108 protein-coding genes (2 of these 108 cut by a window edge) are annotated in these 115,343 nt (G+C 38.5%); 79 read left to right on the top strand and 29 right to left on the bottom strand.

From position 1 onward, the window contains the following. From RMB06_RS15775 to RMB06_RS15660, 24 genes are all read left to right on the top strand, one after another. On the top strand, window positions 1-1,254 hold the 3' portion of the coding sequence (locus RMB06_RS15775) for a type VI secretion system Vgr family protein (protein WP_311080278.1). It extends 1,374 nt beyond the left edge of the window; 1,254 of the gene's 2,628 nt are visible here — the last part of the coding sequence; the start codon falls outside the window, past its left edge; it ends in the stop codon at window positions 1,252-1,254. Continuing rightward, on the top strand, window positions 1,251-2,189 hold the full coding sequence (locus RMB06_RS15770; RefSeq protein WP_311080276.1) for a hypothetical protein: 939 nt from the start codon (window positions 1,251-1,253) through the stop codon (window positions 2,187-2,189). Before RMB06_RS15775 ends, RMB06_RS15770 begins: the two co-directional genes overlap by 4 nt. Before the next feature lie 4 nt (window positions 2,190-2,193). Next, window positions 2,194-4,971 (top strand): T6SS effector BTH_I2691 family protein, encoded by a 2,778-nt coding sequence (locus tag RMB06_RS15765; protein WP_311080274.1) that lies wholly within the window; start codon window positions 2,194-2,196, stop codon window positions 4,969-4,971. Beyond that, window positions 4,972-5,763 carry a putative type VI secretion system effector gene (locus RMB06_RS15760; protein ID WP_311080272.1) on the top strand — a complete coding sequence of 264 codons (792 nt, stop codon included), beginning with the start codon at window positions 4,972-4,974 and terminating at the stop codon, window positions 5,761-5,763. It begins immediately after the preceding gene. Between the two features lie 3 nt (window positions 5,764-5,766). Beyond that, complete coding sequence (locus tag RMB06_RS15755) at window positions 5,767-6,549, top strand: putative type VI secretion system effector (RefSeq protein WP_311080271.1); 783 nt, start codon at window positions 5,767-5,769, stop codon at window positions 6,547-6,549. Between the two features lie 16 nt (window positions 6,550-6,565). Further along, the gene (locus RMB06_RS15750) at window positions 6,566-7,471 is read left to right on the top strand and encodes a tetratricopeptide repeat protein (RefSeq protein WP_311080738.1); all 906 of its coding nucleotides are present in this window, start codon (window positions 6,566-6,568) and stop codon (window positions 7,469-7,471) included. A gap of 682 nt (window positions 7,472-8,153) precedes the next feature. Further along, window positions 8,154-8,843 carry a hypothetical protein gene (locus RMB06_RS15745; RefSeq protein WP_032013146.1) on the top strand — a complete coding sequence of 230 codons (690 nt, stop codon included), beginning with the start codon at window positions 8,154-8,156 and terminating at the stop codon, window positions 8,841-8,843. 16 nt (window positions 8,844-8,859) lie between these two features. Continuing rightward, on the top strand, window positions 8,860-9,363 hold the full coding sequence (gene tssB, locus RMB06_RS15740; protein ID WP_005041656.1) for a type VI secretion system contractile sheath small subunit: 504 nt from the start codon (window positions 8,860-8,862) through the stop codon (window positions 9,361-9,363). Next, complete coding sequence (tssC, locus tag RMB06_RS15735) at window positions 9,356-10,837, top strand: type VI secretion system contractile sheath large subunit (protein WP_032003316.1); 1,482 nt, start codon at window positions 9,356-9,358, stop codon at window positions 10,835-10,837. Before tssB ends, tssC begins: the two co-directional genes overlap by 8 nt. 49 nt (window positions 10,838-10,886) lie before the next feature. Then, window positions 10,887-11,390, top strand: coding sequence for a type VI secretion system tube protein Hcp (locus RMB06_RS15730; protein WP_000653195.1), 504 nt, complete (start codon window positions 10,887-10,889; stop codon window positions 11,388-11,390). Between the two features lie 78 nt (window positions 11,391-11,468). Continuing rightward, the gene (gene tssE / locus RMB06_RS15725; protein ID WP_002048404.1) at window positions 11,469-11,945 is read left to right on the top strand and encodes a type VI secretion system baseplate subunit TssE; all 477 of its coding nucleotides are present in this window, start codon (window positions 11,469-11,471) and stop codon (window positions 11,943-11,945) included. 16 nt (window positions 11,946-11,961) lie between these two features. Beyond that, window positions 11,962-13,773 (top strand): type VI secretion system baseplate subunit TssF, encoded by a 1,812-nt coding sequence (gene tssF / locus RMB06_RS15720; RefSeq protein ID WP_311080270.1) that lies wholly within the window; start codon window positions 11,962-11,964, stop codon window positions 13,771-13,773. Further along, a complete protein-coding gene (gene tssG, locus RMB06_RS15715; RefSeq protein WP_202732623.1) occupies window positions 13,737-14,735 on the top strand; it encodes a type VI secretion system baseplate subunit TssG in 999 nt (332 codons plus the stop codon). Before tssF ends, tssG begins: the two co-directional genes overlap by 37 nt. After that, a complete protein-coding gene (locus RMB06_RS15710) occupies window positions 14,732-16,141 on the top strand; it encodes a hypothetical protein (protein ID WP_202732622.1) in 1,410 nt (469 codons plus the stop codon). Before tssG ends, RMB06_RS15710 begins: the two co-directional genes overlap by 4 nt. A 30-nt stretch (window positions 16,142-16,171) precedes the next feature. After that, window positions 16,172-19,993 carry a type VI secretion system membrane subunit TssM gene (gene tssM, locus RMB06_RS15705; RefSeq protein WP_202732621.1) on the top strand — a complete coding sequence of 1,274 codons (3,822 nt, stop codon included), beginning with the start codon at window positions 16,172-16,174 and terminating at the stop codon, window positions 19,991-19,993. Between the two features lie 37 nt (window positions 19,994-20,030). Next, a complete protein-coding gene (gene tagF / locus RMB06_RS15700) occupies window positions 20,031-20,990 on the top strand; it encodes a type VI secretion system-associated protein TagF (protein WP_014206363.1) in 960 nt (319 codons plus the stop codon). Between the two features lie 2 nt (window positions 20,991-20,992). Next, a complete protein-coding gene (locus RMB06_RS15695; RefSeq protein ID WP_069037255.1) occupies window positions 20,993-21,760 on the top strand; it encodes an OmpA family protein in 768 nt (255 codons plus the stop codon). A 16-nt stretch (window positions 21,761-21,776) separates the two neighbouring features. Further along, window positions 21,777-22,040 carry a PAAR domain-containing protein gene (locus RMB06_RS15690; RefSeq protein WP_311080269.1) on the top strand — a complete coding sequence of 88 codons (264 nt, stop codon included), beginning with the start codon at window positions 21,777-21,779 and terminating at the stop codon, window positions 22,038-22,040. 148 nt (window positions 22,041-22,188) lie between these two features. After that, window positions 22,189-24,870 carry a type VI secretion system ATPase TssH gene (gene tssH / locus RMB06_RS15685; protein ID WP_202723992.1) on the top strand — a complete coding sequence of 894 codons (2,682 nt, stop codon included), beginning with the start codon at window positions 22,189-22,191 and terminating at the stop codon, window positions 24,868-24,870. Window positions 24,871-24,892: 22 nt separating this feature from the next. Continuing rightward, the gene (gene tssA / locus RMB06_RS15680) at window positions 24,893-25,987 is read left to right on the top strand and encodes a type VI secretion system protein TssA (RefSeq protein ID WP_017481494.1); all 1,095 of its coding nucleotides are present in this window, start codon (window positions 24,893-24,895) and stop codon (window positions 25,985-25,987) included. 16 nt (window positions 25,988-26,003) lie between these two features. Beyond that, a complete protein-coding gene (gene tssK, locus RMB06_RS15675) occupies window positions 26,004-27,368 on the top strand; it encodes a type VI secretion system baseplate subunit TssK (protein WP_005076735.1) in 1,365 nt (454 codons plus the stop codon). A gap of 17 nt (window positions 27,369-27,385) precedes the next feature. Further along, window positions 27,386-28,192, top strand: coding sequence for a type IVB secretion system protein IcmH/DotU (gene icmH / locus RMB06_RS15670; RefSeq protein WP_002114531.1), 807 nt, complete (start codon window positions 27,386-27,388; stop codon window positions 28,190-28,192). Between the two features lie 12 nt (window positions 28,193-28,204). After that, window positions 28,205-28,825, top strand: a complete 621-nt coding sequence (locus RMB06_RS15665) for a hypothetical protein (RefSeq protein WP_311080264.1) — start codon at window positions 28,205-28,207, stop codon at window positions 28,823-28,825. Window positions 28,826-28,832: 7 nt separating this feature from the next. Further along, window positions 28,833-29,786, top strand: a complete 954-nt coding sequence (locus RMB06_RS15660; RefSeq protein WP_069122799.1) for a M15 family metallopeptidase — start codon at window positions 28,833-28,835, stop codon at window positions 29,784-29,786. On the opposite strand, the gene RMB06_RS15655 is transcribed toward RMB06_RS15660, so the two are convergent. Continuing rightward, window positions 29,783-30,640, bottom strand: coding sequence for a LysR family transcriptional regulator (locus RMB06_RS15655; protein WP_311080263.1), 858 nt, complete (start codon window positions 30,638-30,640; stop codon window positions 29,783-29,785). The genes RMB06_RS15660 and RMB06_RS15655 overlap by 4 nt on opposite strands. A 147-nt stretch (window positions 30,641-30,787) precedes the next feature. On the opposite strand from RMB06_RS15655, the gene RMB06_RS15650 reads away from it, so the two are divergent. The 4 genes from RMB06_RS15650 (at window position 30,788) to RMB06_RS15635 (ending at window position 34,423) form a co-directional block, all read left to right on the top strand. Further along, a complete protein-coding gene (locus tag RMB06_RS15650; RefSeq protein ID WP_311080262.1) occupies window positions 30,788-31,456 on the top strand; it encodes an ankyrin repeat domain-containing protein in 669 nt (222 codons plus the stop codon). A gap of 16 nt (window positions 31,457-31,472) precedes the next feature. After that, window positions 31,473-31,955: a nucleoside deaminase gene (locus RMB06_RS15645; protein ID WP_068613655.1), complete on the top strand. Its 483-nt coding sequence runs from the start codon at window positions 31,473-31,475 to the stop codon at window positions 31,953-31,955. Further along, on the top strand, window positions 31,955-33,136 hold the full coding sequence (locus RMB06_RS15640) for a cyanate transporter (RefSeq protein WP_311080261.1): 1,182 nt from the start codon (window positions 31,955-31,957) through the stop codon (window positions 33,134-33,136). The genes RMB06_RS15645 and RMB06_RS15640 overlap by 1 nt, the downstream gene beginning before the upstream one ends. A gap of 129 nt (window positions 33,137-33,265) precedes the next feature. Next, entirely contained in the window at window positions 33,266-34,423 is a 1,158-nt protein-coding gene (locus tag RMB06_RS15635; protein WP_057069346.1) for a winged helix-turn-helix domain-containing protein, read from the top strand. A 38-nt stretch (window positions 34,424-34,461) separates the two neighbouring features. Here RMB06_RS15635 and RMB06_RS15630 read toward each other — a convergent pair whose 3' ends face one another. Further along, window positions 34,462-34,917, bottom strand: coding sequence for a GNAT family N-acetyltransferase (locus RMB06_RS15630; RefSeq protein ID WP_057069343.1), 456 nt, complete (start codon window positions 34,915-34,917; stop codon window positions 34,462-34,464). A gap of 113 nt (window positions 34,918-35,030) precedes the next feature. Between RMB06_RS15630 and RMB06_RS15625 the strand changes: the two genes are divergently transcribed. Continuing rightward, complete coding sequence (locus RMB06_RS15625; RefSeq protein WP_311080260.1) at window positions 35,031-36,506, top strand: PLP-dependent aminotransferase family protein; 1,476 nt, start codon at window positions 35,031-35,033, stop codon at window positions 36,504-36,506. A 274-nt stretch (window positions 36,507-36,780) separates the two neighbouring features. On the opposite strand, the gene RMB06_RS15620 is transcribed toward RMB06_RS15625, so the two are convergent. Then, window positions 36,781-37,440 carry an epoxyqueuosine reductase QueH gene (locus RMB06_RS15620; protein WP_014206379.1) on the bottom strand — a complete coding sequence of 220 codons (660 nt, stop codon included), beginning with the start codon at window positions 37,438-37,440 and terminating at the stop codon, window positions 36,781-36,783. A 455-nt stretch (window positions 37,441-37,895) separates the two neighbouring features. On the opposite strand from RMB06_RS15620, the gene RMB06_RS15615 reads away from it, so the two are divergent. The 3 genes from RMB06_RS15615 to RMB06_RS15605 all read left to right on the top strand — a co-directional run bounded on the left by RMB06_RS15615 (window position 37,896) and on the right by RMB06_RS15605 (window position 39,435). Continuing rightward, a complete protein-coding gene (locus RMB06_RS15615; protein WP_016141447.1) occupies window positions 37,896-38,189 on the top strand; it encodes a hypothetical protein in 294 nt (97 codons plus the stop codon). A 183-nt stretch (window positions 38,190-38,372) separates the two neighbouring features. Continuing rightward, window positions 38,373-38,837, top strand: coding sequence for a redox-sensitive transcriptional activator SoxR (soxR, locus tag RMB06_RS15610; protein WP_057069339.1), 465 nt, complete (start codon window positions 38,373-38,375; stop codon window positions 38,835-38,837). Window positions 38,838-39,000: 163 nt separating this feature from the next. Next, entirely contained in the window at window positions 39,001-39,435 is a 435-nt protein-coding gene (locus RMB06_RS15605) for an I78 family peptidase inhibitor (protein ID WP_057069855.1), read from the top strand. Between the two features lie 71 nt (window positions 39,436-39,506). Here RMB06_RS15605 and RMB06_RS15600 read toward each other — a convergent pair whose 3' ends face one another. After that, window positions 39,507-40,130, bottom strand: coding sequence for a hypothetical protein (locus RMB06_RS15600; protein WP_057069336.1), 624 nt, complete (start codon window positions 40,128-40,130; stop codon window positions 39,507-39,509). A 542-nt stretch (window positions 40,131-40,672) separates the two neighbouring features. On the opposite strand from RMB06_RS15600, the gene RMB06_RS15595 reads away from it, so the two are divergent. Further along, window positions 40,673-41,608 (top strand): dihydrodipicolinate synthase family protein, encoded by a 936-nt coding sequence (locus RMB06_RS15595; protein WP_057069333.1) that lies wholly within the window; start codon window positions 40,673-40,675, stop codon window positions 41,606-41,608. Between the two features lie 56 nt (window positions 41,609-41,664). On the opposite strand, the gene RMB06_RS15590 is transcribed toward RMB06_RS15595, so the two are convergent. Continuing rightward, the gene (locus tag RMB06_RS15590; protein ID WP_057069331.1) at window positions 41,665-42,570 is read right to left on the bottom strand and encodes a DMT family transporter; all 906 of its coding nucleotides are present in this window, start codon (window positions 42,568-42,570) and stop codon (window positions 41,665-41,667) included. A 419-nt stretch (window positions 42,571-42,989) separates the two neighbouring features. Between RMB06_RS15590 and RMB06_RS15585 the strand changes: the two genes are divergently transcribed. The 6 genes from RMB06_RS15585 to RMB06_RS15560 all read left to right on the top strand — a co-directional run bounded on the left by RMB06_RS15585 (window position 42,990) and on the right by RMB06_RS15560 (window position 48,164). Continuing rightward, window positions 42,990-43,673 (top strand): GntR family transcriptional regulator, encoded by a 684-nt coding sequence (locus RMB06_RS15585; protein ID WP_000174668.1) that lies wholly within the window; start codon window positions 42,990-42,992, stop codon window positions 43,671-43,673. A gap of 168 nt (window positions 43,674-43,841) precedes the next feature. Next, window positions 43,842-44,774, top strand: a complete 933-nt coding sequence (locus RMB06_RS15580; protein ID WP_057069328.1) for a 4-hydroxyproline epimerase — start codon at window positions 43,842-43,844, stop codon at window positions 44,772-44,774. After that, window positions 44,771-45,874: an FAD-dependent oxidoreductase gene (locus RMB06_RS15575; RefSeq protein WP_311080251.1), complete on the top strand. Its 1,104-nt coding sequence runs from the start codon at window positions 44,771-44,773 to the stop codon at window positions 45,872-45,874. Before RMB06_RS15580 ends, RMB06_RS15575 begins: the two co-directional genes overlap by 4 nt. Continuing rightward, window positions 45,875-46,105, top strand: coding sequence for a (2Fe-2S)-binding protein (locus RMB06_RS15570; RefSeq protein WP_000615330.1), 231 nt, complete (start codon window positions 45,875-45,877; stop codon window positions 46,103-46,105). After that, window positions 46,105-47,367 (top strand): FAD-dependent oxidoreductase, encoded by a 1,263-nt coding sequence (locus RMB06_RS15565; protein ID WP_311080249.1) that lies wholly within the window; start codon window positions 46,105-46,107, stop codon window positions 47,365-47,367. The genes RMB06_RS15570 and RMB06_RS15565 overlap by 1 nt, the downstream gene beginning before the upstream one ends. Window positions 47,368-47,411: 44 nt before the next feature. After that, window positions 47,412-48,164, top strand: coding sequence for an AraC family transcriptional regulator (locus tag RMB06_RS15560; RefSeq protein ID WP_000177074.1), 753 nt, complete (start codon window positions 47,412-47,414; stop codon window positions 48,162-48,164). A gap of 65 nt (window positions 48,165-48,229) precedes the next feature. Here the strand turns inward: RMB06_RS15560 and abaF are convergent, their stop codons facing one another. The 3 genes from abaF to RMB06_RS15545 form a co-directional block, all read right to left on the bottom strand. Beyond that, entirely contained in the window at window positions 48,230-49,519 is a 1,290-nt protein-coding gene (abaF, locus tag RMB06_RS15555) for a fosfomycin efflux MFS transporter AbaF (protein ID WP_000214022.1), read from the bottom strand. Window positions 49,520-49,681: 162 nt separating this feature from the next. Continuing rightward, the gene (locus RMB06_RS15550; RefSeq protein WP_311080246.1) at window positions 49,682-51,262 is read right to left on the bottom strand and encodes an aldehyde dehydrogenase (NADP(+)); all 1,581 of its coding nucleotides are present in this window, start codon (window positions 51,260-51,262) and stop codon (window positions 49,682-49,684) included. 152 nt (window positions 51,263-51,414) lie between these two features. Then, a complete protein-coding gene (locus tag RMB06_RS15545) occupies window positions 51,415-52,986 on the bottom strand; it encodes an APC family permease (RefSeq protein WP_206261400.1) in 1,572 nt (523 codons plus the stop codon). 448 nt (window positions 52,987-53,434) lie between these two features. Here RMB06_RS15545 and RMB06_RS15540 point away from each other — a divergent pair, with 448 nt between their 5' ends. Then, window positions 53,435-54,814 (top strand): L-serine ammonia-lyase, encoded by a 1,380-nt coding sequence (locus RMB06_RS15540; protein WP_311080244.1) that lies wholly within the window; start codon window positions 53,435-53,437, stop codon window positions 54,812-54,814. 43 nt (window positions 54,815-54,857) lie between these two features. Here the strand turns inward: RMB06_RS15540 and paaZ are convergent, their stop codons facing one another. Next, the gene (gene paaZ / locus RMB06_RS15535) at window positions 54,858-56,960 is read right to left on the bottom strand and encodes a phenylacetic acid degradation bifunctional protein PaaZ (RefSeq protein ID WP_311080242.1); all 2,103 of its coding nucleotides are present in this window, start codon (window positions 56,958-56,960) and stop codon (window positions 54,858-54,860) included. Between the two features lie 265 nt (window positions 56,961-57,225). Between paaZ and paaA the strand changes: the two genes are divergently transcribed. The 13 genes from paaA (at window position 57,226) to RMB06_RS15470 (ending at window position 68,595) form a co-directional block, all read left to right on the top strand. Beyond that, window positions 57,226-58,164, top strand: coding sequence for a 1,2-phenylacetyl-CoA epoxidase subunit PaaA (gene paaA / locus RMB06_RS15530; RefSeq protein WP_014206395.1), 939 nt, complete (start codon window positions 57,226-57,228; stop codon window positions 58,162-58,164). A 32-nt stretch (window positions 58,165-58,196) separates the two neighbouring features. Next, window positions 58,197-58,487: a 1,2-phenylacetyl-CoA epoxidase subunit PaaB gene (gene paaB, locus RMB06_RS15525; RefSeq protein ID WP_000389648.1), complete on the top strand. Its 291-nt coding sequence runs from the start codon at window positions 58,197-58,199 to the stop codon at window positions 58,485-58,487. Window positions 58,488-58,499: 12 nt separating this feature from the next. After that, window positions 58,500-59,255: a 1,2-phenylacetyl-CoA epoxidase subunit PaaC gene (gene paaC, locus RMB06_RS15520; protein WP_272304223.1), complete on the top strand. Its 756-nt coding sequence runs from the start codon at window positions 58,500-58,502 to the stop codon at window positions 59,253-59,255. Window positions 59,256-59,271: 16 nt separating this feature from the next. Then, complete coding sequence (paaD, locus tag RMB06_RS15515; protein ID WP_311080239.1) at window positions 59,272-59,772, top strand: 1,2-phenylacetyl-CoA epoxidase subunit PaaD; 501 nt, start codon at window positions 59,272-59,274, stop codon at window positions 59,770-59,772. 23 nt (window positions 59,773-59,795) lie between these two features. After that, window positions 59,796-60,857, top strand: a complete 1,062-nt coding sequence (gene paaE / locus RMB06_RS15510; protein WP_311080237.1) for a 1,2-phenylacetyl-CoA epoxidase subunit PaaE — start codon at window positions 59,796-59,798, stop codon at window positions 60,855-60,857. 8 nt (window positions 60,858-60,865) lie between these two features. After that, window positions 60,866-61,639 (top strand): enoyl-CoA hydratase-related protein, encoded by a 774-nt coding sequence (locus RMB06_RS15505; RefSeq protein ID WP_311080235.1) that lies wholly within the window; start codon window positions 60,866-60,868, stop codon window positions 61,637-61,639. Further along, complete coding sequence (paaG, locus tag RMB06_RS15500; protein WP_218660073.1) at window positions 61,639-62,430, top strand: 2-(1,2-epoxy-1,2-dihydrophenyl)acetyl-CoA isomerase PaaG; 792 nt, start codon at window positions 61,639-61,641, stop codon at window positions 62,428-62,430. Before RMB06_RS15505 ends, paaG begins: the two co-directional genes overlap by 1 nt. Before the next feature lie 2 nt (window positions 62,431-62,432). Further along, window positions 62,433-63,971: a 3-hydroxyacyl-CoA dehydrogenase gene (locus tag RMB06_RS15495; RefSeq protein WP_311080232.1), complete on the top strand. Its 1,539-nt coding sequence runs from the start codon at window positions 62,433-62,435 to the stop codon at window positions 63,969-63,971. A 12-nt stretch (window positions 63,972-63,983) separates the two neighbouring features. After that, window positions 63,984-65,192: a 3-oxoadipyl-CoA thiolase gene (gene pcaF, locus RMB06_RS15490; RefSeq protein ID WP_000390396.1), complete on the top strand. Its 1,209-nt coding sequence runs from the start codon at window positions 63,984-63,986 to the stop codon at window positions 65,190-65,192. Window positions 65,193-65,232: 40 nt separating this feature from the next. Further along, window positions 65,233-66,522, top strand: a complete 1,290-nt coding sequence (paaK, locus tag RMB06_RS15485; RefSeq protein ID WP_000377856.1) for a phenylacetate--CoA ligase PaaK — start codon at window positions 65,233-65,235, stop codon at window positions 66,520-66,522. Between the two features lie 53 nt (window positions 66,523-66,575). Next, window positions 66,576-67,541, top strand: coding sequence for a phenylacetic acid degradation operon negative regulatory protein PaaX (paaX, locus tag RMB06_RS15480; protein ID WP_000062822.1), 966 nt, complete (start codon window positions 66,576-66,578; stop codon window positions 67,539-67,541). Then, window positions 67,528-68,133, top strand: coding sequence for a DapH/DapD/GlmU-related protein (locus RMB06_RS15475; protein ID WP_022574860.1), 606 nt, complete (start codon window positions 67,528-67,530; stop codon window positions 68,131-68,133). Before paaX ends, RMB06_RS15475 begins: the two co-directional genes overlap by 14 nt. Window positions 68,134-68,211: 78 nt before the next feature. Continuing rightward, entirely contained in the window at window positions 68,212-68,595 is a 384-nt protein-coding gene (locus RMB06_RS15470; protein ID WP_086263335.1) for a PaaI family thioesterase, read from the top strand. Window positions 68,596-68,844: 249 nt separating this feature from the next. Here RMB06_RS15470 and RMB06_RS15465 read toward each other — a convergent pair whose 3' ends face one another. The 6 genes from RMB06_RS15465 to RMB06_RS15440 form a co-directional block, all read right to left on the bottom strand. After that, window positions 68,845-70,083, bottom strand: coding sequence for an MFS transporter (locus RMB06_RS15465; protein WP_311080229.1), 1,239 nt, complete (start codon window positions 70,081-70,083; stop codon window positions 68,845-68,847). A gap of 1 nt (window position 70,084) precedes the next feature. Continuing rightward, window positions 70,085-70,768 (bottom strand): hypothetical protein, encoded by a 684-nt coding sequence (locus RMB06_RS15460; RefSeq protein WP_262439704.1) that lies wholly within the window; start codon window positions 70,766-70,768, stop codon window positions 70,085-70,087. A gap of 1 nt (window position 70,769) precedes the next feature. Then, window positions 70,770-71,480, bottom strand: a complete 711-nt coding sequence (locus RMB06_RS15455) for a phytanoyl-CoA dioxygenase family protein (protein ID WP_000898377.1) — start codon at window positions 71,478-71,480, stop codon at window positions 70,770-70,772. 1 nt (window position 71,481) lies between these two features. After that, a complete protein-coding gene (locus tag RMB06_RS15450; RefSeq protein WP_000224631.1) occupies window positions 71,482-72,225 on the bottom strand; it encodes an SAM-dependent methyltransferase in 744 nt (247 codons plus the stop codon). 81 nt (window positions 72,226-72,306) lie between these two features. Then, the gene (locus RMB06_RS15445; RefSeq protein WP_000052253.1) at window positions 72,307-72,588 is read right to left on the bottom strand and encodes a hypothetical protein; all 282 of its coding nucleotides are present in this window, start codon (window positions 72,586-72,588) and stop codon (window positions 72,307-72,309) included. 334 nt (window positions 72,589-72,922) lie between these two features. After that, window positions 72,923-73,120 (bottom strand): hypothetical protein, encoded by a 198-nt coding sequence (locus RMB06_RS15440; protein WP_001093797.1) that lies wholly within the window; start codon window positions 73,118-73,120, stop codon window positions 72,923-72,925. Window positions 73,121-73,873: 753 nt separating this feature from the next. Here RMB06_RS15440 and RMB06_RS15435 point away from each other — a divergent pair. Both RMB06_RS15435 and RMB06_RS15430 read left to right on the top strand, forming a co-directional pair. Then, on the top strand, window positions 73,874-74,431 hold the full coding sequence (locus RMB06_RS15435) for a helix-turn-helix domain-containing protein (protein WP_311080223.1): 558 nt from the start codon (window positions 73,874-73,876) through the stop codon (window positions 74,429-74,431). Window positions 74,432-74,534: 103 nt separating this feature from the next. Further along, window positions 74,535-75,179, top strand: coding sequence for a glutathione S-transferase (locus tag RMB06_RS15430; protein WP_311080221.1), 645 nt, complete (start codon window positions 74,535-74,537; stop codon window positions 75,177-75,179). A 67-nt stretch (window positions 75,180-75,246) separates the two neighbouring features. Here the strand turns inward: RMB06_RS15430 and RMB06_RS15425 are convergent, their stop codons facing one another. Both RMB06_RS15425 and RMB06_RS15420 read right to left on the bottom strand, forming a co-directional pair. Beyond that, window positions 75,247-75,531 carry a DUF1330 domain-containing protein gene (locus tag RMB06_RS15425; RefSeq protein ID WP_001277471.1) on the bottom strand — a complete coding sequence of 95 codons (285 nt, stop codon included), beginning with the start codon at window positions 75,529-75,531 and terminating at the stop codon, window positions 75,247-75,249. A gap of 62 nt (window positions 75,532-75,593) precedes the next feature. Beyond that, complete coding sequence (locus RMB06_RS15420) at window positions 75,594-76,256, bottom strand: GntR family transcriptional regulator (protein ID WP_005076670.1); 663 nt, start codon at window positions 76,254-76,256, stop codon at window positions 75,594-75,596. 152 nt (window positions 76,257-76,408) lie between these two features. Here RMB06_RS15420 and RMB06_RS15415 point away from each other — a divergent pair, with 152 nt between their 5' ends. The 10 genes from RMB06_RS15415 to RMB06_RS15370 all read left to right on the top strand — a co-directional run bounded on the left by RMB06_RS15415 (window position 76,409) and on the right by RMB06_RS15370 (window position 86,136). Beyond that, complete coding sequence (locus RMB06_RS15415) at window positions 76,409-77,011, top strand: amino acid synthesis family protein (RefSeq protein WP_078224509.1); 603 nt, start codon at window positions 76,409-76,411, stop codon at window positions 77,009-77,011. Continuing rightward, entirely contained in the window at window positions 76,980-77,771 is a 792-nt protein-coding gene (locus RMB06_RS15410; RefSeq protein ID WP_017385537.1) for an alpha/beta fold hydrolase, read from the top strand. Before RMB06_RS15415 ends, RMB06_RS15410 begins: the two co-directional genes overlap by 32 nt. A gap of 30 nt (window positions 77,772-77,801) precedes the next feature. Beyond that, window positions 77,802-78,734 carry a flavin-dependent trigonelline monooxygenase reductase component gene (gene tgnA / locus RMB06_RS15405; RefSeq protein ID WP_311080215.1) on the top strand — a complete coding sequence of 311 codons (933 nt, stop codon included), beginning with the start codon at window positions 77,802-77,804 and terminating at the stop codon, window positions 78,732-78,734. A 2-nt stretch (window positions 78,735-78,736) separates the two neighbouring features. Further along, window positions 78,737-79,774, top strand: coding sequence for a flavin-dependent trigonelline monooxygenase oxygenase component (gene tgnB / locus RMB06_RS15400; protein ID WP_057086184.1), 1,038 nt, complete (start codon window positions 78,737-78,739; stop codon window positions 79,772-79,774). Window positions 79,775-79,785: 11 nt separating this feature from the next. Continuing rightward, a complete protein-coding gene (gene tgnC / locus RMB06_RS15395; RefSeq protein ID WP_311080213.1) occupies window positions 79,786-81,255 on the top strand; it encodes a (Z)-2-((N-methylformamido)methylene)-5-hydroxybutyrolactone dehydrogenase in 1,470 nt (489 codons plus the stop codon). Between the two features lie 121 nt (window positions 81,256-81,376). Then, complete coding sequence (locus RMB06_RS15390) at window positions 81,377-81,520, top strand: hypothetical protein (protein ID WP_075382724.1); 144 nt, start codon at window positions 81,377-81,379, stop codon at window positions 81,518-81,520. Window positions 81,521-81,558: 38 nt separating this feature from the next. After that, window positions 81,559-82,965 (top strand): cytosine permease, encoded by a 1,407-nt coding sequence (locus tag RMB06_RS15385; protein ID WP_311080209.1) that lies wholly within the window; start codon window positions 81,559-81,561, stop codon window positions 82,963-82,965. Between the two features lie 25 nt (window positions 82,966-82,990). Further along, window positions 82,991-84,160, top strand: coding sequence for a hypothetical protein (locus RMB06_RS15380; RefSeq protein ID WP_311080207.1), 1,170 nt, complete (start codon window positions 82,991-82,993; stop codon window positions 84,158-84,160). 138 nt (window positions 84,161-84,298) lie between these two features. Then, a complete protein-coding gene (locus RMB06_RS15375) occupies window positions 84,299-85,756 on the top strand; it encodes an NAD-dependent succinate-semialdehyde dehydrogenase (RefSeq protein WP_311080205.1) in 1,458 nt (485 codons plus the stop codon). Beyond that, a complete protein-coding gene (locus tag RMB06_RS15370; RefSeq protein ID WP_000064101.1) occupies window positions 85,753-86,136 on the top strand; it encodes a carboxymuconolactone decarboxylase family protein in 384 nt (127 codons plus the stop codon). The genes RMB06_RS15375 and RMB06_RS15370 overlap by 4 nt, the downstream gene beginning before the upstream one ends. A gap of 65 nt (window positions 86,137-86,201) precedes the next feature. Here RMB06_RS15370 and RMB06_RS15365 read toward each other — a convergent pair whose 3' ends face one another. Beyond that, entirely contained in the window at window positions 86,202-87,104 is a 903-nt protein-coding gene (locus RMB06_RS15365) for a LysR family transcriptional regulator (RefSeq protein WP_311080202.1), read from the bottom strand. A 98-nt stretch (window positions 87,105-87,202) separates the two neighbouring features. Here RMB06_RS15365 and RMB06_RS15360 point away from each other — a divergent pair, with 98 nt between their 5' ends. After that, a complete protein-coding gene (locus tag RMB06_RS15360; protein ID WP_311080200.1) occupies window positions 87,203-87,799 on the top strand; it encodes an NAD(P)H-dependent oxidoreductase in 597 nt (198 codons plus the stop codon). A 56-nt stretch (window positions 87,800-87,855) separates the two neighbouring features. Here the strand turns inward: RMB06_RS15360 and pobR are convergent, their stop codons facing one another. Further along, window positions 87,856-88,671 carry an IclR family transcriptional regulator PobR gene (gene pobR, locus RMB06_RS15355; protein WP_057086190.1) on the bottom strand — a complete coding sequence of 272 codons (816 nt, stop codon included), beginning with the start codon at window positions 88,669-88,671 and terminating at the stop codon, window positions 87,856-87,858. 141 nt (window positions 88,672-88,812) lie between these two features. Here pobR and pobA point away from each other — a divergent pair, with 141 nt between their 5' ends. Then, window positions 88,813-90,027 carry a 4-hydroxybenzoate 3-monooxygenase gene (gene pobA, locus RMB06_RS15350; RefSeq protein ID WP_311080198.1) on the top strand — a complete coding sequence of 405 codons (1,215 nt, stop codon included), beginning with the start codon at window positions 88,813-88,815 and terminating at the stop codon, window positions 90,025-90,027. A gap of 146 nt (window positions 90,028-90,173) precedes the next feature. Here the strand turns inward: pobA and alr are convergent, their stop codons facing one another. Then, window positions 90,174-91,466 (bottom strand): alanine racemase, encoded by a 1,293-nt coding sequence (gene alr, locus RMB06_RS15345; RefSeq protein ID WP_311080196.1) that lies wholly within the window; start codon window positions 91,464-91,466, stop codon window positions 90,174-90,176. Window positions 91,467-92,503: 1,037 nt separating this feature from the next. Here alr and RMB06_RS15340 point away from each other — a divergent pair. From RMB06_RS15340 to phnX, 8 genes are all read left to right on the top strand, one after another. After that, window positions 92,504-92,701 (top strand): hypothetical protein, encoded by a 198-nt coding sequence (locus RMB06_RS15340; protein WP_033850298.1) that lies wholly within the window; start codon window positions 92,504-92,506, stop codon window positions 92,699-92,701. Between the two features lie 6 nt (window positions 92,702-92,707). Then, entirely contained in the window at window positions 92,708-93,430 is a 723-nt protein-coding gene (locus tag RMB06_RS15335) for a UTRA domain-containing protein (protein ID WP_311080195.1), read from the top strand. Between the two features lie 91 nt (window positions 93,431-93,521). Further along, window positions 93,522-94,559, top strand: a complete 1,038-nt coding sequence (locus RMB06_RS15330; RefSeq protein WP_311080194.1) for a putative 2-aminoethylphosphonate ABC transporter substrate-binding protein — start codon at window positions 93,522-93,524, stop codon at window positions 94,557-94,559. 22 nt (window positions 94,560-94,581) lie between these two features. Further along, window positions 94,582-95,784 carry an ATP-binding cassette domain-containing protein gene (locus tag RMB06_RS15325; RefSeq protein ID WP_311080193.1) on the top strand — a complete coding sequence of 401 codons (1,203 nt, stop codon included), beginning with the start codon at window positions 94,582-94,584 and terminating at the stop codon, window positions 95,782-95,784. Beyond that, entirely contained in the window at window positions 95,778-97,487 is a 1,710-nt protein-coding gene (locus tag RMB06_RS15320; RefSeq protein ID WP_311080192.1) for a putative 2-aminoethylphosphonate ABC transporter permease subunit, read from the top strand. Before RMB06_RS15325 ends, RMB06_RS15320 begins: the two co-directional genes overlap by 7 nt. A 101-nt stretch (window positions 97,488-97,588) precedes the next feature. After that, window positions 97,589-98,743 carry a TIGR03364 family FAD-dependent oxidoreductase gene (locus RMB06_RS15315; protein ID WP_311080190.1) on the top strand — a complete coding sequence of 385 codons (1,155 nt, stop codon included), beginning with the start codon at window positions 97,589-97,591 and terminating at the stop codon, window positions 98,741-98,743. 26 nt (window positions 98,744-98,769) lie between these two features. After that, the gene (gene phnW / locus RMB06_RS15310) at window positions 98,770-99,957 is read left to right on the top strand and encodes a 2-aminoethylphosphonate--pyruvate transaminase (protein ID WP_311080736.1); all 1,188 of its coding nucleotides are present in this window, start codon (window positions 98,770-98,772) and stop codon (window positions 99,955-99,957) included. Window positions 99,958-99,993: 36 nt separating this feature from the next. Beyond that, a complete protein-coding gene (phnX, locus tag RMB06_RS15305) occupies window positions 99,994-100,809 on the top strand; it encodes a phosphonoacetaldehyde hydrolase (protein ID WP_017385554.1) in 816 nt (271 codons plus the stop codon). A gap of 215 nt (window positions 100,810-101,024) precedes the next feature. Here the strand turns inward: phnX and RMB06_RS15300 are convergent, their stop codons facing one another. Both RMB06_RS15300 and RMB06_RS15295 read right to left on the bottom strand, forming a co-directional pair. Further along, entirely contained in the window at window positions 101,025-102,275 is a 1,251-nt protein-coding gene (locus tag RMB06_RS15300) for an MFS transporter (protein ID WP_017385555.1), read from the bottom strand. 61 nt (window positions 102,276-102,336) lie between these two features. After that, entirely contained in the window at window positions 102,337-103,488 is a 1,152-nt protein-coding gene (locus RMB06_RS15295; protein ID WP_311080187.1) for an acyl-CoA dehydrogenase family protein, read from the bottom strand. 331 nt (window positions 103,489-103,819) lie between these two features. Between RMB06_RS15295 and RMB06_RS15290 the strand changes: the two genes are divergently transcribed. Both RMB06_RS15290 and RMB06_RS15285 read left to right on the top strand, forming a co-directional pair. Next, window positions 103,820-105,037 (top strand): CaiB/BaiF CoA-transferase family protein, encoded by a 1,218-nt coding sequence (locus RMB06_RS15290; RefSeq protein ID WP_311080185.1) that lies wholly within the window; start codon window positions 103,820-103,822, stop codon window positions 105,035-105,037. A 186-nt stretch (window positions 105,038-105,223) separates the two neighbouring features. After that, a complete protein-coding gene (locus RMB06_RS15285; RefSeq protein WP_000996082.1) occupies window positions 105,224-106,069 on the top strand; it encodes an IclR family transcriptional regulator in 846 nt (281 codons plus the stop codon). Between the two features lie 65 nt (window positions 106,070-106,134). Here RMB06_RS15285 and RMB06_RS15280 read toward each other — a convergent pair whose 3' ends face one another. Continuing rightward, a complete protein-coding gene (locus RMB06_RS15280) occupies window positions 106,135-106,944 on the bottom strand; it encodes an enoyl-CoA hydratase (protein WP_057069253.1) in 810 nt (269 codons plus the stop codon). Window positions 106,945-107,173: 229 nt separating this feature from the next. Here RMB06_RS15280 and RMB06_RS15275 point away from each other — a divergent pair, with 229 nt between their 5' ends. Continuing rightward, window positions 107,174-108,145: a nitronate monooxygenase family protein gene (locus RMB06_RS15275; RefSeq protein ID WP_000850369.1), complete on the top strand. Its 972-nt coding sequence runs from the start codon at window positions 107,174-107,176 to the stop codon at window positions 108,143-108,145. Between the two features lie 39 nt (window positions 108,146-108,184). On the opposite strand, the gene RMB06_RS15270 is transcribed toward RMB06_RS15275, so the two are convergent. The 6 genes from RMB06_RS15270 to RMB06_RS15245 all read right to left on the bottom strand — a co-directional run bounded on the left by RMB06_RS15270 (window position 108,185) and on the right by RMB06_RS15245 (window position 114,759). Then, entirely contained in the window at window positions 108,185-109,357 is a 1,173-nt protein-coding gene (locus RMB06_RS15270) for an MFS transporter (protein ID WP_311080183.1), read from the bottom strand. Between the two features lie 63 nt (window positions 109,358-109,420). Further along, complete coding sequence (locus tag RMB06_RS15265; RefSeq protein WP_000081480.1) at window positions 109,421-110,263, bottom strand: IclR family transcriptional regulator; 843 nt, start codon at window positions 110,261-110,263, stop codon at window positions 109,421-109,423. 111 nt (window positions 110,264-110,374) lie between these two features. Then, window positions 110,375-111,580 (bottom strand): 3-oxoadipyl-CoA thiolase, encoded by a 1,206-nt coding sequence (locus RMB06_RS15260; protein WP_005069941.1) that lies wholly within the window; start codon window positions 111,578-111,580, stop codon window positions 110,375-110,377. 14 nt (window positions 111,581-111,594) lie between these two features. Next, a complete protein-coding gene (locus RMB06_RS15255; RefSeq protein ID WP_311080182.1) occupies window positions 111,595-113,118 on the bottom strand; it encodes a 3-hydroxyacyl-CoA dehydrogenase in 1,524 nt (507 codons plus the stop codon). 61 nt (window positions 113,119-113,179) lie between these two features. Then, window positions 113,180-113,941 carry an SDR family oxidoreductase gene (locus tag RMB06_RS15250; RefSeq protein ID WP_311080181.1) on the bottom strand — a complete coding sequence of 254 codons (762 nt, stop codon included), beginning with the start codon at window positions 113,939-113,941 and terminating at the stop codon, window positions 113,180-113,182. Window positions 113,942-113,970: 29 nt separating this feature from the next. After that, window positions 113,971-114,759: an enoyl-CoA hydratase gene (locus RMB06_RS15245; RefSeq protein ID WP_311080180.1), complete on the bottom strand. Its 789-nt coding sequence runs from the start codon at window positions 114,757-114,759 to the stop codon at window positions 113,971-113,973. A 311-nt stretch (window positions 114,760-115,070) separates the two neighbouring features. On the opposite strand from RMB06_RS15245, the gene RMB06_RS15240 reads away from it, so the two are divergent. Further along, window positions 115,071-115,343, top strand: the beginning of a protein-coding gene (locus RMB06_RS15240; RefSeq protein ID WP_057069240.1) for an acyl-CoA dehydrogenase family protein. 882 nt of this gene lie beyond the right edge of the window; 273 of the gene's 1,155 nt are visible here — the first part of the coding sequence; the start codon lies at window positions 115,071-115,073; its stop codon lies off the right edge, out of view.

The following is a 115,343-nucleotide window of genomic DNA, read 5'->3' as shown; positions in this document are numbered from 1 at the left end:
GTTGACCAGTGGGGACGCATAAAAGTCCGCTTCCTGTTTACCCGAACAGATGACCACAGGCATGATGGTGGAGCAGGCAGTAATGACAATGACACTGACTCAGCTTGGGTTGATGTGCTGACTCCATGGGCAGGTGCAGGTTATGGTGCACGCTTCTTACCACGTGTCGGTGAGATTGTTGTCATCGACTTCTTTGACGGCAACATTGACCGTCCATTTGTGGTGGGGCGTATTCACGAAGCTGAAGGCCATCCAACCCAGTTCGACCAGAAAGGTCAGCTCCCCGACACTAAAAAACTTAGCGGCATCCGCTCAGAAGAAGTCGACGGTAAAGGTTTTAACCAGCTACGCTTTGATGACACCACGGGGCAAATTAGTGCCCAGCTACAAAGTAGCCATGCGGCCAGCCAACTAAACTTAGGTAACTTAAGCCATCCAAAAGACAAGGCGGAGAGTGAAGGTCGTGGTGAAGGTTTCGAGCTACGAACAGACCAGTGGGGGGCAGTCAGAGCAGGCAGCGGCTTACTCATTAGTACACATAAACAGGACCAAGCTCAAGGTGTACACCTTGAGGCAGCTGAGGCCAAGCACCAAATTGAAGGCAGCCTTAATAATGCCAAAGCACTCAGCGAAGTTGCTAAAAATCAGCAAACTGATCCCTTAGATATGCTTGAGAATATTCAGACTTTCCTAGAAGTTCTTAAACAAGAAGATCCTAAAAAAGCTGCTGAGTTTCAATCAGCAGTGATGCTGCTAGCATCTCCAAAAAGTATTGCTGTAAGTAGTAATGAAGATATACACCTCAGTGCAAATGGTCAGCTTACTCAAAGTGCTGGAGATAGCATTAATATTAGTACGCAAAAGAATATAGTGAGTCATGCGAGCCAAAAGATTAGTCTATTTGCCGCTCAGGAAGGTGCTCGACTTTTTGCTGGCCAAGGCAAAGTAGAAATTCAGGCTCAAGGTGATGCCTTAGATGTCATTGCTCGAAAAGGCGTACAGATTACTTCAACAGAAGACACAGTTTATATTACTAGCCCAACTGAGATTAATCTGACAGCAAACGGTTCTCAAGTTAAGTTGAATGGTTCAGGTATTTTTCCTGTTACGGGCGGTAAGCTTGAGGTGAAAGCAGGGCAGCATTTGTTTATGGGAGGCTCATCAATAAATCCACCTGCATTAGATTTACCAGACTGTTCGGCTAAGCAAACTCAAGCTGCTCAAAATGGTTCGGCTAAGGTAGATTTATCATGAGTTTGTCAATTTTTAATACAACTCAATATAATGATTTAAAAGATATAACTTCTAAAGTTGAAGAACAATGCATCCAAATTCTGAATGAATATGGCAAGATCATTTTTTTATTAGATACTACACTGAATGATTCTATTTTTAACGGTGTAATAGATAATTTATCAAACAAAAATATTGCATATATTCCCTTAGCGCATAAAAAAGAAATTGCAAAGTCAAATCTCTTTTTTATTTGTATTGATGATAAAAAAGTATTTGAGCAGATCAAAGAGGACTTATTGCAAAATCTATCGAGAAATAAAAATATTACGAATGACTGCTATTTTGTTCATGGGTTTGGCGTGGCGAAGACACGCTCACTTGAGGAATTGCGAGATCAGATAAAAACTAAATTAGTGATTTCTGATCAAGGTAAAAAAATTCTTTTCCGTTGGTATGATCCTAGAGTCATGATCTACTTGGATGAGATTTTTAAAACAGAATATGTAGGTGGCTTATTAAATGGCTTTAAAGAATGGCATTTTTTGCATCCAAAAGGTCTATTTAGCTTTAAGTCTTACGATGAGTCGCAATCAATCTTGAATCTAACAAAAGTGAACCTTGAGCAATCTATAGAATTGGATTTAATTGAAATTGCTAATAATGTATTTCAACAATTAAATGAATTTGAACAAGTTGATCTAATAAAAATTCATCCAGTTGAAATCCATCAAAATCTTAAAGAGGCTTACTACGATTTTGGAATTCAAAATCATTTAGATTTAGTTACATATGGTCTTTACAGCCAAATTATACATAAAAATTTTATAGAGCATCCCATGGTAACCAATGTGCTCTACGACCATTGTGTAATGAATAAAATGTCTTTTACGGACGCTATGAATTATGTAACGAAAGACTTATATGAACAAATAGCTAAAGAATTAAATGGATAAAAAGATGTCAGAAAATCAAAAAATGATATTGGGTAAGTCAAAATCAAATAATTTATTGAATGAGATTATTGCTCAGCAAAAACAGAAGCAGAGTCAAATTCCTGTTATAGGAAAAACCAAAGCAGTGGGCGATATGCGCAACCCAACAGTTGCTAAAAATATTAATAAGAAGATTGAAGAAAGTGAAATTGCAAAATCAGCGAAACAGTCAACTGCTGCAAACATGCAAAATAGTAGTGCGGGGCAGGCCCAGAAAGAGTGTTCAAATTTTTGTCGTAAAAAAGGCTTCAATATTTTACCTTTACGATACACCGTTGTTAAAGATAATCCACCTGCTTTACCTGCAACCTTGGGTAAAAATGTCAAAGATATTCAGTTAAGCCATCTCAAATATGCAGTTGAGATGATTGATACTGGTTATATCTATCGCTTAGTAAAAAGAACATCTGGAGCTTTGGAGTGGGCTGGATATAAAGTTACTCCAAATGGACATTTGTCTTATTTTCCTGTGGGTAAAGAAGCACCTAAAAGTGTTCCAGAGTTCGCATGTAAAGGAGCAGGTCATAGTTTTAATTCATCTGTGATAGCTGTAGAAAGTAACCCTAAAGATGAGGCGAAGATTGCATATATTATTCATACGCATGTGCCTATGAGTAAGGCCAAAATATCTGAATATGAAAAAAATGCCGATAAGTTTGTAACAGAAGGAAAGTGGCAGAAAATTTTAATTAATGGTGGAAGTGCGCAAGAACATTGTATTGCTGCAAGCCAATTTAAAACTACGGTTTATAATCTAAACAGTTTTGGTAAAAACCGTATCGATGCGACATTAAATAAATTCAAAGATGAGCCTAAATCACTTGCCTGTATGGCATTATATGATCCTGTAGGAATTACAAGAAAATTAAATACATTGCGTAATTCAGAATTTAAAAAAGTAATGGATTTTTTAGCAAAAAAAGATGGGGATTTTACAAACGAGCACCGTTTACATAGTTCTCAATGTATTGATAGTATTAAAATCTGTTTAGAAAATAAATTGTTAAATGAACGCAGCCAATTTAGTGCACAGGCAACTAAAAGTATAGTATTAATGGGGCTATGGAATGAGTTACCAAAAAACTTAACAGATGCTGATGATATTAATTATGAGCTAGAAAAAATATATAAAAGAAAATCAAAAGCAGAACAAGAGAGGCTATTAAAGGAGGCTCAAGAGAAACAAAGAGCAAATAAAGGTCTCTATACTGAAGATATGGGTAAATTAAGTAGGAGGGACGGAGAGCAGATTTGGGTTAAAAAATATAAGCCAAATTTAGATATGGTGGCTAAATCAAATTTTGATAAAAAAATTAACGCATTAATTCAAGAGTGTTTAGCTGGAGCAAGAGCTATAGGAGATGACCATATTAAATGGTTATTGTCTAAGGCTGTAATAAATGCCCTTCATGCTTATGATGATCAAGTGCAAGTTCCATATGGAAATATTTTTTATGTTCATGCGATGGATATGATTAATGGGATGAGTGGGGTGCAGAGTGGACAAGCATTACTTGAAACTTGGTTAGGTGTAGAAAAAATTGCCAAAGAAAATATTTATATGAGGGCAATTTGTTATAACCAAGAAAGTTTAAAAAATAAATATAATGCAGCGGCACCAAGTATTATCGATATTTCTTGGGATGATGGACAAAATGCAGCTAAAACTGCGATTGCAGCATTTGTTGCGGCAGATAAAGCTTGGCAAGAATGGGCAGCAGATAAAACCAATAACAGTTATATGTTACATGGGCAAAAATTTAGCCTATTAAAAACGTTTTACTGGATGTCTGAACTGACCCAAAGTGCAGTGAAATGGAGTATGAAATATACGCCAAGTTCAGAATTTGCAAAAAAACTTGGGCGATTAACGTTTTATACTTTTGCTCATAGTGGGGCATTGGTTGAGCATGTTGCAAAGAACTCTCTGTATTATCTTATCCCAGTTCAAACTTTAACGGGTAGGGTTAAGCTGACACCTGAAATGGTGCAGAACAACTGGAAAAAGTATTCTTCATCCGCAACCAACCCAAGTAAAGCAGCCAAACAAATTGATCGGATAATTGCAAATAGTTCACCAAGTGCAGGTCTGCGTGTATCTGGTGTGGTTGCAATATTTGAGCTGATTAACTTAGGAACACAGATTTCTAAATTTAATATCGATCCATCAGTAGATAATGCTCTTTCATATATGTCAGGTATGATGGCAACAACTGCTGCTATTTTAGAAGTAGGTAGTAGCTCAATGGAGAAGTTCTCATTTGCAGAGCGCGCCGCGTATATTGCTAAGTATGGTGCATATTTTGCGATTGCAGGTGCAACGGTTTCTTTAATAATTGATGGTAAAAGTACATTTAAGGCTGCAATGGAGAGAAATCCATATGCAATAGCACTTAACGTTACAAAAGCTTTCACTTCCTTTGCGACATTGGTTGTTGGTTTCAGTGCATTTTTGAATTTGCCAGTTATGAGAAATACAGCCTTGCACTATACGATTGAGCGTTACGCACTTGGAAGAGCAATTTTGGGTATACGAGCGTTACAGGCGGGTGCGATGTTAAGTATCGCTGGCATTGCACTTGTTGCCTTGGAAATTTATTTAAAGAATTATGTCTTAGACAACGCAATGCAAGACTGGTGTCAAAAATGTGCATTCAAACTAAAAAAGGAAAATGGTGAAGATGCTTTTAAAGACGTTAAGGAAGAGGAAAAAGAGTTTAATAGTGCTGTGGTGAGTGTTTAGATGAAAGATTTAAAGTTAAATCTAAAACTGGTAGAAGGTCCGATTCATTCTCTAGAGAAGGCTAAGTCTAAAATTCCAGTGAATCAGAATATTGGTGGAATTGCGGCTGGGACTGCTTTTGCAGGTGTGCTCGCTGAGAGTAGTTCGTTGCTGACCAGTGTACCTATATTGGTAATGGCTGCTAAGGCTAAGGATGGTATAACTTTTATAGGTGAAATAGAGGGGTATCCATTAGTAGGACAATTTACCACAGCACGTTTTGAAGAAAATGACGAATTGATTGCTGTAATTAGCGAAAAACCTGTGGATGGACGTCATCAAGTTTATGCAATTGTCGATCCAAAATCTGGTTTGCTTTATATGATCTATGAAATGGGTCGTTCAGTAAAAAAGGGTTATAAAGCGATTATTATGCAAACGTATTATTTCACCCTAATTTGTTGGGGAGGGATGTCAATAATGCTTTTACTTTTTTACATTTTTGATTTCAATTACTCTTGGGACTCTTTTCTATATTTAATGATGTGGATACTTATAAGTATTTTTATCTGTATTCCATTGATGGCTTTTGTAAATTATTTTGGTTATAGAAAATCGTATGAGAATTTTGGTACATTATCTGAACAAATATTTGAAAAATTAGGTTTTGAAGATCCTAAAGAGCAGGATTTTTATAATGATTATTTAATTAATGATGGAATCAACATCAGTGTTATGGATTATAGAAAAAATCTGAAAGGGAAAGACCCTTATCCTCAGGATTATTTTAGTAAGAATACAACAAGCGAATAAGTAGTGGAACATAAATTAAACCTTAAGTTAGTTAAAGGTCCAATACATTCTTTAGAAAAAGCTAAGTCTAAAATTCCCGTAAATCAAAGTATTGATGGAATTGCGGCTGGAATTGCTTTTACAGGTGTACTTGCAGAGAGTAGTTCGTTGCTTACCAGCGCTCCTATACTAGTAATGGCAGGTAAAGCTAAAGATGGCATCACCTTTACGGGGGAAATAGAGAAACATTCTTTACTAGGGCAATTTACGACGGTTCGTTTTAAAGAAAATGATGAACTGATAGCTGTAATTAGTGACAGCCCTGTAGATGGTCACTATCAAGTTTATGCAATCCTCGACCCTAAGTCTGGCTTATTATATATGATTTATGAAATGGGGCGATCAGTAAAAAAAGGCTATAAAGCTATTTTTATGCAGACCTATTATTTTGCTCTAATTTGGTGGGGTGGGCTTTCTATAATTCTTTTAGTCCTTTATATATTGGATGCTAATTACTCATGGGGTTCCTTTTTTGATTTGATATCTTGGGTTCTCCTATTTTTAATTCTAGCTTTTTTATTTATGGGTTTTATTAAATATTTTTCTTATCGGAAATCATACGAGAATTTTGGTAATTTGTCTGAACAAATATTTGAAAGAATAGGTTTTAAAAACTCTAGAGAACAAGATTTTTATAATGACTATTTAATTAATGATGGTATTAATATCAGTGTAATGGAATATAGAAAAAATTTAAAAGGAAAAGACCCTTATCCAGAAGATTATTTTGATAAGAAAAATTTTTGAAGAAAAAGGTTATTTAATGAAGCTTAGATTGTTTGTCATTACCCTAATATTAGTTACGTCTGCATGCAGTCAACAGAAAGAAGAATACACTCAAAGGACTTTAACCAAAGACTACAGAAAAGTTTCCGATTATAAGTCGAAGGAAGATTTGGAGAGTGTGGCGAATGCGAATAATCCTGAAGCATTATTTGTTTTGGGTTCTATGTATGCAAGAGGCGAGGGTGTTGAATTCAGTCAGAAGAAGGCATTCGAACTATTCGAAAAATCTGCAAAGCTCGGTTCTTCTAATGCCATGTTGCAATTAGGATTAATTTATCGGAATGGTAATGGTTTAATAAAAAAAGATGATTCAAAAGCCTTAAAGTGGTTTGAACAGGGAGCTAAGAAAGGTAATCCTTCAGCTATACATAATTTAGGCGTTTCATATTATAAAGGATTAGGTGTAACAGAAGATAAAACGAAAGCTTTTAAGTATTTTAGTCAATCTGCAGAATTGGGCTTATTACAATCACAGATAATAGTTGCTGGTCTTTTATACAATGGTGAAGGTGTAACTAAAGACCACAAAAAGGCTTTTGAGTGGGCATTAAAGGCAGCCAATCAGGGGGATGTTGAGTCGCAAAACAATATCGGTTTAGCTTATGAAAATGGAGATGGGGTTGCAAAAGACCCAGTGCTTGCCAAAGAATGGTTTGAAAAAGCAGCTAATAATGGTTTTGTATTAGGGCAATATAACCTTGCTCTTAAGTATCTTGATGGTAATGGTGTAGAGCAGAATTTTTCAAAATCAATTGAGTATGCAGAAAAAGCAGCTAATGCGCAGAATAAAGAAGCCATACAATTGTTGGTTGATATCTATTCAAATGACAGAAACCCTGAATACAATCCTGAAAAAGCTAATTATTGGAAGTCTAAAATATAAATTTAGATTTAAATAAAAGGCTCTTTTGAATAGAAGAGCCTTTCCAAACTTAAAAAATCGCAATATTCTTTAAAAATATAAATCCAAATAATTTAATTTTTTTGATATCGAATATGGTTTTGAGTTATCCAAGAGCTTGACCCTAAAGGAAGATGGTTATTCATAAATCTAGGGGGGTATTGGTTCTACTGTTCTCACTAAGTGAAATGAAAAATATACTAAATAGACCGATTAGTCTTGACAATTTTATTTTTATTAATTTTGAGTTTCCACTTTCATAAATTTGAAATGTATCTTTTACAATCATTTAATTTGTTTATCTTTTAAATCAACTAAAATCTTTTTAAGAAAATGTTTCGTAAATCTTAACTAAGTGATATTTATGATAATTTTTAGTTTAGTTTTAATTTTTATTTAATTGTTGAAATTCAACAACTTATTTTTAATTACAAAAAATAACAATATTATGTTTTTATAAGAATAACTTTATTAAGCTATATTTTATAAGCATCTTAACTATTTACTTTTAGTTTAAGTTGATATGATTTTTATATAAAATATGTTTGTTTATATGATAAACTGTGCCTAAATTTTTTGAATATAAGGTTTTTAGACTGATTTTTTAATGTTTTAAGAATATTAACTTTTCGGTAAAGCCTTGAATAAATAAGAAAACAGAGGAATGAAAGTTGTGTTGAAACGAAGTATTTTGATACTTTTTCTGACTGGAAACATTATCGGTCTATCATATGCTCAAGCAGCAGAACTAGAGCCTGTAAAACTTAAAAAAAGTTGTATTAAGAAGAACCCTCTAGCAGAAGGTCAAAATGATCCTGAGCTATTGAATATTTTTAAACAAGTTTGTGATAGCGATAATGCAACTCAAAAAAATGATTTATTAGCTAAAGCTGCTATGCGGTTTTATCAAACCAATCAACCAGTTAAAGCATTGAATTTAGCAAGTCAATTGCAAAGTCAAAATATACGCGGTTCATTAATAACAGATGTCTTGTTTTTATCCGGTGTGAGCATTGCAAATAACTCTTTACAGCAAATGCGTACTCAGGAACTGAGATATTTAAGCAATGATGTGACTTATCCTCCTGCAAAGCAGTTAATTGAAAATATTCATACTGCCATGCCTGCCCCGGACCCATCGAGCTTTAAAGCTAGTTCAGAAAGTAGCTCAGATGATAACGAAAAAAGAAGTTATAAAAAACAGTATGTAACGCGTAATAAAGCGAGTACTTCTAGAACGTCAAATAAACGAGTATCAAGCCCAGCAAAGACGACTACAGTAAAACCTAAGGCTGCACCTGCAGCCACTGTTAATAAATCAAAAAGTTCGCCTTTTGACCCTTTAATTAAATAATCCGGAATAGAATCTTATGGCTAAGAGAGAGAGCGTACAAAAGAAGCTTCAGCGAATTCGACCTCCACGTGTTCAGCTTACATATGATGTCGAAATTGGTGATGCAAAAGAAGCGAAAGAACTACCATTCGTTGTGGGTGTGATGGGTGATTTTTCGGCTGCATCTGAGCTTGAGCGTACAAAATTAAAAGATAAAAAATTCATTAATGTTGATTTAGATAATATTGATGAAGTTATGGAGTCATTATCTCCAAGAGCTGCTTTTCAGGTAGATAATACGTTGACAGAAGAGGGCGGTAAGATCGCTGTTGATTTAACATTTAAGTCAATGGAAGATTTTCGTCCAGAAAATGTAGTTCAACAGGTTGATCCATTAAAGAAACTTGTGGAAGCTCGTGAGCGTTTAACTGACTTAAGAAACAAAATTTCTAACAGTGAACGTTTAGAAGACTTACTTGATGAAGTTCTTAAAAATACAGATCAGATTCGTAAATTAAGTGCGGAGGCTGATCATGAATAATACTCAATCTGCAGCAATGCCTCTTGTTGAAAATGAACAGGTTAATCTCTTAGACTCGATTGTTGAAGAAAGCCGTATTGCCCGAAATGAAGAAGAACATTCACGTGCAAAAAGCTTAATCGGTGAGCTTGCTAAAGAAGTAATGGCAGGAACAATTACCGTTTCTGAAAATATGACTTTATCAATTGATAAGCGTATTGCAGAAATTGATGCGCTGATTTCAAGTCAATTAAGTCAGATCATGCACAATGAACAATTCCAAAAAATTGAGTCAACTTGGCGTGGTCTCTATTATTTCTGTCAAGAGACACCATCTAACCCTCTTATTAAAATTCGTATGTTAAATACGACTAAGAAAGAGTTGGTAAAAGATTTCCAGGGCGCTACAGACTTCGATCAAAGCACCTTATTCAAAAAAATCTATGAGGAAGAATACGGATCTTTTGGTGGTGCACCATATTCAGCGCTCATTGGTGATTTTGAATTTGACCGTACGCCTTCTGATATGTATTTGCTTGAGCAAATCTCTCATGTTGCTGCAGCTGCTCATGCGCCATTTATTTCGGCCGCTAGCCCAAGCATTCTTGGTCTAGAGTCATTTACTGATATTGACCGTCCTAGAGATGTTTCAAAAATCTTTGAAACAGCTGAATATGTTCAATGGCGTTCATTCCGTGATAGTGAAGATGCTCGTTATGTTGCTTTAACATTGCCACATGTGCTTGGTCGTCTTCCTTATCATCCAAAGGAAGGAACAGCTACTGAAGGCTTCAACTTTGCTGAAGATGTTTCAGGCGCAAACCACAATGAATATTTGTGGATGAATGCTGCTTATGCTTTCGGTACTCGTTTAACAAATGCATTTGATATGCATGGTTGGTGTGCTGCAATTCGTGGTGTTGAAGGTGGTGGTTTAGTCGAGGGCTTGCCTGTACACACTTTTAAAACACAAGATGGTGAAGTGGTATTTAAATGCCCAACAGAAATTGCAATCACTGACCGCCGTGAAAAAGAATTAAGCGATTTAGGCTTTATTCCTTTAGTTCACTGTAAAAACACTGATTACGCTGCTTTCTTTGGCGCGCAATCAACTCAAAAACCTAAAAAATATGACAATGATACAGCAAATGCTAACTCTGCTTTATCGAGTCAAATTCAGTACATCATGGCCGTTTCACGCATTGCTCATTATTTAAAAGCAATGATGAGAGATAAAGTGGGTAGCTTTGCTTCTGCTGGAAATGTTGAAGCATTCTTAAATGAGTGGTTGTCACAGTATGTATTACTTGATGATGGTGCTTCTCAAGAAGCAAAAGCTCAATACCCTCTACGTGAAGCGTCTGTAAAAGTTGTAGAAGATCCTGCTCAACCAGGTCACTACAAATCTGTGGTTTTCTTGCGACCACACTTCCAGCTGGACGAGTTGTCAGTTTCTTTACGACTTGTCACTGAGTTACCTCAGTCCTCAAATTAATAAAGGTCAGCGAAAGAATAACTTTAAATTACAAATAGGAAAGTTCTAAATGAAAGATATATACGTTGAGTTTCGCGGTAAATACAAAGTTGATGGAGAGTCTCGTGACTCTGAGCACAAAGGCTGGTTAGAAGTTAACTCTTGGTCTCATAACATTCGTCAACCTAAATCTGCTACTTCAAGTAGTGTTGGTGGTCATACTGCTGAACGTGTTGAACATTCAGATATGGTTTTTGTTAAAGATCTAGATGCAACTAGCCCGAAATTATGGGAAGCATGTTCAGCTGGTTATACATTTGATGAAGTGCAAATCGACTTCTACCGTGCAAATGGTGATAAGCGCATCAAGTACTTACAAATCAAATTGAAGCATGTTCTAGTTTCTAGTGTAACTCCAACAGTTAATGAAGAAGGTGTTCCAACAGAAGCGTTTGGTTTGAAATACGCAGCTGTTGAATGGACTTACAATCAACAAGATATTAACGGTACTGCTAAAGGTGCTGTTACTAAGAAATGGTCACTTTCTAACAATACTGCTTCTTACGCAGCGTAATTGTTTAAGTGAATATTTGGTGGAGGCTGACTTAAAGTTAGCCTCTGCTGTCTTTAAGCATGCTTGTTGTGAACTCGAATGAATTTAGATCGGCTTTATCCATATGGATTTCGTTCAACTTTGTTTGACCGCTTAATTCCTGAAAGTGAAGATTATGCAAAAGGTCTTTCTATTCAGCAATTAAGAGAATCGGTAGCAAAAGATTTAGAAGACTTACTTAACAGTCGAGTCGCTAAATTGGATCATGTAGTTGATGATTACCCGCTAGTTAAAAAATCTATACTTCAGTTCGGTATTATTGATTTTGTGGGGCTATCTACAGCCAATCCGCTAGATCGTGACAAGATTTGCCAATCTATTGAACAGTCAATTGCAGCTCATGAACCTCGGTTAAGACAAATACGGGTAGAGATGTTGTTGGATGGGCACAATATGGGGGCATTGTGTTTAAGCATTCAGGCGTATCTAAATATTCATCCACTGTATGAACCTGTCGTTTTTGATGCATTGTTAAAACCGACAACGCAGCAATATGTAATTTCAGCGAGAACCTAGGCATAGTGGGTGTGTTGTGATAGAAGAGCTTTTACCTTTTTACGAAAAACAACTACAGGAATTTGGTCAGCAATCTCGTGAATTTGCTCAAAAATATCCGAAAATTGCTCAGCGTTTATCTTTAAATCAAGAGCAGATTGATGACCCGCATATCGAACGTCTTATACAAGCATTTTCATTAATTTCTGCTCGTATTGATAAGAAGCTTGCTGATAGTTATGACGTATTTACCCGTTCTTTATTTGAGGTGATGTTCCCTCAATACTTACGTCACTTTCCGGCTTGTTCAGTAATAAGTTTTGAAGATATAAATAAAATAAAACAGCTCACAGAAGCGCATATTGTTCCTGCTCACACAGTTTTGAAGTCACGTAGCTTTAAAGGGGTTCAGTGTGAGTTTAATACTACGCAAGAAGTCAAATTACTCCCTATAAATTTACAAACGCTAGAGTTTAAAAGCACACCTAGTGCACACATGCATTTAAGCCAAAATGCGACTTTAACTTTTAAGTTTGAAATTTTTAATCATGCTCATGTATGTTTAATAAATGAAAAACTACCTATTTATTTAGATGCAATTTCTAATTTTCCACTTCAAGTACTAGACAGTATTTTTAAGAAGGGAACAACTTTTGCCATTAAAATAGGACAGAAAATTGTTGAACTGGATAAAAATCCATTTGAGTTAACAGGTTTTTCTGAGCAAGAAAGTCTATTGCCACTCGATCAGCATACTCATCATGCTTATCGTTTGCTGATGGAGTATTTTTGTTTTCCTGAAAAATTTAATTATCTAAAACTTGATTTAGGTTTTTTAAAGCGCTTATCTCTAGAAGATAGTAATTTTGAGCTGCTTATACATTTTAAATTAAATTTAAATGATCAAGCTGTAGTGCGAAATTATTCGGAATTAAATGTCGCTAATTTTAAATTGTTTACTACACCAGTTATTAATTTATTTGAAAAATACGCTGAACCACAAAAAATTGCACATAAGCAATTAGAATATCCGCTGATTACAGATGCTCATCATCCTGAGTTTTATCAGGTGTATTCAATTACTGAAATGAATATGGTTCGTGAAAAAACGAGTCAAGAAGAAAGCTATGTTCCGGTGTTGCCTTTTTTTGCCATGAGTCATTATCATGCTGATACGGCGCGTTTTTTCTATGCAGTGAACTATCAAAAGCTGCAGCCCAATTTTGTCGAAATGGGTTATTCAATTATTTCTAAAAATTTAAATCCTTCGTCAACACGTTCGGATTTTATTAGCACAAAACTATTATGCTCAAATCGTGACTTACCGCATGAAGCATTAGGGCAATCTAATAATATATTAAACCTTAATGATAGTAGTCTGGCTCGCCGAGCTATTGTTTTAAAAAGACCTACAAAACCTTATCAATTTGGTCAAAGCCAGAGTGAGCAGTGGCGTGTTATTTCACACCTTTCATTAAATAGTTTAGCGTTAATGAAAGGTGATGCGGTATCTCATATTAAAGAATTACTTGCTTTATATAACTTACCTTTATCAAAAGAAAATTATCTAATTATTGAATCAATCAAACATCTTGAATTTTCACTTACTCACAAACTTGTAGATGGAAAGCCATTCCCAATGTTTGTAAGAGGAGTAAAGGCAGAGTTACAAATTGATTCATCCGTATTTAGAGGTCATAGCCTATACATTTTTAGTCAGTTATTAAGTCGTGTTTTTAATTTAAAGGTTCAAATTAATAGTTTTGTTGATTTGGTTGTTAAGGATTATTCATCTCAGCAGGAGTTATACCAATGCAGTCAGAACGTTGGTGGCAAGACTCTTCTGTAACAGCTGAGCTCTTTACAAAGCCAAAGTCTTTTGAGTTTATCCAAGCAACACGGCTATTAAGAAACGATTCAAGTCGTACAGTTAGTTCATCTTGGAGTGATCATTTTAAGTTTGAGACATCCTTTAATTTAAATTTTCCTGCTTCAGAGATTGAAAATTTAGAATTAACGGACGAGCGGATCTATATCACTAATTTAATTGTTGGTCTTACGGGCATACAAGGTGCTTTACCTTATACGTATACGAATAAGATTAAGCAAGCTCCGCGTCAGCAACGAACTGAAACTAAAGAGTTTCTAAGTTTATTTAATCATAAGCTTACCGCTCAATATGTAGATTCTAGTATTACTTATAATCTGCCGATTAGATATGAGATAGAACATAAAAATGACTATTTAGATATTCTGCATGCTTTGAATGGTTATGTGCGTTCGCAGCATCAACAAGCTGATCTTGATGAATATTTTGCAGAATTCTCAGGATTAATGCAGGGGCAAAATAATACAGTTCATGCATTAAAAACGATGCTGTCATGTATTTTTAAACATGAAATTACGATTAAAGAATTTGTACAAGAATCCTTTAAGTTAGCGAGTGATCAGTTAACAACTTTAGGTGGAAGTCAGCCGAGTCTACTTGGTGTTAATACTTTTTGTGGGGAAACCATTCAGCAGATTGACGGAAAAATTGAAATTCAAATTGGACCATTAAAACGTCAGCAATATCTCAGTTTCTTACCAAATCAAGAGTTAAGCTTAAAGCTTAAAAAACTTGTAGAAACGTGGTGTAGTCCAACTTTATCAATAGATTTACGGCTTATCTTGGATGAATCAGAAATACAACCTATTTGTCTCACTCATAAGAATCAGAGTGGGTTAGGCCAGGGTTCTTTTCTCATATCACGACAACCCAAAGTACATAGTCATGAAACTTGCTATAGCCTTATTGGAGAGACAATATGATTAAAAAAATATTACTCTCATTCATTGCTATTTTTTCAGTAGTTAGTGGAATTATTATTTTCTACTGGCGTGATGTTCAATATAATCCTGATAAAGGAGATTTTTTCCTTTATTTCTTAGTTTTACCAGCAATAATTACATTGGTGATTTTATCGCCATGGTTAATTTATAGCGCTTATACAACGTATAAAGACAAAAAAGAGCAAGCTATAAATCAAGATAAAGATGACGTTAACTCAAAACAAACTGCGATAACTGATCAGCCATTAGAACAGCTAGATTTCAATATTTATTCTAGTTTTGCTTTACATGCTTTTGGTGAGAATGAAAGCATTATTGAGCAGCTACAAAACTTTAAAAGCCCAGAGCTGGATAATCAATTGTTAAATTCTTACGGATTACCTCTTTTATCTTACCGTATTAAAGATTTGGATGAAGAGAATCTTGAGGAAAGTGATTACTCATCGCCACGACAAGTTCGTATGATGTCATTAATAAGACAGCAACTCGAACAAAATATAGAAAATTTATATCTTCTAGCTGAGCATTTAAAGCGTTCAGCGTTATTTTATGAGTCGCAACAAGCCCGTGAATATCATATGCATCCAGCATGGGTAGATCCCGAGTCTGAATATGACGATGTAGAAATGCCGATCGTAGAAGTTTATCGCTTAAATCGCTTAAATCTACACATCCTTCTTTCGCAGGATTTATTACATATCTGGAATGATGACCACAGTAATGAATTAATTTTAGAGTTTTTTACTGAAATTGGTATTCCTGCTCAAAAAATCCATATTGAATATCATTTTTTTGGAGAGCAACTGGCTTACCAAGAGTTAATGCATTTATTAAAGGGTATTCATAAAAGAGAGCATGAGATGTTCTTTTTGGTCGTGGCCGATTCGGAAATTGATCAAGATCTAATTGATGAAAAATCTTGGATGATTAAAGATTATATTCCTGCTGAATTTGCAGCAAGCTGTTTGCTCGCAGATCCTTTAGTTAAAATTCAAGAATTAGAACCGACTAAAGCACTGAAAGTGGTAGTGGGTCAACAAGATACAGCGAAGCTTTTTAATAATTTTGAATTTAATGATTTACCTCAGCATGAAGGTGATGAGCCTTATGTACTGATATTGTCAGATCAAACCGATGTAAAAGTTTCGAAGAAATTGCAGCAACACTTTCTTCAAACGCCTGTAGAACCGCATCACTATATTTATGTGAAATCGTCATTAGGGCATACCCAACATTTAGCTGATATTTACGGCTTTATGCTGAGCATGCATTTCCCTGAACATATCATTCCTTTTGTCTTTGGAGAAAATACGGTGTCAGCACATACGTTTGTGCAGAGTATCACTGAAAACTCAGAAGATGATGCGATGGTGTTGAATAACTAATTTAAACTTTGGACTTAGAACGAGAATAGAATGCATACAATTTTAGGCTACTTGTGGCAGTACATCACGAATCCTAAAGCAATTATCGCCTTGTCATTGTTCGTGGCATTGATGTCTTCATATACTTCAATTCCTCGTCATATATTCTGGGCTTTAGCTACTGCCTATGCTTTGGGTCTCATTGTTTATGGTATCTATTGGCTTATTCAACGAAGAAAGCATGCTGCTCAAGGTGAAGAGTTAGCTGAGGCGATCGAAAAAGATAACCAAGCTGAATATGGCAAAAATAAAGATAAAGAAGAGCTTCAGCTAGTTAGCCAACAAATGAAAGAATCAATTCAACTGATTCGTAAATCTAAGTTGGGTGATAAAAAAGGCAATGCTGCATTATATGAGCTTCCTTGGTATATGGTTATTGGTAACCCAGCCGCAGGTAAAAGTTCAGCTATTTATAACTCTGGTTTAAAGTTTCCTTTTGAAGAAACGCATCAGAAAATGGTATCAGCTGGCTTAAGTGGTACTCGAAATTGTGACTGGTTCTTCTCTACAGAAGGTATTTTGCTCGATACAGCGGGTCGTTATTCTGTTTATAGCGAAGATCATTCCGAGTGGTTAGGTTTCTTAAATATTTTAAAAAAGAACCGTTCTAAAGCACCAGTTAATGGTTTGATTCTAATTGTTAGTATTGCTGAGCTAATTAGTCAAAGTCCTGAAAATTCATTAAAGCTTGCTAAAAATTTACGTGCTCGTATTCAAGATCTAACTGAACGTTTAGAAGTGGTAGTACCTGTTTATTTAGTCTTTTCAAAGATGGATTTGATTGCAGGTTTTACTGAGTTTTTTGAATTTTATGAAGCTCAAGAATATAACCAAGCTTGGGGAGCAACGCTTCCATATGAGCAAAATTCTTCTCATAACGCAGTAGATTTGTTCGAAAAACATTACACCATTCTTTACGATGGTCTAAAAGGGGTAAGTTCGACTCATTTAAGTCGTCGTCATTCGCAAAATATCTCACCAAGCGTAATGACTTTCCCATTAGAATTTAAAACACTAAAACCAGCTTTAAAAAGCTTTATTGGTACACTTTTTGAAGATAACCCATATCAATTTCAACCTGTTTTCCGTGGGTTTTACTTCACCAGTGCTTTGCAGGAAGGTGTAATTGAAAGTCCAATGACTGAACAAATTGCACAAGAATTCCAGTTGACTCAAATTGCTCAAAATGATTTAAAAGACCACTCAAAAATTACTCCTAACCATGGCTATTTCTTAAATGGTCTATTTTCAGATGTTATTTTAAAAGATAAAGATCTCGTTAAGCAGCATGTAAATACGGGCAGAAAACGTCAACGTTACATTGCATTTATTGGTGCTTTAGCGGGTGTTTCAATTATTTTGGGTGTATGGGTTTGGTCTTATCGTAATAACCAGCAATTAATTGGTGAAGTTCAAGCAGATTTAAATAAAGTCGTTCAATTAGAAAGAGCCTCTGGTCAGCAACTATCTACTCAATTAGAAGCTTTATTGATTCTTCAAAGACGTTTACAGCAGTTAGATGAGTTTGATGAAAATAGACCACTTAAGTTTAGTTTTGGTTTATATCAGGGCAATGAGCTCCGTGAAAAGTTAAAAGCTGAATATTTAAAAGGTGTTAAGCAGATTGTGTTAACACCAACACAGCAAAATATTGCTCAATATTTGCAACGTGTAAAAAATAATGAAGCAACATTAAAAGCAAACCACACGAATGTTGAGATCAAGCAAACTGCTCAATCTCAACAATATTTAGAACCTTCAGATACCAATCCTCAAGATGCTTATAATGCATTAAAAGCTTATTTAATGATGAGCAATCCGCAATATATGGATGCTAGTCATCTAAGCGATCAGGTTACGCGTTTCTGGCGTTCTTGGTTAGATGCAAATAAAGGCCAAATGCCGCGTGCAGATATGATTCAAGAAGCTGAACAGATCTTGTCGTATGCAATGACCTTAGCAAATGATAAACAATTCCCAGTTTTAGAAGCAGATTCGCAAATTGTTGATCAAACTCGTCAAGTGCTGCTCTCTGTTGTTCGAGGGATGCCAGCGCGTGATCGTGTTTATAACGAAATAAAAATGCGTGCCGCAGTACGTTTCCCAGCACTGACTGTAAGTCAGATCGTGGGTGAGGCAAATAAAAATATTGTATTGGGTAGTTATGCATTACCTGGCGTATTTACCCAAAAAGCTTGGAATGACTATGTAGAAAAAGCAATTGAGGAAGCTGCAGATAAGCCAACAGACAGTAAAGACTGGGTGTTAAATAGTCGTCAATCTGATGATTTAACTTTCTCTGGCAGTCCAGAGCAAATTAGAAAGCAGCTCACAGCGCTCTATAAGCAAGAATACATTGCGGAATGGAGAAAATTCTTAAGTGGTATTCATTATGCTAAAGCTGGCCAATTTGCTCAGCAAGTAAAAAATATTGATGTTTTAGGTGAACCGCAAAACTCTCCAATTAGAACATTAATTGAAAGAGTTGCAGTCGAAACAAATTGGGATAATCCGGTTGTTCAAGCTGAGCTTGCAGCTCCACAAAAAGGATTTATTGCATGGTTTAAACGTAAAGTTTTAAATCATGATGACAAGCAAGTTGCTAATCAAGTGGCAAACAATGCCCAAGGTGCTATTTCTCAAGAATATCAAATGTTCTACCAGCTGGTTCGCAAACGTGATGATCAACAAGGTAAGTCATTGCTTGATGAATATATGACAAATTTAGCACTCGTTCGTAGTAAGTTTAATGAGCTTAAAAATGCGGGCGAAATTGGGCCTAATGCAATGACATTAGTCAAACAGACCCTAAATGAGCAAACGTCTGTATTTAACCAAACTCAAAAAATTGTCGATGAAAAAATGGCAGTTGGTTTCAATGAAATTGATCAGCGATTACTACAAAAATTGGTAGTTAGTCCACTTACGCAAGCTTTTGAAAGTTTAATTACACCGACCCAAGACGAAATTAATAAATTATGGGTAATGCAAGCCTATCAACCATTTACAGCAAATCTTGCTAAGAAATATCCATTTAACTCATCAGCTTCTTTACAGGCAACAAGTAGTGAAATTGGTCAAATCTTGGGTGAAAACGGTAGTATTTCTCGCTTTGTAAAAGAAAGTCTTGATCCATTTGTGATTCGTCGTGGGTATACGTTAACGTCTAAAACTTGGAAAGATTTAGGCATTAGTTTAAATCCTCAATTCGTTATGAATTTCCAAAGATATGTTGCACCAGCCAATGGTATGGCAACTGGTGAGTTGAATGCTCAAGCTCCAGCTGCTCCAGCGACTAACCAATCTAACTTCCAGTTCTACCCAATTCCAAACCCACAATTGCTTTCATATACCGTTGATATTGATGGTCAGCGTATGACTTATGAAAACGGTGTTCAGCAGTGGGTTAACTTCATTTGGCCAAACCAAGGCAGTATTCCAGGTGCTCGTATTACCGCTGTAGATTTACAAGGCCAAACCCATACAATTTTTGATGAACCAGGTGAGTACGGTATTAACCGTTTAATTGATAGTGCTCAACGTAAGGAACAAAATGGCGGATTTGAAATGCTTTGGCGTAGTAAAACTGATCCATCATTATTTGTAAAAATGAATTTCCGTCTAATTAGCAGTAATTCAGGCAGTATTGGTTCAAGCCGTGGTTATGCAGGTATGCAACTGGTTGATAAAATCACTGCCGACAAAGCAGCTCGTGTAGTATCTGCTCAGCAAGCACCAGCTCAAGCTGCTCCAGCAAGAACAGAAAATCCTGTTTCTGCACTTGCTCAGCCTTCTGCGGGAGTTAAACCATGACATGGAAAATAACCTCTATGCGAAAGGAGGAGCAATAATGCAAACATTAAAAACAACTCCTTTGTATTACGGCAAAAGTCCTGCACGAGGCGACTTTTTAAAAACAAAAGGTCAGAATGCTCTAATACAGTTGCTTGATCAGTGGATTACTGAAGCATTGGAATATGCAATGCAATCAGGCAGCTTTAAAGAAGCTTATAACACGTTACCTTCACTGGATTTCTTTATTGCGAATCCGAAAGAAAATATGTTTTTAGCAGCAAATCTACTCGCAAGTGAAGATAGTTCAGGTCGATCTTTTCCAATGGTACTGAGCCATTTGTTAGAAATTGATTTACCGTATGATAATTTGTTGTATGCGCCTTATAGCTATAAACATGTACTCGTTGATTTATTTCAAAACAATCGTGCTTTAAAAGGAATTAAAGATTCAGATCTGTTACTTGGAAAATTAGGTCACTTACAAAATCAAATTCAGGTTTTAACTGAACGTGAATGTGTAGGTTTCTATGAAAATCATACGATGCACTCATTTGCTCAATTAATGAAGTTAAGTATTTATGAGTTAGCTCAAAGTATGATTGGTCTGGGATTATTACTTCAGCCAATTTTACAAAATGGAACGAGTCGGTTAAATAAAGTTTTAATTTTACCTATTAACAATCCTGCTTACAGTTATGAAATAGCAGCATTTTGGGTCAGTATTATTTGCCGTTTTTTAAAAGAACATAATACTGAGGTGCTGATAGGTTTGCTACATCGAGAGCAACCCGTATTATTCTTCGGTTTTCAAGGAGCTGATATTTTAGCCCTTAGCGATATTTTTACTCAGAATATGGATAGTAAACACTGGGTTTCTTTAATAGAAGCACAATGGATTGATACTTATTTGGAGCAGAATGCTGGTTTAGCTACGCTAGAACAATCATTATGCCAACGCCAACTAAGTTTAAATCAAGGTTTAAAACTATTTAGACAGACTTTTTTGGGTGAATAATAATGAATCAACGATATCAAACTAAACTTTCACAGCTCATAAAAGGCTGTTTTATCTATGCAATCGCTAACTATGCTTTAGCTCAGCCGATTGTTGTAGAAGGAGTCGTTCCTAACGAGGCAAGTAAACAGGCCATCTTATTAAAAATGCAATCTGTTTATGGTGCTGATCAGGTTGTCGATAAAATACAAGTGAGACCCGTAGCTGCTCCAAATGGATGGAGTGATTCCGTGACTCGAGTGATTACGCCTGATCTTAAAAAGGTTTCACAAGGCAAATTAAGCGTAAATGGTACTCGGTTTGAGTTGAGTGGAAAAATGCTGAACCCAGCAGATATTCAGCCTACAATTCAATCTTTTCAAGGATTAGTGCAGCCACCGTACCAACTGTATTCACAGTTATCAGTCAATCAGGCTGAGCAGAAAATCATTGATGATGCACTTAAAAATCGAATTATTGAATTTGAATCTGGTAGTGCGGTTTTAACTGATGCGGGTCAAAAAATTCTTGACGAGATGGCTATTGCTTTAAATAAAGTTGGCGGTAAGAAGGTGAAAATTATTGGTCACACTGATAGTTCTGGTGATGCGACTAAAAACTTAAAACTTAGCCAAGACCGCGCATTAGCAGTTAAAAACTATTTGATTAGTAAGAGTATTCCCGCCGACCATTTATCTACAGAAGGTTTAGGTTCATCTAAGCCAGTTGCAGATAACACTTCTCCAGAAGGAAGAAAGAAAAACCGTCGGATTGAGTTTACTGTTCTATAAATATAAGGAGAAGAACATGGCTAGCCCTTACATTACGATTGGATGCCCAACAACTGGTGGAGGGCAAGTCATTTCAGGAAACAGTACATTTTTAATTGATGGAATTGCAATTGCCTGTGTAGGAGATAAGGCTACTTGTCCGTTACACAAAACGGTTTCTACGATTGTATCGGGAGACCCAAATATGCTTGTCATGGGAAAATCCGCAGCACGTGTAAATGATTCATTATCATGTGGCTGTAAATTATTACCAAAACAGGGTTTAGTTAATCAAGGATAAGGATAGAGATATTTTTATATAGATATAAATATCTACTAAAACATATTAACGCTTGAAATGATGAGTAGTTTGTCTGATAAAGCTGAATTTTGTTAATATACAGGCATTATGATTTTAAGCATTAAATTATTTAAAAATATTGAGAGTAATGATGAGTAATTTAAAAATTTTAATTACAAAACTTTCTACAGTTGCACGAACTGCTTTGGAAAAATCGGCTAATGCTTGTGTTATTCAACAAAATTACGAAATTGAAATTGAGCATCTATTTTTAGAATTACTTAATCAATCTTTAGAGAATGATTTAAAAATTTTATTAAAGAAATATAAAATTTCATCTGAAGCTTTAGCTGATGATTTAAAAGAAACAATTTCTCAATTACCAAAAGGTAATACCCGAACTCCTATTTTTGCTAAATCTATTGTTCGTTTGTTTGAACAAGCTTGGTTATTAGCTTCGGCTGAACAAAATCCCGTTATTCGTAGTGGTCATTTATTAGTTGCATTATTAACTGCGCCTGATTTATATCAAATTGCAACAAGAGCTTCGAGTTTATTTGATCTTTTACCGATTGATTCAATGAAACACAAGTTTCTTGAAATTTGTGAGAAGAGTGTTGAACAACAAGATGAAACAAAAACACCACCTGATGAGGTGGATTCAACAGAGGCGACTGTAGCAAATACCAAAGTAGCTAAAACACCTGCACTTGATCAATATACGATTAATCTCACTGAAAAAGCGAAAAAAGGCGGTATAGATCCAGTTATTGGCCGTGAATATGAAATTCGCTTAATGCTCGATATTTTAATGCGTAGACGCCAAAATAATCCGATCTTAACCGGAGAGCCTGGTGTTGGTAAAACAGCTGTAGTAGAAGGTTTGGCTTTAAAAATTGCTCAAGGTTTAGTACCAAACGCCCTAAAAAATGTTCATTTGCATGTGCTGGATATGGGACTTTTACAGGCGGGTGCGAGTGTTAAAGGCGAGTTTGAAAACCGTTTAAAACAGGTTATTCAAGAAGTTCAAGCTTCTACTCATCCTATTATTTTATTTATTGATGAAGCGCATACTTTAATTGGTGCAGGTGGCCAAGCAGGGCAAAATGATGCTGCAAATCTTTTAAAACCAGCACTTGCACGGGGTGAGTTGCGCACAATTGCTGCGACTACTTGGGCAGAGTACAAACAATATTTCGAAAAAGATGCTGCATTGAGCCGACGTTTTCAGGTTGTAAAAGTAGAAGAGCCGACCGAAGAAGTTGCGGTAGATATGTTGCGTGCGATGATTCCTGTCATGCAGCAGCATTTTAAATTGCAAATTGATGATGAGGCGATCGTTACAGCAGTTCATTCTTCACATCGATATATTAGTGGACGCCAACTTCCAGATAAAGCAATTAGTGTGCTTGATACGGCTGCAGCACGTGTTGCGTTGACCCAAAATGCTCAACCTGTAAAGCTTGATCAGTTAAAGGCCCAAGAACATAACTTAAAGCTTGAACAGCAAATTTTAGAAAATGAACATCGTCAGATTCCAATTCATCATGAACGATTGGAAGCTTTAAAAGCTAATTTAGAATCTTTGCAAAAAGAGATCCAAGAAACCGAAGAGCAGTGGCAAAAAGAATTAGAACTTGTCCATAAAATTCAAGAGTTAGAAGCACAGAATCATGCTAATGAGTCTGAAGCTTTCGATCAGATTAATCTACTGCGTAAAGATCTTGCTGATATTCAAGGTCAGCAACCCTTAGTATTTGAAAGAGTAAACTCTCAAATCATTAATGAAATTATTTCTGATTGGACAGGTATTCCTGTTGGAAAAATGGTTAATGATGAAATTAAACAGATATTAACGCTTGAAGATAAATTAGGCGAGCGTGTAATGGGGCAAGATTATGCACTCACACAATTAGTTCAAGGCATTAAAACTTCAAAAGCAAAACTTGAAGATCCTAATAAGCCACAAGGTGTATTTCTTTTAGTGGGACCGAGTGGTGTAGGTAAAACTGAAACTGCATTAACTTTGGCAAATGAGTTATATGGTGGTGAGCAGCATTTAATCACTATTAATATGTCTGAATATCAAGAAGCGCATACGGTATCTTCATTGAAAGGTGCGCCTCCAGGATATGTCGGATATGGCCAAGGTGGGGTTTTAACAGAAGCTGTACGCCGTAACCCGTACAGTGTTGTGTTGCTTGATGAAATTGAAAAAGCTCATAGCGATGTTCAGGAACTGTTCTATCAAGTATTCGATAAAGGTACTTTAGAAGATGGTGAAGGACGAGTAATTGACTTTAAAAACACGACTATTTTGTTAACTTCAAATGCTGGTTCAAGTGCCATTATGCAGGCTTGCTTAAATAGACCTGTAGAAGAGTGGCCTACAGCTGAAGAGTTGATTGAGCACTTAAAACCAAGTTTATATAAACAATTTAAGCCTGCATTTTTAGGCCGAATGAGAGTTGTACCTTATTTCCCACTGCATGATGATCTACTTGTACGAATTATTAAACATAAGTTAGGCAAAATCACAGCAAGAATTGAGAAACAATACGGTACACAAGTCCAGTATTCTGAAGATTTGGTAGAGCTACTTTTAAGCCGTTGTACAGAAGTCGATAGTGGTGCGCGTAATGTTGATAATATTTTAAATTCTACGGTGTTACCTGCATTAGCTACAGAAATTTTGGTGGCTTTAGCAGAGCAAAAATTACCAAAAGTTATCATGATTGATGCTAAAGATGACGAAATTCAATATGTACTAGACCCAGTTGTAAAAGCTGCTAAAAAAAGGACTAGTAAAAAATTGAAGTCAGAAGTTTAAAATTGAATAGAGCTAAAATTAGATGAATATTGATATTTCTGAACTACTCGAACCCATTAGTGATAGTTTGCCTTGTGGTGATGACTTTTCGTTTTCTAATGAATTTCATGAAATAAAAAAAGCGAAGACACAAGATGATCTATTACTAGATCAAGGTGATTGGGTTGCTGAGCGCAAACAAGCCGATTGGGACTTTGTAGCAAAGAACACGAGTGTTTTGCTAAAAGATAAAACGAAAGATATTCGTCTATTAACTTGGCTCTTAGAGGCTTGGACTCATCTTTATGGTTTTGAAGGTATGGCTAAAGGTTTAACTTTAAGCCATACCATGCTGAATCAATACTGGCAGGAAATTCACCCTGTTATTGAAGATGATGACTTAGATCAACGCATTGGTTTATTACAGGGTTTAATTAATCAACTTCCGATGTTGTTAAAGAAAGTTTCTTTAACCAATACAGCTCCTTATTATAATTTGCTTGATTACGATAATTTTCTATATCACGAAAATGTTCGCCGTAAACAAACTGAAGAGTATGACAGCCAGTCAGGACCATCTGAATTAGAACAATTCGACCAAGCCATTTTTAATACTTCTAAAACTTTTCAATATTCTAATTATCAAGATTTTAGTTCAGTCTTAACCGAGTGGGATGTTTTAAAACAGACTCTTGATCATTTAATGGGATTAGATTCGCCGAGTTTTGCTGCTATTGATTCGGCATTTGAGACCATTCACAGCACATTACGTAAGATTTATAAAGCAGAAGCTTTTGGTACTGGGCTTACGCCAATCCAAGAACAGGCTACTGTTATCACGAGTTCATCTATGGAAAATCAAGGGCCTGTACAAGTTGTTTCAGATCAGCCAGCTTTTCAGCCTCAAGCACAAACGCACTTGGCTAACCGTGAACAAGCAATGAAAGTATTGCAAGAGATCGCAGATTACTTCCAAGCAAATGAACCTCATAGTCCTGTGAGCTATATGCTTCAAAAAACGATTAAATGGAGTCAAATGCCATTACACGAGTGGTTAGCGCAAGTTATTAAAGATGAGCATCCATTACAAATGGTTCAGGAAATGTTAGGTGTGCAGCCTAAAAATGAATATGAATAAAGATTGGTAAAGACATATGTTTAAAGCTGAAAAAGTCCTGTGGGGCGAAGGTTTATTTTTAAGACCTCAACATTTCCAAATTCAAGATACGTATCATGAACAACGCCTAAATCATACGGTTCGCGCAGTTGTACCTTTTTCATATGGTATTCAGAAGCTAAGTTTCGATGAAGCTCAATTGAGTACACATATTCTTGCTCTTGAGTCTGTAGAGATGATCTGGCAAGACGGTGAAATTTATCAGGCACCGGCATATGATCTATTGCCTGAACCAATTTTATTAGATGATCTTAATTTACGTGGTGAGATGCTAATCTATTTAGCATTGCCGCTTTTACAAGCAAATAAGCAAAATCTAATTGATCAAAACCAAGCGCAAAAGGGTAGATATCAATCTCACCTTGTTGAAACGCATGATTTGTTTACTAATGCTACAGAAGCAGATATTAGTTTGCTACGCCGACGTGCTGTTTTTAAATTATTAGATGTACATAGTAATCCAGACCATAATCTAGATGGTTTCTTATATCTGCCGATTGGAAAGATTAAGCGACAAAGCTCTGGCGCTTTTGAAATTGATCGGAAGTTTATTCCGCCAATTTTACACGTGGATGCCTCTGAATCACTCATTTCAAACTTAAAAAGAACACTGAATGTGATTAAGGCAAAAATTAAGACGATTCAAACCAATAACCGAGAAAATGAACAGAAGTTAATTGAATTCCGTTCAGGTGATATCGTTTCATTCTGGTTAGTAAATGCCTTAAACACAGCTCATGCTGGCCTGAATCATTTTGTGCAATATCCACAAATCCATCCAGAACGTTTGTTCTTCGAATTGTTACGTTTAGCAGGTTCTTTATTAACCTTCTCGACGGCTTATGATGTTGATCAGTTGCCTGCCTATAAACACCATAATTTACAAGAAAGTTTTTCGCAGTTAGACACGATTCTACGTGATTTACTCGATACGATTATTTCGAGTCGTTACATCAGTATTGCACTTAAAGAAATCCGCCCTTCATATTGGGTGGGAAGTCTTGAAACCGATAAGATTACTCGAGATACTCGACTTTATATTGCAGTATCAAGTAGTGCAATGCAGACACATGAGTTGATCCAGATCGTACCTTTACGATTCAAGATTGGTAGCACTTTAGATGTAGAGCAACGTGTAGTTGCTGCATTACCTGCAATTCCATTGCATCACTTGATTCAGGTTCCAACAGCGATCCCAGTACGTTCTGGTGTGAGCTATTTTGAAGTTGAACCGCATCATGAATTATACCAGCGCATGTTAGATTCAGAGACGATTTGTATTTATGTTCCGGCTGGCTTCCAAGATATCAGTATTGAACTGATTGCTGTTATGAACGCTTAAGGGTAAAGGAGAGAAAAATGTCACAATCCACTGGTGCTCCTTCTTTATTTGACGATGGGCAAATTGGAACGGGTGGGAACAATAATAGCCAGTCTCAGGCAAAGCTACAGGCAATCAATCTTATTGATTTATTGCATGATGGCTTTTATTTGGTTTTTTTGATTCGAAATCAGTATGTGCCGGCAGACGCTCAGCAGTTTCGTGAAAAAATCTTAAATTTACTCAATCAATTTGAACAACAAGCTAAAAAGTTACAATTTTCAGCTGATGATATTCATGATGCGAAATATGCATTTTGTGCTTTGATTGATGAAACTATCGTAACGCAACAAGACCCAAGCTATTTTAATTTGCAAAATGCTTGGTTAATTAGCCCATTACAATTGAGCTTGTTTGGTTCTCAGTTAGCAGGGTATCGTTTCTTTGAAATTTTAGAGCAATTGCGAAGTCGTGGAAAAGAACGTCTAGCTGCTTTAGAAGTATTTCATTACTGCCTTTTGCTCGGTTTTCAGGGTAAGTACCGAATTGAATCTATTGAAAGTCTCAACCACCTCGTATCAAGAGTGGGTGATGAAATTGACTATTTAAAAGGGAAAAAAGTTGCGTTTTCGCCGTTCTCGGCAATTCCCGATCAAATACGAAATATTATTCATCGCGAAGTACCTTTCTTTTGGATTTTGATCTTTTTATTGATTTTTGCATTACTTACCTTTGCAGGCTTAAGATTTATGCTGAATAATCAAAATGATAAAGCATTATCTAACTATCAAAATGTGATTTCTGCTCCTCAAGAGCAAGCACATATTACAATTTATTTACCTTGATGATGGAACGAAATGGCTCAGGAAAAACCAACTTCTATTCGAGTTTTACAATCGAATAAAAAAAAGCCGAAATCACCAGTACTTTATATTGTGATTGGTGTGATTGCAGGGGTGTTTGTCAGCATCTCGCTATTCCTGTTCTTGTCTCAACCGAGTTCGCCAGAATCAGCAGCAATTGAGAGTAAATCAACGGAAGAGCAAATTTTAAATCAAGATGCTGTACATTCTTCAGATGAACAAAATCAGGTTGCTGTAAGTCAAGATAACGAGACGGACTCAATGAGTCGTGATGGCTTTGAACAACCAAAAGATAATGAGTTAAGCAATATTTTTAAACCCGTTCCACATAAAGCTGTTGCTACGAATGAACAACGAGTTTCACCATTTGATGAGCAGCTAACAGGTGAAAAGAAAGTTCAGATTGTGCCTCAACTACAGACGGGTGCAGTTAAAGCGACTCAACCTAAAATACAGCCAACTCAGCAAAAACCTGTGATTAAGCCGCAACAACAAGTGGCGCAGGCTAAACCCATAGTTGAGAGTAAAGCTCCAGCCGAACCAGAACCTGAGGTTGAGCCACCTAAGGCATCGGTAGATATTAAAATTACACGAAGTCCTTTTGCCGTGAATTAATGAACTGATGATGATCTTTCTCATTTTCTTTTGCTTTACATGTTTGGCAATTGGTTTAGCGTTTTTAATGTCTTATGAACTCAGGAGTAGAAGCAAAGATTTTGTATTGTCATTACTGCCCCAAGGGCGTAAACAGCTTAATCAGGTTAAACAATTTGCTCAAACCATGAATCAGGCAGCTGCTCCTGAAAAATTACAATCTCATTGGCATTTACAGCAATGGTGGATTGTAATTGCAGGCTTTTTCTTGTTTGCCAGTATATTAGTTTTTGCTTTTACTCGTCCTATTAGTTCAACCCGAATTGAAGCTGAATATCTGAAAAAAACAGATCCTCAAATTTATGCACTTTTAAATGGTGAAATATTATCGCCACCGCCAGAAGTAGATGAAAGCCTAATTGAAGCCGCAATTGTTGAGGCGACGCAGTTAGAGCAGCAATATTCGTCTCAAAATAGTGGAGCTATTAATTCTTCACCGATTGATAACGCCAGTTTCGATGGTCGAGCTATTCTGGACACAAATTTAGTTGATCGTAAATGGGACAAAATGAACCCACGCTATAAACAGCGTTTACTCATGGTCTTTAAAATCATGAAAGAACAATATGGTTATGAGTTGGTTCTATTAGAAGGCTATCGTAGCCCAGCACGTCAGAACATGTTGGCGGGCAATCCTAACACGACTAGAGCAAGGGGGTATCAAAGCTATCACCAATTTGGTTTAGCAGCTGATGTAGCATTTAAGCGAAATGGAAAAGTGGTTATTTCTGAGCGAGATCCGTGGGCAATGCAAGGCTATCGATTATATGGTCAAGTCGCCGAATCGGTTGGGTTAACTTGGGGTGGACGTTGGAAATCTATCCAAGATTATGGGCATACTGAGTTCCGTATGCCGGGCTTAAGAAAAACTCAAGAAATGGCAGAAAAACTGATTGCTGAAAGTTTGAATGATATAAGTTAAATATCGATTGAGGATTGAAAACGTTCTTGTAAAACAGTCGTCATTTTATCTACAAGCTGGGAAATTATCCCAGCTTTTTCCCATGTGTAAATTGAAACGGCCATAGGAGGCACAGCTCCTAATGAATAATATCGACGTACTCTCCGTCCATTGGTCGTAGCTACAGGCAATAAAGATAATCCTAATCCTGTTTCAACACTGACTAACACGCTTTCTAGGCTACTACCCGTAAAGGCAATATACCAACGTCGCCGTTTGCGCTCTAAAGTTGCAAACATTTCGTCCCGATAAAGTCCGCCTTGAGGAAAGGTCACTAAACTCATGGGATCAGACCATTCAGTTGTTGAATTCGAACTTTCAAACCATGCCATTTCTTCTGGGAATGTAGCGTGGTGATCAGCACTAGCAGTAGGTTCTTTGACAATAATAATATCGAACTCACCATTCCGATAACGTTCTGTTAGGTTCCGACTTAAGCCAGAGGTTACATCTAAACGAATGGAGCGATGCTCTTTGGCAAATATACCGAAAACTTCAGCCATTGCAGGACTCATCATATCTTCTGGTAAACCAATACGAATGGGAATACTTCCTGCCGGATCTTTAAGTAGGGCCTCAGCTTCCTGTTGGAGAGTCAAAATCCTTTGCGCATAACCAATTAGATATTCTCCAGATGCCGTCAGTTTGAAAGGCCTTGCTGTCCGATCTTTAAGGGCATGACCGACAGATTCTTCAAGTCGTGCTAACTGCTGACTAACTGTTGATTGAGTCAGGTGTAATCGATCGGCAGCTGCGGTAAAACCGCCAGTTTCAAAAATAGTGACGAAAGCACGTAAAAGGCGAGGATCAAACATATTAGGTACCGCCACACTTAAAAGCCGATAAGATAAATATTTATAATCTTAATACTATCGATTAAATAATTTAATTTCCAAATACTTTTGGTGATCTTTATTCTATTTACAAAATGTTTTGCCAAAAAATTCTATTGGGAGGCCACCATGCGTAAGTCACTAATATGGATGAATCTGATTGTCGCATTAGGGACTTCGGGTTTTACAAATATGACGAATGCAATGGGTGAGTATCCTTTACATCAGGCAGTGATAAATAATGATACACAATCTATTAAACGGATTTTATCTCAAAAAGCTTTAATTGATGAGAGAGATGAAACTGGTTCGACTGCTTTGATGGTCGCTACAAGAGCAAATAATGTACATGCTGCTCATATGCTGATAGAGGCTGGTGCCGATGTAAATGCAAAAGATAATATTCAAGACAGTCCGTATTTGTATGCTGGTGCACAAGGATATTTAAAAATTCTAAGAATGACACTTATGCATGGTGCCGATTTAGAAAGTACTAATCGTTACGGTGGGACTGCGCTCATTCCTGCAGCGGAGCGAGGCCATGTTGAAACAGTTCGTACATTAATTGCGGCCGGTGTAGATGTTAATCATGTCAATAATTTGGGGTGGACGGCATTACTTGAGGCCATCATTTTGGGAAATGGAGAACCCAAATATCAACACATTGTAGAGCTTTTATTAAAGGCAGGTGCTGATCCGAACTTGGCTGATAAAGACGGCATAACTCCCTTACACCATGCGCGGTCAAGAGGATATCGCGAAATTGAAAAAAGACTTCTTGCAGCTGGTGCAAAATAGAAAGTGAGAGTATGTGATGGAAAAAGGTGAACAGTTTTTACGTAAGGCGATTGAGCTTGCCTATAACAATATTGAAAAAGGTGGCAGGCCATTTGGTGCTGTGGTTGTAAAGAATGGAGAAATTATTGCTTCAGGCGTAAATCAGATTATGGTAACGAATGATCCAACCGCACATGCTGAATTACTGGCGATTCGTGCAGCCAGTCAAGTTTTAGGATCTGCCAACCTAGAAGGCTGTTCTGTGTATGCAAGTGGACATCCATGCCCAATGTGTATGGCTGCAATGCGTTTAGCTGGTATAAAGTCGGTGAGCTATGCTTATTCTAATGAAGACGGAACACCATTTGGTTTGTCTACAGCTGAAATATATATTGAGCTTGCCAAGCCCTTTGCTGAGCAATCAATGAAAATTCAATATATACCGATCAGAGTTGAAAACCGCACTGATCTTTATGCGCATTGGAAGAATTATCAAGCCAATCATTCAGGCTCAAAATAATGAAGCAGCCTGGAGCTTTTTTGACCCAGCCGATGCTCATTGTAACTGTGGCTTTAGTTGGCCTTAATTTAAGACCATTTATAACAAGTATTGGACCATTGATTGCCAATATTCGAACAGCTACTGGTTTAAGCTTACAAGGGATAGCACTACTTACTTTGTTACCGATGATGCTTATGGGCCTCATTGCATTTGTTGGCCCAATATTGCAGAACTATGTCGGCGAACGAAAAGCTATTCTTGGTGCATTGCTGGCCATTTGTGGAGGATATGCTGTCCGTTTTTTATTGCCTACATCCGAAGGATTAATTATTAGCGCAATAGTAATTGGATTTGGCGTTGCGATGATACAAGCGGCATTTCCCGGCATGATCAAAAGAGAATTTAGCCAATATATTGGTCCGATGATGGGGCTTTACTCAGCCATGCTTATGGGCGGTGGTGCCTTAGGAGCATGGTTAGCGCCTGTAGTTTCAAATATAACAGGTTTATGGTTTGTTGGACTGGCTTTTTTTGCAGTTCCAGCTTTATTTGCATTTATATTGGCGCTTGTCTTTTTACCAACAAAAGTTGGCTCATCCATTCATCATGCGCCTGTACGCAAGTTATTAAATCAACCTCGAACATGGTTATTAATGATGTGCTTTGGACTTGTAAATGGTGGCTACTCGTCAGTGGTAGCGTGGTTGGCACCTTCTTTTCAAGATCAGGGTTGGAGTGCAGCACAAAGTGGAAAATTACTCGCTTTGCTGGCCTTGAGCCAAGCAGCTTCAGCGCTCATTTTGCCTGTTTTAGCTAGGAAATATAAAGACCGACGTCCATGGTTATGGTTTACGTTAGCAATGCAACTAGTCGGTTTCTCTGGAATAGCTTTTATCCCTGATTTTGCCTCTATGCTTTGGGCAATTTGTTTGGGCGTGGGTTTGGGTGGATGTTTTGCGTTAACGCTTATCGTTGCATTAGACCATTTTGATGAACCGACACATGCAGGTGCTTTATCAGCATTGATGCAGGGTGGTGGTTTTTTACTAGCAGCAATCCCGCCGTGGATTATTGCAATTTTGCATGATCTTACGGGGGCTTACAAAGCAGGATGGCTTTTTCATTTAGTCAGTGTGATATTAGTCGTTATTTTAGTAATTAGATTGAATCCCAAAAGTTATTTTAAGCTGAGTCTATAAAATTTTAAGTGAGCTAAATTTCTTTTTATAGAGAATTACCGATTCTAAATCACAAGAAAATCAGAAAATAGTGATACGATAGAACTGAAAATTTCCGCTTTTAAATGAATACAACAATATTTGATTTTTATGACTTCTTCTTTGAAACAGCTCACTTTATTTAATCAAGGCTTAGGAAAAACTAGTCGATTTGCAAAAGGCATGGATGGAACTTTACAGGCTATTGAGCATTTAGGATATGTGCAGATTGATACCATATCGGTTGTAGAGCGAGCTCATCACCATATATTGTGGAGCCGAGTGCCTGATTATGAGCTAAGTCATCTTAATAGTTTGGTTGGTGAGCGGCAGATTTTTGAATATTGGTATCATGCCGCGTCTTATCTTCCTATGAAAGATTATCGGTATGCACTCCCTGCCATGATGTCTGTCAGGAAAGGAGAAAGCCGTTATTTTAATAGAGGTGATCAGCAGCTCATGAATGAAATTTTGGCGCGTGTTCGTGCTGAAGGTAAAATTCGATTAAGAGATATTGATAAAAATAATAAAAAGAGTTTGGGAAACTGGTGGAATACCGGACCAGGCCGCCGTGCTTTTGAGCAGTTGTATATGCAGGGTGACCTGATGATCTGTGAGCGTAACGGAATGGAAAAAGTCTTTGATTTGACGGAGCGCTGCCTACCTGAAAATATTGATTTAAGTATGCCTACGCTTTATGAATATGCGCAGTATTTATTTAATAATACGCTTCGAGCACATGGTGCATTTACATGGAAACAATTAGTTCATCTAAAGAAAAATGATTTAAAAGAAACTATGCGTGTCGCTCTGAAGGAGCAAATTGACGCAGGTGTTGTATCAGCAATTAAACTTGAGAATGGTCAAACTTTATATGTTGATGTTGCTGCAATAGAAAAAAAGGTTAGTACTGATTTTGGTTTAAAAATACTGTCACCTTTTGATAATTCTCTTATTCATCGCGACCGTCTAGCTTCTTTATTTGAATTTGATTACCGCATTGAATGCTATGTACCAGCGGCCAAACGAGTATATGGTTATTTTTGTTTGCCGATTCTATATCAAGATGAGTTAGTAGGCCGAGTAGATTGTAAAGCACATCGCTCTATAAAAGAGTTAGAAGTGATTAGCCTGCATCTAGAAAAAACAATAAAAAATAAGGAGCTCTTCTTCTTCGAACTGGAACAAGAGCTCAAGCGTTTTGCTGCGTTTAATCAATGCTCAACTATTAATGACAAAGTGATTCAGCGTATTCGTACTAAAATTTAGACACCAAAAGCACTCCAGCTTTTGGTGTTTTCACTTTTTTAGTTCAAAGGCATACGATATTCAATAATTCCTGGTTTTTGTGCAATCCAGTCATAAAGCTTTTGCGCTGTTACATTGGTTTCTTGAGTATGCCAGTATAAACGGTCACAGTTGTGTTCGATAGCTTGCTTCTGCACATATTCAATGAGTTGTTTACCAATGTGTTGTCCACGAACTTCAGGTGAAACATAGAGGTCTTCTAAATAACAGTAATTATTTTTTGCCCATGTTGAACGATGAATAACATAGTGCACAATTCCTAAAACTTGCTCACCTTGTTTAGCAACGGCACAGTACATAGGTTCATTCTCATCGAAGAAACGTTCCCATGTTACTTTTGTGACATGAAGGGGTAAATTCACTTGATAAAAATTTTGGTAAGCAAGCCAATATATTTCCCATTGTGAATAATCTTGTTGCTGAACAGAAACGATTTGAAGATTTTGATTTTGCATAATAATTACACTCTGTTTTAAAGTAATAAAAAAGTCGACAACTAGAGTGTAGTTTTGATAGTGGTATTTTTATAAGATACACTTTTGATATTTTTCACAGTACCAGTTTTGATATGGCCGCTCCAATTTCTGCATCTTTTCCAAATTTAATTTTGCCAAAAGGCCAGATTAAAGATGGGTTATATACGGCTTTGCGTGATGCAATTTTAGATGGAAGACTGACTGCCGGAATAAAATTACCCTCAAGTCGTGCTTTGGCAGAGATGATGTCAATTTCAAGGAATTCTGTATTGGCGGCTCTTGAACGATTACTGGATGAGGGATATTTATTTACTAAACCAAGTTCGGGTACCTATGTTGCTGAGGTTGTGCCAGATCAGTTAATACACGTTCAAAAAAATTCAAAAGAAACGTCTAAAAATACTCATCGTTCCTTAAATATTAATCCAAATATTGAAGCTTTATTGGATTCATGGCGAAAGCAGTCATGGTTAAGTAAAAAGAAAAAGATGTTTCATGTAGGGGTAGGCTGTATTGATTTATTTCCTCATCAACTGTGGGGCAAGTTATTAACACAAGCTTGGCGGCAGTCGTATTATCAGCTTGGTCAATTTTACGACCCGCGTGGCTATCTACCTTTGCGTCAGGCAATTTGTGAATATGTTCGCTCTACCCGGGGGCTAAACTGCAACGAAGAGCAAATTATTATCGTAAACGGAACGCAGCAGGCTATTCATTTAACAGCCTATGCCTTACTTCAAGCAAATGATGAAGTGTGTTTGGATGAGCCGGGATATGATGCAGCTTTTAAGATTTTTCGAAGTTTTGGTGCTCAGGTAAATTTGATCGAAAGTGATGAGGAGGGAATGCAAATTTCTGAAATTACAGATCATTATTTCAAAAGCAAACTGGTCTATACAGCACCTTCACATCAGTTTCCTTTAGGGGGAACTTTAAGTTTAGCTCGCCGTTTTGCTTTATTAGATTGGGCAAACAAACAAGAAAAATGGATTTTTGAAGACGATTATAATAGTGAGTTTCGTTATGGCACGCACCCAATCCAAGCACTACAAGGTTTAGATCAGCAGCAAAGAGTCATTTATTCTGGAACTTTTACCAAAATGATGTTTCCAGAGTTTCGTTTAGGGTTCATGGTTGTACCTGAAGCATTGATTGAAACCTTTAGTGCTGCTAAATACTATACTGACGTGCGAAGTTCATATTTAGAGCAGGTCGCTTTAGCTTTATTCATTCAACAAGGCCACTATGCCCGACATGTACGTAAAGTTCGAAAAGCATGCGATGAGCGTCAACAAGTATTGATTAACGCTATTAATGAATACCTTTCAGATGTACTCGATGTTCAGCCAACAGATTCAGGCATTCATCTTATATGTTGGTTAAAAGCATCATGGACTGAGCAGGAGTTTATTTCTCATTGCTCGGCATTGGATTTGGAGATTCAGCCTCTATCAAGATATTGTCAACTTGAGTCGAAAAAAGCAGCAGTTCTGTTGGGCTATGCTGCACATCAACCTGAGGAAATGGTGGAAAATATTAAGAGACTAGCCATCAGTATCAAAAAGTAAAATAGCTAAACTTTTCAAAATTATATATGAATTTTAGAGTGATTTTATTTTTAATGAGAAGGGCAAAATATTTATTCGATTTTAATATTTTGATGAAATTTTAAAAAATTTAAATTTAAAAGATTTATTAATCTTATTTTAAGCTAACTTTATTATTCTAATAATATCAAAGCTTAGTACAGTACACCTTTTGGCCACATTCTCCAGATGTGGCCTTTTTTTATTAGGAATAAATATAGCTTAGAATGAATTAATTTTTTAAGGAGACTAGGATTTAATCTTCTTCCATGGCATTACTATAAAACTTAACACCTAGTTTAATTCGGTCTCGACCATTACTCATACGCCAGCGATTGGTGTCACGTAAAGAATATACACAGCCACAATATTCCTGTTGGTAAAATTCCTCTCGCTTACTGATTTCAATCATTCGACTAGAGCCACCATTTTTTCGCCAGTTATAATCCCAATATTGAATATCTGGATAATTGGATACTGCCCGAATTCCGCAATCATTAATTTGAGCCATATTTTTCCAACGAGAAATTCCTAACGAACTACTGATGAGACTAAAGCCGTGTTCATGTGCATAAAGGGCAGTTCGCTCGAAACGCATATCGAAACACATGGTACAACGAATGCCGCGTTCTGGTTCATCTTCCATACCTTTAGCTCGAGCAAACCAATTATCCGTATCATAATCTGCATCGATAAATGGAATATTATGCTTTTCTGCGAAACGAATATTTTCTTCCTTACGGATGAGATATTCTTTTACGGGATGAATATTAGGATTATAAAAAAATATCGAAAATTTAATTCCAGAATCAATTAATGCTTCCATAACTTCTCCTGAACAAGGAGCACAGCAAGAATGAAGTAATAATTGATCATGTCCAGATGGGAGTTCTAATTTTAAACGTTGAGTTGACATAATAAAAAATTAAATTGCAATTCTAATGATTATATATTTTTATTTTGTATAATGTGAACTGAATTATTTTCAATTAAACATGAAATTAATTTAAATATGTTAAAATTTATTTATTATTTTATTTATGGTTTAGTTGAATATAATGAAATAATTAGATTATTGAATATTAAAATTATTTATATAGGCACTTTTAAATTTATTAACCGAAATACTATATAGTAATATAAAATATAGATAAATTTAATATTTTTTAAAATAATAATACTAAAAAACAGCTAGGTAAGTAATTGATGTTTCTAGATATAATTTTAAATTTTTTATGTTTTTATTGTGATGTCTGTCACAAATAAACCTTATTTTTTCAATTAAATTATTTCTTTAGATTTGTAGCTTTAATAAATCTATACTATAAAATTCGATGTGTTTTTAAATTTAAGTGTGTGATTATTTGAGATATGAAAGATTGGCAATGTAAGTATTGTAATGGTTACATTATGGTTAATCATTCAAAGATCAGTGTAGGAGAAAAAGTTTACTTTTTGGTATATAAATTTGATGCAAAGAATGAACGGAAAAAATTATATAAAAAGGGAATTGTAGTTGCTCGCTATGATAATATACTTCACATTGAGTCACGTAAAAAAACTTATAAGATCGAACAAGCTAAGGTCTATCCATTAGGAGCACCAATGCCTTTTGTTTATAACATGTTTTGGATTTGCGGGTGTCCATGTACCCTACAAAATTAATTTCTAAAATTTAATTGAATTAATAATCGTATCAAATTTATTTTCACAGCGCTTATAGAGCTTATAGAAAAGCCAAGACAGATAAGCTCATAAAAGTGGTTTTTAGCAGTTAAGGTGTTTGGATTTTTATTTGACAAAGTAAAGATGCTCTTTTATAAACCTCGAGTAAAGTTGAGGTTAATCATGATAAGTGAAAATAAAAAAGCTGACTCTAGTCGAGTTTTGACTGTGGGTGAAGTTGCAAAAAGGAGTGGAGTTCCTGTCTCGACCCTACATTTTTATGAGACGAAAGGGCTGATAAAAAGTATAAGAACCAATGGTAATCAGCGCCGTTTTCCCTTAATCGTTTTAAGATATATTGCGATTATTAAAGTTGCTCAAAGAGTAGGAATTCCTTTAAATGAAATTAAAGAGGCTCTTAGCGCATATCCTATGGGGAGCAAATTAACAGCTAAACAGTGGAAAGAGTTATCAAGCCATTGGCGAAAAGATCTCGATGATCGTATTCAAAAATTAACGAGGTTACGGGATGAAATGGACTGGTGTATTGGTTGCGGTTGCTTATCATTAGAGCAATGTCCATTAAGAAATCCTGAAGATGTTTTAGGGCAAGACGGATCTGGAGCACGAATTTTGGAAAGGCCATGATCGCAATATTTTGATAATTATTTTTAGAAAGGAAAATCTTAAATTCCAATCAATTAAAGAAATGGTGAGTAGAACTTCCAAGTGAGTTTTTTATTGTAAACAAGACACATGAAACATGAATTTTTTTGATATCTTTAGTTTTTTTATTAAGAAGCAAAAATTTATGAAAAAAATTATCTTTCTTAGTTTAGCGCTTGTTTCGTTAACGGCTTGTTCATCTATACAACATAAAGATCCAACTCCACCAAAAATTGGTTCACCAAATCCAGCTAGTCAATATTGTGTTGAACAAGGCGGGAAATTAGAAATTAGAAATGAAGCAAATGGTCAGGTTGGGTATTGTCATTTACCAAACGGCCAAGTCGTGGAAGAATGGAAATTATTCCGTGATAATCAAGCAAACTGTGTAGCAGAAGAAGCTCAAAAATTAGTGGGTCAATCTGGCCTTACTGATGATCAAATTAAACAAAAAACTAAATCAGAAATTGTGCGAAAAGTGGCTCCTGGTCAACCAATGACTATGGATTATCGTACAAACCGAGTTACAGTTACTATTGATCCTGCTTCTAAGAAAATTACTCAAGCAACCTGTGGTTAATGTGTCTAATTAAAGTTTGGTAAATCAAATTTTAAAGAAAAGAGCCTGCTGAAAATGCAGGCTTTTTTACTTTAATTTTGGGAATAATGGATAACGGGATACTCTTTTTGTTGTGACAGTTGCTGTAAAGCCTGATTAATTTTGATGAGAAAAATATCCACTTTGTCTTGGCTTGGATTGTTGGTGTTGTATGAAGCTCTTTCTTGATAGTTAATTCCGCATCCAATAATTTTCATATTTGCAGGATTAAAGCTCCAGTCATTTTTATTTTTGATCGAGATATCTAAATCACTATCACATTCTTTCCAGAGTTTTAAAAATTGATTGGAATATACAGTTGGAGCTTCTTGTGCTCGATAGGCTGTAAATCCTTGCATTTCAGAGTTAGTAAATTGAAGGAGATGATTGGTGGGCATTCCTCCCCAAAGCATAGCGCTATCTTTTGGTAACTTTATTCCTGTTATATGTTCTTCTTTAAGGGGGCCAGTTTGCTCATCTTTCTGTTTGGACTTTTGAGATTTATAAACCAGTTTTGTTCCAACAGGAACTGTTACGCCTTTGACTTGAGTGATTTGTTTTGTATAGAAATAAGGCGAAGTATCACGGTTACAGCCTGTCGGGTTATAACAGCCAATACAACCACTTAACAATAAAACCAGAAAACTTAAAATACTTAATTTGAAAACTCGATCCATTTTTCTTGTCTTTAATTATCTCTAGAAATTTAATATATCAGTATTTAAATCAATAATAAAAAAAGCCCCTAGCGGACTAGAGGCAGAAAAACATCAGATGCAAGAACAGGTGAATTATGCATCTGAGTTAAGTAGGTTGTATCAAACCATGTAAAGCACTTTACCAGTAAAAATGAATAAAAATAGGGAGGTGCGACTAATGGCTAATGTTCTACGGCTATTTATTGAGCGTTTATAAACTCGAATTTAATTTCTATCCTCGGCGCTAAATTTTAAATTTCATTAATTTTTTAGGTTAAATTTTTTGAAAAATATAGGCCAAACTTTATTTTTAAATTCTATTAATAAAATTAATATTTGATTTATATAAATATTTACTCAGTTAAAGAATTTAAGGGATAGGACTATTCTTTTTGTTGTATATCGTATACGATATATGAAGAATGATTAAGCAGCTATTAATCCCATTCCATAACTTTTGAGATGGATTAACTCGAAAGTACGACTACCAAGAGTTTTATTTGTATTACTGAGGAATAATTATGAGTAATATCTTCACAGGATGTATCCCGGCGCTAATGACTCCATGTACTCCTAACCGTGAGCCAGATTTTGACGCGCTTGTGAAAAAAGGGCATGAGCTGATTGAAGCGGGCATGAGTGCGGTAGTGTATTGTGGTTCTATGGGGGATTGGCCTTTGCTAACCGAAGCTCAACGCCAAGAAGGTGTAGCACGACTAGTTGCTGATGGCATTCCAACAATTGTTGGTACAGGTGCGGTTAATTCAAAAGAAGCAGTTTCTCATGCAGCTCATGCAGAAAAAGTCGGTGCACAAGGGCTTATGGTTATTCCACGTGTACTATCACGTGGTGCCTCACCAACAGCACAAAAAGCTCACTTTTCTGCAATTTTAAAAGCAGCTCCAAGCTTACCAGCGGTGATTTACAATAGTCCGTATTATGGATTTGCGACTCGTGCAGATTTATTTTTTGAATTACGCCGTGAGTTTCCAAACTTAATTGGTTTTAAAGAATTTGGTGGTGCTGCCGATATGCGTTATGCGGCTGAGTTCATTACTTCACAAGATGATTCAGTTACCTTAATGGCTGGCGTAGACACTCAAGTTTTTCATGGCTTCGTGAACTGCAATGCAACGGGTGCGATTACAGGGATTGGTAATGCTTTGCCTAAAGAAGTGCTACAGTTGGTTGACCTCAGTAAGAAAGCTGCAGCAGGTGATGCAAAAGCCCGTCGCTTAGCACAAGAGTTATCAAGTGCATTAGAAGTTTTATCTTCTTTTGATGAAGGAACTGATTTAGTTCTTTACTATAAATATTTAATGGTACTTAACGGTGATAAAGAATATACCTTACACTTCAATGAGACGGATGCATTGAGTGAATCACAACGTAAATACGTTGAAACTCAGTATGAACTATTCCGTACTTGGTACCGTAACTGGTCAGCTGAAATCTAAGTAAATACTTATAAAAAAGAGGCTAATAATTGAGCCTCTTTTTTTATTTCTATTAATTACTTTTTTGTTAGAACAATAACGCATAGGAAAATGAGAATTAAACCTAAATAACTATGCATTGTTAAACTTTCGCCTACGACAACAACTGCTAATAATGCTGCAACAGGAATTTCGACCAAAGCTAGTGTCATAGCCTGACTTGCTGGAATTCGTTTAAGACCAAAGCTAAAAAATAAATAGCCCAAAAACATAGGAACAATTGGAATATAGATCGCAACCCAAATGTTAGTTGGGTAATCAAAAAGGTTTTGTGCTGTAATGAATAATGTAGGTAGTAACAGCACTGCAGAGATACCAAAAATCACTCCCATGGCAGCTCTTGAGTCGACATCTTGGCGAATTAGGTTTCTCATTATCCAAGAATATGTTGCATAGCTCAGGCTAGAGAGTAAACCAAAAAATACCCCTAAAATACGATCAGATTGTACGACTTGATGTTGTGTGTGATCACCGGCATAAGAGAGTAAAATAATTCCTAAAAAGCCGAGAATAAAACTAATAAGCCATTTCAAAGAAAGTTTTCGTTTATCTAAAATCCATTCCAAAAGCACTGAAAATAAAGGTGCACAGCCAATAGAAATTACTGTGCCAATAGAAACACCAGCCAAAGAGACAGATGAATAAAATGCAAAAGGACAAAGAATTGAAACAACAACCGCAATAAAGATTTGGGATTTATAGTTAAATAGTTTTTGATAATTATTTTTAATGGCTATTAAGCTTAAAAACGTATGAATTAATCCACCGAAGCCCACAGATATGGTAGCAATTACAAGTGGGCTAATGCCTTTTGCAAAAGATGCCGCTGTACCTGCTGTACCCCATAGAAAAGCAGCAAATAGTACAGATAAGAAACCCGTATAATAATGCAGGGAAAATTTTGCTTCTGTTGGCGTACTCATATGAAGTGACTCAGACTTTAAAAGTTTTATGCAGCATAATTTTTACAAGATAAAAATTTTTTCTTGCAGACAATAACTCAGCGCAATGGATAAGAATTTTTTGACAGTAACCCGTCAAGAGAACAGGGTAGTATGCTGCTATTTATTATGATTTGCTTGGTTAGATACAATAAAATTATGACGATTTCAGCATAGTCTAATAATAGTTTTGTGAATTAAATAGTATAAAGTATACTTTAGCTATTAATGTAGTTAAAAATTATTAGCTCTAATAAGTAGAGAAAATGAGTTTTAGCAGCATTAAATAAAGCTAAGCCGTGCCGAAAATAATGCTTGAAAAGCAATGATTTCATTATGGCGGGTGAATAAAAATTATCATCCTTTTATTTGTGTCATATTTTGAGGTTAAGAGAATATTCGTGACGCTACCATCTTTTAATGTATCAAATCTTGGTGCAATGCCTTCGGTATCTGAAGTTATTGTCAAATATATTAGAGAAGCAATTATTGCAGGGCATATTGCTGAAGGTGAACCTATTCGTCAGGATGAAATTGCCAAACTTTTTAATGTCAGCAAAATTCCGGTACGTGAAGCCTTAAAGCAACTTGAAGCCGAAGGTTTAGTTGAGTTTATAAAAAATCGCGGTGCAATTGTGACCCGCATCTCTGAAGAAGAGTTGGCACAGATTTTTGAAGTCCGAGTCATGTTAGAAACGAAGCTGATTCAGCTCGCCGTGCCGAATATGACAGAAGAAACTTATAAAAAGGCAGATGAAATTTGTAATGCCTTTATTGACAACATGGATATTGGAAGCTGGACCACATTAAATTGGCAGTTACATGCGTGCCTTTATGAACCAGCACAGCGACCTTATATGCTCGGATTAATTCGTTCTATTTACGATAAAATTGAGCGCTATTTAAGATTGCAGATGAATGTTTCCGAAGGCAAGTCGCGTGCAAATGATGAGCACAAAGAAATTGTGAAAGCCTGTAAAGCCAAAGATGTTGATTTGGCGGTTAAGTTAATTGAAGAGCATATTAATGGTGTTTGCCAATCACTTTATGAGCACTTACCTCACCATAAAAATGTGAAAAAATAAGCGCTGCATTCTTTATCATTTCAATTAGGCCAATGGCCTAATTTTTTTGTCTTTATTTTAGCTGAAGCAAGTTTTCACTATGCTGATTTCGTCATAGATTTATAAGAAAATGATCAAGCTTGCTGTTTTGAGATCAGTCATCCTAGAAAAAAATGTAAGGATACTTCTATGAAAACAGTAAAAATTTTAGACTCTCATACTGGTGGTGAACCAACACGATTAGTGCTTGAAGGTTTTCCTGATTTAGGTACAGGAGACATGGAAAGCCGCCGAAAAATATTATTAGAACAATATGACCATTTCCGTAGAGCAACCATGTTAGAGCCGCGCGGTAATGATGTGTTGGTTGGCGCATTATTGTGTAAACCTGTGAATCCCAAAGCGAGCGCGGGCGTTATTTTCTTTAATAACACGGGCTACCTAGGCATGTGTGGTCATGGCACGATTGGTTTAGTAGCTTCCTTAGCGCACTTAGGAAAAATACAAGTGGGTACACACTTAATTGAAACTCCAGTCGGCGATGTTGAGGCGACATTGCATGAAGATCATTCAGTTAGCGTGCGAAATGTACCGGCATATCGTTATAAAAAAGCGGTCGAAGTTGATGTTGAAAAATATGGAAAAGTTACTGGTGATATTGCATGGGGTGGTAACTGGTTCTTCTTGATTAATGATCATGGTCAACGTGTTGCAAGTGATAATTTGGATCAACTGACTGACTATGCGTGGACGGTTAGACAAGCGCTTACGGTACAAGGAATAACTGGTAAAGATGGGCAAGAAATTGACCATATCGAATTATTTGCAAGTGACACCGAAGCAGACAGTAAAAATTTCGTACTTTGCCCAGGCAAGGCCTATGACCGTTCACCATGTGGAACCGGAACCAGTGCGAAAATTGCTTGCTTAGCTGCAGATGGCAAACTTGAACCAGGAAAGTTATGGAAACAAGCCAGTATTATCGGTAGTCAGTTTATTGCCTCGTATGAGCAAGCAGGGGAATATGTGATTCCAACCATTCGTGGTGAAGCTTACATGAGTGCTGAAGCAACTTTATTTATGGATGAAAATGACCCATTTGCTTGGGGTATTCAGCTATGAGAACCGATGCCATCGTCATTGGGGCAGGCATTGTAGGTGCGGCATGTGCTTATGAATTGGCTCGGCAAGGGTTAAATGTGCAAGTTTTGGATGCTCGGATCGGTGGTGCCACAGCCGCGGGCATGGGGCATTTGGTCATTATGGATGACTTGGAAGCTGAATTAAAACTTAGTCATTGGTCAGTTCAGCTATGGCATGAATTAGGACACGAGCTTTCGGAAGAATGTGCCTATCGACAAATGCCAACTTTATGGCTGGCAAGTAGCGCAGAAGAAATGCAGATTGCTGAGGAAAAATATCAACGTCTCACTGCACAAGGTGTCCGTTGCCAACTTCGAAACGAAGATGAAGTTCATCAGCTTGAACCTCACTTAAAGCAGGGTCTTTATGGTGGTTTAGAAGTTTTTGATGATGGAATTTTATATGCACCTTGTGCTGCTGAATGGTTATTAAAAAAATTTCCCCACAAGATTCAGGTTCAAAAAGCTAAAGTTATTCATATTGAAGAAAATCGGGTTCAGTTAAGTGATGGAACATGGCTAGAAGCTGCGCATATCGTTTTGGCTAACGGTATTCATGCGACAGATTTTTTTCCAGAGCTACCGATTGAACCTAAAAAAGGTCATTTGGCGATTACTGACCGTTACCCTGAATTAAATGTAAAACATACGTTAGTGGCTTTGGCTTATGCGGCCAGCACTCAAGCGACAAGTGGTATTTCGGTGGCTTGTAATATTCAGCCTAGACCGACGGGCCAGCTTTTTATTGGGTCATCTCGTCAGTTTAATACAGTTGATCCGACTGTAGAGCCAGAAGTGTTTACTCGGGTGCTTAAAGAGGCTGCGGATTATTTTCCAGCTTTGGCTGATCTTAATGTTATTCGGGCATGGACTGGTTTTCGTGCAGCCACTCCGGATGGTATTCCGGTAATTGGACGACATCCTGCATTTCAATCGGTTTATTTAGCAGTAGGCCATGAAGGATTAGGTGTAACCACAGCAACAGGGACAGCAAGACTTATTGCTTCACATGTGTGTGGATTAACTTGTGATATAGATCCTGATCCTTTTTTACCTCATCGTTTTATAGGAGCTGCATAGATGATTCAGCTTTTTATTAACGGACAATCTGTTTCTGTGATTGAAGGTACGAGTGTTGCTGCTGCTTTAGCACAAGCGAAATCTTATAGTCGTTTGTCTGTCTGTGGTGAAAAACGTACTCCATTTTGTGGAATGGGAGTTTGTCAGGAATGTCGTGTCAATATTAATGGACTCAGAGTGCTTGCTTGTCAGACGCTGTGCCAGCAAGACATGAAGGTGGAAACACAATAATGGAAAAACAATACGATGTGGTGGTTGTCGGTGCTGGGCCTGCAGGGTTGTCAGCTGCTATTGCAGCCGCCGAAAGTGGCGGACGAATTTTAGTATTAGATAATAACCCACAGGCGGGCGGCCAAATCTGGCGGGCCGGTCCGACTTTTCCTGTGCCTGAAATGGCGCAGCAGAAATATCAACAAATCAAGACTCATTCTAATATTGAATTTATGTTTGGTGCCAAGATTGTCGCTGCACCTTTTGTAGGCCAATTACTCGTTGAGCGACCTCACGACAGCCTAAATTTGTCTTATTGCCAGCTTATATTGTGTACGGGTGCAAGAGAACTGTTTTTGCCTTTTCCCGGTTGGACTTTACCTGGTGTAACAGGTGCAGGTGGTTTGCAAGCCTTAATTAAAGCAGGCACACCTGTCAAAAATGAACGTATTGTGATTGCAGGTTCCGGGCCATTACTTTTAGCAAGTGCGGATACAGCAAAAAAAGCAGAGGCTCAAGTTCTCTATGTTGCCGAACAGGCGGCTTCATCTTCTGTTCGTAAATTTGCACTGCAACTTTGGCGTTGGCCTGCGAAAATAATACAGGCGTTATCTTTGCCTTATCGTTTATATCAACCTGACAGTTATGTGGTTGAGGCGATTGGTCAGGAGCGTCTTGAACGAGTAAGGCTACAAACGCCGAAGGGAATCATTGAAATTGAGTGTGATCGACTCGCGTGCGGATTTGGCTTAGTCCCGAATACTCAATTAGGGCAGTTAATGGGTTGTCAAATTAAGGACAATGCGATTACGGTTGATGACTATCAACGTACATCACAACCACAGGTGTGGGCAGCAGGTGAGTGTACAGGTTTTGGCGGAAGTGAGCTGGCGATGGTTGAAGGTAGCATCGCAGGTTATGCAGCTATAGGTCAAAATGAAAAAGCCAGTCAATTATTTGCTCAAAGACAACGGTATCGTTTATTTGCACATCTCCTTGAGAAAAGCTTCAAGTTACGTGCTGAGTTAAAAACGCTTGCACGCCCAGAAACTATTTTTTGTCGATGTGAAGATGTGACTTTTGATAAAGTTGCTGAGCGTAGTAGTTGGATTGATGCAAAATTACATACACGTTGTGGAATGGGAGCGTGCCAAGGAAGCACATGTGCAACAGCAGCAGCTTGCTTATTTGATTGGCAGTTGCCTAACTCTCGACCACCATTACTTCCTACTCGTGTAAAAAGCCTCATGGCGATGTCTACTTCTCCTTTAAATCAAAAATGAAATGTTCTAGAGTAGACAAGTTATTACTTTGTCCGCTCTAGCTCATGACTTTGGTTCAAATTCCGAAACTAACTACCACTTTGGAAGATTTCTTAAAAAATCTGGAAAGTATAGAACCATTGTTTGATGCTTTATCTTCGGTGGTTTTTTTCATCAAAAATACCGAAGCACGCTATGTCTTTGTCAATCAAACATTAGTAAATCGCTGCGGTCTAAAGGATAAAACTGCAATATTGGGAAAAACCTCTTCTGAAGTTTTTCCTCATTCACTTGGAAAAATATATACATCGCAAGACTTGCAAGTTATTCGCCGCGGTAAAAAGTTAACAGAGCAATTAGAGCTGCATTTATATGCAAAAAATCAGTCGGGTTGGTGTTTAACTTATAAAGAACCTTTATTTGATGCGGATGGAAAGTTAGTAGGAATTGCTGGAATTTCTAATGATTTAAATGTGCCTGAAAATACACATCCTGCTTTTTATAAAATGGTTCAGGTTGAGGAATATATTAAAAAGAATTATGCCGAAACCATTACTTTGGCGCATTTGACTGCAATTGCTGGTGTGTCGGTGGCTCAGTTGGAACGTTATTGCAAAAAAATATACCATTTAACGCCTCGGCAAATGATTAGCAAAATTCGTCTGCAAGTCGCCACTGAACTGCTTGCGACTGACTTACCGATTACTCAAATTGGTTTGCGCTGTGGTTATACTGACCATAGTGCTTTTTGTCGTCAGTTTAAGTTGCATACAGGCATGTCACCTACTTTGTATCGGGCCTCTATCAAAAATATTTAGATAAAAAATTGGGCTGTATAAAACAACCCAAATCATTATTAAGTGCTGAATTTGTATATTAAAGATTAATCTTTAAAAGCCAATGATCGGCCTTTGGTTTCTTTCACTAGCAAAATCGAGACAATAGAGATCAGGCTTGCGGCAACCAAATATAAAGAAATCGGAATCGAACTATTAAATTCTTTGAGTAATGTTAGGGCAATTAATGGAGCAAGCGAACCTGCCATAATTGGCGCAACTTGATAACAAAATGAAAGCGCCGTATAGCGGATGTGAGTTGGAAATAACTCAGTCATTAACGCAGAGTAAGGCGAGTAGGTCATGGACTCAATAAATAAACCAAGCACAATTGCTAACATAATGAGCCAGTCATTGCCTGTATCCATTAAAGGAAAGCCGACAAAACCCCAAAAAGCAGTAAGTACAGCCCCAATAAGATAAATAGGTTTGCGGCCAAATATATCGCTTAAATGCCCCATAAAAGGAATAATAAAGAAATGGATCAGATGAGCGCCGAACATGAGCAGTAAGATCTGCGAAGTATCTTTATGGACGACTAACTTTAAATAACTGATCGAAAAAGTAACCACCATATAGTACAAAATATTTTCTGCAAATCTGGCACCGATACCCGCAATAACAGATTTCTTATGATATTTTAAAACCTCAATAATCCCGAGTTGTTGCTTTTCAAGAAGTTGTTGTTTGGCCTGTGCTTCTTTAAACACTTCGGCATCGTCTACATTTTTTCGAATCCATAAACCAATTAGTACCACGACTGCTGAGAACCAGAATGCACAGCGCCATCCCCAATCTAGGAATTGTTCGGGTGAGAGGTTTTTTGAAAGTAATAATAAAACCAGTGTGGCTACTAAATTTCCGAGCGGTACGCCAGTTTGTGGCCAACTTGCCCAATAACCTCTGCGATCATCTGGACTGTGTTCTGAAACTAAAATAACTGCGCCGCCCCATTCACCCCCAAAAGCAAAACCTTGAATTAAACGCAGTATCACTAGGAGTGTAGGTGCCCAATAGCCAATTTGATGGAAGGTAGGAATACAGCCCATTAAAAAAGTAGTGATACCGACAATAATCAGGCTAATTTGCAATAATTTCTTGCGTCCAATTTTATCGCCGTAATGCCCAAACACGAGGCCACCGAGAGGTCTTGCTAAAAATCCAACGGCATACAGGGCAAAGGCCGCCAAAATGCCATCTATAGCATTGCCAGTTTGTTGAAAGAAAAGTTCGCCAAAGACGAGGGCAGAAGCGGTGCCATAAAGGAAAAATTCATACCATTCTGCTACGGAGCCGACCATAGAGGCCGCTACTACCTTTTTTAGTGTTGTCGTCATATACCAATATCCTTATTTGAAAATATGTTACACATTGATTTGATGGAGCATCTTGCTATTCATTTTTTGCACTTTTTTATTTAAATAATGTGCGGTTACGTTGTGAGGCGTTGATGTAAATAAAAAAGGAGTTCATCACTTGGATAAACTCCTTTAAAAAAATTAAAGAGCAGCTTTACTCATTTCACCATTGACTAAGCGCGTTATACCAAGCGGATTGGCATTTTGAAGGGCGAGTGGTAATAAGTGATCTGGATAGTTTTGGTAGCATACTGGACGTAAATAACGCTCGATTGCCAAGGTTCCTACCGATGTACCGCGTGCATCTGAAGTTGCAGGATATGGCCCGCCGTGAACCATGGCATCACAGACTTCCACACCTGTTGGGTAACCATTTAGAAGCAAACGTCCTGCTTTTTCTTCAAGTAATGGAATAAGTGTCGCGAAGTTCTCAAAATCTTGTGACTCGGCAATTAATGATGCTGTAAGTTGACCACGTAGACCATTTAAAGCGAGAGCGAGCTGCTCTGCCGATTCAACTTCAATCACAATCGTCGTTGGGCCGAACACTTCTTCTTGAAGTAATTCATCATGCTCTATTAAAAGAGATACATCGGCTTTAAAGAGCTGAGGATAGGCTTGCGGACCTTGTTGTGGTTGACCCGCTAAATGCTCAATTTTGTCATGTGCGATTAATTCTTTAAGACCATGCTCGTAGCTTCTTAAAGTGCCTCTGTTAAGCATAGTTTGTGGCGGTTGCTGAGCCATTGCAGCCTTGAACTGCGCAAGAAATTGGCTAAATTCAGGTGATTTAATTCCAATCATTAAACCTGGATTGGTACAGAACTGACCACAACCTAAAACGACTGAACCACTAAGTTCGTTTGCGATTTTATCACCATGCACTTTTAGAGCTTCAGGTAATAAAATCATTGGATTAATGCTCGACATTTCGGCAAAAACAGGAATGGGTTCAGGACGTGCGGCAGCTAAATCGCATAGAGCACGACCACCTTTGAGTGAACCTGTAAATCCAACGGCTTTAATTGCTGGATGTTTTACCAGTGGCTCACCGACACCTTGACCATAAATCATGCTAAAGATGCCTTTTGGCATAGCGCATTTCTCAATAGCACTACAAATGGCATTTGCAATGGATTCGGCGGTTGCCATGTGACCGCTATGAGCCTTCACAATAACTGGACATCCAGCCGCAAGTGCTGAAGCGGTATCGCCACCAGCAGTAGAAAAGGCGAGAGGGAAGTTACTCGCACCAAATACGGCAACTGGTCCAACACCGATTTTATATTGACGTAAATCTGGACGTGGAAGCGGTTGACGTTCAGGCAAAGCCAAATCAATACGGGCACCTAAATAGTCACCACGGCGTAATACTTGAGCGAATAGGCGTAATTGACCTGTAGTCCGCCCACGTTCACCGCGAATACGAGCTTCTGGTAAGGCAGTTTCTTGGCAGACTGTTGCAATAAACTGGTCATCAAGCGCATCAATTTCACTGGCAATCGTTTCTAGAAAAACAGCGCGTTGTTCTGGCGTAGTTTGTCTAAAAGCAGGATAAGCTAATGCGGCTGCTTGAGCTGCCTGATCAATTTCTTCAGGAGTGGCCTGAGCAAACTGATAGGGTAATGCTTCATCTGTTGCAGCATCGTAGCTTAATACAAACTTACTGCCTGCACTTGAACGTTGACCTGCAATAAAATTTTGTCCAGTAATATTTAACATTATCAACCTCACTTGAGAGTGAACGTCAAAAGTGGTTCTTTTGACGTTGGAGAGTTATCAAAGTGAAGGTTTTACATTTGAGAATATTGTATTTTGTATACGGTATTAATCAAAAGAAAACCTTAACTTATATGTGTTTAAGCAAGCAATTGCTAAGCCTCATCGTCATTTTTAATCAGTGCTTTTGGTAAACCTGAGCGTATACCCCAGTAATAGCAGCCGAGGGAAATCACCATCACTAATAGGGTGTCAAATGGTGCTGCTAATAGGTGTGTTGCACCGTCACCGAAGCTGCCAAGGTAAGAGGCAAGAATCATTAAAATGTAGTAAACAAGGAGCCACATTGATGACTTTAATTGTTGAGCTAGGCTGACTTCTTGGGTTGGTACATAGCGCTTAAAAATGACGTAGAGTGCAAACAATACGATTTGTGCGCCTAATAACCATGAAATGACATTCCAGCCAGACCAATACACAATAAAAGAAGCAATCACAAAAGCCAGTGGGCCAAGAACGGTAAAGCCTTTTACATAGAATGGACGTTCAAGCTCAGGAGCATTACGGCGTAAAGCACCCACTGTGACAGGAGCTAGGGCATAACTTAAAACTAACGCTGCTGAAACCACAGAAATTAATTTATCCCAAGATGGAAATGGCATGGTCCAAAATACTGAAAGTGCGAACGTTAACCATAATGCATAACGTGGAATGCCTGATTTTGGATCTACACGCGTAAAAATACGGAAGAACGTATTACTGTTCGACCATGCGTAAATTACACGTGGAGTTGCAGCCATATAGATATTGCCGCAACCAGACGGAGAAATAATGGCATCTGAAACAACTAATAGCGCTAACCATCCCAAACCTAATAACATGGCAATGTCGCGGTAAGGTAATGGGAACTTGTCACTAAGTCCTGACCAACCATTTGCTAACATATCGGTAGGTACTGCACCCAAGAAAGCAACTTGAAGCACTACATAAATAATCGTTGCCAAAACAACAGATAAGATGAGTGCAAAAGGAATTGTAAATTGTGGACGCTTTACTTCACTTGCCACCGAAATAATCGGTGTTAAACCTAAGTACGCAAAAATAATACCGCCAGCAGATACGGCACCTTGTACGCCGTGAGCGCCCATTGGGGCAAACTCGGTCATTGAAAAGTTTGCAGGTTTAAAATGGTATAGAAGTGCGACCATGACTAAAACTGGCACAGCAAATTTCAATGCACTGATCAGGTTGTTAGCGATTGCAAAGGTCTTTACGCTGTAATAGTTCAATGCAAAAAATACGCATAAAAGTGCAAACTGAAACAACCATCCAATGGTCGTTGGAGACCGAACACCATCATTGACGGCGGTCAGAGAAGGGAACCATGCTGCTGCATATTCGCGGGCAGCGACGACTTCAATTGCAATTAAACTTGAAAAGGCAATGACGGTCACAGAACCCAATAAATATCCTTGTAATGGGCCATGTGAAAATACGGGATAACGGATAATACCGCCTGCTCGGGGTAAGGCTGCGCCTAACTCACAATAAATAATTCCCAGAATTAAAACGGCAAAGCCGCCAATAATCCATGACAATATACCCGCAGGGCCGGCTTGAGAAGCCACATGACTTGCCGAAAATAACCATCCTGAACCGAAAATGGCGCCTAAGCCAATGAATGTAAGATCCATTAGAGATAACTGTTTTTTAAACTGACTTGTCATTACGTTTTCCTTAACGACAGAACTATTGTTCTTTCATATATCGTATACGATATATGGTTATTGGTAAATAGGGGAATTTTTATTCTATTTATGGGCAATGAATGATTTAAATGCTATGTAAATGTTTGTTTTTAATTGATTTTAAATGGTTTAAATTTCAAGTAAATAACTTGAAAACCAAATATTTTTTATAAAAAATTGGCAAAGGTTGGTGATTTTATTTGCTCAAAAGAACAATTCTTCAATATTGGTTGAGTCATTTACCATTTAAATTAATGGAAAATTCCATTTTTAAAAAGACTGTATTAGCAATTGATTGTGTTGTTTTTAGGCTATGAGCCATTTATTTTCAGTGCTTTATAGATGGCTTAATGATAATTTTAGAGCTATCCGAAAGGACACAATAATGACGAACATACGAATAATAATGAATCGAAGGTAGGACCACGTGTTTATTAGTGTATTTGATCTTTTTAAAATTGGCATCGGTCCATCTAGCTCCCATACAGTTGGACCCATGCGAGCGGCATACAGTTTTGTGGATGATTTATTGAAGCAAAACGATTTACAAGCAACAGCTAGAGTTCAGGTGAAGTTATACGGTTCGCTGTCAGCAACGGGTGTCGGTCATGCGACAGACAAGGCTGTTTTGTTAGGTTTAATGGGTTTTGACCCTGAACATATTGATACCCAAGTAAGTACAAGCTTGATTGAAGATGTTCTAGAAAATAACGCAATCGAGCTTAATCAGCAAAAGACTATTTCTTTCGACTATAAGCATGATGTGCTTTTTTTAGATGAATCTTTGCCTTATCACCCCAATGCAATGGAGTTGATTGCCTATAACGAAGCTCAAGAAATTTTATATGCAGAAACTTACTATTCGGTTGGTGGTGGCTTTATTGTTAGTGAAAGACAATTAACACACACCCAAACTGAAACTAACGATTTTAAGGTTCCATATCCATTTCACAGTGCGGCTGAACTTTTAAGCTTATGTAAGACTCATCATTTATCAGTGAGCGAGTTAATGCTTGAAAATGAAAAAAGCTGGCGTAGTGAAACTGAGATTCGCAGTAAGATTATGGAAATCTGGAAAGTGATGCAGCAATGTATTCATAACGGATTAATTAATGAAGGCATATTACCGGGCGGATTAAACGTAAAACGTCGGGCTAAAAAAATTCACGATAAGTTGTTAAATAAGAAAAACTCAAACCTGATTGTGACGACCTTTCATGCAATGGAATGGGTCAATTTATTTGCCTTAGCGGTAAATGAAGAAAATGCTGCTGGTGGCCGCGTGGTGACGGCACCTACAAATGGTGCAGCAGGGATTATTCCAGCAGTTTTATATTACTACGTGACTTTTTCTAAAGACTTTTCCGAAGATAAAGTGGTTCGCTTTTTTCTAAGTGCAGCAGCCGTCGGCATTTTATGTAAACTCAATGCTTCTATTTCTGGTGCAGAAGTAGGGTGTCAGGGAGAAGTCGGCTCGGCATGTGCAATGGCTTCGGCAGGTTTAGCCGAAATTTTAGGTGCCTCACCTGAGCAAGTGGAGCATGCGGCTGAAATTGGGCTTGAACATAATTTGGGTTTAACGTGTGACCCAATTGGTGGTTTGGTTCAGGTGCCTTGTATTGAACGAAATGCAATTGCGGCTGTAAAAGCGATTAATGCAGCTCAAATGGCACTTCATGATGACGATGAACACTTTGTCACGCTAGATAAAGTGATTCAGACCATGAAAGAAACTGGCAAAGATATGTCTGAGAAATATAAAGAGACTTCAAAAGGTGGCCTTGCTGTTAACGCCATTGAGTGCTAAAAAAATGAGATGGGGACGAGGTGACCCCATCTCATTTTAACCATTAAGCTTCGCGAGCAACTAAAGTTAAAATGTCATAGGTTGCGACAAGTTCTCCCCGTTGGTTTTTGACTTTAATATCCCATACCACAACGCCATGCGCAGGCTGAGACGGGTCTTTTTGTGGTTTTGGCGTTTTCTGTTTACAGGTGAGTTCAACCTGAATCGAGTCACCAATTTTAACCGGTTCAACAAAACGTAAGTTGTCCATACCGTAGTTGGCAATCACAGGGCCTTGTGCTGCATCGACAAATAGACCTGCTGCGGCAGACACAATGAAATAGCCGTGCGCAACGCGTTCACCAAAGAAAGACTCGGCCGCTGCGATTTTGTCGGTATGTGCATAGAAGTAGTCACCGCTTAAACAAGCGAAATTGACAATATCTGCCTCGGTGACTGTACGGCGCGCCGTTAATAAACGTTCACCAATTACTAACTCATCAAAAGACTTTTTAAATGGATGTACGCGGTCTTCGTTAACTTCCGAGCCAGCAGTCCACGAGTGGGTAATTTGTGTCAAACTATTTGGAGAACCTTGAATTGCAGTGCGCTGCATATAGTGTTTAACCGCGCGAATACCACCTAACTCTTCACCGCCACCTGCACGGCCAGGGCCGCCATGCACAAGATGAGGCAGTGGTGAACCATGTCCTGTACTTTCTTTTGCCGATTCTGCATCGAGTACATGCACACGCCCATGCCAAGGTGCAATTTTTTGAATAATCTGCTCAATATTCTCATCGTTATTTTTAACGACAGAAGCCACTAAGCTACCTTCACCACGTGAAACAAGGTCAGCCAACTCTTCAATGTCTTGATATGGCATGAGTGTACATACCGGACCGAAAGCTTCTGTGGTATGAACATTCGTCGCTTGTAAAGGTTGTTCACACACCAATAAAGTTGGAGCGAAAAAAGCACCTTTTTCAGGATGATCTGCATTAAATTTAAAGGACTCATTGCCACCAAAAACAATTTTTGCATCTTTGCTGAGTTCAGCAACTTTTTCTGCAACATCATGTTTTTGTTTAATGCTCGCTAAAGCCCCCATGGCGGTTTCTTCTTTTTGCGGGTCACCCACCACAACTTTAGCAAGCTTGGCAGTTAGCTTCTCTTGCACAGTCGCTAACAAGTTTTCAGGAACAAATGCACGACGAATCGCAGTACATTTTTGGCCTGCTTTGGTGGTCATTTCACGGAAGACCTCACGTACAAATAAATCGATAGTTTCTTCATTTGCCACAGGGCTTAAAATTGCACTGTTTACCGAGTCGGCTTCCATGCTAAATGGAATTGAATATTTATTGAGGTGAGGGTGGTTACGTAGTTTTTGACCTGTGTAAGCAGAACCCGTAAACGTAACGCAGTCTTGTGGGCCTAAGTGATCGAACAAATCATACGTTTGACCGCAAATCAGTTGTAGCGAGCCTTTTGGTAAGACATGTGTTTCTTCAATGGCTTTTACAACTGCTTGAGTTAATTGGGCACCATCGGTTGCTGGTTTCACAATACATGGCACGCCTGCAAGTAGCGTCGGTGCAATCTTTTCAAGCATTCCCCAAATGGGGAAGTTAAAAGCATTAATGTGAACGGCAACACCTGCTTTAGGACTTAAAATGTGTTTAGCGCCGAAAGTGCCATTTTTAGATAATTGAATCCAGCTGTCTTCAGTAATAATTTTTTCGTCATTGAGTTCACGGCGAACCAGACTCGAATAAGCAAATAATGTCTGGATGCCACCTTCAATATCAATCCAAGCATCTTTACGAGTTGCACCTGTTGCATAAGCAAGTTTGTAGAACTCTTCTTTGCGCTCAAGTAAATATTGGGCAATTTGTTTTAATGCATTGGCACGTTGGTGAAACGTCCAGTTAGCCAACTCTGAACCATTTTGTTTGGCATATTGAACAACACGTTTCATATCAACGCCATGACTACTTACGGCATAAATCGCTTCACCTGTAATGGCATGATAAACAGGGCGTAGTTCTTCACCCGTCGAATGCCATGTTCCATAGACATAAGAAGCAAGATGAGGCAGTTGATGCTCAGACTGCTGAAAATCTGTGTCAGTTGAGGTTCCTTCTAGGTGTGCTTGTTCAAGCATGACCAAACTCCTTTTTTATTTGATACATCAATTATAAAAACTGCAAAAATATGATTCATAATTTCAGATTAATTTGTCTAAAAGTCAACTTTATTTTGATTTATAAAAGTAAAAAGGTTTTTTACAATTGGTTTAAAATTAATAATTTCAATAGCTTGATATGTTTTATTGTTGTGGATTTAATTTGATACTAAAAAAGTGATTGACTTTGTTTTTAGTGTATCGAAAAATAGATTCAAGGGTGATACCTACAGGGAATGAAAGAATGGAAAACAATTACCAGAAATTTGAACAAAATATTGCCAATGAAATTACGATCGAGGCTAAGGATCAAATGCCCGATGCCTACCGCAAAACATTGATTCGTCAAATTGGACAACATGGCCATTCTGAAATTGTAGGTATGTTGCCTGAAGGAAACTGGATTACTCGTGCGCCGACTTTAAAACGTAAAGCGGTTTTGCTTGCGAAAGTACAAGATGAAGCGGGTCATGGTTTGTATTTATATAGCGCGGCAGAAACTTTAGGTGCTGACCGTGATGACATGATGGAAAAATTAATTGATGGGAAAATGAAATACTCATCAATCTTTAACTATCCAACTTTGACTTGGGCAGATGTCGCTGCAATTGGCTGGCTTGTCGATGGGGCAGCCATTGTGAACCAAGTTGCGCTTTGCCGTACTTCATATGGGCCATATGCACGTGCGATGGTACGCATTTGTAAAGAAGAAAGTTTCCACCAACGTCAAGGTTTTGAAGCCATGATGGCTTTGGCAAACGGTACGCCAGAACAAAAACAGATGGCACAAGATGCGGTCAATCGCTATTGGTGGCCAGCACTGATGATGTTTGGTCCAAGTGATGAGCATTCTCCGAACAGTGCACAAAGCATGGCATGGAAAATCAAACGTTTTAGTAACGATGAGTTACGTCAAAAGTTTGTTGATAACACCGTGCCACAAGTGTTGCAACTTGGCTTGGAAGTACCAGACCCAGATTTAAAGTTCAATGAAGAAACAGGCCACTATGAGTTTGGCGAGATCGACTGGCACGAATTTAATGAAGTGATTGCCGGACGTGGACCATGTAATCACGAGCGTATCGAAGCACGCCGTAAAGCATGGGAAAACGGCAAATGGGTTCGTGATGCAGCAGTGGTCTACGCGAAAAAACAGCAGCTTGAAGCGAACAAAGTGGCTTAACAAGATTTATGGAAAAATTTGAGGAAATCAAAATGGAAGATAAAAACAACTGGTCGCTCTACGAAGTATTTGTACGTAGTAAACAAGGCTTAAGCCACCGTCACGTAGGTAGCTTAAGAGCACCTGATGATGAAATCGCACTGCAACATGCTCGTGATGTTTATACACGCCGTAATGAAGGAATTAGCATTTGGGTAGTTCGTTCAGAACTGATTAAGTCATCACAGCCAGATGAAAAAGCTGAATTTTTCGATCCTTCTTTAGACAAGGTTTATCGTCATCCGACTTTTTACCATATCCCAGATGGCATTGAGCACATGTAAGGGGAATGGCAAATGAATCATTCAGTTTTATCTAAATTCTTATTACATATTGGCGACAGCCAACTGGTTTTATCTCAGCGTTTGGCTGAATGGTGCGGGCATGCACCTGAGCTTGAAATTGATATTGCCTTAGCAAATATCGGCTTGGACTTGTTGGGTCAAGCAAGAAACTTTCTGACTTTGGCTGGTCAATATGATGAAGCTCAACGTGATGAAGACCAACTTGCGTATTTCCGTACAGAACGTGAGTTTTTAAACCTCTTGTTGTGCGAACAACCCAATGGTGACTTTGCACAAACGATTGTACGCCAGTGGTTGATGGACCATTACCATCTTCATTTATTTACTGCTTTAGCGCAAAGCTCACTTCCTGAATTAAGCGCGCTTGCTGTCAAATCTTTAAAAGAAGTGAAGTATCACATCCGTTTTTCAACAAGCTGGATGGAACGTTTAAGTTTAAGCACAGATGAAGCACATCAACGTGTACAAGGCGGATTAAATAATTTATGGCGTTTTACCGCTGAATTATTTGAACTGAGTGCAGACGAAAAAGCACTAGTCGCAGAAGGCGTGATTCCAGATTTTTCAAATGAAAAAGAACAATGGAACCAAACCATTGCAGATGAGCTTAAGCGCTTTGAATTAAATGTTGCTGTGAACGGTGCTTATCGCCGTGGTGCGAAACAAGGATTGCATACCGAGCATTTAGGTTATTTGTTGGCTGAAATGCAATGTATTCAAAGAACTTATCCGGGAATGACCTGGTAAGACAAGGAGGTGAGCCATGCAAATGATTCGTCATTGCATCGACCAATGTTGGGATGTTCTACAAACGGTAAGTGACCCTGAAATTCCGGTTTTATCGGTTGTCGATTTAGGCATGATTCGCGGTGTAGAGATTAACGATCAACAAGAAATTATTGTTCGTCTAACTCCGACATATAGCGGTTGCCCAGCAACAGATATGCTCAAAGCACAAATTGTTGAGGCATTTACCGCAGAAGCTTTGACACCAGTCAAAGTCATGATTGATTTGTCAGAAGCATGGACCACGGACTGGATGTCTGAAGCAGGGAAAAAGAAACTGCAAGTTTATGGCATTGCACCACCTGAAGGGTTGGCGCATCAGTGTGGGACTCACGTTCATTTAAATGATGGTGTCGCGTGTCCACGTTGTAAAAGCCGACATACCCGACTGTTAACAGAGTTTAGTTCTACCGCCTGTAAAGCACTTTATAAATGTCAGGACTGTCTTGAGCCTTTTGATTACTTCAAATGTATTTAAGTCTTTAGATAAGGAAATCAGCCATGAGCCAATTTGTACCATTAAAAGTAAAAAGTATTACGCCGCAAACCGATCAGGCAATTTGTATTGCATTTGACGTTGTACCTGAACAACAAGAACAATTTCAATTTCAACCGGGGCAACATTTAACCATTCGCCATTTAACCGAAGCGGGTGAAATTCGCCGTTGTTATTCAATTTGTAGCTATGCGGGTAAAGAAGACATCAGCATTGCTGTTAAAAAAATTGATCAAGGGCAATTTTCAAACTGGGCAAATGACCATTTAAAAGTGGGCGATGTGCTTGAAGTCATGCCACCACAAGGTGTGTTTTTTCAAAAAGCAGCCAAGATTGGCGGACAAAACTATTTAGGTGTTGCTGCGGGGAGTGGTATTACTCCGATTTTATCGATTGTTAAGCAAGTTTTGTTTGAACAACCTGAAGCTAAATTTACCTTGCTCTATGGCAATCGCTCATGGAAACAAACCATGTTTGCCGAGCAAATTATGGATTTGAAAGATCAGTTTAAAGAACGCTTTCAACTCATCAATATTTTTTCTCGTGAGTTCAACGATAGTGAACTGATGAACGGTCGTATTGATGAAGAAAAGCTTAAAAAACTTTTTAATTTTGATGTGCTTGAAACAAGTTTTGACCATGTGTTTGCCTGTGGTCCAGACGAAATGATGAATGCCGTAGAAAATACTTTACCGAACTTTGGTATTGCCAAAGAACGCATTCACACCGAACGTTTCCATACAGGCCAAGCGCGTAAACGTAGTGTTGAAGCGGATGCAAACCGTAAAGAAGAAAAGGTCAACATCATTTTAGATGGTCGTGAGCTGATTGTTTCTGTGGCTCAAGATGATGAAAGTATTCTTGACGCAGCTTTACGTGCGGGTGCTGACTTACCGTATGCCTGTAAAGGTGGGGTGTGTGCGACTTGTCGTTGTAAGGTGCTTTCAGGCGAAGTCGACATGTTCCTTAACTATAGTCTTGAAGAAGATGAAGTTGAAAAGGGCTATGTGCTGAGCTGTCAGACCTTACCAAAAGGCTCAAATGTTCGTTTGAGTTTTGATGAGTAGAGGCTGTCATGCAAGAGTTGATCAAAGCCAGTACAGTTGCTGACGGTGTTTTGTTATTAACCCTAAACCGTCCAGAAAAAAGAAATGCTTTAAACAATGCAACATTGCAGTGTTTATGCGAGTTGCTCGAAGAAGCTGAACATAATGCTCAAGTTAAAGCAGTGGTTTTAACGGGTAACGCTCAGTGTTTTGCGGCTGGAGCAGATCTTAGCGAATTGGCTGCAATGGACGCCGTGACTTTGCAACTCGATATTCGTCCGAAGCTTTGGCAAAAAATTGATGCGTTTAGTAAGCCACTGATTAGTGCAGTGAATGGTTATGCCTTAGGCGCTGGGTTTGAGTTGGTTTTGCATTCAGATATGGTGGTTTGCGGTGAAAATGCCCGTTTTGCTTTACCTGAAATTACCTTGGGTATGTTGCCGGGTGCAGGCGGAACACAGCGTTTAGCACGTTTGGTTGGACAACAACTCACCATGCGCTGGGCCATGACAGGTGAGATGATTTCGGCTAAACAAGCCGAGCAATACGGCATTTGCAGTCAAGTGGTTCCGACCGAATTAACCGTCGAATACGCGGTTCAACTGGCAGCCAAAATTGCCAAACAAGCGCCTTTAGCGATTCGTGTGATTAAACAATCAATTAAAAGTATTCATGAAACAACGTTAAGTCAGGGACTCAAGTTTGAACGTCAAAACTTTGTCTGGCTGGCGGCTACAAAAGATCGAAACGAAGGGATTAATGCTTTCTTTGAGAAAAGAAAGCCAGTGTTTAGAGGTGAGTGATGGACTATCAAAATATTATTGCTGAAGAAAAAAATGGTGTTGGCTACCTGACATTTAACCGCCCAAAAGCACTGAATAGCTTTAACGTTGATATGCACCGTGAAGTTGCTGAGGTTTTAAACCTGTGGACCAAAAATCCGGATGTTCGCTGTGTTGTGATTAGTGGCGAAGGCCGTGGCTTCTGTGCAGGGCAAGATTTAGGCGACCGTGTAGTAGACCCAAATGCTGAAGCTCCAGATTTAGGATATTCCATTGAAACTTACTATAACCCGCTCATTAAAACTATTGTAAATATGCCAAAGCCTGTGATTTGCGCCGTAAATGGTGTGGCAGCAGGTGCAGGGGCAAATATTGCACTGGCATGTGACTTGGTGATTGCAGCTAAATCGGCAAACTTTGTACAAGCATTTTGCCGCTTAGGTTTGGTTCCAGACTCGGCTGGTACATGGTTTTTACCACGTGCTGTAGGTCATGCACGTGCTATGGGATTGGCTTTGTTAGGTGATAAGCTCCCAGCAGAAACCGCAAAAGAATGGGGCATGATTTGGGATGTGGTTGAAGACGCTGAGCTTAAAGCAAAAGTCACTGAACTCGCGGAACGTTTAGCAAAACAGCCTACGTTTGGTCTATCTCTTATTAAAAAAGCCATTCATCAATCAAGCAATAACACCTTTGAAGAGCAAATGCTGTTAGAGCGAGATTTACAACGTATTGCGGGTCGTTCTGAAGATTATCGTGAAGGGGTACAAGCCTTTATGAATAAACGCGAACCAAATTTTAAAGGGCGCTAAGCATGACAGATTTAGACTTATCTCGTGCCCGAATTGCCGTCATTGGTTCTGGCACCATGGGCATCGGCATTGCCCAGTTAGCCATCGTCAATGGGCACTCGACCATTTTATATGATCTAGACGCTCAAAAGGCGCAACAAGCCGCTCAAGGCTTAGAGCAGACATTTAAAAAGCTGGTTGAAAAGAGCAAGCTTACACAACAGCAAGCTGATGAAGCCTTAGCGCGTTTAACTGTGGTCAATCAAGTTGAAGCACTACGTGATGCAGACTTGGTGATTGAAGCAGTGGTTGAGAAAAAAGAAGTTAAACAGTCTTTATTTAAACAGCTCGCTGAAATTTGTAGTGCGCAAACCATTTTTGCAAGTAACACATCTTCAATTTCAGTGACTGCAATTTCGGCGGGCATTGCTCACCCTGAGCGTGTGGTGGGTTTACACTTTTTTAACCCTGCGCCAGTCATGAAACTGGTTGAAATTGTACAAGGCTTAAAAACACCAAACAGCTTATGTTTGGCTTTAAAAAACTTGATGTTGAATTGGAAAAAAATTCCAGTACTCACCAAGTCGACTCCCGGGTTTATCGTTAACCGAATTGCACGGCCGTTTTATGCAGAAGGCTTTAGAGCACTGCAAGAACAAGTCACAAGCTATGACCAGCTAGATTATGCCTTAAAGCAATGCGGCGGTTTTGCGATGGGGCCGTGTGAACTTACCGACCTTATTGGTCAAGATGTTAACTTTTCGGTGACCCAAAGCGTTTACCAAGAGTTCTTTTACGAGCCACGTTACCGTCCAAGCCTCATTCAAAAAGAATTGGTCGATGCAGGTGCTTGGGGCCGTAAGTCAAAACAAGGTTTCTATAGTTATAACGAAAAAAATCAGTACGAGACATTTCAACCTCAAGCTGTGGTTGCCAAACCAGTTGATGCCCATATTCAGCTAAAAGGAACTTGGTCTCAGCTACCTGCATTTTTAACGCGTTTAGGTTTAAAAGGCGGATCTGCGAGTGATGACAATACCCTTCAAATTGATGATATCGACTTACGTTTAAGCCAAGGTGAGTCTGCCAATATTCATTACCTAAGCCGTAAAGTGGTTTTAATGGATTGGCACCATGATTTTGAGCAGGCAGAGGGTTTAGTACTCAGTCATAACGAGCTTTGTGAAGCAAGTGATCTGGCTAAAGTTGAGGCTTACTTTGCGCAGTTTGGTATGAGCGTGATGTGGATTAAAGACCATCCGGCACTGTTAACCTTACGCACCATCGCTTTACTCATTAATGAAGCCTGTGAAGCAAGTTTACATGGTGTTGCGAGTCTGGAAGATATTGATAATGCCATGAAATATGGAGTGAATTATCCTAAAGGACCTTACCAGTGGTTGACACAAATGGGCGGTGCTTATGTGCTCCAAACCTTAAATAATTTATATGCACTGTATGGAGAGGAAAAATATCGCGCGAGTATCTACCTCAAGCAATATGTAGCGAAAACTCAAAACATTGCTACTCAATATTCACGTGATATGACCGAATTTGCATAATCAGGAGTCAACATGGAAGACGTTTTAATTTGCGATTTTATTCGTACCCCAATTGGACGATATGCAGGTGCCCTAAGTGCTGTACGTGCAGATGATTTAGCTGCATTGCCCATCAAATATTTAAAAGATAAGCACCCGAACTTGCCGTGGAATACTGTAGACGAAGTGTTTTTAGGATGTGCTAACCAAGCAGGTGAAGACAACCGTAACGTTGCACGTATGGCAACACTGTTAGCAGGCTTACCTGATACTGTACCAGCCATGACGGTCAATCGCTTGTGTGCATCGGGTTTAGATGCAGTAGGACTTGCGGCACGCTCAATTAAAGCAGGTGAAGCACAATTTGTGTTGGCAGGTGGTGTTGAGTCGATGAGCCGTGCACCATTTGTACAAGCTAAACCAACAGAAGCATTTAGCCGTACACCTGAAATTTATGACACCACTATTGGCTGGCGCTTTGTAAATAAGCAACTTAAAGCGCAATACGGCACTGACAGCATGCCCGAAACAGCCGAAAATGTAGCTGAAAAATATCAGATTAGTCGTGAAGACCAAGATGCGTTTGCATTGCGTAGCCAACAAAAAACCGCTGCTGCCCAACAAAACGGTTTTTTTAACGATGAGATTTTGCCTGTCGAGATTGTAGACCGTAAGAAAAACGTGGTTGTGGTGAACCGCGATGAACATCCGCGTGAAACGACACTTGAAGCACTCGCAAAACTAAAAGCCCCATTTAAAAAAGAAGGCGGTTCGGTGACTGCCGGAAATGCCTCTGGTGTAAATGATGGTGCTGCGTGTGTGTTAATTACCAACCGTGAATTTGCAGATACACATGGTTTAAAACCTTTAGCACGCGTGATTGGTATTGCAAGTGCAGGGGTTGAACCCAAATATATGGGTATAGGTCCTGTTCCGGCTGTGCAGAAAATTTTAAAGCAAACAGGTTTAACGCTAGATCAGATGGATGTGATTGAGCTGAATGAAGCATTCGCAGCCCAATCTTTGGCTTGTATGCGTGAACTTGGTTTAAAAGATGACGATGAACGCGTTAACCCAAATGGTGGTGCGATTGCATTAGGACATCCGTTAGGCATGAGTGGTACACGTTTGGTAATTACGGCAACACGTGAGCTAAAAAAACGCGGTGGACGCTATGCACTTTGCACGATGTGTGTAGGTGTTGGACAAGGCGTCGCACTGATTTTGGAAAACTTAAATTAATTCAGACGGTTTTTAAAATTACATAATGAGGAGAGAGGCGATGGACAGCCTTACAATGGATAATGTTGAGCAATTAACACTTGCAGAGCTTAGAGAGCTGCAAACTAAACGGTTAAAGCAAACCCTGACTTTTGTATATGAAAATAGTCCAGTCTATAAGAAAAAGTTCGATGAGGCAGGTGTACATCCTGATGACTTCGTCACTTTAGACGATCTGGCGAAGTTTCCATTTACCACCAAACAGGATTTAAGAGACAACTATCCGTTTGGAATGTTTGCCGTACCCCAAGAACAGATTGTACGTTTACATGCATCATCAGGCACAACGGGTAAACCGACTGTGGTGGGTTATACTCAAAAAGATATTAATACGTGGTCGGACATTGTTGCGCGTTGCTTACGCATGGCAGGTTTAACCGCGAAAGATATGGTTCAGGTGGCTTATGGCTATGGACTGTTTACAGGTGGTCTAGGTGCGCATTATGGTGCCGAGCGTTTAGGTGCAACGGTTATTCCAATGTCTGGCGGGCAGACTGAAAAGCAAGTACAGCTTATTCAAGACTTTAAACCGACTGCAATTATGGTTACGCCATCGTATTGCGTGAGCATTATTGAAAAGCTCGAGCAACAATTTGGTACAGCACGTAATACGTCTTTAAAAGTCGGTATTTTTGGTGCCGAGCCGTGGACCAACGAACTTCGCCGTGAAATTGAAGAACGCCTTAATATTAAAGCACTCGATATTTATGGTTTGTCTGAAGTGATGGGGCCGGGCGTTGCGATGCAGTGCTTAGGTGAGGGCGAGGGATTAACCATTTGGGAAGATCATTTCTACCCAGAAATTATTAACCCTGAAACAGGTGAAGTCTGTAAAGATGGTGAACTTGGCGAGCTAGTCTTTACCACCATTACCAAAGAAGGCTTACCGATTATTCGTTACCGTACTCGTGATTTGACCCGCTTACTACCGGGTGAAAATCTGGCAATGCGTAAGATGGATAAAATTGTGGGTCGTAGCGACGACATGCTAATTATTCGCGGCGTAAACGTTTTCCCGACACAAATTGAAGAGCAAATTTTGCAAGTTCCGCATTTAGTTCCAAATTATGAAATTTTGGTGACTAAAAAAGGCCATATGGATACTTTGCATATTCGTACAGAGATGTGTCATAACTGTACTATACAGGCCAATCAACTTGCTCAGGAGTTGATGAAACGCATTAAAACCATGATTGGGATTAGCGTTACTGTAGAAGTTGTGACAGAAGCGACCTTACCTCGTTCGGAAGGTAAGGCAAAGCGGGTAATCGATATGCGTCAGATTGCTTAACATCAAGATCATTCAGGGTATAGAATCTATACCCTGAAACTAAACGCCAAGACATGAGTATGAGTGCAAAAATACAGCAAATAATTGATTCTGTTGTAAAGAATGAAACCTTAAGTGGAACTTCGCTTATTTCGACAATTTTTGGAGATTCAGTACTTCATCGGGGTGGAAACATTAGTCTTGCAAGCCTGATTCAGTTATTAGAGCTGTTTGGTTTTAATGACCGTGCTGTAAGAACCTCTGTTTTTCGTTTAGTTAAAAATGATTGGTTATGTTCAGACAAAATCGGCAGAACTAGTTTTTATCGAATTACCGATTCAAGCCGTTCGACCTATTTGCAAGCCGAGCAACGTATTTATAACGACCAGATGAAAGAGTGGGACCATTATTGGGATCTTATTCTGATGTCTAGCCTCGACACTGAAAATAAAGCGTTGTTAAAGAAAGAACTCGAATGGTTAGGATTTGCCAATATTTCGACAAACTTAATGGCTTATCCGGGTTGTAACCGTATTGAACTGCAACGCTTGTTGGTGGACTTAAATATGAGTGAGCAAGTGGTGGTGTTTAAAGCCGAAACTTTGCAGCTCTTTAATAATTCGGTCGATACCATTGGTCGTATGCTTAGAACCAACTGGCCAATTGATGAATTACGCCAAAGATATTTACAGTTTCTCGATATTTTTAGAGAAATTGGCGTGTTGTTGATGCAGGAAAACGAACAACTCGAACCTGTTCAGGCTTTTCAAATTCGAACTTTGCTGATTCATTATTATCGACGGATTTTATTGAAAGACCCTGCATTACCACTTGAGTTGTTGCCAACTGACTGGCCTGCAATTAGTGCACGAACTTTATCAATGAATATTTATAAAAAAGTATTTGAACCTGCGGATGAATACTTCTTGTCTGTTGCCGCAACAGCAGAAGGACCAATGCCAAATGCCACAGCACATTATTGGCGCCGTTTCGGAGGTTTGGTGGCGACAAATGAGAGGTTAAATCATGCCTTGTTATAGTATTGACGGTGTTATTCCAGTCGTTAGCCCAGAGGCTTTTGTACACCCAACTGCTGTTTTAATTGGTGATGTGATTATTGAAGCGGGCGTATATGTGGGGCCATTTGCTTCATTGCGTGCCGATTTTGGTCGTATCCATATTAAGCAAAATGCCAATATACAAGATAGCTGCACAGTACATGGCTTTCCGCAAAGCGTGACTTTAGTTGAGGAAATGGGGCACATAGGGCATGGCACAACTTTACATGGCTGCCGCATTGGTAAAAATGTTTTGGTGGGCATGAACAGCGTAATTTTGGACTATGCCGAAATTGGTGAAAACACTATTATTGGCGCAAATAGCTTGGTCAAAACCAAAGATATTATTCCGGCAAATGTATTGGCAATGGGAAGTCCTGCCAAGGTTGCACGTGATTTATCAGAACAAGAAAAAAAGTGGAAAACCAGAGGCACGCAAGAATACATTGAGCTTGCACAGCGCTGCTTAAACTCAATGCAAGAAGTTCAGCCTTTAAGCTCAGAGTTGGATGATCGCCTGACCTACAAAGACTTTAGTTCTTCAAACTATCAGATTAAACAAGATAGTGTTTAACGGCTATTCATAAGTCGATTTCAATACACATAGGTTCATAACATTTAGGGTAATACTCGCACGAGTAGGGAGACGTTTGTGCAAAATATGGAAACTACTGCGGTTGATCAATTCGCAGAGCTATTGGGTGTACAAGTGCTGCATCGCAGTTTTGACGAAGCGCGTTGTCAGCTTAATGTGAAAGACGAACACATGAATGCCTTGGGCGGTGTGCATGGCGGTGTCATATTTTCTTTAGCCGATATTGCTTTTGCGATGGCTTGTAATGCAGGGGATGCGCCATATACTGGCCTACAGGCGGATATTCGCTATATGAGCGGTGCGAAAGATAGGGTGTTATTTGCAACGGCAACCAAAGTCGGAAGTAGTAAAAAATTCGCGCATTATGAAGTTCTGATAACAGACGGTCTGAATAATAGAGTCGCTTTATTTACATCTACGTGTTACAGGCTTGCGCCGTAAGATACCGCTAGTTAGAGTGGATGGGACTTTTACTCTGGATTAGCATTGCTTACCAAGCTAATCCATACGTAATCATTAAAAATAAATACGCATTTATTTTTTTATATGAAAGTCTTTGCCCGTAAGTTTTTTAATAGTAGAACTTTTTGCTGTATTAAAAACTCTGCGAAAAGCAGAGTATATATTTTATATAATTATTTTTATATTGAAAATACATAAAGCGAAAATATAGAGTGTGTGAAAATTCCTTTAAAGTAAGATTTTATCTACTTTTCGTAAACTAAAGTACAAAATTACTAATGAAATTAAGTTAATTAAGCAATTAAATAAAAATACATATCTTGATCCAAAAAAATCTACTATTAATCCTCCTGATAATGCACCTAATGGCATTACTCCATAAATTAATGTTCTAGCAGCACCTACTAACTTACCCATGACTTCGGGTGGTACTATTTTTTGGCGATAAGTCGCTGAATATATATTAAATAAACCAAGACAAAGTCCCCATAGAAAATATCCAATTGAAATTAATGTAGATGTTATCCAAATAGGGCCTCTTGCAAATAACATAATTGTAGATCCAATTATCATAAGTATAATTGAGAAAAGCATTAGAAACTTTACACTAAAAAAGTTATGAAGCCACCTAGCTGAAATATTTCCAACTAATGATCCAATGCCACTAAAAATTAATAAAGAAGAAGCAATTAAGGTATTAAATCCAAATAATTTTAGAGTTATTATGAAATAGACAGATTGTACAGCCATAAATGCAAAATTTGATATCGCACCAACAAGTATTATACCCATTAAAACAGGTCTTGATAAAAGTTCATGAAAGCCATCAAAAAAAGATTCTTTTTGGCTGGAAATATTACTTTTCCTATCTTTAGCTTCTATAGGTAACTTAGCTATAAATATAGCTGATAGGAAAAAAGTTGCTGCATTAATTAATAATGAGGATGTTGCACCTATAATATTAATAATAAAGCCTGCTACTCCTGGACCACTAATTTCACCTACAGAGGAAATGACCTGTAGATTTGCGTTGGCGGAAAGGCGTTTATTGGGAGGAATAACTATTGGAAATAATGAAGAAAGAGATAACTCAAAAAATATCCTAGCGATTCCAATTAAAAAAGCTATTAATATAAGAAATGGAATATTTATGAAATAAAAGGTATATAAAATTGGTATTGATAAAACTAAAATGAATCTAGTTAATTCAGCATATATTGCTATAAATTTTCTATCTGAGCGGTCAACAAAAGATCCTATACTGATACTAAATAGCAAATTAGGTAAGTAGCGTGCAGTAGATATTAAACTGACCTCTATTGCAGACGCATGTAATAAATGAATTGCTATGATAGGAAGTGCTATATTATGAATAGCAATTCCTATGGCAGCAATAGATTGAGAGGACCAAATAATTCTAAATGCCTTGAGGGTCCATGCAGAATTAGAACTGATTTTTTTTAACAAATTAAAAGTCCTTTTTTATTTTTGTTATATCTAGTTTGTTAAGTGTCAATTTTGTACTTTTTAATACAGGAAAAAACCATGCAATTTCTTCACCTTTTTCTATGGTAATTTTTGTATTAAGAGGTGGGAGCCTAACTATAATATTAAGATGTGCATAATTGTATAAATCATTGTCTATGTAAGTTTGTCGGGTTTGATTGCCGTGTTCAATACCTGCCATTACTTCAAACTGATTATTTGTAAGACATGCATTTGGAATTGGTCCTTGATAAAGATAATAGTCTAAAGGAAAAAAAACTATAATACCTGTTTGGATTTTTACGTATTCAGAACCGGATATCCAACTAGCTATAAGACCTGAATCACTATTTGGCCACTCATCTCCTTGAATACAAGCTTTTCCAAAAGCAGATTTTTTTTCATAAAATATTCTTTCTTTTAAAGGCGTTTCATTTCTCTCTAAAATAACATTTCCAGGGCAGCGGACACTAAAACCATAATTAGCTATGATTGCTATAGGAATACAATCATAAGGATGAACTTCTCTACCAAGGTCAACTGCACGTGGTAAATCATCTTCTTTTTTTTGTAATCTATTTGCATATGCAAGTTTAATTTTACTGGGTGGGTAGGCCCCCATTTCTTTTGATTCTAGGCAATCAAATGCCCATAAGATTTCAGGCATTTCATTTCCCCTTCATATTTTCTCTAAAGCTAGATGAGCGATAGTTAAATGCAAAGGCTTCCCGAGCTGGGAGAGTAGTCTTTTGTCCACTCCGGTGAATAGCATAAGCATGATGTACTATGCAGTCTCCTTTTCTTAAAATTACTGGTTCAAAAGTATATTCTGAAGAATCTTTAAGCTCCATTCCAAAATCACGTGCATTAGATTCTATATGAGGTAATAACTCCATTAAGTTATCTGTTTTTGCATATTCTAGTGCGCCATCGCCTAAATTAATATCAGTTAATGGACACCAATATGTTATAGCCATTTCATCATCAAAATGGCTTTGATAAAAAATTTGATCTTGATGTGGAGGGGTAGGATATGCACCTAATTTAGGTTTACAGAAATATTCACAATGTATAGGAATTACAGATTTACTTAATAATTTCTCAGAGACATTCATTATTTCTTTATCTCTAGATAAATCAAAAAGGAATTCACTCTTAGCAAATAGTGAATTAATTACTAAAAAATTGCCTTCTTCATCTGTTATAGAGTTTGATTGAATACCCAATTCTAAGTCTTTTTTAATTAAAATAGCTTCTTCAGCTAAATTGGCAACTAGATTACTAGATAAAAAATTAGGTAAAATTACCCAGCCTCTAGAAAGGAGTGTTTTGGAGTAAAATTTTAAATCATTATCAGTATAAAAATTATTAAAAAGCATTTTATAACCCTTTATCTAATGGTGGGATATAGAGAGTAGGTCTATTGTTTAGTAAAATTTCTTTACTAGTAATATCTTGAATCTTAATTTTCCTTATGTCTGATATTTCTAAAATTTGTGTTGCAGAATGTATAATATAAACTTCATGTTCTTCAGGATAAAATTTAATTAAATGTTCTTTCAAAGGAGTTAATGCAGAACCATTAATTTCTCCAAGCATTATTTCTTTATTGTTGGTGGTGCTTAATTGAAATATTAGAAGTGGTACTTCAGTATTCAAACTCCAATTGTGATTTATTAATGTCGTACTATCAAAAAATTGTAAAGCATACCCATAATCAATTTTAAGATCACACATTAATGTGTCAAAGGAACTTATACCTGGTAAAATTTTTACAGATAGATTGTTTTCTTCTGCTAAATCAAGGGTGTACTCAGATGCGCTAACTAAAAACAGAGGATGTCCATGTACTATAAATGATACAGGCCCATTATCTTTAGCAGTTGCTATAATAACTTCAGAAATTTTTTTGTATACATCTTGGCGATATAATTCATCTTTATAAAGATAAGCCATATCATGTACTTGAGCAGAGGAATAGGTTTGTTTAAAGTCCTCAATTAAGGATGTGTCAGGATTCAAAACAAATATATGTTTTGATATTTGAAGAGCCTGCTTTGTTTCTTCTGTAAGATGAAGAGAACCTAAAATCCCTGATCCTAATAGATATATATTTGTAGCCAAATTATAACCCCTTCTTTTAATTGTACTTTGAAAGAGATTTAGTATTCTCTTTCAAAGTATAGTTCTAGGTTAATTATGATGTTATGCAATTTCTTCTAATTTCAAAAATTCGGATATTTTGAATCCATTATCTCTTAGAAAACCGCGGAATGGACGTACATCAATACCCCATTCTTCTAGTGCTACACGTCGCATAGTTGAAATAACACTAATTTCTTCCTCGGTTAATCCTGAGTCTTTTAATGCCTCCTTTGGATTCTCAGTTAATAGTTCACGAAATTTAATATCTTTTGCTGCTTGCTGAAGAATATTTTCTACTCGAATTTTTCCTTCGCTTGTAAGTGGGTTAACATGTAGTGACATGGTTAGTCTCCTTTATATATTAATTTTATATTGTACCGCCTTAATGAAAAAGCAAAAGTCATACCAGATAACATTAAAAATTATTAATTGCTTGAATTTTAAATTTAAAAATATTTTTTCATATAATAAAAATTAAATAAAAAGGTATACATTATAATTGAACATGAGCTATAGAGATGCATTCTAATGGTTTAATCAAATCTGTGCCTCTAGTTAGTGCATATTTTTGAAAGAAGAATAATCTGTCTATTGTTATGGATTGTAATTTTATAGCATTTTAATTATTTATAAATCTTAGGATGCTTGAAGCTTATTGAAATAATTAAGTAAATTATTATTTTAAAATAATAATTCTGCCAATAGACTTTGTTGATTCTAGTATGGATGTTTTTTTAATACTGTTTTCATCTTGAATGTACTTATTAGAAAATATTTTTAATTCAATATTTCTTAATGTATGTTGCTGTTTGTAAAGAAGATATTCCTTAATGCGAGATTCAAAAATTAAGACTTGGTTATCCAATGTATTCATTCTCTTGTATCCATTCTTTTACATTTTCTCGAATGATTTAATTGACCATTGAATACTTGTTGTACATCTCATAAGGATATTTTCATTTCATTATTTACTTCTTTATATTTGAAACTTACCGACTGAAAACTAATATATCTATATAAATTTTCCACCTCTAAACCCCCACTTAACAATAACTCCCTCATTATTTAGCCTTACTTTTCTAATGATTTAATTTAAAACAAATGGCATTTTGCGTGCTTGACTGAAATAGGACAGGGCACTATTCTTTGCCTGCTGGCCTACATTGCCAGACGGTCGTCGCGGACCGATTACAACAGCATCAGAATTATTCCTTTCTGAGGGATAATTTTGTGTGAGCATCTCCTCGTCTCCTCCCGTAGCGGTAGGACGGGAGAGGGACACCTTCGGGTGTGCTGGTTGTTGTACCAGTCCGCGAACCCTTTCTCGTTCTGCCACCATAATTTTAATGTCGGCAGAACTCCCAATAAAAAGGAGTTGGCTTTGCACATCCATTATTTCTTGGCACCGAGTGCCAAAAGCTATAACGACACAGCTTAAAAATTAAAGCAGCTTGAACGCCTTAAGGTTTTCAGGCTTAAAGTCTTTTTACTTAAAACTTAGCAACAACAAAACTGGAGATGTGCCAAGCACAGTCTTTACGGCTTTGCTGTGCCTTTTTTTCTCCCAAAAGGGGCACAGGCTTTTTTATCTCATTTACAAACAACAAGAATTTATAACGGTAAAACTATGCCAAAGTTAGTGCTTTCTTTCCGTGCCATACAAGTCATCAACAAGTCGATTGATTTATTTCACCATCGTGGCTTTCATACCGTTGGGGTAGATCGAATCGTCAAAGAGTGTGCAATCACCAAAGCGACTTTTTATAACTTTTTTCATTCAAAAGAGCGGTTTATTGAAATCTGCTTGATCGTCCAGAAAGAACGATTAAAAGAAAAAGTGGTCTCAATTGTTGAGTACGGCCAAGACACAAGCGCGACCGATAAACTCAAACAGCTTTATTTCTTACATACCGATGTAGAGGGGATGTATTACCTCTTATTTAAAGCCATGTTTGAAACGAAACTGACCTATCCAAAAGCCTATATCACCGCAGTGAGATATCGCACATGGCTGCTGAATGAAATCTATAGCCAGCTTATAAAACTAAAAACCGATGCGACCTTTCAAGATGCCAAACTATTTTTATATATGATTGAAGGCGCAATCATTCAGCTTTTAAGTTCAGATGGGGCAATCGATCGGGAAAAGATGTTGGATTGTTTTTTATGCAGTTTAGGTAGGTGATGTAAAATGCTGGGCTGATAACAAAAAATATTAGACCGGTCGTCTACTAATCTATATAGTGAGGCCTTACTTTGTTGACCTTCTAGTTTAAAAGAGAAAATTAATGTCTATTATTCTTCATCATTTAAATGCTTCACGCTCATTTCGCATTCTGTGGTTACTTGAAGAAATTAATCAACCTTATGAATTAAAAAGTTATTTTCGAGATAAAACTACAAATCTTGCACCTCAAGAATTAAAAAACATTCATCCTTTAGGAAAATCACCTGTGATTGAGCTTAATGGAAAAGTAATTGCTGAATCAGGTGCCATTGTAGAAATTTTGATTGAAAAGTTTGCTCCTCAACTTATGCCCGCGAAAGATACAGACAGTTATCTTGATTATTTACAATGGGTTCATTTTTCAGAAAGTTCGGCTATGGTTCCATATTTATTAAATATTTTTAATTCGATTGAGTTAAAAAATGGCACTCAATTAAAGTTCTTGGATCAATATGCGCATACTGAGTTAGATAAAGTATTTTCCTATTTAGATCAACAATTAGTAGGCAAAAAATTCTTAGTAGGCGATTGCTTAACGGGTGCAGATTTTATGATTGGTTTCGTAGTCTATGGTCTAATTAATTCTTTAAATATTCGATCAAAATATCTCAATATTGAGCAATATGTAAAAAGTCTCGAAAACCTAGAAAGCTGGCAAAAAGCCATGTCTATAGAACAAAATCTTCATCACCAAACCAATGCCTAAAAACGAAATACCCTTAAGCAATTAAAAATAGAATTGATTTCCCAAGTTGAGAAATCAATTCAGCAATTTAGATCCCTTCAACAAAACTCACCATGACATCACAGCAGCCTTGGCGTTTACTTTTGGCAAGCTGATATTCAGGTGAAAAATAACATTCACGTGCAGTTTCCATGTCTGGAAATTCAATGACCACGTGACGTTCAAACTCTTGTCCCTCTAAAACTTCTGAGGCACCACCACGCGCAAGAAACTTGGCGCCGTACTTTTGAAAAGCTTGCGGAGCAGTGGCCATATATTGTTTATATTGTTCCATATCATGAATGGTGACATGAGCAATCCAGTAAGCAGACATATCGTATTTCCCTATAATTCATTCAATAAAGGTTTATTTACCTTTTCCTAAAACTTGTGATTTCAGGCATCTAAAATATTTTTTGCGACAGCAGCAGCTTCGGCAATATGTTCAGCAACCGCTTGTTTTGCCTTTTCAGGGTCTTTGTGAAGGTAGATAGCTTCACACATATTTTTAATACGTTGATAACCTGAAATTTCACGCTTTGTTGATTTCATGGTCATGGCACGAAGACGGCTAATTCGGCCATTTAAGCGTTGTACCACTTCCCAAGCAATATGATGGTTTGCTGTAGTAAAGATGGTTTGATAAAGCTGGGTTGAGGTCTCAATAATCAGATTGATGTCATCGGCAGCAAAAGCAGCTTTAAGATCTTCTAATAGAAGCTTTAATTTTTCAGCAGTTTTCTCATCCAGGTTTTTAGTGCAGTCAGCCACAGCGCTTTGCTCTAACAAGAGACGAATTTCATAAATCTGTGAAGCGATGTCCCAGTTAAGTAGCGAAACAATAGGGCCTTTATTTGGCAAAATCTCGACTAAACCTTCTGCTTCCAAATAACGAATCACTTCGCGAACCACAGAACGGCTCACGCCGAGTTCTTCACATAACGTTCTTTCAACCAGTCTTTTTCCCGAAGGGAAATAGCCTGTAATAATGGCATTACGCACTTTATCTAAACACAGCTCTCGTAAAGTTACGGGCGGGTTTTCAATTTTAAGATTCATAAATAATTAAATTTTCCTGTTTTTTAACATGTTGAGTTTCATCACATGTTTTTCAATGAAAATTAGCATAGCAAACTCTTGCTTTTTTTTCAGTATGTATTATGGTATACCATAATACGAATGACAAGATAATTTACTTGCAAGGAAGAGCAATGGAACTTATACGTAAAACAGTGCTTCATGTAGAAACCACTTATGTAGATGGCGGTAAAGAAGCAGCAAAGCCTTTAAAAATGGTGGCAGCTGCAGCGGTCATTAAAAACCCGTGGGCAGGGCAAGGTTATGTAGAAAACCTAACACCGGAAATTCGCCGTATTGCGCCAATCTTAAGCGAGCATTTAACCAAACTTATTCTTGATGAAGTGGGTTCAGGTGATGTCGTTGAAGCTTTTGGCAAAAGTGCAGTGGTGGGCTTAAATGGTGAACTTGAGCATGCATCAGCTTTAATTCACACCTTACATTTTGGTAATACTTACCGTAGTGCTGTCGGTGCGAAATCTTATTTGGCATTTAACAATACCCGTGGCCCAGCAAACGCGCCGATTTTAATTCCAATGATGGATAAAAATGACGAAGGCCGTCGTTCTCATTACTTAACATTGCAATTTGCAATTCCAGATGCACCTGCTGCCGATGAGCTGGTTGTTGTGATTGGTGCAGCAACAGGTGGTCGACCACATCATCGTATTGGTGATCGTTATAAAGATTTGGAAGAGTTAGGTCATGATGTCAAAAACCCTGCAGCTGTCAAATAACCGTATAGCTCACTATTTTGAGCAAGGCGAAGGAGAGCCTCTGGTTCTGATCCATGGAGTGGGAATGCAAGCTGCGGCATGGTATCCACAAATTGAATATTTTTCTAAACATTATCATGTAATTTCAGTGGATATGCCGGGACATGGTCAAAGTACCAAATTACCGGCAGACGCAAAATTACAAGATTTTGTTGAATGGACCATCGAATTTATTACAGCCTTAAATCTAGGACCTGTAAATTTAGCGGGACATTCAATGGGATCACTGATTACGACAGGGGTTAGCGTTACCCGACCTGATTTGGTTAAACGAATGGCGGTGCTCAATGGAGTATATAAACGTACAACACAGGCACGTAATGCAGTCATCCAAAGAGCTGAAGAGTTAAAAACAGGCCGTATTGATGTCGAGACTCCACTACAGCGCTGGTTTGGCGAAAGTGAAGTCGAGCGTATAGCAGCAGCCAAAGTAAAAACTTGGCTCGAAAATGTCGACTTGTCTGGCTATACCACTGCATATTCTGCTTTTGCGCAAGGCGATGAAACCTATGCAGATGACTGGTCAAAGATCACTTGTCCTGCTTTGGTGTTGACCGGAACAGATGATCCGAACTCAACTGCAGAAATGGCTTTGCAAATGGCGAATCAGGCAAAGCATGGCACTGCAATAGTCATTGAAAATGAACGTCACATGGTGAACTTAACTGCACCTGACAAAGTGAATAATGCAATGCAAGCGTGGTTGGAAACCAGCGTTTAATTTGCCACACATTGCTGAAGGAATATAACAATGAGTGAAATGGATACTATCAATAAAATGCGTGAACTACGTGATGCTTTCGGGTCATTTATGACAGGCGTTACCGTGGTCACAACCTGTAAAGAAGATGGAACGCCACTTGGCTTTACAGCGAACTCTTTTGCTTCGGTGTCTTTGGACCCAGCTTTACTTCTAGTGAGTATTGCCAAGACATCAAGCAATTATCATAACTTTGCAAATGCCACACATTTTGCAATCAATATTTTGGCAGAAGAGCAAAAGGATGTTTCAAATACTTTTGCTCGTCCAAGCGAAGACCGTTTTGCAAATATTTCATGGTCAAAAAGCACTTGCCAAAATCCGCTGATCGATCATGTCAGTGCATGGTTTGACTGTACAACCTACCAAGTTGTCGATGCAGGTGACCACGCCATTTTAATTGGTAAAGTTGAAGATTTTGCTTCGACAGGTTTTGCAGGGCTTGGTTATTATCGTGGTGGATACTTCACTCCGGCCAAACTTTCTGCCGAGGTGATCTCTGGTCCTAAAGTGGTGATGAGTGCAATTATTGGTCATGAAAATACCATTTTACTTGAAGAAACTGCCGATCATAAATGGACTATTCCACATGTCATGGTAGATAAAGACGGTGCAGATAAAGCGCTCGAGAAAATCTTTGCACAATATCAGCCAGATGCTTCTGCCAACTTCATTTACTCTGTATATGAAAACGTTGAAAACCAGCAGCAATATATTTCATTTTTATGCAACACACCCGTAGCTCAAGCCACTAAAGGTCAGTTTGTCGATTTAAATGATCTTGAAAAGCTAGAGTTTATAGACAGCGCTTTAGAAAGTATGTTGATGCGCTATCGCAAAGAAAACCATTTGAAAACTTATGGTGTTTATTACGGAAATCAGACAACAGGTACAGTTCGTCAAATCGTTAAAGAGGAAGTTTAATCATGCGTTTTTCATTATTTGTGCATATGGAGCGTGTTTCTGATCAGCAAACCCAGAAGCAGCTTTATGATGAAATGATTGAGCTTTGTCAGATTGCAGACCGTGGCGGTATGCATGCGGTTTGGACGGGCGAACACCATGCCATGAACTTTACCATTGCACCAAATCCATTTTTAAATCTGGTCGATTTAGCCAATAAAACTAAAAATGTTCGTTTAGGTACGGGTACGGTGGTAGCACCATTCTGGCATCCGATTAAACTGGCAGGTGAAGCTGCAATGACCGACATTATTACCAACGGCCGGTTAGATATTGGTATTGCTCGTGGTGCTTATTCGTTTGAATATGAACGTATGGTTCCGGGCATGGATGCATGGAGTGCTGGTCAGCGTTTACGTGAAATGATTCCCGCAATTAAAAATCTTTGGAAAGGCGATTATGAGCATAACGGTGAGTTTTGGCAGTTTCCAAAAACCACCTCGGCACCTCAACCGCTTCAACAACCGCACCCACCAATTTGGGTTGCTGCTCGTGATCCAAATAGCCATGAATTTGCTGTGCAAAATGGCTGTAATGTACAAGTAACGCCTTTGCATTTAGGTGACGAAGAAGTTGAAAAGCTCATGGGGCATTTCAATGCAGCTTGTGAAAAGTTCAATGAAATTCAACGTCCTGAAATTATGTTGCTCCGCCATACCTATGTGGCAGATAGTGAGGAAGATGCTCAACTGGCAGCAGATGAAATCAATACTTTCTATAACTACTTCGGCGCTTGGTTTAAAAATGAGCGTGAAATTAACCAAGGTTTAATCGCACCTTTAAGCCCTGAAGAAATTGCTGCACATCCTTTTTATACACCAGAAGCGATGCGTAAAAATAATGTGATTGGACAAGCCCAAGAAGTCATTGACCGCTTAAAAGCTTATGAAGCAATGGGCTATAACGAATATTCTTTCTGGATTGATACGGGCATGAGCTTTGAACGAAAAAAAGCCTCATTAGAACGTATGATCAATGAAGTTATGCCGGCATTTGCATAGAGGCGAATATCATGACAGCAGATTTTCAGCTTTATATTAATGGTCAGTTTGAATCTGGTGCAGCGACTTTTGAAAGTATTAATCCTGCAACAGGTGAAGTTTGGGCACAGATGCCAGAAGCTCGAACCGATGAAGTCAATCGAGCAGTTCAAGCCGCATCTCAGGCATTAAAAGCATCGGCTTGGGCAGGTTTAACGGCCTCCCAGCGCGGTAAATTGCTCTATAAACTGGCTGATTTAATTGAAAAAGCTGCACCGCAACTGGCTCAAATTGAAACCAGTGATACGGGCAAAATTATTCGCGAAACATCGAGCCAGATTGCCTATGTCGCTGAGTATTATCGCTACTATGCAGGTATTGCCGACAAATTAGAGGGTAGTTTTCTACCGATTGATAAGGCAGACATGCAAGCATGGATTGTTCGTGAACCTGTGGGTGTGGTTGCTGCAATTGTTCCTTGGAACAGTCAGTTATTTTTATCGGCAGTGAAGGTAGGGCCAGCTTTAGCGGCAGGTTGTACCGTCGTGCTAAAAGCCTCTGAAGACGGCCCTGGACCATTATTAGCCTTTGCTAAATTGGTCCATGAAGCGGGTTTTCCGGCTGGAGTGGTCAATGTGATTACTGGTTTCGGCCCTGAATGTGGCGCCGTGCTGAGTAGTCATCCAGATGTTGCACATGTTGCATTTACAGGTGGTCCAGAAACAGCGCGGCACATTGTGCGTAACTCGGCTGAAAATCTTGCAAAAGTTTCACTCGAATTAGGTGGCAAATCACCATTTATTGTATTTGCTGATGCAGATATTCAAAGTGCAATAAATGCTCAGGTCGCTGCTATTTTCGCTGCTACTGGGCAGAGCTGTGTAGCAGGTTCACGCTTACTGGTTGAAGAAAGCATTAAAGATGAATTTGTTCAACGTTTGGTTGAGCGCGTACAAACTATAAAAATTGGTTTACCTCATGAAATGGCAACCGAGTTTGGACCACTTTGTACTTTACGCCAACGTCAAAAAATCGAGCAAGTCGTTGCAAGTTCAATCCAGCAAGGGGCAAAACTTCTTACTGGCGGTAAAAGCCTTGAGCGAGCAGGTTATTACTATCCACCGACCATTTTAGATTGTACCGATGCACCTCAAGCAGATTGCATTACCACAGAACTATTTGGTCCAGTTTTATCGGTAGATAGTTTCAAAGATGAAGCGGAAGCCGTGCAAAAAGCCAATAGCACGCCTTACGGGCTGGCAGCAGGCGTTTTTACCACCAATTTAAGCCGTGCACACCGTATGACCAAAGTCATTGGGTCGGGAATTGTTTGGCTAAACACTTACCGCGCTGTTTCTCCACTTGCACCTTTTGGTGGACATGGGCTTTCGGGACATGGTCGGGAAGGTGGCGCAAATGCTGTTTTAGATTACACCACCACCAAAACAGTTTGGTTACGTACCTCAGATGAGCCAATTGATGACCCATTTGTCATGAGATAAATCATGACTTGAGGTATGAAAATATAACGGGATTTTAATTTCAAGGATGAAAAAATGAATCAGTCAAACCCAGTAATCGCCTAAAGCTTTAATAGTTGAAAACGTAAAACTAGATGTATCGATGCTTAATCAAGTATTGATCGGACTGGCTTTACCTTTTTCTTGGCTAAAACAACACAAACAGAGAAATGAGCTGTTTGTAAAAGGAAATAAAAAGATGAAGCCGAGTCATATTGAAATGACTTTGGCTGGGCAGATTTTTTGATGTTGAGGAAATGAATTCCTCAAAGAGAGATTAAGGATATGAGCCAAAACGAAAATAGCAATAATGCTTTCGCTATCGAAAGTCATTCCATTGATTATGTTGCTCCCTCTGAACGTAATGGAAAAGTTCGCGATCTATTCACATTATGGTTTTGTACCAATATTGCACCGCTTGCCGTGATTACGGGTGCAATGTCAATTTTAACCTTTAACCTCAATATTGTAAGTGCATTGCTTGCGATCTGCTGCGGACATTTTTTTGGCGCAGCGATTCTGGCCTTAACCTCTGCACAAGGCCCACAGGTCGGCATTCCTCAAATGATTCAGAGCCGCGCACAGTTCGGGCGTTATGGGGCATTGCTGGTAGTACTGTTTACCACCCTCATTTATTTAGGTTTTTTCATCTCTAACATTATTTTGTCAGGCAAAACCCTTCATACCGTTGTTCCTGCTATTCCTGTGCCGACTGCGACTATCATTGGCGCGATTGCAGCAACCACAATAGGCGTGATCGGTTACCACTTTATTCATAAGTTCAATAAAATTGGAACTTGGTTTATGGGTGGTTCGTTGCTCATCGGGCTCATGATTATGGTGCCGCATATTAATGCAGATGTACTTGCCAAAGGCTCTTTCAATATGAAATGCTGGTTTGCCATGTTTGGTTTGTGTGCGGTATGGCAAATTAGTTTCTCGCCTTATACCTCAGACTATTCACGATATTTACCGAAGTCGATTGGTATTTATAAGCCATTTATCTTTACCTATTTAGGCGCATCGTTAGGAACCATTTTTGCGATGGCATTTGGGACGATTGCGGTCAGTATTGGCTCAACCACAGATGCTATGGAAGCGGTAAAGTCAGGCACTGGGTTATTCGGTTATGTCCTTATGATTTTGTTCTTATGCAATATCATTGGTCACAATGCCATGAACCTATACGGTGCGGTTCTGTCTTGTATTACCTCTATTCAGACTTTTGCAGGGCAGTGGATGCCAAGCCGAAATATCCGAGTCGTGTTATCAATCATTGTATTAGTTCTAGCGACTTTAACGGCACTTTGGGCATCAAGTAACTTTATTAGTTTCTTCTTGAATGTGATTTTTGCTCTGTTATTTATTTTGGTGCCATGGGTGTCTATTAATTTACTAGATTTCTATGTCGTGAATAAAAAGTCTTATGACATTCAATCTATCTTTGCACGTGATGGTGGTATTTACGGCAAATTTAATGCAAAAGCGCTTACGGCTTATTTCATTGGGATTGCGGTACAAATTCCGTTCTTAAAAAATGCGTTTTTCACAGGTGCTCTGGCCGATGTAATTCCGGATGCGGATATTTCATGGGTGATTGGATTAGTGGTGAGTCTGGTGGTGTATTACGTCTTTAATCTAGGAAAGATTAAATGTTCTGCACCTGCATTAAACGCAAAATTACCTCAATAAGCATTGTAGTGAAAGGAATCCCACAATGAAAAAAAGCTACTTACAAGCGGCTCTAAGCACAGCATTGATGGCTGTAATCTATCCAAGTTACGCAGGTGTAAGTTTTGGAGATACTGATGGTGAATACGGCAAGCTCACCGTATCGGGCTATGTTCGCGCTAACTATCAAGATAAACACTATGGAGAGTCTGCTTCTGATCAAAAAATTCGTTTTGATGCTGCGCAGTTAAAACTGGACTACGAGCGTGGACCGTTATTTGGTCATGCAGAATATCGTTGTTATCAATATGACCGTCTATGTGATTTTTCTACGTTGGTTGATGGTTATGTAGGGTACAAATTAAATAAAACAGATCAGGTGGTGGCAGGTGTTCAGCCGATTCCATTTGGACCGGGACGTTTTTGGGGTAATAGCCTATATGGAAGTATGAGCACAACAGCAGGTTTAGAAGATGTTCATAATCTTGGTTTGAATTATCACTTTGAATTGCCGACAGCAACTAAGTTTGATGTGGCTTACTTTGCAGTAGATGGTGGAAACTACACAGGTTCTACCCAAGATTCAGGTCGCTACACTGCAAACTATGTGAGTTCAGACGATCTGAATAAAATCGATTTGCAAGAAAAGAACATGTGGGTAGGCCGAGTGACTCAAGATGTAAATCTTGGAATTAATGGTTTAACCACACAGCTCGGTGGTTCATATTGGACATCGGATATTGAAAATAAAGCCGCTTCGAGTGATGGGCGTCGTCATGCATGGGCACTTTTTGGTAAAGCCAATTATGGCAATTTTAATGTGACCCTTACAGGTGGTAAAAATGATGTAACTAATCAGGATCAGCTCAACCCTAATCAGTCACTTATGGGTTCCTACGACACTGAATATTATGTCGCGAATAAAGGAACGTTCTATACCGCAGATGTAGGCTACTCTTTCAAAAATGTTAAGCAGATCGGAAACATTACGCCGTACTTTATGTACAGTCAGTACGACAAAGATCAGGACAATATGAAAGATTCAATCCGTAATATTATTGGTGTGTCTATTGACCATAAACAGCTGTCTTTGGTGGCTGAATACATCATGAGTAAAAATGACCCGTTCATTGGGGGGACTCAAGATTCATTGGCACAAGGGGATGATAACCAGTGGAATAAGTTGCTTAACTTAACGCTGTTTTATTATTTCTAAAAACATTTAAACATTCGGGCATACCGAAAATTTTTTTAAATTAATTTTTGGTATGCCATAATACAAAGTTGATGGTGAGCTATTTAATTTATCTATCGCTCTACTATCAATGCAGAAGATCTCAACAGGATAATGATCATGCAGCTTAATAAACTCGCTTTATTTCGTCAGCAAGCTTTTGTTGCTGGAAAGTGGTGCGATGCAGACCATCAACAAACATCCGAAATTTTAAATCCGGCGACACTAGAGATTATTGGTACTGTCCCAAATATGGGCAAAGCTGAAGCCGAGCGTGCCATTGAAGCTGCCAAAGAAGCTTGGCCGCTATGGAAAAATAAAACAGCAAAAGATCGATCAATTATTTTAAAAAAATGGTTCGATTTAATCATTTCAAATGCAGATGACTTGGCTTTTATTTTAACGAGTGAGCAAGGAAAGCCTTTAGCTGAAGCCAAAGGTGAAATTTTATATGCTGCCAGTTTTATTGAATGGTTTGCCGAAGAAGCAAAACGAGTATATGGCGATATTATTCCAAGCCCATATCCAGATACTCGTATTGTTGTAAATAAACAGCCTATTGGCGTCGTTGCAGCCATTACACCTTGGAATTTCCCAGCTGCCATGATTACGCGTAAGGTTGCTCCAGCCTTGGCGGCAGGTTGTCCTTGCATTGTAAAACCGGCGCCTGAAACACCTTTTACTGCTTTGGCTTTAGTGGACTTAGCTGTGCAAGCCGGCGTGCCTGCTGAAATTTTTAGTGTAATTACAGGCGATGCAGTTCATATTGGTGATGCGATTTTTGAAAGTGATGTTGTACGCAAGTTTACTTTTACTGGTTCAACACCAGTTGGCAAAATGCTACTTGAGCGTTCAGCAAAAACCTTAAAAAAAGTTTCCTTAGAATTGGGTGGCAATGCGCCGTTCATTGTATTTGATGATGCCGATTTAGATGCAGCAATTGAGGGAGCACTCATTGCTAAATTTAGAAATGCAGGGCAAACCTGTGTGTGCGTCAATCGATTCTTAGTGCAAGCGGGCATTTATGAAAAATTTATTGCTGCCTTAAGCCAAAAAATTCAAAACTTTAATATTGGTAATGGATTAGAAGCAGGGCATGACATTGGGCCATTAATTAATGCCAATGCGGTGAAAAAAGTTGAAACTCATATTCAAGATGCATTAGATAAAAATGGTCGTCTTGTGGTTGGTGGTAAAAAGCATAAAGCGGGTGAATTGTTTTTTGAACCGACACTGATTGCGGATGTTACAGCTGATATGGATGTGGCAACTCAAGAAACGTTTGGTCCACTGGCAGCCGTATTTAAATTTGAAACCGAGCACCAAGCGGTAGAAATGGCAAACGCAACTGAATTTGGTTTAGCTGCATATTGTTATACCAAAGATTTAGGCCGTGCTTGGCGAATGAGTGAACAGCTTGAATATGGCATGGTTGGAATTAATAAAGGCCTTATTTCAAATGAAGTTGCGCCTTTTGGTGGAATTAAACAGTCTGGTTTAGGGCGTGAAGGTTCTAAATACGGTATTGAAGATTATCTGGAAATTAAATACACCTTGTTTGGAGGATTGAATATATGAGTAATGAAAAATTTGAAAAGGGTTTAGCAATCCGCAAACAAGTTCTCGGTGAAGAATATGTAAATAATTCAATCAACAATGCCGATGAGTTTAATCTTCCTCTTCAAGAATTAGTCACTGAATATTGCTGGGGAGCTGTTTGGGGGCGTGAAGAATTAAGTAGACCTGAGCGTAGCTTAATTAACTTGGCAATGATCTCAGCTTTAAATCGTCCACATGAACTAAAACTACATGTTAAAGGTGCACTTCGAAATGGCGTACCTAAAGAGAAAATTCGTGAAGTGCTTTTGCAGGTTGCAATTTACTGTGGCGTACCTGCTGCTGTAGATAGCTTTCGTATTGCAAAAGAGGCAATTAAAGAGTTTGAATCTGAGCAATAAACGTTGCCTTTGAATATTAAAAAAGCCTTTTTCAAGTGGACGAGGCTTTATGTATTTTAATCTTGTTAGTTTAGTTCAGGGGGTAAATGTTGGGCCAAATAATCAATTGCAAGGCGGGTTTTGAGTGGCATAAAAGGCAGTGTAGGCCATACCAAATGAATTGGAAAAGCAATGCTCGACATGGTTTCTAACACTTGTACGAGCTTACCTTCCTGTAATTCATTTTGAATGAGCCAGTCGGGTAGCCAAGCGATACCAGCTCCAGCAAGCGCTGCATTTTTAATAGCTTGTAAGTCATTTAAAAGAAGTTTTGCTTTGGGTTTTATAAATAAAGGCTCGTCATTTTCCTTTTGAAGTCGCCATTTCTGCATTTGACCAAAATGCGGATCGGCAATCGTCGCGTGGTGGTCTAAGTCTTCAATATGTTCTAATGGACCTGCTTCATTTAAATAGTCAGGTGAGGCACAAAGTAGCATTCGATGCTCACCAATCGGTTTGGCAACGAGCTGAGTGGTGTCAGGTAACGCTCCAATTCGGATGCATAAATCAAAACCTTCTTCAACCAAGTCTACATTTCGATCATTAAATGAAATTTCTAGCTGTAAGTCCGTATGCTGCTGAGCAAATTTAACCATGAGCGGGGCAGCAAAGAGTTGCCCGAACAGCACTGGCACAGACATTCGTAAACGACCTGTTGCGTTTATTTTCCCTTGGTCTAATAACGCCGCCGCATTTTGTATTTCACTTAACGCTCGGCGGCTATGCTCATAAAATAAAGCACCTTCGTCAGTCATGCTGAGTGAACGTGTTGTTCTTTTAAATAAAGCCACACCAAGCTGATCTTCAAGGCGAGCAATATTTTTACTAATGGCTGAGCGAGTTAAATGCAATTGCTCGGCAGCTTTTACAAAACTTCCAGCTTCAACCACAGTCACAAATATAGATATTGCACTTAGCTCATGTTGCATGATTGTTGCCTAAAAGGAACCAATGATAAGAAATAATATCACCACTGTTGAATTTATTGTGGAGTTAATATGGCTTCATCAAAAAAGTGGAGATGGTCATGGCTAAAATATTGGTATTAAAATCCAGCATTATGGGGGAGGGTTCACAAACCAATCGCCTAATCGATATCATGCTTGAACACCGTAAAGACCAAGGTTTGCAAGATGACATCACCATACGCAATTTGGCTGAAATGAACCTGCCTGTATTAGATCTGGCAATTTTTCAGGCGCTGCGTGGGGCTGAAAATGTAAATCAAGACATTCAGCAAATTGTTGCTTTGTCGGACGAATTAATTGCTGAATTAAAAAGTGCTGATTTATTGATCATTGGCGCACCGATGTACAACTTAAATGTGCCGACTCAACTCAAAAACTGGTTTGACTTGGTGGCACGCGCAAGACAAACATTCCGCTACACCGAAACTTATCCTCAAGGTTTGGTTGAAGGCGTAAAAGCTGTGGTGGTAAGCAGTCGGGGTGGTATCCATGTCGGCCAAGAAACTGAGGCAGTCACGCCTTATCTCAAAGCGGTGTTAGGGCTAATGGGTATTCATGACGTCGATTTTATCTATGCAGAAGGCTTAGACATGCAGGCCTATCGCAGCAATGCATTAGATCTGGCAAGCCAGCAAGTTAAAGAATTCGCCATTTAAAATTATGAGTTGAAACTCTTGTACCTCTAATTAATGACAAGAGTTTCTAAGTCTATTTAAATTACATTTCTGAGTTCATTTGCCGTGTTGCGCAGCAATGGCAAAATTTGCTGAACCAAATAATCTTCTTGTACTCGGTTGGTTTGAGACATACAGTTAAGCGCTGCTATGGCTTGACCTTGGGCGTTAAATACAGGCACTGCAATCGCAATTACGCCAAGCTCATGTTCTTCTTTGGAAAGACAATAATCCGATAACGAAATACCCTTAAGCACTTCAAAAAACTTTGACTCATCTACTATCGTAAATGGAGTTAGGCGTTTTAAACCGTATTTTTTTACCCACGTATGTTGAGCTTCTTCTGGTAGTGCTGCCAGCAATACTTTACCCGTGGAAGTGGCATGGGCAGGGAGACGGTTTCCTAAGTGCATGCCATAAGGGCTTACACGTAAATTATCTTGCTGTGGTAAATAGCTACGCGCAATTGGCACCACTTCGTTATCGTCTAATACCACAATTGAGAAAGTCAGCGACGTCTGCGCACACAAAAGATTTAAAAATGACTGAGCAACTTTAGGCAGATGGGCAGAGCTTAAATAAGAACTCGAAAAGCGCAGCACGCGATGAGTGAGCCAAAAGTAATGTTCATCAGTTTCTAAATAGCCTAAGTATTTTAAAGTTTTAAGATAACGCCTTGCTGCTGTACGACTAATACCGGTTCGCTCAGCCACTTGAGTCACATTGAGCCGCTGGCGATCTGTTCCAAAAGCTTCGAGTAAAGCCAAGCCTTTTGCTAACCCTGCAATGTAGTCTTCTTGACGAATTTTCTCATGCGAGTTCGGGTGCTCTAAAAAAGCATCGAGAGAAGGCATCCTTTCATTCCTGTTATTTTGGTTGTTTCTGTCCGCTATTCGGACAAACTAAATGATAAACGGTTATTTTCGTCTTGGATACATAGTGCACAAAACTTAAAGCCAGTAATTTAAAAGTCAGGATGAAACAAGGATGAAGTTATGGATATTTTAAAGACACAGGTCGCAATTATTGGTTCTGGACCAGCTGGGTTATTGCTTGGACAACTTCTATATAAAGCTGGTATCGACCATATTATTGTTGAGCAACGTAGTGCTGAATATGTGGCTTCGCGGATTCGTGCAGGAATTTTAGAGCAAGTTTCGGTCGACTTACTGAAACAAGCAGGTGTTGACCAAAACTTAAAAGACAAAGGATTACCGCATTCGGGCATTGAAATCTTAACCAACGGTGAATTGCATCGCGTTGATTTGGCTGCACTCACGGGTGGCAAACAAGTGACCGTATATGGTCAGACCGAAGTCACCGAAGATTTAATGACTGCGCGTGAAGCAGAGCAGCTCACTTCATTTTATGAAGCTCAAAATGTACAAGTGAAAGATTTTTACACTGCACCAAAAGTTGAGTTTGAGTACCAAGGTAAAGCCTTTCAAATTCAGTGTGACTTTATTGCTGGTTGTGATGGCTACCATGGTGTCTGCCGTGCCAGCGTGCCAGAAGATAAAATTAAAACCTTTGAAAAAGTTTATCCATTTGGCTGGTTAGGGGTGTTGGCAGACGTTCCACCTGTAGCCGATGAACTCATTTACGTACAGTCTGAACGTGGATTTGCTTTATGTAGTATGCGTTCAGAAACACGTAGCCGTTACTATTTACAAGTTCCTTTAACAGATCACGTCGAAGATTGGTCGGATGAAAAGTTCTGGGATGAGCTAAAAAACCGCCTAGACCCTGAAAGCCGTGAAAAGTTAGTGACAGGACCTTCTATTGAAAAAAGTATCGCGCCGTTACGTAGCTTTGTGACCGAACCAATGCGGTTCGGAAAACTATTTTTAGCTGGCGATGCTGCGCATATTGTTCCACCGACAGGAGCAAAAGGCTTAAACCTCGCGGCTTCTGATATTGCTTATTTATCAAGTGCGCTTGTTGAATATTATGTCGAAGGTTCCGAGCAAGGTATAAATGAATACTCAGAAAAATGCCTACAACGTGTATGGAAAGCTGAGCGTTTTTCTTGGTGGATGACTCATTTATTGCATCGTTTTGAAACTGAAAGTGAGTTTGATCATAAGATTAAACAAGCCGAGTTAAGTTATGTGCTTGGCTCGATCGCAGGTAAAACCACATTGGCCGAAAACTATGTTGGTTTGCCTTATGAGATTAAGCAAATTGATAGTTTTAAGCATGCAAGCTAAAGGCTAGATAAAAAATAAAAAGGGCATGCAAATGCTCTTTTTTTATAAAAATTGGATGGAATAAGATCGGTTAAAAGATGTGATTCGGCTAAAAGTAGCCCGATACTTATTCAAAATATAGGGCTACCTATCAATTCACCTAAAGTTTAGTTGGCGTTTGCCGTAACTTTATTATTGGTTAATATCACTTGTTGCTGAGATTGAAGAGGCTTAACCACTTGTGGGTTAGAGTTACTCCAAGGGATATAGGCTTCTGTCAAAATATGGCCCGTAAGACTGGTTAAATCACTCGTTTTAACTTCCGCATTGCCTTGACGACCAAATAATACAACTTCATCACCTGCTTTGGCCTCTGGAATATCTGTTACATCAACCATAACAGTATTCATTGATACTCGACCAACCACTGGCGCTTTTTGTCCATTTATTAATACAAAAGCCTTATTACTAAAACTACGACGGTAACCATCCGAATAACCTACAGGGAGGTTTGCGAGTCTAGAGTCACGTTTCAACATATAGGTTTGGTCATAACCTACAGTTGAATCTTTAAGGTAATTATTCACTGCGGCAATTTGTGTTTTAAATGCCATCATGCCTTTAAATTCAGGGTGATTAGGAAAATCCCCATATATAATTGCACCTGCACGAACCATATCTAAATGTGATTCAGGAACGTTTACAGTAGCAAATGAATTAGCTGTATGTAATGTTAATTCTTTACGATTAAGTTTGGCTTTTTTAATCAACCATGCAGTTTGTTCATTAAATTGCGCCAGACGCTCACGGACAAATTTTTCATCTTCTACGGCATAGTGGGTCATAATGCCGTCAATTTTAAGATGGGGAAGTTTGGTGATCGCAACCGCTTGTTCTTTACCTAGAGCCGTAGACATTTCAAGACCATTACGATCCATACCGCCTGAATTTAAAGCCAAGCTGTAATGAACAGTTGTATTGTTCGCTTCTGCCCATTTAGACATACGGGCAGCTTGGTCATAATTACCTAAAAGCTCTTCAATATTTAAAGCCTGTGCATTGATAATTTCACTATCTGTGGCGGTACGTAAACGTGTAATTTTGCCTTTATAGCCATGCTTACGCACCATAGCCGCTTCAGCATTACTAGTAATCCCAATACAAGATACATTTAACTTCATAACACTTGGCATAAGTAGATCAATACTATGGCCGTATGCGTTAGCTTTCATGACTATACAAAGTTGAGTTTTGCCATTAAGTAACTGATTTGTCCTTTTAATATTATCTTCAAAAGCTTGAGTATCAATTTCTATCCATGCATTTGCTGTAGGAGCAGGGCTTACTTCATTTGTAACATGGGGAGTAAGTAAGGGAGCTGCATGAGCAAATTGCACCGAACCGAATAATATTAATGCACAGCTATAAGCGAGATGAGAAAATTTTGTTTTAAGTTTCATGAGTTTTTTAATCTTTCCTGGCTGAATATAATTTAACGCTGGGTGGATTTTTATGGTTAAGTACTAAAATATAATTGATTTAAAATGTCACACGATTTGGTTGTAATAATACTTTCTCCTTAAAATATTATAGTCGCTATTAAGTAAAGTTTAATTTTGCTTAAACTAAATTGAAAAAATACAAATCTAATTTCAATTAATCTTAATTAAATCTAAATATACATTCATAAAAAAACAAGAAGAAAAATTATTATAATTTTTTGAATGTTATTTTTTTAACCTATTTATTGGTGCTGTTTTTAATAAAATTTTTTAAAATATAACATTTGGTAAATAATTAACTTTATTATTACAAAAGATTTTTTTATTTTTTTAAATACATTAGATTGTATTTTTATCAGTTGGTAAAATATAAAAAATTGGGTGAATAAATATCCATAATTTTATTCAATAGAATTCAAAAAAATTAAAATAACTATATTTTTCATTGGTTTGTTTGTTGCTTATTAAATCTGTTTAGAAGTTGTGAATTATTTTGAGTCAATTTTTAAGCGTCTAATGTCATATTTAATAGTTTTTAATAAGTTAATTTAAATTTTATAAATAAAATATTAATTAGATTGATTGAATAATTGGATGTTATTTAGCCGTAGGTGTTTGGTTTTGGTTTTGTGTAACAAATGAACTGGTGTGTCTTATATTCTTTTTTTAATTCGATTTATTGTTTAATATTTTGGTTAAATTAAAATTTTATGTTTGTTTTGAAGTTAAGTAATTTTCTTAATATTTTAGTTTTTATTAAATAAATAATTTTATATTGAGACTTTATAAATATAAGATGATGAGTGTATTTTTTTATTGCTCAGAATAGTTTGGCTTTTTCTTGATCATATTATTCTAATTCTACAAGGATGTAATATAGGAGGGCTGATATTGATTTTTAGTGCAAACCATCAATTCCTGTGTAAGAGTCCGTACAGAAATATGAATTTTTATCTTAAAAAGTGTCTAATTAAATATGAGGTAATGGCTAGGTCATGCCGATTTTTCTTGATGAACAAATGAGCTACGGAAAGTTTTGCGAAGCCATCGGTAAACCCACCATTTTTTATGAAAAAATGAATTGGAAAAAGCGGGGAATAGGACGCGTTTTGCTTAAAAGATCAGCATTAATAAAAGCTTTTGTCACATTTTTTCAGTATATTGCTATTAATTTCTTTATTTATAAATTCTAAGTTTGTATGGAACAGGACCAAACTCGCATACCTAAATATATTCCTATCCGCGATGCAATTGCCCACGATATTGAATCTGGCGTATTAGAAGCCCACGCAAAACTCCCATCAGAAAGAGTGCTTTCGGAACAATTCCAAACCACTCGAGTGGCTGCACGTGAAGCTTTGTTGGCTTTGGAAACTGATGGTTTGATTTATCGCTTAGATCGCCGTGGTTGGTATGTCCGTTCTCCTCGTATTATTTATCACCCGCAATCTACCAAAAACTTTAATCAGTTTGTGATTGAACAAGGCTATGAACCTTCGACAGAAGTGATTTCGAGTGAACTGACTCAGGCTACTTCTTGGGATGCCAAGCATTTAAAAGTTGAAAAAGGACATCCGATTTATTCAGTTTGGCGACGTCGTTGTATTAATGGACGACCTGTTTTGGTTGAGCATTTACGGGTGAATGCCGAGTTTTTCCCTGAGTTTTTAACTCATGATCTTAAGCAATCGATTACTTTACTGATGGCAAATCAATATAACTGCCATATCACTAGAGCCGACATTAATCTGTATCCAACCGCTTTATCGGAACAGCAGGCCAAAGCACTGCATGTCAATGTGGGCGCACTGGGTTTATATATTCGTCGTAGTAATAGAAATGAACAAGGCGTGATTACTGATGTCGACCAAGAATATTGGCTACATGATGTTTTAGATTTGCATTTTGAAGCGCGAGCATAAAAATACAATCTGGTTTAAACCAGATTAATTAAACTGTCATATAAAGCTGTTGAAATACGATCATCAAATAATTGCATTCGATGGTTTGCAGATGAAAAAGTACGTTCAACAGACAATTAAACTCGGCACTGCATCAGTTTTAGGTGTAGTGCTCGCTATTCAAATGGGATGTTCATCAGCAACATCAAAACAATCAGAAGAAATTACAGTCTATACGGCAGTGGAAGCCGATCAGCTTAAGCAATACCAAGAGGAATTACACAAAGCCTATCCAGAGCTAAAAGTAAAATGGGTACGTGATTCAACAGGGGTGATCACCGCTAAACTTTTGGCAGAGCAGAAAAACCCACAAGCGGACGTGGTTTTTGGTGTGGCTTTAACCAGTTTACTGGTCATGGAAAAAAAAGACATGCTTGAGCCTTTTAAACCAGAAGGTATTGAAAATTTAAAACCAGAATTTGTAAGTCAAAAACCTTTACCGATTTGGACGGGTATGGATGCATGGGAATCTGCAATTTGTGTCAATAAAGTCGAATTAGAAAAGCGTAAGTTACCGATTCCAAAAACTTGGAAAGATTTAACCAACCCGATTTATAAAAACCTGATTGTGATGCCAAATCCAGCTTCGAGTGGCACAGGCTATTTAGATGTCACAGCTTGGATGCAAATTTGGGGTGAAAAGCAGGCATGGGACTATATGCAGGCTTTAGATAAAAACATTTCACAATATCCTCATTCGGGTTCAAAACCTTGCAAGATGGCAGCACAGGGTGAAATTCCAATTGGTGTTTCTTTTGGTTATCCGGCATTTAAATTAAAAGCAGTGGGTGCACCTTTAGAAGTAGTTTATCCAACTGAAGGTTTAGGCTGGGAAATGGAAGCCTCAGCAATTGTGAAAGGAACCAAGAAATTAAGCAGCGCACAAAAATTTATAAATTGGTCGGTAAGCAAAGCGGCAAATGAAGCCTATGCCCATAACTTTTCAATGGTGGCCTATAAAGGCATTGAAAATACCACTATGGACTTCCCGAAAAATCTTTCTCAAATGCTCGTAAAAAATGATTTTTATTGGGCGGCCGAGCAGCGTGAACGTATTTTGGCTGAATGGTCAAAGCGTTTTGAAAAGTGATCTTTTGGATAAGGGCCTCATTATGCAAATTCCTTCGTCGTTGCAATCATCGCTGCTAGGTCAAAACCAAAAGGGCGAGTTAGCAGGACATTTATTGTCGACCTTAACGACCTATAAATATCCTGAACATGGCCCTTCGGTTTTAGAAGTGGTGGATATTCAAAAAAAGTTCCAACACTTTCAGGCCCTAACGCATATTAATTTAGACCTTAAAGCTGGCGAGTTCGTGAGCTTTTTGGGACCTTCTGGATGCGGTAAAACCACATTGCTACGCATAATTGCGGGTCTAGAAAAATCTGATTATGGAAAGGTTATAAAAAAGGGCACAGACATTACGTTGTTGAGTGCTGAAAAGCGTCAATGTGGCATTGTGTTTCAGAACTATGCGTTATTTCCAAACTTAAACGTTGAAGAAAATATTGCTTTTGGCTTAGATAAAAAAAAGTGGGATAAGGCACAGCGTAGCCAAAGGGTTCAACAGTTATTAGAACTGATTGAATTACCTGATATTGCTAAAAAATATCCAAATCAATTGTCGGGTGGGCAGCAGCAACGTGTTGCGCTTGCTCGGGCAATTGCGCCGAAGCCTAATATTTTACTGTTGGATGAACCATTGTCTGCACTTGATGCTCAGGTACGTCTGAACCTAAGACAAAAGATTCGTTCGATTCAATCGCAGCTTAACTTGCCAACCATTATGGTCACGCACGACCAAGAAGAAGCATTAAGCATTTCTGACCGTGTTGTGGTGATGAATCATGGCGTCATTGAGCAAATTGATACACCGCACAATATTTATTACAAGCCACAAACCCAATTCGTTGCCAAGTTTATTGGCACCATGAACTTTTTAAAAGCCACGTGTTCGATAGTTAATCAGCTCGAGGTTCTAGGTTTTATTCCTCTAAATTTGGAGCAACAAAAACTTAAAGCAGGGGAAAATTACAGTATTGGTTTTAGACCCGAAGCTGTCGAGTTGGTTGATGATTTTGGCAGTGATAAAGAGTCTTTGTATTTGCCGGTTAAAGTATTAAGCACTGAATTTTTAGGCGCCAAACGCCGTTTGTTTTGCACTATTCATATCGATGGAATTGAGCAGGCAAAACACCTCTTGCAAATTGAAATTGAAAATACCAAGTTCAAGTCCTTGCAAGAACTCATGTTTATAAAAGTACCTAATCAGCTCATTCATGTCTTTGACGAACAAGGGTATGCACTATGTTAAATGAAGCTGCTTCAGCGGTTTTAAAAACACAGCCGCGTCGAAAAACTGAATATTCATTAAGATCAAATATTGCTTTAGCTATGGTCGCAATCGCTTTGACTTTAGCAATTATTGCTCCTTTAATGATGCTGTTTGAAACCGCATTTTTTGATGAAAATCAAAATTTTGTTGGCCTTGAAAATTTTCATCATTATTTTGCTAGCCCAGCTTTACTCAGTTCTATATTTAACTCGATGTGGGTTGCTTGTGCTGCTACTGTCATTACAGTATTTCTTGCCAGTATTTATGCTTTTGCCCTGACGAATGTGAATATGAAAGGCAAAGGTTTCTTTAAACTGGTGGCTTTTTTACCAATCTTAGCGCCATCACTTTTGCCTTCTTTAGCATTGGTTTATTTATTTGGTAAGCAAGGTGTATTTAAACCTTTGCTGGGCGATATACAAATTTATGGTCCAATCGGCATTTTAATCAGTTACTGCTTTTGGCTATTTCCAGCAATTTTAATGCTGATGATGGTGTCTTTTCGAAGTGTCGATCAGCGTTTAATTGAAGCCTCTTTGTCGCTCGGCAAAAATATCTGGAAGACGCATTACCACGTCACACTACCTGCAATTCGCTATGGACTCATCAGTGCAAGTCTGGTGGCTTTTATTTATGTGTTGACCGATTTTGGTATTCCAAAAGTCATTGGCGGTTCATTTAACATGATGGCGCTTGATGTCTATAAACAGATTATTGGTCAGCAAAATATGAGCATGGGTGCGATAATTTCCATCTTGTTATTGCTACCAGCAGTGTTCGTCTTTATTTTCGATCGTATTCAAAGCAAACGCCATGCACGGTTTCAAGCTTTTCAGGCTAAACCTTATGTTTCAGCATCGAATAAAAAACTTGAAGTCGTTCTGGGCTTATTTTGTGGTTTAGTTTCAGGTGCGATTTTACTGATTATCTTTACGGCAGTGCTGGCTTCATTCATTCAGTCTTGGCCTTATGATTTGTCTTTGACCTTAGCACATTACAGTTTTGAATATGTCGATGGCGGCGGTTGGGCAGCGTACTTTAACTCGGTTCGCATGGCACTCTTTAGTACGGTTTTTGGAACAGCACTGATTTTTATGGTGGCGTTATTAACCGAACGTTTTAAGGCACATCCACTCATTAAAAATTATGTACAGGCTTTAGTTTTATTACCCCTTGCTGTGCCGGGGTTGGTGCTAGGTATTGCTTATATTTTGTTTTTTAACCAGCAAAGCAACCCGTTAAATGTGCTGTATGGAACTATGACCATTTTGGTGATTTCAACCATCGTGCATTATTATACCGTCCCACACCTGACTTTAACCAATGCCATTAAACAGATTCCGTTACAGCTCGATCAGGCAGCACAAACTCTAGGAACATCGAAGTGGAAAACCTTTTGGAAAGTATATTTGCCCATGTGTTTTCCAGCGCTATGTGATGTGTCGGTCTATGTTTTTGTGAATGCCATGACCACTGTGTCGGCTGCCATTTTCCTATATTCACCAGACACCAGTTTAGCTGCGGTAGCTGTTTTAAATATGGATGATGCAGGAGACACGGTTGCTGCTGTTGCGATGAGCATTCTCATTTTAACCACCTCATGTGTTGTAAAACTCATTCACTGGTTATTTACCCGAAAAATTATGGCAAGAAGTCAGCAATGGCGTGAAAGCTCTCACTAAGCTTTAACTAAACACAATTTTTATTTAACCGACTGAAACGAAATGCTTTGTTCAACAAGGCAAGGGTTTATTCATCCTAAATTTCGCAAATTGGAAGTCTTATGAATAACGCACAGTTTGATTTAATTGTTGTCGGAGCCGGTATTTTAGGTCTATCCGCTGCCATACAGGCACAAGAACAAGGCTTAAAAGTTTGTATCTTCGAGAAAAATGCCAAGCCTGTGGGCGCAACTCGCCGTAATTTTGGCATGGTCGGAACTTCGACCTTAACCCATCCAGAGCAACAGTGGCGAAAGTACGCTCTTGAAACGCGTTCTTTTTATCAACGCATTCAGGCTGAAGCCGATATTTCGTTTGCTCAACGCCAAGGTGTCTATCTGGCAAACACGGCACTTGAATGGCAGGTTTTAAATGAGTTTGCCGAGCGTGCAAATAATTACCAAATACCTGTGCATTTACGAAGTCATGATGAGCTGGTCACCCAATTTTCCTATTTAAACCCGGAGCAGCAGTTTCAAGGTGGTTTGGTTTTTGAGGAAGATTATTCGGTTGAACCTCATGTGGTTGGGCAACGACTATTGGCATATGCACAAAGTCAAGGTGTAGAGATTTATACCAATGCCTGTGTCGTTCAAACCCAATATCAGCAGGAAAGCTGTCGGGTTAGTTTGGCAAATGGTATGACTTTTCGGGCAAATAAAGTTTTGATCTGCCACGGTGAAGTCATCGAGGTTTTATATCCAGATCTCTTACAAAGTTTGAACTTGAAACGTTGTGGCTTACAAATGGCGCTGACTCAACCATTTCAACAAAAATTAAATGCTTCTCTTTATTCAGGCTTATCTATTTCACGTTATCCAGCTTTTGAAATTTGCCCAAGTCATGCGGAGTTGGTTAAAGCGTCACAACAGGGATTCATAAAAGAATTCGGTATTCATATTCTGATTAAACAAAACGAATTTGGCCAACTGATCGTAGGCGATAGTCACGAATATCATCCGATTAATGAAGCGCCTCAGTTCGAGCAGCGTGAAGAGATTAATGAGTTTATTCAAACGTACTGCCGCCAAAAACTAGGGCTGACTTTACCTCCAATTCAAAAACGTTGGAATGGTTATTACCTGACCCATGAACATGAGTTGGCCTGCGTCACTGAAGCTGAAAAAAATATCTTTCTGGTGAGTGCGATTGCTGGCAAAGGCATGACCACAGGGGCCGGATTTATGAAAGAAGTATTAGAACAAAATATTTACTAGTTTGTCATCTGGTTTAAACCAGATTGATGTATATTGAAATGAACGCAAAAGAAATGAGTAACATTATGAACATGCAACCCCAACTCGATATGGATTTAGAGAACAAATATTTGCTTCTTACTCCAGGACCATTATCAACATCGGCAACAGTACGTCGTGCCATGCAAAAAGATTGGTGTACTTGGGACCAAGAATACAACTCGCTGGTACAAGATATTCGTAATCGACTGGCCAACTTGGCAACCAGCCAACCTGAAAAATATACGGCTGTGTTAATGCAAGGCAGTGGAAGTTTTGCTGTGGAGTCTGTGCTTGGGTCAGCTATTCCGCGTGATGGCAAAATCTTGATCATTAATAACGGCGCATATGGTGCACGTATGGTGGAAATGGCGCGTTGCTTAAATATTAAAGTGATTGAGCTGAACTATTTAGAAACCCAAGCACCAGATTTACAAGAAATTGAGCACGTTTTAAAAGATAAAACCATTAGCCATGTTGCTTGTGTGCACTGTGAAACCACCACAGGAATTTTAAACCCGATTCATGACATTGGCTGTTTAGTTAAAGCGGCAGGAAAAATCTGGATTGTGGATGCCATGAGTTCATTTGGTGGTGTGCCTATGGATATTGCTGAGCTTGAAATTGATTTTCTAATTTCAAGTGCAAATAAATGTATTCAAGGTGTTCCGGGTTTTGGTTTTATTTTGGCAAAGCGTGATTGCCTAGAAGCATGTAAAGGTTTAGCTCGTTCAGTAAGTCTCGATTTGTATGACCAGTGGAATACGATGGAGCAGCATAACGGTAAATGGCGTTTTACTTCGCCAACCCATGTGGTGCGTGCTTTTTATCAAGCCTTACTTGAGCTTGAGGCAGAAGGCGGTGTTGCTGCACGTTATCAACGTTATTTACAGAGCCAACAAACCTTATCTAAAGGTATGCAACAACTAGGCTTTGAATTGGTATTAGGCAATCAAGCACCCCAATCACCCATTATTACCACATTCCTTTACCCAACAGCCGAGACATTTAGCTTTCAGTCCTTCTACGAAACCCTGAAAAAATCAGGTTATGTAATTTATCCGGGCAAAGTCACTGACCTTAATTGTTTCCGTATTGGCAATATTGGCGAAGTTTATATTCATGACATTGAAGGGCTTCTTGCTGCGATTGCGAGCTACTGTGAAAACCATCTAAATCAAGCTGTAACAGCATAATTTTTATTAAAACATTTGAATTAAAGGGAATACACCATGACGACCAACAATACACAAATTCAGGCTGTGGTTTTTGACTGGGCTGGCACAACTGTAGATTTTGGTTCACGCGCACCGATTTTGGCTTTTATGGCTTTATTTAAAGACAATAAAATTGAAATTACGGTCGAAGAGGCGCGTGCGCCAATGGGTTTAGAAAAACGTGACCATATTGCAGCAGTTTTAAAAATGCCGCGTGTAGCGACTGCATGGCAGGAAGTATATGGTCAGGCGGCAACTGAAGCAGATATTGACCGTTTATATAAAGACTTTATTCCGTACCAGTTAAATTCTATTCCGAAATGTTCTGCTTTAATTCCGGGTGCATTAGAAACGTTTGAAAATATTAAAAAGCGTGGTGCAAAAATTGGTAGTAATACAGGATATGCATCCATGATGATTGGTCGTTTGGTCAAAGATGCTGCCGATCAGGGCTATCGACCGGACTGTATCGTTACGGCAAGTGACGTGAAATATGGTCGTCCATATCCTGAAATGTTGTGGAAGAACTTAATTCAACTCGATGTATCCGATATTAAAACCGTTGTAAAAGTAGATGATACCGTGGTGGGTATTGACGAAGGTTTAAACGCAGGGTGCTGGACAGTAGGACTTGCGATTAGTGGTAATGAAGTCGGCTTGAGCTATGAAGAGTGGAGTGCATTATCGGCTGATGAACAGATTGTGCTAAAAGATAAGGCATACCAAAAAATGAATGCGTCGGGTGCTCACTATGTGATTGATAGTGTCGCTGATTTGCCAAATGTACTCGATGATATTGAACGCCGTTTGGGGCAGGGTGAACGACCTTAAACAAAGTTTAGGTTTATATATTCTTAAGCTTAGCTCCCTTGGGAGCTAAGCTTACCTAAAAAATTAAAATGAAGAGTAGATACACTCTACATATGTGGAAATAAGGAGTAACTTTGAGGAGTAAATTCCTTATTTCCGGCTAACGATTTAAAACACATGTTTCGATTGTTAGCACCATCAATCAGATAGGCATATGACCTATGTGATAGATCTTTTTATGACTTTTGAGGGTCATATAATTTTTCTTTAATAAATAGGGCTGGTATCACGCCACAAATTAGGTAGGCAGCACCCATCACGACAAAACCTAAACCAATTGAACCGCCAGAGGCTAAGAAACCAATCGTTGCAGGGGCTAAAGCAGCACCTAAACGTCCGACGTTATAAGCACCACCAATGGCTGTACCGCGGATTGCTGTTGCAAAGCTTTCGGTCATATAGGTGGCATTTACGCCATACGGGATGCCGTAGAGGAAACCAAAGGTCACCAGTAAATATAAAATGTTGCTTGGAGAGTTATAAAAAACAATTAAAGGTAGGAAAATAGCAGTGCCGATTGCACCAAAAGCATAGGTAAAACGACGTCCTAATTTATCGGCCATCATGCCCGCAAGAACTTTACCCAAAATCATCGCGGTATATGTACCTACCATATAGGCAGTCATTTCCTTAAATTTCATACCGAGTTCACTTTCAAGGTATGAAGGCATCCAGTTATTTACGCCATAGTAGCCAAACTGTAAAAAGCCTGCCGTTAGCGCCCATAGGATAAACATATTACGGTTTCGTTTATCTTGGAAAATAAGCTTAAATGCCGAGGTTTTTAGAGCATTTTGAGCCACAACAGGTTGTTGTAGTCGAGACTTTTGCCATGCTTCTGGTTCCGGTACAAGAATATGCATGAGGAAAGCAATAACAACAGGAATAATCGCAACATAAAACAGCATGCGCCAGCCATGATCAGGAATAATCCAGCCTGCAAGTAAGGTCGCAACAATATAGCCAACCGTCCAGCCAGCTTGTAGGGTACCCAGTACTGTGGTGCGGTAACGGGTTGGGACATATTCGGCCATGAGGGTATTACAGGCAATATAAAGTGAACCCAAACCCAGTGATGCAAAAAATCTTAAAATACCAAACTGAAGAAAGCTTTGGGTGAAACCTAAGCCACAGGTGAGGAGTGAGAAAATTAAAATAGAAATAACCACAATGCGCACACGACCAAATTTATCGCACGCCCATCCCCCAAAAATTCCACCAACAGCCATGCCTGCCAATGTGAAACTGCCAAGCATACCTGCTTGTACTGAACTTAATCCAAAATCTGCCTTAATACTATTTAAGCTATAAGACAGTAGCATCAAATCTGCCCCATCTACCAACAGTGCTAGAAATGCAAAAATAAATGCTATTTTCCACGTATGAGGCTGTATACGGGAAAGACCTTCTTTGTAATTTGTAGCCATAATCCATTACCTACATTTGATAAAAAGCACTTCAAGTCGTTTTGAAGCGCTTAAAATTTGATTAAGACGCAGCGCGAATCATGTTTCGGGCAATAATCATTTGTTGAATTTGAGTGGTCCCTTCATAGAGACGGAACAAACGAACATCTCGATAAAAACGTTCAATGGCGTATTCACTGATGTAACCCGCGCCGCCGTGAATTTGTACGCAGCGATCAGCAACGCGGCCACACATTTCTGTTGCAAACATTTTTGCGCATGAGGCTTCGGTGCTAACGTTTTGACCTGCATCGCGTAGGCGTGCAGCGTCTAAGATCATACATTTAGCTGCATAAATTTCAGCTTTTGAGTCGGCAAGCATGGCTTGAATGAGTTGAAATTCGGCAATCGGTTGTCCAAATTGCTTGCGTTCGATGGCGTAATTTAAAGAATCGTCTAGCATTCGTGTTGCTGCGCCGACACTCAAAGCCGCAATATGCAAACGGCCTTTATCGAGTACTTTCATCGCAGTTTTAAAACCAACACCTTCAACACCACCAATGAGTGCCGAAGCAGGAATACGACAATTTTCAAAAATCACATCACAGGTATGTGCGCCTTTTTGCCCCATTTTTTTATCGCGTTTGCCAAGAAAAATGCCCGGAGTTTGGCTATCGACAATAAAAGCAGAAATACCACTAGTGCCTTTAATATCAGGGTTTGTACGTGCCATGACTGTAAATACACCAGCGTGAGGAGCATTGGTGATAAAGCGTTTAGTACCATTTAAAATGTAAAAGTCACCGTCTTTTACAGCGGTGGTTTTTAAAGAGGCAGCATCAGAACCTGCATCCGGTTCGGTTAAGCAAAAAGAACTGATCACTTCACCACGTGCTAAACGTGGCAAGAAAAATGATTTTTGTGCTTCGGTCCCATCAATAATCAGGCCACTTGAGCCAATGCCATTATTGGTCCCAATGAGAGAGCGAAAAGCAGGAGAGGTACGACCTAATTCAAAAGCCACATAGACTTCTTCTTCCATCGTCAGGCCAAGACCTTCGTACTCTTCAGGAATGGTTAAACCAAATAAACCGAGAGCTTTCATTTGCTCAACGATATCTTGAGGAATTTCATCCGTTTCAGCGACTTCATTCTCATGAGGAATTAATACACCTTCAACAAATTGTCGAATCATATCAACAAGTTGATTTAAGGTTTCCTGATCTCGAATCATAGTCTCGTCCTTTTACTACATGCAGAAAACATCAATGTGATGTTCGTAAAATCACCAATATTTGAAGCCATAGTAATCAAAGGATGAACGCAAAACAATATATTTTGAAAATTAATTTCGCAATGCGATACTTTGTTGTTGATTTATGTTTGGCTAATTTATTGATTTATTTAAGCTATATTTTCTTATAAAAAATCATTATTTTTAGTGGAAAATTAAAGTTTGATTTTTCAAAAGAGCTGTGTATATTAAAAATATATATCGCTATGCGAAATTTTAAATGGATAAGTTTTCCTATAGGAAATGAGTCACAAAATATAGTGGGATGAAGATGGGTGCTTTAAATGGAATTCGGGTGCTTGACTTAAGTCGGGTATTGGCTGGGCCTTGGTGTGGACAGATTCTTGCAGATTTAGGTGCAGAAGTAATTAAGATTGAAAGACCAAGAGTCGGTGATGACACCCGTTCTTGGGGGCCACCTTGGATGAAAGATGATTCTGGCCAAGACACTCAAGAAGCTGCATATTATCAGTCTACCAACCGCAATAAACTATCTGTTGCTATCGACATTGCGAGTTCTGATGGCCAAGAATTGATTAAAGCTCTCATTCAAGACACCGATGTCGTGATTGAAAACTACAAAGCGGGTTCTTTAAAAAAATACGGTTTGGACTACGAATCTTTATCTGCGATTAACCCTAAACTGGTGTATTGCTCAATTACAGGTTTTGGTCAAAATGGCCCAAGAGCAGAAGAACCTGGTTATGACTTTATTATTCAGGGCATGGGCGGACTCATGTCTGTTACGGGTGAGCGTGATGATTTGCCCGGCGGTGGTCCACAAAAAGTAGGGGTCGCATTTTCTGATTTAGCTACAGGACTTTATTCTACGATTGCCATACAGGCTGCTTTACTCAACCGCCATGTGACAGGTTTAGGCCAATACATTGATATGGCTTTGCTTGATGTTCAAATTGCCACAATGGCAAATCAGGGAATGAATTATCTTTCATCGGGTAATATTCCTAAGCGTTATGGCAATGCACACGCCAATATTGTGCCTTATCAAGTGTTCAAAGCTTCTGACCGTGATTTCATTATTGCGTGTGGAAATGACACTCAGTTTATTCAACTCTGTCGAAGTATTGGTTTACCCGATTTACCAAATGATGCACGTTTTGCTCGAAATGCGGACCGAATCAAGCATCGTGATGAAATTATCGGGATTTTACAAACTCACTTTTTAACAAAAACAGCAGATGAATGGGTAGATGCAATTTATGCCGCTAAAGTTCCCGTCGGTGTGATTAATAACTTGGAACAAGCTTTTCAAGAACCGCAAGTAATTGCCCGAGAAATGTTAGTCGAGATGAATCATCCTCAACGTGAAAAACTGAAGGTAATTGGGTCACCAATCAAACTTTCGAGAACACCTGTTGAATACAAAACAGCACCACCGCTGCTGGGAGAACATACGCAGGCCGTTTTGCGAAGAGTGGTTTCTTCAGAAAAACTGGCTGAGCTCAAAGAAAAGGGCGTAATTGGATAATTGATTTAAAAGCGGAAGGTTAAAATTATATTTAAAATCAGAAAATAAAATATTTAATCTTTCGCTTTAATGAGTTAAATGAAGTTATCTTTTAGATGCAGACTCGGATGTTTGCTCTTTTGCTATTTATAGAAAAAATAGATTATAATTTTCGCAGTGCGAAACAAAATATGGATTGGTATGACAATGAACGACGCAGTTGATGCAGAACAGACAGAAAAATTATTAGCGCCTTTAAGGCATGAATTATTACATCCGATTGAAGACATGCAAGATGAAAATGATCGCCAATTTATTACTGCATTAGCACGTGGTTTAGAGCTATTACGTTGTTTTACGCCTAAGCATCAGCATTTGGGTAACCAAGAGCTTGCTCAGATGACCGGTTTGCCAAAACCAACCATTACTCGCCTTACACATACCTTGTCGCGTTTGGGTTATATCAAACAAGTACCTAACTCAAGCAAATTCCAGCTTTCAGTAGGGGTTCTTGCGTTTGGTTACTCCATGTTGTCTAACGTATCGATTCGCTCTATTGCTCATCCATATATGAAAAATTTGGCAGACTATGCTGGCGCTGCTGTAGCCATGGCAACACGTGATCGATTGAACATGATTTATCTTGATGTGGTGCAAGGCAAAGGCAATATGACCATGCGTCGTCAAGTTGGAACTTATTTACCGATTCATTTAAGTTCGATGGGACGTGCATGTTTAGCGGCAATGCCTGAAGATGAGCGAGAGTTTTTACTTGATGCCATTCGTAGCAAGCACAAAGAAGACTGGATCAAAATTAACCGTGATCTAGACAAAGCTTTTAAAGACTACCAAGATTTTGGATACTGTTTTTCAATCGGTGAATGGCATAAAGATGTCAATTCAGTTGCAGTTCCACTGATTCATGAACAACATGGTTTGCTGGTATTCAACTGTGGCGGCCCAAGCTTTATTATGAATCGTGAAAAACTCGAAGAAGATATTGCACCGCGTCTTTTACACATGGTGAATAATATTCGTACTGAGATTAGCTAAACCAATCTGATTTACTTATAAAAGCCAGCTTTGATTTTCAATGCTGGCTTTTTAATGGGTGAGCTTTAAGCTGTTTGGTTGTGAAAGTTCGGTTTTCTTTTTTCTTTAAAAGCATTTAATGCTTCTTTAAACTCAGAACCTTGCAAACAATGCGAGAAAATAGTCGACTCATGATCAATACGATTGAGTAGATCATCAATTGGCATATCTCTTAGTAACTTTTTACTGAGTTGTAAGGCTTGGCTTGGTTTGTGAGCAAGTTTAATAGCCACATCTTCAACCGCTTGATCCAGCTCAGTTGCCTCAAATATTTCATTTACCAGACCATAATTCTTTGCTTGGTCTGCCGAAAACTTTTCACCCAATAAAATAATCTCAGAAGCACGAGCAAAGCCCAATAGTCTTGGCAAGATGTAACTTGAACCCGCTTCAGGTACAAGTCCCAAATTCACAAAGGGGAATTGGAAAATAGAGTTTTGGCTTGCATACACAAGGTCGCAATGTAGAAGCATGGTGCTGCCAATACCAATTGCTACACCATTTACTTTAGCAATAATCGGTTTTGGAAACGTTGCTAAGCTTTTTAAGAAAACAATCGAAGCGGGTGGTTCGGAACTGGTGGTATCGCGTTTTTCAAATGCGTTTACATCATTACCACTGGTAAATGCGGAGTCTTCACCAGTCAGCACAACCACATGAATGTCTTGATTAGTTGAAGCCTCATCTAATGCCTGACTTAGGGCCGCATACATTTCGTAATTAATTGCATTCTTTTTAGTGGGATTACTCATGGTGAGCGTTAGTATATTTCTATCAAAATACTCATGAATTGTGCCTCTTTTAAGCTGGTTTTGAGTTTTGTTGTCCTGCTGCATCATTCATTCCTTTAACTAACTTTCTGTCTAAAAATTAAACTCATTAAAATAATGCTATCGAAAAATAATTCCGTTATCAATTATTTTGTTTTATATTGTGGTATATAATTTTGTATTGTGAAATTTTAACTTAATTCACTTTAAATGATGACAGAATTTATGCGTAAATAAGTATCTAGCTCTGCTAAGGAAATAAGAAGCTAGCTATAAAACAGTGAGTGGGAATAATATGAAGACCAAAATTACAGAACTATTTGAAATCGAGCATCCAATTATTCAAGGCGGTATGCATTATGTTGGTTTTGCAGAGCTGGCTGCTGCGGTTTCTAACGCGGGCGGATTAGGCATTATTACTGGCTTAACTCAGCGTACGCCTGAAAATCTGGCAAAAGAAATTGCACGTTGCCGAGAAATGACCGACAAGCCTTTTGGGGTGAATTTAACCTTTTTGCCTACGGTAAATACTCCTGATTATCCGGGTTTTGTAGAAGCAATCATTAAAGGCGGAGTAAAGGTTGTAGAAACAGCGGGGCGTAATCCTGAACAAGTCATGCCATATTTAAAGGCTGCTGGTATTAAAGTAATTCATAAATGTACTTCGGTTCGACATAGCTTAAAAGCTCAGCAAATTGGATGTGATGCGGTTTCTGTAGATGGATTTGAGTGTGGTGGTCACCCCGGTGAGGATGATGTGCCCAATATGATTTTATTGCCTTTAGCAGCCGATGCATTAGAAATTCCGTTTGTTGCTTCAGGTGGAATGGCAGACGGACGCTCACTCGCTGCTGCATTAGCGATGGGAGCAGATGGGATTAACATGGGCACACGTTTTATTGCGACTCAGGAAGCTCCCGTACATGCAAATGTGAAACAGGCGATTTTGAATGCAACCGAACGAGACACGCGTTTAATTATGCGTGCTTTGCGAAATACAGAACGTGTCATGAATAATGCTGCTGTAGAAAAAATCGTGGCAAAAGAAAAAGCACTTGGCGATAACATTAAATTTGAAGATATTATTGAAGAAGTTGCAGGGGTTTATCCAAAAGTGATGATTGATGGCGATGTAAATGCAGGTGCATGGTCATGTGGGTTAGTGGCTAGCTTGATTCATGATATTCCGACATGCGATGAACTGGTTAGCCGGATTGTCAAAGAGGCAGAAGACATTATTCGTGGTCGATTATTAGGGCTTTTATAACGAACCATTAACCTACTTTATATAAGATCAGCACAAGCTTTAATTGTGCTGATTTTTTGCATCATGTACACAATAATAAAGACATAAAACGGCAAAAATTAAACCCAAAATACAGACACCTGTCCATCCGAAGTGTTTCCAAGCATAACTTCCTGCCGTTGTGCCTAAAGCGCCGCCAGCAAAGTAACCCGTCATATAAATCGCGTTAAAACGTGAGCGTAGTTCTTGATTAAGTTTAAATACAATACTTTGGTTGGTGACATGCACAGCAGAAAGAGAAGCGTAGAGAATGAGTAAGGCAATAATATAAAAAGCGAAATGGTAGGGTAAAAGTGAAAAAAGAATCCAACTTAAAATAAGGCCAATGCCGCAATAAATTGAAATTTTATGAATGTAGCCTTGATCAATAAATTTACCTGAAAAATTGGCAACGAACGTCCCTAATACCCCAACAAAACTGAAAAGGCCAATGGTAAAGTCGCTAAAAAAATAGGGTGCTGGAGCCAAAAGCAACGACATGGTGGTAAAGGTTAAACTTACACAAGCAAATGTAAAACCACCAATATAAGTTCTGGTTCTTAACCGCCGATTTTGAATAAAAATCTGTGGTAAAGAGCGAATAGTTTTTGCATAGTTTTCAGATTTGGTTGGTGGAAATAACCCGATATTACGATGCAAAATAATGGCAATGATAAGTAACAAAAAGCCACTGACCAGATAAATAATATTCCAAGCGAAAAGCGTAGACATCAGCCCTGAAAGGGAACGGGCGAGTAAAACCCCCATCATCAGTCCGCTCAGTAAAAAGCCAACCACACGGCCGCTTTGTTGAATCGGAACCAGACTTGCAGCAAGCGGTAATAACAGTTGGGCTGAACTGGAAAATAGACCAGTAATGATGGTGCCAAGCAGTAAAAGATAAATATTGTGCGAAAACCCGCTAATAATTAATCCACTTGAAGCCAATAACATAAAGATAAATAGCAGCTTGCGCTTTTCTATTATGTCTCCCAACGGCATTAAAAAGAGTAAGCCACATGCGTAGGTGATTTGGGCTAGAGTTGGCACCCACGCTGTAGTCGTTTCGCTTAAATCTAGGCTTACACTAATTGAATGAATAAGTGGCTGACTAAAATAATTTCCACCTGTACAAATGCCTGCGGCAATTGCCATTAAAATAATGGTTGGGGTATAGAGTGCGTTTTTCATCATGCCTTAGTCATAATGAAAGTAGACCTTTAATCAACACAACCATGACTATTTTAAGCACGACTGTTAATGCGTTTCATTCAAAGCATCTTGAATGTTGTGCACCATGTGGATTAAACGTGGTCCAATTTCACCTTCAAGTTTTTCCGGATTTAAATGAAAACTTGGCGCACCACAGTTAAAAACATAAAGACCGTGTTTCGAGCTGACCAAAGGTACAGCCACCGAGTTCACTTCTTTATGCCACTCACCTAAAGACAAACAATATCCATAATCTTGATAATCACGGAAAGCTCGTTCTAATGAGCGTTTTATGGCTGGCCAGTTTTCGGGATTTTTTTGTTTCAACGCATCAAGTAGAAAATTGCGCTCACGTTCAGGGGTCGCAGCCAAGCATGCTCGGCCCATAGAACTACTATGAATTGGCAAAGTCGAACCAATTGGACGGCGCATATTTAAGGCTGTTTCAATTTGCACAACATCGATATACACCATATTTAAGCGATCACGCGTTGCCATCGCCACAGGCGCTTGAACATACTGGCTCATCTCTTCCATATATTGATGAGCAATATTACGAATCGAGATGTTAGATAATGCTGCATATCCTAAAGATAAAACACCAATGTCTAATGTGTATTTGGTTGAGTTAGGCAATTGTTTTAAATAACCTAAAGACACAAGGGTATTGGTAATACGTGCAATGGTCGGTTTAGGTAAACCTGTCATTTTTGCTAATTCTTGGTTACCAAGCACCTGATTATTTGCAGAAAAGCATCTTAAAAGTTCTAAACCGCGCGCTAAAGAAGCAATAAACTGCGGGTTGTTTTCCCGATGTATATGCGAAATAGGATCTAAACGTATCTCATCAAAATTTATTGGTTTTTCAGTTTCCGTGTTTTGAGACATTCGATCCTCAAATATAATTAAAGCAAAATAGTTTTGCCATTATATTTCGCTATGCAAAATAAATCCATTCATCACTGCGCTGTTGTGATGAATGGATATCTGGATCAATGGTTATGAAACATTTTCAATCACCATCGCAAGACCTTGGCCTACACCAATACATAGGCTCACCACTGCATATTTCTTTTTACGGCGAATTAACTCACGAGCTACTGTTAAGCTAAGACGAGCGCCAGATGCACCAAGTGGATGACCAACCGCAATTGCTCCACCATTTGGGTTCACACGCGGGTCATTAAAATCAACATTCAAACCTTTTAAACAAGATAAAACCTGTGAAGCAAAGGCTTCATTAATTTCAATAATATCCATGTCATCTAAAGTAAGTCCCGCACGCGCAACTGCTTTTTTAATGGCTTCGATCGGGCCTGCACCCATAATGCGTGGCTCAATACCAGCTGCCGCAGCGGACAAGATTTTTGCCATTGGTTTTAGGCCATATTTTTGACCTGCTGCTTCTGAACCAATCAAGAGTGCAGCTGCACCATCATTAATACCTGAGGCATTACCAGCAGTGACCACACCACCTTCAAATAGAGGCTTTAACTTTGTGAGTGCTTCAACAGTTGAGCTTGGACGAGGGTGTTCATCTTCAGAAACGAGTTTAGGTGGCAATTTTTTGCCTTGGAAAACCTCAATCGGCGTAATTTCATCGGCAAAGAAACCTTCTTCTTTGGCTTTTTGATATTTGGCTTGTGATTGGGCTGCAAATAAGTCGGCTTGCTCACGACTAATACCAAAGTCGGCTGCAACGTTATCGCCCGTTTCAGGCATTGAATGTCCGCCGTACTGAGCAATAATTTTTTTATTTGGAAAACGAGAGCCAATCGTGGTGTCATAAATTTTTGCATCACGGCTATAAGCACTTTCTGCTTTACCCATCACAAAGGGTGCACGTGACATACTTTCTACACCACCTGCAATATACAGTTCGCCTTCACCACAAGTAATGGCACGTGCCGAGTCAATCACCGCACCTAAACCACTTGCACATAGGCGGTTTACTGTCTGGCCCGGTACAGTAACAGGTAAACCCGCAAGTAATAGTGCATTTCGTGCCACATTACGACTATCTTCACCCGCTTGGTTGGTATCGCCTAAAATCACATCTTCAATATCAGCACCCGGAACACCAGTTTTTTCTAGTAGTTTTTGAATGACAGTTGCGGCTAAATCATCAGGGCGAATTGAGGCAAGTTCACCTGCATGACGGCCAAATGGGCTACGTAAACCATCATAGATATATGCATTTAACATTGAGAAATTCCTTTTCAAGACTCGTGAGTAAAAGTAAGAGGTAAATGAAGTGCGACACGACGCTGTAACCACGGGCTAGGGCGGTAACGTGGGTCATGCGTAAGCGCTGTTATACGGTTCAGAATGAGTAAGATTTTTTTACTGCCGACTTGATCACCCCATTCAATTGGACCAAATGGATAGCCTAAGCCAAGACGTACTGCGGCATTAATATCATCTACCGTGGCAACATTTTGCTGCGCAATATCACAGCCTAAATTGATGACCATTGCTAAAACGCGCTGTGCAACAAAGCCAATGCTTTCATTAATCATGCTGACCAGATTTCCATCTAGATTGAAAATAGAGTGAGCCGCTTGTCGGTATTCAGATTTAGTAATGAGTGAAGGCATCAAGGTGCGATGCTTTGCAATGCCATAAAGCATGTCTATAGCAACAGCATGTTCAGGGTTAACCCCTAGGCGGGTCGCCGCTTGAGTTGTATCTTCACCATAACAAGCGAGTAAACATAAGCTATCTGTTTGTGGTTCCGGCTGAGTGTCTAAGGCAATATTTTGCTGAGTTAAATAATCTTCGAGCTGTTTCTTATCGTCTAAAAAATCGGCAGCGATCCAAACTTTTGGATATTGCGCTAAACGCTCTACAAACTGAGCAGGTTGTTCACCTGTTTTTGAGCCAGTTTCATAATTATAAAAGCCTTGATTAACCTTACGTCCAAGTTGCTTGGCATCAAGCATTTGTTTGGTGAGCGGGTTTGGTTTGTAGCGGGCTTCTTCATAGTATTGATGATAAATCGACTCCATCACAGGATGCGAGACATCAAGGCCAGTTAAATCGAGTAATTCAAAAGGACCCATTCTAAAACCAACGCCGTCACGTAAAATTCGGTCAATTTCACTAATATCACAGACATTTTCATTTAAAATTTTGAGTGCTTCGGTGCCATAAGCTCGACCTGCATGATTAATAATAAATCCAGGGGTGTCCTTCGCTACGACAGGGCGGTGACCAAATGCACGAGATAAATCGTTTAAAGCATCAATAATAAGTGGGTCTGTTTTTAAACCACGAATGACTTCGACCACTTTCATGAGAGGAACTGGGTTAAAGAAGTGATAGCCTACAACACGCTCAGGCTTTTTACAGTTTGCAGCAATGGCTGTAATAGACAGAGAAGAAGTATTTGAGGCTAAAATGGTATTGTCTGAAACGACCTCTTCAAGCTGCTGCATTAAGCTTTGTTTAATATCAAGGCGTTCAACAATTGCTTCTACAATCAGGTCACAATTTTTTAAATCTTTAATTTGATGAGCAACAATTAAATGGTTATTTGCTGCTGTTGCTTGCTCAGATGTAATTTTATTTTTGTCGACTAACTTTTGAAATGTAGCAGCCAGTTTTTCTTTAGCCTGTTCTGCTGCACCTGCTTTGGCATCATATAAATAAGTGGTATGACCTGACTGTGCAGCAATTTGAGCAATACCACTGCCCATGACACCTACACCAATCACAGCCATGCTTTTAATATCATAAGTCATGTCGATCATCCTGATAATTAATCTATATTTGAAATTAAATGGAAAAATAGGGTTGGGTGATTTAGCTTAAGCATTGTTTATCACCATCAATGGGTAAGATTTGTCCTGAAATTGAGCGACCACTGTCTGACGCTAAAAATAGGCATAAATCTGCAATATGCTTTGGATTGACAAAATATTTGAGCGACTGATTTTTCAGTGCGTTTTGAGTCACTTCTTCAAGTGAAGTATGGGCTACATCGGCACGGGTCTGTAATACACGTTGAACTCGATCACCATCTACCGCACCCGGAAGAATAGCGTTAACTCGAATATTATCTGCACCGAGTTCCATAGAAAGCGTTTTGGTAAAACCGATCAGCCCCCATTTTGAAGTGGAATAGGCTAATCGATATGGATAGCCTAAGCGGCCGGCAATAGACGACATATTAATAATCACGCCTGCTTGTGCTTTCTTTAAATAGGGAATGGCTAACTGGGTAATTAAAAAAGTGCTATTCAGATTTAAATTAATGACCGTATTCCAATCTTCAAAACTTAGCTCATCTGCTGCAACGGTCGGACCTGAAATGCCTGTGTTATTGACTAAAATATCAATACCGCCAAGTTTCTGAATGGCTTGACTAAACATAAGTTCAATTTGTTTATGATCAGCCAAATCACAGGTATATATATGTAGCTTTGGATAAGCTTGTTGAAATTGTTCTAGGCTTTTAGCATTAATATCACAAACAAAAACTTCATCCTGATTGTTTAAAAATACCTCGGCAATGCATCGTCCAATCCCTGAACCACCTGCACTAATCAATACTTTTCTGGCCATTTTCATTCCTTTGTTATTATGGTTTTAAATTATTTACCTTGATACGACGGCTTACGCTTTTCGATAAAAGCTTGAACACCTTCATTTTTATCTTCGGTTGAAAACAGTAACTGGAATGCTTTTCGTTCTAGAGTTAAACCTGCATTTAATGGAACATCTTCGCTCATAAGCGCAACTTCTTTAATTTGTTGTAGGGCAATAGGAGGCATTTTTGCGAGGCTTTGTGCCATTTGAATTGCAGTTGGGATGGTCTGGTCATCTTCTGTGACTTGTGAAACAAGACCGATGATATGAGCTTCTTCAGCTTGCACCATGGCACCCGTCATAATCATGCGCATGGCATGGAATTTACCCACAGCACGGAATAAACGTTGTGTACCACCAGCACCCGGCATTAAACCAACTTTAATTTCCGGCTGGCCAAAGGTTGCGCCTTTACCTGCAATAATAATGTCAGCGTGCATTGCAAGTTCACAGCCACCCCCTAATGCATAACCATTTACAGCAGCAATGACTGGTTTAGGACACTGAGCAATCGCATTCCAATAACGTTCGGTATGGCGCAATAACATTTCTGTTGAAGTTGCGGTTGCCATTTCTTTTAGATCTGCACCTGCGGCAAAGACCTCTTCACCACCTGTGAGCACAACCGCATTGATCTCATCGTTAAAACTTAATTCGGTAAAAGCTTGTGCTAGTTGTTTGCGAACCTCTGTATTCAATGCATTTTTTGCTTCAGGTCGGTTTATTTTTACAATCGCTATTTTTTGAATAGAAAAGTCGACTTCTACGAAATTATTCCCTATTGATACACTCATTTTTGAATTCCTTGTTTCGCACATCAAAACTATATTCCTTTTATGATGCTTATTTTGGAATTTATTTCAAGTCTTATTTAGTTCATTAGAGCAATTATGATTTATTAAATAAGCTAAGTGTTTGATATTTCGTAATGGTGTATTTTTAAATTTCGTTTAACGAAATTAATTTTCAAAAAAGCTTGAAATTTGTATTTTCGTTCTCGTACTATGAAACACATCTGCAGTAAACAAGATTTAAAACATGGTATCCAGACAAGCTGGAGATGGCTGATGGGTGCGATGGAAATACATAAAAAGGGAGATCACAGATGATCCGTGATGAAGGGATGTTGGAGCAGTTACTTTCAACAATTCGCGATTTTGTAAAAAATGAATTGATCCCTCGTGAAAACGAAGTGGTAGAGAAAGATAAAATTCCAGATGACATTGTGCAGCAAATGCGTGAGCTTGGTTTGTTCGGCCTCACAATTCCCGAAGAATATGGTGGCCTAGGCATCACCATGGAAGAAGAAGTCAGAGTTGCATTTGAACTTGGACAAACTTCACCCGCTTTCCGTTCTTTAATTGGTACCAATAACGGT

Origin of the sequence: Acinetobacter sp. V104_13 (assembly GCF_031798995.1) — a bacterium.
Taxonomy (GTDB): domain Bacteria; phylum Pseudomonadota; class Gammaproteobacteria; order Pseudomonadales; family Moraxellaceae; genus Acinetobacter; species Acinetobacter pittii.
The sequence above is the reverse complement of the archived record's forward strand: the minus strand, read 5'-3'. Positions and strand labels throughout refer to the sequence as shown.

Excerpts from the sequence above, each read along its gene's own strand:
- RMB06_RS15770 (WP_311080276.1), top strand. The coding sequence starts at position 1,251 with ATGAGTTTGTCAATTTTTAATACAACTCAATATAATGATTTAAAAGAT.
- RMB06_RS15765 (WP_311080274.1), top strand. The coding sequence starts at position 2,194 with ATGTCAGAAAATCAAAAAATGATATTGGGTAAGTCAAAATCAAATAAT.
- RMB06_RS15760 (WP_311080272.1), top strand. The coding sequence starts at position 4,972 with ATGAAAGATTTAAAGTTAAATCTAAAACTGGTAGAAGGTCCGATTCAT.
- RMB06_RS15750 (WP_311080738.1), top strand. The coding sequence starts at position 6,566 with ATGAAGCTTAGATTGTTTGTCATTACCCTAATATTAGTTACGTCTGCA.
- RMB06_RS15745 (WP_032013146.1), top strand. The coding sequence starts at position 8,154 with ATGAAAGTTGTGTTGAAACGAAGTATTTTGATACTTTTTCTGACTGGA.
- tssB (WP_005041656.1), top strand. The coding sequence starts at position 8,860 with ATGGCTAAGAGAGAGAGCGTACAAAAGAAGCTTCAGCGAATTCGACCT.
- tssC (WP_032003316.1), top strand. The coding sequence starts at position 9,356 with ATGAATAATACTCAATCTGCAGCAATGCCTCTTGTTGAAAATGAACAG.
- RMB06_RS15730 (WP_000653195.1), top strand. The coding sequence starts at position 10,887 with ATGAAAGATATATACGTTGAGTTTCGCGGTAAATACAAAGTTGATGGA.
- tssE (WP_002048404.1), top strand. The coding sequence starts at position 11,469 with ATGAATTTAGATCGGCTTTATCCATATGGATTTCGTTCAACTTTGTTT.
- tssG (WP_202732623.1), top strand. The coding sequence starts at position 13,737 with ATGCAGTCAGAACGTTGGTGGCAAGACTCTTCTGTAACAGCTGAGCTC.
- RMB06_RS15710 (WP_202732622.1), top strand. The coding sequence starts at position 14,732 with ATGATTAAAAAAATATTACTCTCATTCATTGCTATTTTTTCAGTAGTT.
- tssM (WP_202732621.1), top strand. The coding sequence starts at position 16,172 with ATGCATACAATTTTAGGCTACTTGTGGCAGTACATCACGAATCCTAAA.
- tagF (WP_014206363.1), top strand. The coding sequence starts at position 20,031 with ATGCAAACATTAAAAACAACTCCTTTGTATTACGGCAAAAGTCCTGCA.
- RMB06_RS15695 (WP_069037255.1), top strand. The coding sequence starts at position 20,993 with ATGAATCAACGATATCAAACTAAACTTTCACAGCTCATAAAAGGCTGT.
- RMB06_RS15690 (WP_311080269.1), top strand. The coding sequence starts at position 21,777 with ATGGCTAGCCCTTACATTACGATTGGATGCCCAACAACTGGTGGAGGG.
- tssH (WP_202723992.1), top strand. The coding sequence starts at position 22,189 with ATGATGAGTAATTTAAAAATTTTAATTACAAAACTTTCTACAGTTGCA.
- tssA (WP_017481494.1), top strand. The coding sequence starts at position 24,893 with ATGAATATTGATATTTCTGAACTACTCGAACCCATTAGTGATAGTTTG.
- tssK (WP_005076735.1), top strand. The coding sequence starts at position 26,004 with ATGTTTAAAGCTGAAAAAGTCCTGTGGGGCGAAGGTTTATTTTTAAGA.
- icmH (WP_002114531.1), top strand. The coding sequence starts at position 27,386 with ATGTCACAATCCACTGGTGCTCCTTCTTTATTTGACGATGGGCAAATT.
- RMB06_RS15665 (WP_311080264.1), top strand. The coding sequence starts at position 28,205 with ATGGCTCAGGAAAAACCAACTTCTATTCGAGTTTTACAATCGAATAAA.
- RMB06_RS15660 (WP_069122799.1), top strand. The coding sequence starts at position 28,833 with ATGATGATCTTTCTCATTTTCTTTTGCTTTACATGTTTGGCAATTGGT.
- RMB06_RS15655 (WP_311080263.1), bottom strand. The coding sequence starts at position 30,640 with ATGTTTGATCCTCGCCTTTTACGTGCTTTCGTCACTATTTTTGAAACT.
- RMB06_RS15650 (WP_311080262.1), top strand. The coding sequence starts at position 30,788 with ATGCGTAAGTCACTAATATGGATGAATCTGATTGTCGCATTAGGGACT.
- RMB06_RS15645 (WP_068613655.1), top strand. The coding sequence starts at position 31,473 with ATGGAAAAAGGTGAACAGTTTTTACGTAAGGCGATTGAGCTTGCCTAT.
- RMB06_RS15640 (WP_311080261.1), top strand. The coding sequence starts at position 31,955 with ATGAAGCAGCCTGGAGCTTTTTTGACCCAGCCGATGCTCATTGTAACT.
- RMB06_RS15635 (WP_057069346.1), top strand. The coding sequence starts at position 33,266 with ATGACTTCTTCTTTGAAACAGCTCACTTTATTTAATCAAGGCTTAGGA.
- RMB06_RS15630 (WP_057069343.1), bottom strand. The coding sequence starts at position 34,917 with ATGCAAAATCAAAATCTTCAAATCGTTTCTGTTCAGCAACAAGATTAT.
- RMB06_RS15625 (WP_311080260.1), top strand. The coding sequence starts at position 35,031 with ATGGCCGCTCCAATTTCTGCATCTTTTCCAAATTTAATTTTGCCAAAA.
- RMB06_RS15620 (WP_014206379.1), bottom strand. The coding sequence starts at position 37,440 with ATGTCAACTCAACGTTTAAAATTAGAACTCCCATCTGGACATGATCAA.
- RMB06_RS15615 (WP_016141447.1), top strand. The coding sequence starts at position 37,896 with ATGAAAGATTGGCAATGTAAGTATTGTAATGGTTACATTATGGTTAAT.
- soxR (WP_057069339.1), top strand. The coding sequence starts at position 38,373 with ATGATAAGTGAAAATAAAAAAGCTGACTCTAGTCGAGTTTTGACTGTG.
- RMB06_RS15605 (WP_057069855.1), top strand. The coding sequence starts at position 39,001 with ATGAAAAAAATTATCTTTCTTAGTTTAGCGCTTGTTTCGTTAACGGCT.
- RMB06_RS15600 (WP_057069336.1), bottom strand. The coding sequence starts at position 40,130 with ATGGATCGAGTTTTCAAATTAAGTATTTTAAGTTTTCTGGTTTTATTG.
- RMB06_RS15595 (WP_057069333.1), top strand. The coding sequence starts at position 40,673 with ATGAGTAATATCTTCACAGGATGTATCCCGGCGCTAATGACTCCATGT.
- RMB06_RS15590 (WP_057069331.1), bottom strand. The coding sequence starts at position 42,570 with ATGAGTACGCCAACAGAAGCAAAATTTTCCCTGCATTATTATACGGGT.
- RMB06_RS15580 (WP_057069328.1), top strand. The coding sequence starts at position 43,842 with ATGAAAACAGTAAAAATTTTAGACTCTCATACTGGTGGTGAACCAACA.
- RMB06_RS15575 (WP_311080251.1), top strand. The coding sequence starts at position 44,771 with ATGAGAACCGATGCCATCGTCATTGGGGCAGGCATTGTAGGTGCGGCA.
- RMB06_RS15570 (WP_000615330.1), top strand. The coding sequence starts at position 45,875 with ATGATTCAGCTTTTTATTAACGGACAATCTGTTTCTGTGATTGAAGGT.
- RMB06_RS15565 (WP_311080249.1), top strand. The coding sequence starts at position 46,105 with ATGGAAAAACAATACGATGTGGTGGTTGTCGGTGCTGGGCCTGCAGGG.
- RMB06_RS15560 (WP_000177074.1), top strand. The coding sequence starts at position 47,412 with ATGACTTTGGTTCAAATTCCGAAACTAACTACCACTTTGGAAGATTTC.
- abaF (WP_000214022.1), bottom strand. The coding sequence starts at position 49,519 with ATGACGACAACACTAAAAAAGGTAGTAGCGGCCTCTATGGTCGGCTCC.
- RMB06_RS15550 (WP_311080246.1), bottom strand. The coding sequence starts at position 51,262 with ATGTTAAATATTACTGGACAAAATTTTATTGCAGGTCAACGTTCAAGT.
- RMB06_RS15545 (WP_206261400.1), bottom strand. The coding sequence starts at position 52,986 with ATGACAAGTCAGTTTAAAAAACAGTTATCTCTAATGGATCTTACATTC.
- paaZ (WP_311080242.1), bottom strand. The coding sequence starts at position 56,960 with ATGCTTGAACAAGCACACCTAGAAGGAACCTCAACTGACACAGATTTT.
- paaA (WP_014206395.1), top strand. The coding sequence starts at position 57,226 with ATGGAAAACAATTACCAGAAATTTGAACAAAATATTGCCAATGAAATT.
- paaB (WP_000389648.1), top strand. The coding sequence starts at position 58,197 with ATGGAAGATAAAAACAACTGGTCGCTCTACGAAGTATTTGTACGTAGT.
- paaC (WP_272304223.1), top strand. The coding sequence starts at position 58,500 with ATGAATCATTCAGTTTTATCTAAATTCTTATTACATATTGGCGACAGC.
- paaD (WP_311080239.1), top strand. The coding sequence starts at position 59,272 with ATGCAAATGATTCGTCATTGCATCGACCAATGTTGGGATGTTCTACAA.
- paaE (WP_311080237.1), top strand. The coding sequence starts at position 59,796 with ATGAGCCAATTTGTACCATTAAAAGTAAAAAGTATTACGCCGCAAACC.
- RMB06_RS15505 (WP_311080235.1), top strand. The coding sequence starts at position 60,866 with ATGCAAGAGTTGATCAAAGCCAGTACAGTTGCTGACGGTGTTTTGTTA.
- paaG (WP_218660073.1), top strand. The coding sequence starts at position 61,639 with ATGGACTATCAAAATATTATTGCTGAAGAAAAAAATGGTGTTGGCTAC.
- RMB06_RS15495 (WP_311080232.1), top strand. The coding sequence starts at position 62,433 with ATGACAGATTTAGACTTATCTCGTGCCCGAATTGCCGTCATTGGTTCT.
- pcaF (WP_000390396.1), top strand. The coding sequence starts at position 63,984 with ATGGAAGACGTTTTAATTTGCGATTTTATTCGTACCCCAATTGGACGA.
- paaK (WP_000377856.1), top strand. The coding sequence starts at position 65,233 with ATGGACAGCCTTACAATGGATAATGTTGAGCAATTAACACTTGCAGAG.
- paaX (WP_000062822.1), top strand. The coding sequence starts at position 66,576 with ATGAGTATGAGTGCAAAAATACAGCAAATAATTGATTCTGTTGTAAAG.
- RMB06_RS15475 (WP_022574860.1), top strand. The coding sequence starts at position 67,528 with ATGCCTTGTTATAGTATTGACGGTGTTATTCCAGTCGTTAGCCCAGAG.
- RMB06_RS15460 (WP_262439704.1), bottom strand. The coding sequence starts at position 70,768 with ATGCCTGAAATCTTATGGGCATTTGATTGCCTAGAATCAAAAGAAATG.
- RMB06_RS15455 (WP_000898377.1), bottom strand. The coding sequence starts at position 71,480 with ATGCTTTTTAATAATTTTTATACTGATAATGATTTAAAATTTTACTCC.
- RMB06_RS15445 (WP_000052253.1), bottom strand. The coding sequence starts at position 72,588 with ATGTCACTACATGTTAACCCACTTACAAGCGAAGGAAAAATTCGAGTA.
- RMB06_RS15440 (WP_001093797.1), bottom strand. The coding sequence starts at position 73,120 with ATGAATACATTGGATAACCAAGTCTTAATTTTTGAATCTCGCATTAAG.
- RMB06_RS15435 (WP_311080223.1), top strand. The coding sequence starts at position 73,874 with ATGCCAAAGTTAGTGCTTTCTTTCCGTGCCATACAAGTCATCAACAAG.
- RMB06_RS15430 (WP_311080221.1), top strand. The coding sequence starts at position 74,535 with ATGTCTATTATTCTTCATCATTTAAATGCTTCACGCTCATTTCGCATT.
- RMB06_RS15425 (WP_001277471.1), bottom strand. The coding sequence starts at position 75,531 with ATGTCTGCTTACTGGATTGCTCATGTCACCATTCATGATATGGAACAA.
- RMB06_RS15420 (WP_005076670.1), bottom strand. The coding sequence starts at position 76,256 with ATGAATCTTAAAATTGAAAACCCGCCCGTAACTTTACGAGAGCTGTGT.
- RMB06_RS15415 (WP_078224509.1), top strand. The coding sequence starts at position 76,409 with ATGGAACTTATACGTAAAACAGTGCTTCATGTAGAAACCACTTATGTA.
- RMB06_RS15410 (WP_017385537.1), top strand. The coding sequence starts at position 76,980 with ATGATGTCAAAAACCCTGCAGCTGTCAAATAACCGTATAGCTCACTAT.
- tgnA (WP_311080215.1), top strand. The coding sequence starts at position 77,802 with ATGAGTGAAATGGATACTATCAATAAAATGCGTGAACTACGTGATGCT.
- tgnB (WP_057086184.1), top strand. The coding sequence starts at position 78,737 with ATGCGTTTTTCATTATTTGTGCATATGGAGCGTGTTTCTGATCAGCAA.
- tgnC (WP_311080213.1), top strand. The coding sequence starts at position 79,786 with ATGACAGCAGATTTTCAGCTTTATATTAATGGTCAGTTTGAATCTGGT.
- RMB06_RS15390 (WP_075382724.1), top strand. The coding sequence starts at position 81,377 with ATGCTTAATCAAGTATTGATCGGACTGGCTTTACCTTTTTCTTGGCTA.
- RMB06_RS15385 (WP_311080209.1), top strand. The coding sequence starts at position 81,559 with ATGAGCCAAAACGAAAATAGCAATAATGCTTTCGCTATCGAAAGTCAT.
- RMB06_RS15380 (WP_311080207.1), top strand. The coding sequence starts at position 82,991 with ATGAAAAAAAGCTACTTACAAGCGGCTCTAAGCACAGCATTGATGGCT.
- RMB06_RS15375 (WP_311080205.1), top strand. The coding sequence starts at position 84,299 with ATGCAGCTTAATAAACTCGCTTTATTTCGTCAGCAAGCTTTTGTTGCT.
- RMB06_RS15370 (WP_000064101.1), top strand. The coding sequence starts at position 85,753 with ATGAGTAATGAAAAATTTGAAAAGGGTTTAGCAATCCGCAAACAAGTT.
- RMB06_RS15365 (WP_311080202.1), bottom strand. The coding sequence starts at position 87,104 with ATGCAACATGAGCTAAGTGCAATATCTATATTTGTGACTGTGGTTGAA.
- RMB06_RS15360 (WP_311080200.1), top strand. The coding sequence starts at position 87,203 with ATGGCTAAAATATTGGTATTAAAATCCAGCATTATGGGGGAGGGTTCA.
- pobR (WP_057086190.1), bottom strand. The coding sequence starts at position 88,671 with ATGCCTTCTCTCGATGCTTTTTTAGAGCACCCGAACTCGCATGAGAAA.
- pobA (WP_311080198.1), top strand. The coding sequence starts at position 88,813 with ATGGATATTTTAAAGACACAGGTCGCAATTATTGGTTCTGGACCAGCT.
- alr (WP_311080196.1), bottom strand. The coding sequence starts at position 91,466 with ATGAAACTTAAAACAAAATTTTCTCATCTCGCTTATAGCTGTGCATTA.
- RMB06_RS15340 (WP_033850298.1), top strand. The coding sequence starts at position 92,504 with ATGCCGATTTTTCTTGATGAACAAATGAGCTACGGAAAGTTTTGCGAA.
- RMB06_RS15335 (WP_311080195.1), top strand. The coding sequence starts at position 92,708 with ATGGAACAGGACCAAACTCGCATACCTAAATATATTCCTATCCGCGAT.
- RMB06_RS15330 (WP_311080194.1), top strand. The coding sequence starts at position 93,522 with ATGAAAAAGTACGTTCAACAGACAATTAAACTCGGCACTGCATCAGTT.
- RMB06_RS15325 (WP_311080193.1), top strand. The coding sequence starts at position 94,582 with ATGCAAATTCCTTCGTCGTTGCAATCATCGCTGCTAGGTCAAAACCAA.
- RMB06_RS15320 (WP_311080192.1), top strand. The coding sequence starts at position 95,778 with ATGTTAAATGAAGCTGCTTCAGCGGTTTTAAAAACACAGCCGCGTCGA.
- RMB06_RS15315 (WP_311080190.1), top strand. The coding sequence starts at position 97,589 with ATGAATAACGCACAGTTTGATTTAATTGTTGTCGGAGCCGGTATTTTA.
- phnW (WP_311080736.1), top strand. The coding sequence starts at position 98,770 with ATGTATATTGAAATGAACGCAAAAGAAATGAGTAACATTATGAACATG.
- phnX (WP_017385554.1), top strand. The coding sequence starts at position 99,994 with ATGACGACCAACAATACACAAATTCAGGCTGTGGTTTTTGACTGGGCT.
- RMB06_RS15300 (WP_017385555.1), bottom strand. The coding sequence starts at position 102,275 with ATGGCTACAAATTACAAAGAAGGTCTTTCCCGTATACAGCCTCATACG.
- RMB06_RS15295 (WP_311080187.1), bottom strand. The coding sequence starts at position 103,488 with ATGATTCGAGATCAGGAAACCTTAAATCAACTTGTTGATATGATTCGA.
- RMB06_RS15290 (WP_311080185.1), top strand. The coding sequence starts at position 103,820 with ATGGGTGCTTTAAATGGAATTCGGGTGCTTGACTTAAGTCGGGTATTG.
- RMB06_RS15285 (WP_000996082.1), top strand. The coding sequence starts at position 105,224 with ATGAACGACGCAGTTGATGCAGAACAGACAGAAAAATTATTAGCGCCT.
- RMB06_RS15280 (WP_057069253.1), bottom strand. The coding sequence starts at position 106,944 with ATGCAGCAGGACAACAAAACTCAAAACCAGCTTAAAAGAGGCACAATT.
- RMB06_RS15275 (WP_000850369.1), top strand. The coding sequence starts at position 107,174 with ATGAAGACCAAAATTACAGAACTATTTGAAATCGAGCATCCAATTATT.
- RMB06_RS15270 (WP_311080183.1), bottom strand. The coding sequence starts at position 109,357 with ATGATGAAAAACGCACTCTATACCCCAACCATTATTTTAATGGCAATT.
- RMB06_RS15265 (WP_000081480.1), bottom strand. The coding sequence starts at position 110,263 with ATGTCTCAAAACACGGAAACTGAAAAACCAATAAATTTTGATGAGATA.
- RMB06_RS15260 (WP_005069941.1), bottom strand. The coding sequence starts at position 111,580 with ATGTTAAATGCATATATCTATGATGGTTTACGTAGCCCATTTGGCCGT.
- RMB06_RS15255 (WP_311080182.1), bottom strand. The coding sequence starts at position 113,118 with ATGACTTATGATATTAAAAGCATGGCTGTGATTGGTGTAGGTGTCATG.
- RMB06_RS15250 (WP_311080181.1), bottom strand. The coding sequence starts at position 113,941 with ATGGCCAGAAAAGTATTGATTAGTGCAGGTGGTTCAGGGATTGGACGA.
- RMB06_RS15245 (WP_311080180.1), bottom strand. The coding sequence starts at position 114,759 with ATGAGTGTATCAATAGGGAATAATTTCGTAGAAGTCGACTTTTCTATT.